Source organism: Paraclostridium bifermentans, assembly GCF_019916025.1.
Classification (GTDB): Bacteria; Bacillota; Clostridia; order Peptostreptococcales; family Peptostreptococcaceae; genus Paraclostridium; species Paraclostridium bifermentans.
Window position 1 is genome coordinate 634384 of the sequence record NZ_CP079737.1, and the last position, 115343, is coordinate 749726.

Consider the following 115343-nt stretch of genomic DNA (forward strand, 5'->3'; position numbering starts at 1 on the left):
TACAACTAGTTTTAAGACTAGCATTTGAAAAATGTATGAGTGTTGCTCAAAATAATCCAAGTGATTTAGTTATTGGAGCTGACACTATTGTTGTTTTAGACAATGAAATTTTAGGGAAACCTAAAAATGAAGAAGAAGCTTTTAATATGTTAAGCAAATTATCAAATAGAGAACATCAAGTAATAACAGGAATGAGCATAGTAAACTTAGAAAATGAAAAAAAGATAGTGGACTATGCTATAAGTAATGTTAAATTTAAAAAATTAACTGACCAAGATATAAAGGATTACATAAGTACTAAAGAGTGTTTAGATAAAGCTGGATCTTATGGGATACAGGGATATGGAGCTCTACTAGTTGAAGAAATAAAGGGAGATTATTTTAATATAGTTGGATTACCAATATCAAAGTTAAGTGATATCCTTAAAATAAATTTCAATATAAATCTTTTTAAATAATTCTAGGGAGGTAATTTTTTATGGGGTCATCAAGTTTATGTATTAGTGTAAAGGAGATGGCATTAGAAGAAAGACCTAGAGAAAAAATGCTTACACAAGGAGAAAAAAGCTTATCTAATGCTGAATTATTAGCAATCATTTTGAGGACAGGAACTAAAAAACAAAGTGTTTTAGAATTAGCAAATTATATAATAAATAAAGATCGACAAGGAATAAGATGGTTAAATGACATAACTATACAAGAGTTATGTGAGATTGATGGCATAGGGCTATCTAAAGCAGCGCAAATAAAAGCATCTTTAGAATTAGGTATAAGAATAGCGAGTGCAAAACCTACAAAATATAAAATCACAAACCCATGGGATATTTATAAATATTACATGGATAGTTTACGGTATTTAAATAAAGAGGTTTTTAAAACAATTCTTTTGAATACAAAAAACGAAATAATATGTGATATTGATGTTTCTATAGGGACTCTTAATATGTCAGTGGTTCATCCAAGAGAAGTGTTTAGAGAAGCTATAAAAAGAAGTAGTAACAAAATTATTCTTATGCATAACCATCCATCAGGAAGTATAGAACCATCTCGTGAAGATAAGAATGTAACGTCTAGATTAGTAAAATGTGGCGAATTAATAGGTATTGAAGTCATAGACCATATAATAATAGGTGATGGACTTTATTACAGTTTTAAGGAAAATATGATAATTTGATGGATATATGTGAAAGGAGCTTGAAATTATGGCAAAGAAAGAAAAGAAAGAGAAAAAAGGATTCAAATCTTTATTTGGATTTAATAAAATGTCTAAGGACATGGGAATAGATTTAGGAACAGCAAATACATTAGTTTATATAAAAGGACAAGGTATCGTAGTTAGAGAGCCATCTGTTGTAGCTATAAGAGATGACAGTAAATCTGTTTTAGCAGTAGGAGAAGAAGCTAAGAAAATGATAGGTAGAACACCTGGAAATATAGTAGCTATAAGACCTATGAAAGACGGAGTTATAGCAGATTTTGATGTTACTCAAGCGATGTTAAGTTACTTTATTAAAAAAGCAGCATCTAACAAAGGTGTAGTTAGCCCAAGAATAGCAATCTGTGTACCTTTCGGTGTAACAGAAGTAGAAAAAAGAGCTATAGAAGAAGCTGCTAGACAAGCAGGAGCAAGAGATGCATATCTTATAGAAGAGCCTATGGCAGCTGCAATAGGAGCTGGACTTAGAGTTGAAGAACCAGAAGGAAATATGGTAGTAGATATAGGTGGAGGTACTACAGAGATAGCTGTAATATCTTTAGGTGGTATAGTTACTGCTAAATCTATAAGAATAGGTGGAGACGAGTTTGACGAGTCTATAGTTAACTACGTTAAGAAAGAATACAACTTAATGATAGGTGAAAGAACTGCAGAAGATGTAAAAATACAAATCGGATCAACATTTAAAGATGACTCAGAAGAAACTATGCAAATAAGAGGTAGAGATTTAATATCTGGACTTCCTAAGACTGAGCACATATCATCATCTCAAGTTAGAGAAGCTTTAAAAGAGCCTATAACATCAATAGTAGATGCAATTAAATCAACTTTAGAAAAAACTCCACCAGAATTATCTTCAGATATAATGGAAAACGGAATAATGCTAACTGGAGGTGGAGCTTTACTTAGAGGGCTTGACAAGTTAGTAAAAGAGCAAACTGGAATGCCTGTCCATATAGCTGAAAATCCTTTAGACTGCGTTGCGTTAGGTACTGGAAAATCTGTAGAAGATCAAGAAATATTTGAAAAAGTATTAATGATGAATAACAGTAGAAGATAATTTAAAGTTGGTGATAGGGTGAAACTAAATAATAATAAGAAAAAAAATAATAGAAAATATAACGTTAAAGTGGTAGCAACTATAGGGGTTGCTATCACTTTAATTGGAATTGTAGGAATATCAATAGGCAGATATTCTAAAGGTGGAATTAAAGGAAGTGGCGTTGTATTAAGTTCGATATCATCAATTGAGAGCAACTTAAACAAAGGCTTTACTTTTATTAAAGACGGTACAAGTAACATATTTAAATTTAAAGAAAACGCAAATAAAGTTGATAAGTTAGAAAAAGAAAATGAAAAATTAAAACAAGAAATAATTAATTTAAAAGAAGAATCATCAAGTACTCAATCTCTACAAAGTTTAAAAAAATCACTAAACTTTATAGATGAAAAATACAAAAAAAATATGATAAGTGCGCAAGTAGTAGGTAAAAATGACGGGAACTGGTATAAGTCATTTGTTATAGGAGCAGGAAAGAATGACGGAGTTAAAAAAGATAGTGTTGTAGTTGGAGGAAATGGATTGGTCGGTGTTGTTTACGAAGTTTCTGATAACTATAGTAAAGCTATTTCTTTATTAGATACAAAATCATCAGTAAGCTTTCAATTACTAAAAGATCCTAAAAGTAAAGGTGTAATAAGTCAGGAAGCAAATGAAAACAAAAATTATAAAGCAGAAGGTTTATTAGAAGGTTATATGTTCTCAACTTCATATGATGTACTTCCAGGAGATGTTGTTGTGACATCTGGACTAGGTTTATATCCACAATCAATACCTATTGGAACAGTGGAAAAAGTTATTGATGACAAGAACAAAGGTTTAAAAAATGTAATAGTAAAACCATATGCTGACTTCAAAAACATTGATGATGTTGTAGTTATCGAACCAAGAAATATAAATTAGAAGGAGAAACTACAAATGAAAAGAATATTACTTTTTCTTATTGGTGTTTTGATAGTTATAGTAGAAGGTAGTATCACTAATTATTTTGATATACTTGGGGTTAGCGCAAACTTTCTTCTAATATATATTACTATAATATCTTTATACTTAGATGATATAGAAGCTGTTACAATAGCTGTTTTATTAGGGTTTGTAAAAGACATAGCTTTAGGAAGTATATTTGGGGTTAATGCTTTGATTTTAGCTGTAATAGCATATGGAATAAGCAACTTAAATGATAAAATATACAAAAATAGCTATATAACTGTTTTTGCATTAGTTTTTATAACAAGTTTAATAGATTCTATTGTGAATATAGTTCTTTTAGGGACGGTATACCAAACTTATGATATTTTACATATCTTCATTAAGGGGATATGTACAGTGCCACTTGTAAATAGTATAGGAAGTTTAATTTTTTATTATATTTTCAAGGGGTCAATCCTTAAATTGAAAAAAGATTAGTGGTGATTAAATGGATGAAAATAAAAGATTTGATAGGCTTGATATAATAAAGTATATAATTATTGTAGTTCTTTGTATTATACTTGCGAAAATTATATACATGACGACATTTAAACATGAGCATTATAATGAGCTAGCTAGTAATAAAACATATAAAGAAATTCCGATAAAAGCTCCGAGAGGAGAAATAAAAGATAGATATGGACGTACATTAGCTTCTAACAGAAACTCTTTCACAATTCATATATCAAATGATGGAGTTAACAAAAAAGATAAAAACGGAAAAACTAAAGCTAATGAAATTTCATTGGAGCTAATCAATTTATTAGAAAAAAATAAAGAGGAATTTATAGATGAATTTCCTATATACGTAGAAAATGGAAAGTACTTCTATACATTTGATAAGAAAATAAGAGATTATAAATTAGAAAATGAAGTTCCATTGGAATTAAATGCTAAAGAGACTTTTTACTATATAGTTGATAAAGCTATAAAGGAAAATAAAATAGAATCATCTGTAAGAAATTTAGAACCAGCTGAAATTCAAAAAAAATTAAACTCTGTAGGAATATATCCTCCAATTTTAGTTAAAGACTGGAAGTTTACGGAACAAAGAAACAAAGAAGACTGGTTAAAGGGATACAAGATAGATAATATAAATATTAATGCAAAAAATGCATTCAAAGAAATTAGAAAATACTATGAAATACCTGGTAGCTTATCTAATACAGATGCTAGGAAAATTATGATTGTTAGAGATGCACTTAAATCTCAAGGGTTTGTTCAATATAAACCTGTAACAATAGCAAAAGATGTAAATGAAAAAACTATATCTGAAATAGAAGAAAGAGCTATAGAATTCCCAGGAGTATCGGTAGCTATAGAACCGGTTAGGGATTATCCTGAAAAGAACTTAGCATCTCATACTCTAGGTACTATGGGTAAAATTTCAGAAGATGAACTTGCTAAAAAGCAAGAAGATGGAGATACAAGATATAGCAAAAGTGATATAGTAGGAAAAACAGGTATTGAAAGATATTATGAAGATAAATTAAAAGGTGAAGATGGATACAAAAAGGTTGAGGTTGACTCTGTTGGTAGAGTTAGTAAAGAGTTAGACGTAAAAGAACCAAAATCTGGAGATACTGTATATCTTAGTATAGATAAAGATTTACAGAAAGTATCTGATGAGTCATTAGAAAAAATAATAAAAGCAGCAAGATCGGGTGGAACGTTTACAAGTGTATTTGGAAACTATAGTACAGCAGGAAAAACAGCTCCATATTTAGATTCTGGGGCTATGCTAGTGATTGATGTTAAAACTGGAGATATATTAGCTTCATCTAGTTATCCTAATTACGATCCAAACTTATTTGCAACAGGAATATCATCTGAGGAATATGAAAAATTACAACCTAAAAATCCTAATGATGTTTTATCAGCAAATCCTTTAAATAACCTGGTTACAAATGGAGCATTCCAACCGGGATCTACATTTAAGATGGTAACGGGTATGGCAGCATTAGAAGGTGGTTTAAGCCCAACTTATGCTATAAATGACCCTGGGGTAATTTATCTTGGAAATAGACCATTTGCCGATTATGTATGGCATCATGGTAGATCAAACCATGGATATACAAATTTATATAAAGCTATACAAGAATCTTGTAATATTTATTTCTATACTGTAGGTACTGGATATAACTGGCAAGAAAAGAAAAGTCTTGGGATAGATACAGGACCTGAGAAAATATTAGAATATGCAAAATTATTTGGATTAAATGATCATACTGGTCTTCAATCTGAAGTAGGCGAAAGTAAAGGGCAAGTTCCAAATAAAGAAGATAAACTTAAAAATACAGAAAACTCTCTAAGAGTAGAATTAGACAAAAAAATGAGAGATGCTTTTACAGATATAACAAAAGCTAAAAATCCAGATGAGTACAATGAAAGAATTAATGAAATTGTAAGCTGGACTAAAGATAATCCTTCAAGAAATGAAATTATGAAGAGACTTGAAAAGCTTCATGTTAAAGAAGATAAAATAACAGAAATTACTGACTTTGCTAAATTTAACTACTTTAATTTTGGAAATTGGTCAGATGCAGATACATTCAACTTAGCTATAGGGCAAGGGGAAAATGCATATACTCCAGCTCAAATAGCTAGATACGTTGCAGCAATAGCTAATGGAGGAAACTTAGTAGAAGCTTCTGTAGTTGATAAAACTGTTTCTAGTGATTTTAAAGATGTTAAGGTAGATACAAATAAAGTTGAAAAAATACCTTTTAAAGATCCTAATAATTTAAAGGATTTAACTCAAGGTATGAAACAAGTTGCTAAAATAGGTGGAGGAAAAAGTGTATTTGCTAATTTCCCTATTGAAACAGCTGTAAAAACAGGTACAGCAGAAAGAAGTGGTAAGATACCTACAGAAAATGAATATGATTACTTAATTAGCCATATGGGATCATATGGGGTATCTAAAGATGAAGCTGTTAAAGAAGCAAACAAACTTTTAAAAGAAGCAAATGAAAAAGCTAAAGTAGAGTTTGAGAAAGAACAAAAAGCTGAAAAACAAAAAGAAGAAAAAGAAAGCAAGTCTTTATTTGGCAAAAAAGAAGAAAAGACAGATACAAAGACAGAAGCTGAATTTGTTCCAGACAATAGTGAAGCTACAAAAGCTAGATACTTAAGAAAAGCAATAAAAGAATTAAATCCTAAATTAACAGATGATCAAATAGATGCATATAAACAAGATTATCCATCATTTGCTTGGTCAGTAGGTTTTGCTCCAGCTAATGACCCTGAGATAGCTGTTGTAACTGTTTTACCTAAAGGTAATTCAAGTAGTCTTGCGCTACCTCCTATGAGAGAAGTTATGGGACAATATTTCGGATTAATAGATGAAAAGAAAAATAAAGAAGAAAAAGCAAATAAAGAAGCGGAAGCTGCAAAAGAACAAGATGGCAATGCAATGAATTTTGCATCTCAGTTAAAAAAATAGAAGGATTTGAAAAAAAATTGGAGAATATATAAAGTGAGATATAGCTTTGGAGGTATAAAATGTCTTTTAAAGCAACAAATGAGGAATTAGTGGAATTTAAAGGAAATAAAAGAGGCATAGTTATCAATGTAAAAAGGAAGGCATCGTTTGAAGAAATTAGACAATGCATAATAGATAAAATAGAAACATCTATAGGTTTTTTCAATGGAGCTAAAATTTATTCTATAAATTATAATCATTTGAGTGATGTGGAATTACTTCGATTAAAGGAAGATATAACTTCAAGATTTGATATTGAGTTTATAGAAGATGAAATTAAAATACCATATGCTTATCATGATACTAAGTATGTAAATAATATGCGCTCTGGAGAAAATGTAGAGTTCGAAGGCGATGTGGTTGTAATGGGTGATATGAAACCAGGTTGTCAAGTTATAGCTACTGGAAGTGCTGTTGTAATGGGCAATATAAGCCCAGGAGCTAAAGTCATTGCATATGGAAATGTAGTTGTAATGGGTAAAGTTGAAGGATTTATACATGCAGGGTCAAAGGGGAATAAAAATGCTTATATAGTAGCTAATAATTTAAATCCTATGGTTTTAAAAATAGCAAACTATATAGCTGAAGCGCCTGAAGAAGAATATTCACCACGTGATGATATAAATCCTGAAATAGCATTTACAAATAATGAAACAATAGTTATAGAAAATTATTTACCCAAAAAAATAAATAGATAGTTAATGTAGGAGGGGGTAGTATTATGAGTGAAGTTATAGTTATAACATCAGGAAAAGGTGGAGTTGGAAAAACTACAACAACTGCAAACTTAGGAACTGCTTTAAGTTTAGAAAATAAAAAGACGGTTGTAGTTGATGCTGATATAGGCCTTAGAAATTTAGATGTTGTAATGGGTCTTGAAAATAGAATAGTGTACGATATCGTTGATGTTGTTGAGGGTACTTGTAGATTAAAGCAAGCTCTTATAAAAGATAAGAGATTTGATAATTTATATTTACTTCCAGCAGCTCAAACTAGAGATAAAAATGCTCTATCTATAGAACAAATGAAAGACTTATGTGATAAGTTAAGAGAGTCATTTGATTTTATAATCATAGATTGTCCAGCAGGAATAGAACAAGGATTTAAAAATGCTATAGCTGGAGCAGATAGAGCCATAGTTGTAACTAACCCTGAAATATCTGCAGTTAGAGATGCAGATAGAATAATAGGACTTTTAGAAGCAAATGAAGTAAAAGACATACGCTTAGTTATAAATAGAATTAGAAATGAAATGGTTAAGCGTGGAGATATGATGGATAAACAAGATATAGTTGAAATTCTTGCTATAGACTTAATTGGATTAGTTCCTGATGATGAAACTATAATAGTTTCTACCAACAAAGGTGAGCCTGCAATATTAGATTCAAGATCTAATGCAGGACAAGCATATAAAAATGTTGCAAAGAGAATCTTGGGAGAAGATATACCTCTTATGCAAGTAGAAGAAGAAACTAATATACTAACTAAAATTAAGAAGATGTTTGGAATGGCTAAGTAGTGAAGGGGGATAAATTCATGTTAGATTTATTTAAGATGTTTTCTAATGAATCTAAAACTAGTAAAAATGTAGCAAAAGAAAGGCTTAAACTAGTTTTAGTGCATGATAGAATAGACTGTTCTCCACAGCTTCTAGACCTTATTAAGTCAGATATACTTAAAGTTATTGCAAATTATGCTGAGATAGAAGAAGACGGATTAGAAATAAAAATGGCTAAATCTAGAAGTGATGAAGAAGATGGTCCTATATCAGCATTAGTTGCTAACATACCATTAAAGAATATAAAAGAAAGAAGTAGATAGAAAAATGGGGGGAGCGTATTAGCAAACCCCTTTTTGCATTAACATAAATGATACTGCGTAGGTATTGTCACAAATAAGAAAGATGGTGATAACATGTTTGATTTTAGATCAATGTTTAAATTAATGAAAGAGCTTGATTGGAAGCTAATTGCGGTAGTTATTTGTATATTTGGTTTTGGGCTTGTTATACTAAGTAGTGCAACTCATGCAACTACTACAGGAAATTACGCTCAGATAACTAAACAAGGACTAGCGTTCTTACTTGGTATGGGGCTTGTATTTGTAATATTGTTATTTGATTATAATCTTTTAGGGAAGTATTATAAAGCGTTATATATATTAAGCGTAATACTATTAGTATTAGTATGGATACCAGGAATAGGTAAGGCTAATGCAGGAGCTAGATCGTGGCTACACTTAGGACCTTTAGACTTTCAAACTTCAGAACTAGTTAAATTAACTTTTATACTAAGTTATGCAAAAATTGTTGAAGAAAAAAAAGGTAAATTAAAGACAATAAAAGATATAGTGCCGCTTGCATTATATGCTGCGCCTATAATACTACTTTTACTTGTACAGCCAGACCTAGGAACGGCTATAGTATTTTGTTGTATAATAGGAGGTATGTTGTTTACTGCCGGACTTAATGATAAAATAATTAAAAGAGGTCTTATAGCAATAGTTATAGTTATGCCTCTTATGTATATGGTAATGGCACCACATCAAAGAATAAGAATAGATGCTTTCTTACACCCAGAGGACGTTACTTTACCTGGTAACTACCAAGTTATGCAGTCAATGATAGCTATAGGTTCAGGTGGAACGACAGGTAAAGGTCTATATGAAGGAACTCAAAATCAAAATGATTTCTTACCAGTTCAAGATAGTGACTTCATATTTGCTGTTATAGGTGAAGAATTAGGGCTTATTGGAATGTTTGTAATAATTTTACTGTACGGATTATTCTTAATAAGGATGATTGTTATTGCAAAAGAAGCCAAGGATTTTTATGGAACCTTAATAGTTATTGGGGTAGCGAGCATGTTTGCTTATCAGGTTATACAGAATATAGGAATGACTGTTGCTGTAATACCAGTTACAGGAGTAACATTACCATTTGTTAGTTATGGAGGAAGTTCTCTTATGACATCTTTAGCTAACTTAGGTCTTGTACTAAATGTAGGTATGAGAAGAAAGAAAATAAATTTCTAATATATTAGGGGTGACGTATGAATATAGCATTAATAGCACATGATGAAATGAAAAACACTATGGTTGGATTTTGTATAGGATATGAAAATATTTTATGCAATTATGGATTATATGCTACAGGAACTACAGGAAAAAGAATAGAAGATGAAACTAAGTTAAAGATAAAAAGGTTAGCGTCAGGACCTCTTGGTGGAGATCAACAAATAGGGTCATTAATAGTTTCTCAAGATATTGATTTAGTAATATTTTTAAGAGATCCAATGACAGCTCAAGCTCATGAACCAGATATACAAGCTTTAATTAGACTTTGTGATGTGTACCATGTACCTATTGCTACTAATCTTGCTTCAGCTGAAATTTTTATCAAAGGGTTAGATAGAGGGGAACTTTCTTGGAGAGAAGTTAGAAAGACAAATACTCAACGTATATAAATATATAAATAAAAAAGCTATCTCATTTGAGATAGCTTTTTTATTTATATATTTATTTAATTGCTTCAGCGAAGTTAACACCGAAATCAAAACATTCTTGTAAAGTTTCATCACTTGGGAAGAATTTCTTCTTAAGTGTTTCAACAGGCATCTTGAATCCCATATTTTTAACAAGTAGTTCAGCCATAGTTATACCTTCACCACTCCATCCATAAGATCCGAATACTCCAGCAAATTTACCTTGGTTAGCCATAGGGTCTATTAATGAGAACGCATCCCACATAGGTTTAACCATAGTTCTGTTTATTGTTGGAGAACCAAATAATATTCCTTTAGACATTACCATAACATCATGAAGTTCTGCTAAATCCATATTTTCTATGTCATATAAAGTAGCGTCTTCACCTGTTGATTTTATACCTTCGTATATTTTTTCAGCCATTACTTTTGTATTAGTATAAGCTGATAAGTATAATACAGCTACTTGGTCTTGGTTAGTTGTATTAACAGTTTCAGTTGACCATTCTACATATCTTTTAACTTGAGCCATAGGGTCTTTACTTAATATAGGACCGTGAGAAGTTAATATAGTATCAAAATCTAATCCTAACTCAACAACCTTGTTTACAGCTTTTAAAACATGCTTAGAGAATGGTTTAACTATGCAATCAAAGTAGTGTTTAGCTGATTTTAAGTAATCTTCACTGTCTATTACATCTGGATCTACGCTTGCAAAGTGGCATCCAAAAGCATCACAAGTAAGTAATGTTTTATCTTCTTCTATATAAGTAAACATTGTGTCTGCCCAGTGTAAGAATGGTGCAGATATGAATTTTAAAGTTCTTTTACCTATGTTTAAAGTTTCCCCATCTTTTATAACATGACACTTAAATGGTCTGTTAACTTGCTCAGCTAAGTACATTTTAGCTGCATTTGTACATATAACTTCTACATCTGGGTTTATATCAAGTATATATTTTAAACTACCAGCATGATCTGGCTCAGTATGATGTATAACAACATAATCTAATTCTTCTATTTTTGTTAAAGATGATAATTTTTCGATAAACTCACCTTTAAAGTTTGGTTTTACAGTATCAAATAATACTTTCTTTTCATCATCTATAAAATAAGCATTATAAGTTGTCCCAAATTCAGTTTCCATTATGATGTCAAAGATTTTTAAGTCTTTATCTATAACACCAGTCCAATAAATATCTTTTTTAATTTCAAAAGCTTCCTTCATAAAAAAATCCTCCTAAACCGTGATTAATAAAATACGTAATTATATTTAAAATATACCCATTAATAAAACTTTAAAACATATTGTATACAAAAAACTTGAAAAATTCTCAAAACTTTTGCACTCAATACTATATTAACAAAAAATAGTAAAGTTTTGTATATAATAAACTACAAATTGCAAATATATAAGTAATTATATTTTGATACATCTTATTATATCGTGTATAATAATATTTATGTTTATATACTGAAATAAACTTACGGAGGATTTTTATGAATAAAAAAGTAGACTTGAAGAGGATTCTTAAAAAGGTTGAAAAACCTGCTAGATATTTAGGAAATGAAGTAAATTCGATACATAAAGATACAACAAATGAAAATCTTATAAGATATGCTCATTGTTTCCCTGATCTTTATGAAGTAGGAATGAGCCATTTAGGTAGTCATATATTATATGACGTTATAAATAGAGATGAAGATGTATTTTGTGAAAGAGTATATGCTCCAAGTGTAGATATGGAAGAAAAAATGCGCGAAAATAATATTCCTTTATTTGCACTAGAGTCAAGAGAAGCTATAACTAATTTTGACTTTTTAGCTTTTACACTTCAATATGAATTATCATATACTAATATTTTAAATATGATGGATTTAGCAAAAGTTGAAATACTTGCTAAAGATAGAAAGTTAGATGATCCATTTATATTAGTTGGAGGACCTTGTGCCTATAATCCAGAACCTATGGCAGATTTTGTTGATATAGTTGTGTTAGGAGAAGGGGAAGAAGTTAACTTAGAAATAGTTAATAGATATAAAGAATGGAAGAAAAATAAGACTACTAGAGATGAGTTCTTATTAGATATAGCTAACATAGAGGGTGTATACATACCGAAATTCTATGATGTATCTTACAATGAAGATAACACTATAAAAGAAGTTAAAGCTAATATAGAGGGAGTACCTCAAAACCCTCATAAAAGAATAATTAAAGATATGGACTTAGTAGAGTATCCAGAAAAACTTATAGTACCATTTATAGATACTGTACATGATAGAATAGTTTTAGAATTATTTAGAGGATGTACAAGAGGATGTAGATTCTGTCAGGCTGGTATGATATATAGACCTATAAGAGAAAAGAGCTTAGATAGATTAAAAGAAATACTAGAAAAGTTAGTTAAAAATACTGGATATGATGAAATATCATTATCTTCATTAAGTACGAGTGATTATAGTAATTTATCAGAGCTTACAGATTACTTAGTAGAAGAATATGCGTCTAAAAATATAGGTATATCTTTACCTTCTCTTAGATTAGATAACTTCTCTATGGAAATAGCTGAGAAAATACAACAAGTAAGAAAATCAGGACTTACTTTTGCTCCAGAAGCTGGAACTCAAAGAATGAGAGACGTTATAAATAAAGGGGTAACAGAAGAAGACCTAGAAAATGCTACAAGAAAAGCATTTGAAATGGGATGGAATAGTGTAAAATTATACTTTATGATAGGACTTCCAACTGAAACATATGATGATTTAGATGGAATAGCAAATCTTGCTTATAAAGTTATAGATATATACAGAGACGTTAATGGTGGTAAATTAAGAAGAGCATTTGGAGTAACTGTTAGTACTTCAACATTTGTTCCTAAGCCTTTTACACCATTCCAATGGCATGGACAAGATACTACAGAGCAAGTTAGAGAAAAGCAAAGACATTTAGTTAAAAAATTAAAGAATGGAAATATAAAATACAACTATCATGATTCAAAAACTAGTTTAATGGAAGCAGTTATTGCTAGAGGAGATAGAAAACTAGGTAAGGTTATATACGATGCGTATAAAGCTGGTGCTAAGTTTGATGGATGGGCTGAACACTTTAAGCTAGAGATATGGGAAGAAGCAATGAAAAATAATAATCTTGAAATAGCTTTCTATGCAAATAGAGAAAGAGATTATGAAGAAGTATTCCCTTGGGATCATTTAGATGTTGGAGTTAATAAAAAGTTCTTAATTAGAGAAAATGAGCAATCAAAGCAAGAAAAAGTAACAGTTGATTGTAGACATAAATGTAATGGATGTGGAATAAACACTCATACTATAGGAAAGGGGATGTGCTAATTATGAGTAAAATAATAAGATGTAAATTTAAAAAAGAAAATGACATGATATATATCTCTCACCTTGATTTACAAAGATTATTACAAAGAGCTTTTAGAAGAGCTGAAATACAATTATCATATTCTCAAGGATTTAACCCACACCCTAAGATGAGTTATGGACATGCACTAGCACTTGGTACAGAAAGTCAAGGGGAGTACTTAGACGTTGAAATAGAAGAAGATTTAAGCGCTACTGAGTTTATGGAAAAAATAAACACTGCTATGCCGGATGGTATAAAATTTATAAATGCAAAGGAAATAACTAAAGAAGTTCCATCATTAGCATCTACTATAGAATATGGTGAATATATGTTTACTATGGAAGTAGATAAGGAACTATCTAAAGAGTTTATAAAAACTAAAGTAGCAGAGTTAATGAATAAAGAAGAAATTATAATAAGCAAGAAAAATAAAAAAGGAAAAACTGTAGAAGTTAACATCCGACCTATGATAAAGAATTTTGATGTTATAGATGTTGAAGATAGAGTTATAACTTTAGAATCAACTATGGCTACAGGATCTAAGGCAAATTTAAATACTAATATATTTATACCTAAAATGTTAGAAGTATTTGAACTAGATATTGATCCATTAGATGTAGATATATTAAGAAGAGAATTATATATAGTTAAAGATGGAGAGTTAGTAACTCCAATGTAGGAAAGAGGTGGACGGATGTCCACCTCTTTTCTAAAATCAAGGGTACCTATGACTTGGGTATAGTATGTATGTTTCCTTCACACGACGTGTTTAGCACGTAAGTGTTACGTCAACATACACACTATACCCAAGTTTTGTACCTAATGATATAAGTAAATAGATAGACATTAAAAAAATAAGAAAGAGGATAGGAAGTGAGCTTTTGAAAAATATTGTTATAGAGTCATTGGTTAATTCTCAAAAGGTAGCTGTTTTAGAAGATGGAAAATTAAGTGAACTTTTTATAGAGAGTAATTCGAGTAAAAATGTTTCTAATATTTATAGAGGTGTTGTAAAAAAGGCGTTAAAAGGTATAGAAGCTTATTTTGTTGATATTGGAAGTGACAAGCTTGCATATTTAAGCATGAAGAAAAATGAAGAGGTCAAATGTGGACAAGATATTTTGGTTCAAGTAAATAAAGAAGCTATAGGAACAAAAGGTGCAAAGCTTAATACTGAAATAAGTTTTGCAGGAAGATACTTAGTTTATATACCGTCAAATGATAGGCTTACTATATCAAATAAAATAAAATTAGAAAAAGAGAGATTTAGATTAAAAAAAATAGTTCAAGGCGTTGATGAAGAGTTCACAGGTATTATAAGAACTGAAGCGGTAGGATGTTCAAAAGAGGAAATTGAACAAGATATATTAGATTTAAAAGAAAAATACAACAGAGTTTTAAAAGAATATAAGTTAGGAATAGGACCTAAACTTTTATACAAGGATCTTGATTTTGCATCTAAGTATGTAAAAGATAATGTAAATGACAGTGTTTTAAAAATTATTGTGAATAATAATGATAAGTACGAAGAACTAAAAAATATACTAGGACATATTGATAAGAATTATAAAGATAAATTATTATTAGAAAATAATAAGGATGTATTTGACCTACATTCAGTCCAATCTCAGATAGATAAATGTTTAAATAGAAAAGTATGGCTAAAAAGTGGTGGATATTTAATAATAGATAAGACTGAAGCTTTGACAGTGATAGATGTTAACACAGGAAAATTTACTGGAAATTCTAATTTAGAAGAAACAATATATCAAACTAACTTAGAAGCAGCTATAGAAATTTCTAAACTTCTAAGGATTAGGGATATAGCAGGAATAATTATTGTAGATTTTATAGATATGCAAAAAAATGAATACAAAAAAAATCTATTAGAAGTTTTAAGCAAAGAAACGGATAAAGATAGAAGGAAAACAAATGTTATGGGGATGACAAAACTTGGATTAGTTGAAATTGCTAGAAGAAGAGAAAAAGATTCCATAGATAATTACTACCTTAGCCAATGTTTTGTATGTAAAACTGGAGAAAGTATAAAGTCGATTAATAGAATTTTAGACGAAATAGAAAAGGAAGTAATGAGAATAAAAGAACATACTTCGTATAGACAAGTTAAAATAGAATTAAATCCTTATGTTTCAGATGAAATAGATAAAAATTATAAAGATAAAATTGATAATATAAGCAAGAAATACAATGTAAAAATAAATATAGATAAAAAAGCTGAAATTCAGCATGAAAATATGAATATTATTTTTAATAGTTAGTTGACAGTTTATATAAATTATAGTATTATTTATAAATGTAGTGCCGCTCAATAAAGGTTTGGAAATCTCTTATGAGTACCTTGTATTGGCGAGTTTGAGACCGAGGAGGTGTATTTATGTACGCTATAGTTAAAACTGGAGGAAAGCAATACAAAGTTGCTGAAGGTGATGTAATCTTCGTAGAGAAGTTAAACGCTAACGAAGGTGATGTAGTTACTTTAAACGAAGTATTAGCTTGTTCTAAAGATGGAAACTTAGTAGTTGGAGCTCCAACTGTTGATGGTGCATCTGTAACTGCTAAAGTTGTAGAGCAAGGTAAAGCTAAGAAAGTTATAGTTTTCAAATATAAAGCTAAAAAAGACTACAGAAGAAAGAACGGACATCGTCAAGCTTACACTAAGTTAGTAGTTGAAAAAATAAACGCTTAATTGTAATTGCCATGATAAAAGTTAAATATTATCAAAACGACGATTTCATGCTTAAAGGTTTTTGTCTTAATGGACATGCTGACTATGCAGAACTTGGTTCTGATATTGTATGTGCTGCGGTTACATCCAATGCATTATCAGTTATAAATTCTTTAAGTAAATTGCAGAAAATTGAATTTGATAAAGTTATAGGCCAAGAAGGTCACATTGAATGCATTGTTAAAGATGAATATCTAGACAAAGCTCAATTGTTACTACAACATTTTCAATTAGCTATTAGTGAAATTAAAAGGGAATACCCAAAAAATATAAAAATTCTAAAAAAGTAGGAGGTGACTCCAGAATGTTAAAAATGAACTTACAATTACTTGCATCTAAAAAAGGGGTAGGATCTTCTAAGAACGGTAGAGATTCTGTTTCTAAAAGATTAGGTGTTAAGAGATTCGATGGACAAGTTGTAACTGCTGGAAGTATAATAGTTAGACAAAGAGGAACTAAGATACATCCAGGAACTAACGTAGGTAAAGGTGGAGATGATACTTTATTCGCATTAGTTGACGGTGCTGTTAAATTCGAAAGAAAAGACAAGAAAAGAAAAAAAGTAAGTGTATACCCAGTTGCTGAGTAATACGCTAAAAAAAGGAGTGTTCATACACTCCTTTTTTAAATATAATGATTAAAATAGCTCGGAGAGAATTTATATTATAGATTGTGGCAAATATAAATAAAAAAGCTTTAAAAAAGAAGGTGAATTAATATGTTTATAGATAAGGCTAGGATACTTGTAAAAGCTGGAAACGGTGGTAACGGATCAGTATCTTTTAGAAAAGAAAAATACGTTCCAGCAGGAGGACCAGACGGAGGAGACGGAGGTCGTGGAGCTAGTATAATATTTAAAGTTGATTCAGGATTAAGAACATTAATGGATTTTAAATATCAAACTAAGTATTCTGCACAAGCTGGTGGAGATGGAACTAAAAAAAGACAAGCTGGTAAAAACGGTGAAGATTTAGTTTTATTAGTTCCTCCAGGAACAATAATAAGAGACGAAGCAACAGGTCTTATAATAGCTGACTTAAAAGAAGAAGGCGATGAAGCAGTAGTTGCAAAAGGTGGAAGAGGTGGAAGAGGAAATCAACACTTCGCCAATGCAATAAGACAAGCTCCTGCATTTGCTAAATCAGGAACTGATGGAGAAGAAAAGTGGATAATATTAGAGTTAAAAATGATAGCTGATGTTGGTTTATTAGGATTCCCAAATGTAGGTAAATCAACATTTTTATCAGTAGTAACTAAAGCTAAACCAAAAATAGCTAACTATCATTTCACAACTTTAACACCAAATTTAGGAGTTGTACAAACTAAGTTTGGCGAAAGTTTTGTACTTGCTGATATACCAGGACTTATAGAAGGTGCTGCAGAAGGTATAGGATTAGGTCATGATTTCTTAAGACACGTTGAAAGAACTAAGGTATTAATCCATATAGTTGATATATCAGGAATAGAAGGCAGAGATGCTTTAGAAGATTTTGATAAAATAAATGATGAGTTAAAGTTATATAATGAAAAGTTATCTACTAGACCTCAAGTTGTTGTTGCTAACAAAATAGACATAATGGAAGATGAAAGTAACTTCGAAAACTTTAAGACTGAATTAGAGTCAAGAGGATATAAAGTATTCAAGATGTCTGCAGCAACAAGACAAGGAATTGATGATGTTATAGCTTACGTTGCTCAATTATTAAATGAAGTTGAAGACGTTGAGTTAGTAACTGAAGAAGAAATGTATAGACCAGAATTAGTTCAAGAAACTGAAGATGGACTAGAAGTTGAAATAGAAGATGGAGTATATGTTGTTACAGGTAAAGCTTTAAGAAGAATAATGTACTCTGTTAACTTTGAAGATATGGAATCTGTTCAGTTCTTCCAAAAATCTATGGAATCTCAAGGTGTATTTGATAAGCTAAGAGAAATGGGCATAGAAGATGGAGATACTGTTAAGATATACGATATAGAATTCGAATTCTATAATTAAAATTAATTAAAGACGTAAAGAGGTGGACACATGTTAAAAGGTAAGCAAAGAGCATACTTAAGATCTGTTGCTAACACTTTAAAACCTATAACTCAAATAGGTAAAGAAGGAGTTACAGAAAGCTTTTTAGATCAATTAGAAGATATGTTAAAAGCTAGAGAAATAGTTAAAGTTTCTATACTAGAAAATGCTGGATTAGATGCTAAAGAAACTGCAAATGCTATATGCGAAGCTATAAGAGCAGAATTTGTTCAAGCTATAGGATTTAAGTTTACTATATATAAAAAAAATGAAGAAGATCCAAAGATAATATTCCCAGGACACGAGCAAGCGAAAGCTAAAAAAGTTGATAATACAGTGTCTAAAAAAGGAAGACCAACTAAAAAATCTAGAAGATAATTTATGAGATACCCAATTTAACTGGGTATCTTTTTTTATAAAATTTTAAAATTCAAAAAAGTAGAAAAAATGATTGAAATGTGTTAATATATCATAAATAATGGGTAACTGCTATATTATAATTTAAAACTAGATATAGAAATTAAGAAATTTATTTAAAATACATTATTTTTTAAGGAGAAAAGAGATGAGAGTTGTAATTATTGGTGGAGTAGCAGCTGGAATGAGTGCTGCTGCAAAATTAAAAAGAATGAAACCTGATTATGAAGTAGTTGTATATGAAAAAACAGATGTTGTATCATTTGGAGCATGTGGACTTCCATATTTTGTTGGCGGTTTTTTCGATGATCCTCAAAATATGATAGCAAGAGCGCCTGAGAAGTTTGTTGAAAGTGGAATAGACTTAAAAATATTCCATGAAGTAACTTCAATTGATACTGATTCAAAAAAATTAAAAGTTCAAGATGTAAAAAATGGAGAAATATTTGAAGATTCATATGATAAATTAATGATAGCAACAGGAGCTAGCAGCATAATACCTCCTATAAAAAATGTTAAACTTGAAAATGTGTCAACATTAAAGAGTTTAGATGATGGTATAAAAGTTAAAGAACTAATGAATAGAGATGAAATAAAAAAAGTTGCTATAATTGGTGCAGGATTTATAGGTCTTGAAGCAGTTGAAGCAGCTAAAAAATTAGGGAAAGAAGTAGTGGTATTCCAACTAGAAGATAGAATTTTACCTCAAGTATTTGACAAAGAACTTACTGATATATTAGAAGAAGAAATTAAAAATCATAATGTTGATTTAAGATTACAGGAAATAGTTAGTGAGTTAGTTGGAGAAGAAAAAGTTAAAAAGGTTATAACAAATAAAGGTGAATATGATGCAGATTTAGTTATAATAGCAACTGGAGTAAGACCGAATACAGCATTTTTAAAAGATAGTAAAGTTAATATGCTACCAAATGGAGCAATTATTGTTGATGAATTTGGAAAAACTTCAGTAGAAGACATATATGCAGCGGGTGACTGTGCAACTATAAAAAATATAGTAACAGGACAAGATTCATATGTTCCACTTGCAACAGGAGCTAATAAATTAGGAAGAATAGTTGGAGAAAATTTAGCTGGAGCTAATAATAGTTTCCAAGGGTCTTTAGGATCTAGTTGTATAAAAATTATGGATATGGAAGCTGCATGTACAGGATTAACAGAAGTACAAGCAGAAAAGTTAGGAATAAAGGTTAAATCTAAGTTTATATCAGACTTTAACCAAACTAATTATTATCCAGGAAGAAATAAAATGTATGTAAAGCTTGTATATGATGCTGATACAAAAGTTATATTAGGAGGACAAGTTGCAGGATATAAAGATGCTGTTCAAAGATGTAATGTAATAGCTGCATCTATATTTGGGAAATTAACAACTAGTCAATTAGGTATGCTAGATTTATGTTATGCACCACCATTTGCAAGAACATGGGATATCCTTAATGTAGCAGGTAATGTATCTAAATAATTAAAATATAAAACTGATAGTGATACTTATTAAAGCATTACTATCAGTTTTTTTACGTTTAAGAAAAATATGTTTAATAGAAAGTTTCAAATAACCATTAAAAATACAAATAATAACCACTTATAATATTTATTTTACTTATGATAAAAGCAATAGTAAAATAATACTTGGAATTGATAAGATAAATTAATTTATATTATAGATGGAGGTTATATATATGGAAAATACAGTAGAAGCTATTGCTACCAATAATTTATTAATAATATTTTCAGCAATAGTTGTAATAGGAGTCATATTAGGAAAATTAAGTGAAAAGCTTAAATTACCAGATGTAATACTATACTTAATAGCAGGAATCATAATAGGACCGGCAGTTTTAAACTTAATAAGTGTAGATTCATTTCCTATAGAAAATAATCTTATATTAACTTTTGGATCGGCATTTATCCTTTATGAAGGTGGCCGAGAAGTTAATTTAAAAGTTTTAAATAAAGTAAAGGTTAGTGTAGGGCTATTAGCAACCTTAGGAGTTGTAATATCAACTATAGTAGTAGGATTTGCTACTAATAAAATTTTTGGACTTCCAATAATGACATCTTTACTTGTAGGAGGAATAATAGCATCAACAGACCCTGCAGCACTTATACCAGTATTTAAGCAAGTTACTATAAAAGATAAAATAAAGCAAACAGTTGTAAGTGAGTCTGCATTTAACGATGCAGTAGGAGCTATAATTGTAAGTACACTTCTTGCGATAGTTACATCAGGAAGCTTTTCAGTCGGAGAAAGTGCAAAAGAGCTCTTAGTAGCAGTTGTTGTAGGAGTTATAGTGGGAATTATTATTGGATATGTATTCTCAGTTCTTATATGTGATAATAAATGGGGAATATTCCATTCATATGCACCTATAATATCTATACTTAAAGTTATATTAGCTTATGAAATAGCAACATACTTACATGGAAGTGGATATATGGCGGTATTTATAGTTGGGCTTATAGCTGGAAATAAAAAATTATTTGGATTATGGGTTCCTGAAGAATCTTTCCAATCTGAACATCACTTTAGAGAAAGTGTAGCATCTTTATGCCGTATGTCAATATTTGTTGTATTAGGTACACATGTTGATTTAGGAGCACTATCTCAATATTGGTTACCTTCTTTAATAGTAGTATTAGTTTTAATGTTTATTGCAAGACCACTAGTAGTATTAATTTGTACAGTATTTGATATTAAAGCTAAATGGAAAATAAACGATAAGTTATTTATGATGTGGGTAAGAGAAACTGGAGTTATCCCCGCTGCCTTATCTGGGATAGTGGTATCGATGAAAGTTCCAGGGTATGAGATAATATCTTCAATAGTATTTATGACAATTCTAATAACTTTAATAGTTCAAGCTAGTACTACTAAGCTAGTAGCTAAAAAGTTAGATGTATTAGAGTTTAATGAAGAGAACGTAGAACAAGAAAAAGCTGCATAAAAAATGAGTTAGGATGTCTTTTTAGGCATCCTATTTTTTACGCTTAAGAAAATTATACTTACTTAAATTTTGTGTATAATTTATGTAATATAGGGATACAAATGCTTTTGTGAAAGTAAAAAATAGGTTAAAATTATTATTGACTCTAACACTATGTAATACCTTAATATATTTTTAAGGAGGTAAATATGTATAAAGTAAATGAAGTTTCGAAACTAAGTGGAGTAAGTATTAGAATGCTTCACCATTATGATAAAATTGGAGTTTTAATTCCTAGTAAAAAAACTGAAAAGAACTATAGGCTATATAGCGATGAAGATATAAAAAGATTATATCAAATCTTAACACTTAAAGAATTGGATTTTCCATTGAATGAAATTAAAAAAATTTTAGATGATAAAAATTTAAACAAGAAAGAAGTTTTATCATTTCAAAAAGAATTGATATTAGAAAAAAGAAACAGATTAAATAATATAATTCAATCTATTGATGAACAAATAAATGACTTAGGAGGAAATAAGACTATGAGTAAAAAAGATTTTAAGGTATTTGATTATGAAAAAATTAAACAGCACGAGGAAAAATATAAAGATGAAACAAAGAGAAAGTATGGGGATAGTGATGCTTATAGTGAATGTAAAGAAAAAACTAGTTCATATGGCGAAAACGATTGGAAGAAAATAAGCGACGAAGCTAATAAAATTTATGAAGAATTGGCACAATTGATGGATAAATCTCCTGCAGATGAAGAAGTGCAAATTGTCATTGAAAAATGGAGAAATCATATAAGTGAAAACTTTTATGATTGTACAATAGAGATCTTTAAAGGCTTAGGAATAATGTATGTAGCAGATGAGAGATTTACAAAAAATATAGATAAGTATAAATCAGGATTAGCTCAATTTTTAAGTGATGGAATTAATGCATATTGTGATAATCATAAATAAAAACATGAGAATTATATAGGAAAATATAAGGAAGATATATAATTTAAGAAAATACTGCTGTATTTGATAATAAGTTATTAATAAATAGCTTCATATAAAGATAGACAATAAATGACAATGAGAATATAATATGTTCAACTTATTAATTACTTATTTATGAAAGGAATCTCGATATGAGCAGCAGTAAAAAAGTTAGTATAGCATCACTGTTAGTAGCTTTAGGAATTGTATATGGAGATATAGGAACATCGCCATTATATGTTATGAAAGCTATATTGGCTACTAACGGTGGATACATCTCTAATGAATTAGTATTAGGTGGTGTATCACTTGTTTTTTGGACTTTAACCCTTCAAACAACTATAAAGTATGTTATATTGACCCTTAAAGCAGATAATAATGGAGAGGGAGGAATATTTTCCTTATATACTTTAGTTAGAAAAAGAGCTAAATGGCTGATTGTTCCAGCTGTTATAGGTGGAGCTGCACTTTTAGCAGATGGTATGATTACTCCCCCTGTTACAGTTACCTCAGCTATTGAAGGGTTGAATTTAATATGGACGTTAAGTACAAAGACTGTAGTTATTACAGTCATATTTATTTTAATATTTTTATTTTCATTCCAAAAATTTGGAACAGCTAAGATTGGTAAATTGTTTGGACCGATGATGTTTGTTTGGTTTAGTATGTTAGCTATACTTGGAGTTAGCCAAATAGTACAAAATCCTTATATAATTAAGGCATTAAATCCTTATTATGCTATAAATCTATTAATTGAAAGTCCTAAAAGCACATATATTTTAGGCGCTGTTTTTCTTTGTACAACAGGAGCAGAAGCACTTTATTCAGACTTAGGTCATTGTGGAAGAAAAAATATATATTATACATGGACTTTTGTAAAAACATGCTTAGTTTTTAATTACTTAGGGCAAGGGGCTTGGTTAATTTCTAGAAATGGAGAACAAATAACTCAAAATCCATTTTTCTTGATAATGCCACAAAGTTTTATTATGCCTGGGGTTATAATTGCTACATTAGCAGCAATTATAGCTAGTCAAGCATTGATTTCAGGATCATTTACTTTAATATCAGAGGCTATAAAGTTAAATTTATTTCCAAGGTTAAGAGTTAGATATCCTAATGAAGAAAAAGGCCAAATATATATACCTGCAATAAATTATATATTAGGGATAGGTTGTATATTACTAGTATTGTATTTCAAGAAATCTGAAAATATGGAAGCTGCATATGGGCTTGCAATTACAGTAACTATGTTAATGACAACAATACTATTATCACAGTACCAAAGATACAATAGAAGAAAACCAAAGTTAAGCATCGTAGTATTAATAGTATTTGGATGTATTGAACTGAGCTTTTTATATGCGAATTTATTTAAGTTCTTTAGAGGTGGATATATAACATTATGTATAGGATTGATAATAATATTCATAATGTATACTTGGATACATGGAACTCATATAAAGCAAAAATATAGTCAGTATAGTAAAATTTCTGATCACTTAGATAAATTTGAAGCTATAGATAAAGATACAGAGTTACCTATTTATGCAACACATACAGTTTATTTGACTCAATCACAAAATAGAAAATATGTGGAAAATAAGATACTACATTCTATATTTAATAAGAGACCAAAGCGTTCTAAGTATTATTGGTTTATCCATGTTAAAGTAACTGATGAGCCATATACAATGAACTATAAAGTATTTACAATAAAGCCAAATAAAATATTCAGTATAGAATTTCAACTTGGGTTTAGAGTTAGCCAAAGAATAAATGTTTTTCTAAGAGAAGTTATACAAAATTTAATATCAACAGGAGAATTAGAATTTACGCCTAAAGAATACATGTTGGACAATAGCCAAGATAAAAATGTAGGAGATTTTAAATTTGTATTAATTGAAGAAGCATTATCTAATGAAAGTAATCTTTCAAAATGGGATAGTCTTATAATGAGTTTTAAAGTGATTATAAAAAGAGTAACAGTTTCACCATCAAAATGGTTTGGGATAGATACAAGTATAGTAGAAGTTGAGAAAGTTCCTATAACTATAGGTCATAGAAATAAAGTTGAATTGAAAAGAGTTCGCTAATAGAAAAAGAAGTTATCTATTTTTAGATAACTTCTTTTTGTTTGTAATGATTTCATAGTAAAATATATGTAAAAGGATAATATAAAGGAGCGTTTTATGGGATATATTTTATTATTAGAGGATGATAGGTCTTTAAATAGGGGGATAAGTTTTAAATTAAAAAGAGAAGGATATAAAGTATTTACAACATTTAGTATAAAAGAAGCTAAAGATATATTTTTAAATGAAAAAATTGATTTGATTATATCTGATATTGGACTTCCTGATGGAGATGGGTTTGCGTTTTGTGAATATATAAGAACTATAAGTGATGTTCATATAATAATGCTAACTGCATTAGACCAAGAAGTTGATATAGTTACAGGGTATGATGTTGGAGCAGATGATTACATTACAAAACCATTTAGTTTAATTATTTTAATATCTAAAGTAAATGCAATTATGAAGAGGATTGGAAACTCTAGTAATGAAACTTGTATAAGTTGTGATGGCATAACTTTTAACTATGTAGATAGCAAGCTTACAAAAGAAGAAAATGAAATAATTCTTAGCAAAAACGAAAGTAAGTTACTTAAATATTTAATGGAAAACTCATGTCAAACTATAACTAAAGAACAATTGATGGAAGCTTTGTGGGATATTGATGGAAATTATGTAGATGAAAATACTGTAGCTGTAAATATAAGAAGACTTAGACAAAAGGTTGAAGATAATCCATCTAATCCTAAATTCATAAAAAATATAAGAGGGATTGGATACACTTTTGAAAAGAGGTGTATGAAAAAATGATAGATCTATTAAGAAGAGAACCAATTGTAAAGCGTATATCTATATATATGGGGATAGGATTAATAACAATTTTATTTATATTTAGCATAAATCAATATAATAATTTTAAAAATATATACTTAGAACAATTAAATATAAATAAAAAAATTGTAGGATCTATAGTAAGTGAACATCCAGAGCTTGAGGCAGATATAGTAAATAGTATATATATTAATGATAAAGATTACAGTGATTTAGGCGAGAAGGTATTGAAAAAATATGGATATGATAAAAATTATAAAATGATAGAAAATATAAATTTTCAACAACATATAAAGTATTTCCTGGTAAATAATTTAATTGTTTTTGTAGGAATCATAATATTAATAATATTAATAATGTGCAATTTGATGAAATATGTATTTAATAAATTAGATAAAGTGAGTAAAAATATAGAATGTATAATTCATGGAAAGTACAATATAAAAGATGATTTTAAAGAAGAAGGTATATTCAATATAATTCATTCGGATTTAAATAAATTATCAAAAAGTATAAATACCAAAATTAAAAATTTAGATAAAGAAAAAGAAAATATAAAAGAGCTAGTAACTGATATATCACATCAACTTAAAACTCCATTAGCGTCTTTAAAATTATATAATTCATTATTATTAGAAGAAGATTTAGAGGAGGAAGATAGGAAAGAGTTTTTGAAAACAAGTGGTATGTATATAAATAAATTACAAAGCCTCATTGAGTCTTTGGTAAATATATCGAGATTAGAAACAAGTATGATAAGTATAAAAAAAGAAAATAAAAATATAAAAGCCACAATTATTAAGGCTATAGAAAGTGTAAAGCCCAAAGCTATTAATAAATTTATATCTATTAATTTAAATGATTTTGATGATAAAATAGTACCTCATGATTCGAAGTGGACGGAAGAATGTATATTTAATATTTTAGATAATGCAGTTAAATATACTAACTTAAAAGGGAAAATAGATATATATGTTCAAGATGCTATAAATTTTATAAGAATTGATATAAAAGATAATGGAATTGGAATTGATAAAAATGAATTTAATAATATTTTTAAAAGATTTTATAGAAGTGAAGAAGTCCAAGACTTAGAAGGCTCAGGGGTTGGACTTTATTTAAGTAGAAAAATACTTGAAAGCCAAGGTGGAAATATAATTGTATCATCTCAAAAAGGTGAAGGTAGTAAATTTTCTTTGTTTCTTACGAAAGTGTAAGACTTTATGAAAGTGTTATGTAAGACTTAAAGCTTATTATTAAGGTATAAAAAGTAAGAAAAAGAGAAGGAGTAAATTATATGACTATATTAAAAACTAGGGGCTTGAAAAAATACTATGGAAATGGAGAAAACTTAGTAAAGGCAATTGACGACAACAACATAGAAATAATTGAAGGGGAATTTGTAGCTATAGTAGGAAAATCAGGTTCAGGAAAAAGTACACTACTACATATGATAGGCGGTCTAGATAGACCAACAGATGGAAAAGTATTTATAGATGGTAAGGATATATTTTCATTAAAGGACGAATCTTTAGCTATTTTTAGAAGAAGAAAAATAGGATTTATATTCCAATATTATAACTTGATATCATCGTTAAATGTTTGGGAAAATATAGTACTTCCTATAGGTCTTGATAATAAAACTGTAGATGAAGAATTTATAAACGATATAATAAATGCTTTAGGATTAAGTGATAAAAAAGAGTCACTTCCAAATACTTTATCAGGAGGGCAACAACAAAGAGTTGCTATTGCTCGTGCATTAGCAACTAGACCGTCTATAATATTAGCTGATGAACCAACTGGAAACTTAGATTCAAAAACATCAGATGAGGTAATGAGTTTGCTAAAATCTATGATAAAAAAATATAATCAGACATTAGTTATGATAACTCACGATGAAACTATAGCACAAATGGCAGATAGGATTATATATATTGAAGATGGAAAGGTCTTAAAAGGTGGTGTTATAAATGATTAACACTACTAAAATAGCAAAAAGCAATTTAAAACAAAATAAGTCAAAATCTACACTAATTATTATTACTATAATTCTAGCAACTACACTTTTAACTGCTGTTGGATTGACTTGTGCAGATTGGAATTTTTTAAGTAAAGAAAATGTTAGGAAGTACTCAGGAACTCAACATGGAGTTTACAGAAAGATAGATGAGCAAAAACTAAAACAAATTAAAGCTCATTCTCAAATTGAAAAAATTGGAATTGTAAATAGCATAGGAAGTAAGGATTATGAAGATGAGACTAAAATAGGTATAGGATATATAGATAATAATGCTATAGAATTTAGTAGTAAAAATTTTATAGATGGAAAACTTCCAATTAAAAAAAATGAAATTGTTTTAGATGATTTAGCTTTAGAGAAAATGGGATATGAAAAAAAATTAGGTCAAAAGATTAATTTAGAATATGAAGATTTTGCAAAAAAGGGGACTACTAAATCAGAGTTCATATTAACTGGAATTACAAAAGTAAATGAAATTTCTAAACTTAAAAAATCTTATGCTGGCATAGTATCGAAAGATTATATGGAATCAACTAGAGATATGGATAAAGAAATTTCAAATGTATTTATAACTATAAAGGGTGAAAATAAATTATCTGGGGAAGAACTTATATCAAAAGTAGAAAAAATAGGTAAAGACTTAGATATACCAAAGGGTAGCATAAATGTAAATGAAGATTATATAAATACCTTAAAGCCAGATCCTCAGGTTATAATGTGGGGAGCTACAATAGCAATAATAGTTATATTATCTAGCATATTAGTAATTTACAATATATTTTATCTATCAATAACAAGTAAAGTTCAGGAGTTTGGAAAACTTAGAGCTATAGGAGCTACTAAAAAACAAATAAAAGAAATTGTTTTAAAAGAAGGGATATTTTTATCTACAATAGCTGTACCACTAGGAATTTCATTAGGATATGTAATAAATAAATTTGTATTAACAAAAGTATTTTTTAATGGAGCAGATGTACAAAAACTTCCAATAATAATAGGTGTTATGACAGTAAGTTTCTTAACAGTGTTTATATCTTTGTTAAAGCCTATGAAGGTTGCATCAAAAGTATCTATTATTGATGCTGTAAGATATAGTGGGGATATAAAAACAAAATCTAAAACTAGAAAAGGATATAAATATATAAATATAAAAAGACTTTCAAATGCAAATTTAAAAAGAAATAAAAAGCGTACTTATGTAACTATAATATCACTTTCATTAAGTGGAATAATATTTGTAGTTATGGCGAGTGTTTTAAATAGTATAAATGCTGAAAAAATGGCAAGAGATCATTTTTCATATGATATAAGTATAAACTTATCAGGATATACTTTTGGAGAAGAAGATAGTCCAAACACTGAATTTAATATTTTACAAACTAAAAATCCATTAGGTAAAGATTTTAGAGGTGAACTCTTAAATATGGATGGTGTTGTGAGTTTAGAAAGCATAAATACCACTAAAGTAGAAGTTAATAATTTAGGAAATGAGTATAAATATGAGCAGTTATCGGGAATAGATGAGAAAGATTTAGAGGATTTAGAATTTTATCTTGAAGATGGAAAAATAGATATTGAAAAGTTGAAAAGTGGAGATGAGATACTTTTCGCATATCCAGAATTAGCAAAAGAGTTTGGCATAAAAGCAGGAGACAAAATAACTTTAACATTATATGATGGAAAAGATAAGTTTAATAAAACATTTAAAATTCAAGCTATAACATCAGCTCCAGGTGTTTTTTTAATTCACAATGATGTATTTAAAAAATTATTTAAAACAGACACAACTAACACTTTAGGTATACATGTTGCTGAAGGAAGTTATGATGAAGTAAAAGAATTTATTAAAAACTTAGATAAGTCAAATGAATATATAGATGCTAGATATATAGACGATGATATAGAATTAAACGAATTATCTATAAAAATGACTAAAGCTGTAGGATATAGTTTGGTTATAATAATAGGGGTTATAGGCTTTATGAATTTAATAAACTCTATGATAACTAGCATAATAACTAGAAAAAAAGAATTAGGAATGTTACAAGCTATAGGTTTAACAGATAAACAACTTATAAAAATGTTAAATATTGAAGCTATGTTTTACACAGGGACTATGCTTTTAAGTTCCTTAACATTAGGAAGCGGGTTAGGATATATTGCTGTTTATGTTTTTAGAAAGACTGGAGCTTCTTATGCATCGTACATATTCCCGCTTGTTCCTATTTTAATTATGGTTTTATGTATAGTAATTGCACAGTTAACATTAACTTATATAATAAGTAAGAATTTTAATAAAGAATCTTTAATTGATAGGGTTAGATACAACGAATAAAACAAAAAATGTTTTATGTTAATTATGTTAAATATGTTAAGTAATAGTTAAATTGCTAGACTTATATAAAAATAAATACTAATATACATACAATATAGTTGCTTGGAACTATAATTATCTAAAGTGAAGGAAGGAATAATTTTTATGAGCACCAGGAAGAAGATAAGTATAGCATCATTGTTAATAGCATTGGGGATTGTATATGGAGATATCGGAACATCTCCGCTATATGTTATGAAAGCTATACTAGGGACTAACGGAGGATATATTTCTGAGGAATTAGTATTAGGTGGAGTATCTTTAGTATTTTGGACATTAACTTTACAAACAACAATAAAGTATGTTGTTTTAACTCTTAAAGCAGATAATAATGGTGAAGGTGGTATATTTTCATTATACACACTAGTTAGAAAAAGGGCTAAGTGGCTAGTTGTTCCTGCTGTTATAGGTGGGGCAGCTCTCTTAGCTGATGGAATGATTACACCAGCTATGACGGTAACTTCAGCTATTGAAGGTTTAAATTTAATATATAAGTTAAATACTGATACTATAGTAATAATAGTTATTTGTATATTGGCATTTTTATTTTCATTCCAAAAGTTTGGAACAAATAAGATTGGAAAGCTGTTTGGACCTGTGATGTTTACTTGGTTTTTAATGCTAGCATTATTAGGTATATCGCAAATTATAAAATATCCACAAGTAGTAAAAGCAATAAATCCATACTATGGGATAAAACTATTGATTAATAGTCCTAGTATAACCTATATATTAGGAGCTGTTTTCTTATGTACAACAGGAGCAGAGGCGCTTTATTCAGATTTAGGTCATTGTGGAAGAAAAAACATCTATTATAGTTGGGTTTTTGCAAAAATATGTTTAGTGTTAAATTATTTAGGCCAAGGAGCATGGCTTATTTTAAATAATGGAAATGTAGTTAAAGAGAACCCATTTTTCTTAATAATGCCAAGTTGGTTTATTATATCAGGAGTAATAATAGCTACACTAGCAGCGATTATAGCTAGTCAAGCTCTTATAACAGGAGCATTTACACTAATATCAGAAGCTATAAAATTGAATTTATTTCCAAGACTTAGTGTTAGATATCCAAATGAAGAAAAGGGTCAAATATATATACCTTCAGTAAATTATTTAATAGGGATAGGATGTATATTACTAGTTTTACATTTTAAAAAGTCAGAACATATGGAAGCTGCATATGGACTTGCGATAACAGTTACTATGTTGATGACAACTATATTACTATCTCAATATGAAAAATATAATAAAAAAAGACGTGTATTAAGTTTATTTGTTTTAGTTGTATTTGGAGGAATAGAAATAAGCTTCTTATTTGCCAACTTATCGAAATTCTTCAAAGGTGGATATATAACATTAATAATAGGGTTAATTATAATACTTATTATGTATGTGTGGATTCATGGGTCAACTATAAAAAGAAAGCACAATAGATTTAGTAAAATACTTGATCATTTAGATAAATTTGATGCAATAAAGAAAGATACAGATATACCTATATATTCAACTCATACAGTATATCTAACTCAGTCTCAAAATAGAAATTATGTAGAGAATAAAATCCTACATTCAATATTTAATAAGAGGCCAAAACGTTCAAGATACTATTGGTTCTTACATGTAAAAGTTACAGATGAGCCGTACACAATGAATTATAGGGTTCATACAATACAACAGAATCAAATATTTAGTATAGAGTTTGAAGTAGGATTTAGAGTTGAGCAGAGAGTAAATGTATTTTTACGTGAAGTAATACAGGATTTAATTGCTTCAGGAGAACTATCATTTGATGTTAAAGATTATATGATAAATAATGATGAAGATAAGAATGTAGGTGATTTCAAATTTATAATTTTAGAAGAAGTAATTTCTAAGGAAAGTCAATTATCAAATTGGGATAATTTAATAATGAGTTTTAAAATATTTATAAAGAAAATCACTGTATCTCCTGAAAAATGGTTCGGTATAGATACAAGTATTGTTGAAGTAGAAAAAGTACCTATAACTATAGGTAGGATTAAAAAGATTAAACTTAAGCGAGTAAATTAGAATATATAAGTATTAAAAAATTATGGAGTCTTCAAAATGTAATTATTTTGAAGACTCCATAATTTATTTAACAATAATCTGACTCATCATAATTAAGAAGTTTATTTAAAACCCTTTTTATAATGTCATAACTAAACCCTTTATAAGCTAAGTGTTGAGAAATTTTTTGATATATTTTATTCCTATCTTCGTTTTTCACACGTTCGTATCTTTTTTTAGCTAAATGCATTGCATTTTCAAACTCTACATCACTATCTATATCAGACATAACAGAATCTATCGTATTTCTATCGATACCTTTATTATATAAGTTTTGTTTTATTCTATTTTTACCACACTTATTAACTTTTAAGTTTGTATTTGTTATTCTCTGAGCAAGATCTTCATCGTTTACGAAATTATATTTTCTTAAAAAGACTAGAACTTTATCTATAATATCCTCATCAAAGTCATTTGATAATTTGGTTATTATATTCTTTTCTGATTGGGGTGCTTTAGAAAGTATAGATAAAGCCTTGTTTTTAGCTTTTATATACATTTCATCATGTAGCAAACCTTTTAATACATTTTCATCGATTTCCATTCCTTTTTTTAAGTTTAACGTAAAAACTAGTTCTTTGTAAATTCCCATAAAAAACTGTTCATTTAAATATATGTTAACTCTATCTTCATTTTTTTTCTGAGCTTCTATTTTTGTTATTATAGACATAACTACCTCCTTAAAAAAACTTAACTTAATGCATTTTAATCATGTACAAAATTATACCGTAAAATATAGAATAATTGTATCAAAGAAGCTAAAATTAATGATACAATAAAAGTATAAAGGACAAAAGGAGATTTTTAATGAGAATTGATGAATTAGTATTAAAGGCGAAAAATTTTAACAACCTAAAGTCAAATTTTCATAAAATGGGAAATGAGAATGTAAATATAGGTATAATGGGAGGAACTTTTGACCCTATACATTATGCACATTTAGCAACAGCAGAATATGTAAGAGAAACTTACAATCTTGATAAAATACTTTTTATACCAACTGGTAACCCACCTCATAAATCAAAACTAAGAACGGATAAAAAAGATAGATATAATATGGTTTTATTGGCTACAATGAATAATGATGATTTTGTTGTTTCGGATATGGAGATAAATAGAAATACTAGAACTTATACAATAGATACTTTAAAAGAATTACATAAAATTTATCCAAATGCTAATATATACTTTATAACTGGAGCTGATACTATTTGCGATATGGAAAGTTGGAAAAATGTTGGGGAAAATTTTGAATTAGCAACTTTTATAGCAGCAAATAGACCCGGAATAAATTCTAATGAAGCTAAAATGAAAATAGAAAGATTAAAATCTAGATATGATGCTAATATAAGGTCAGTAAATGTTCCTTCGCTGGATATATCGTCAACTTATATAAGGAACCATATAAAAAATGGTAAATCTATTAAATATTTAATACCTGAATGTGTGGAATCTTATATTTATGAAAAAAAAATATATACAAATGGAGTTGAATAATTTTGGATTCGCAAAATTTAATAATTAAATTAAATGAAATGCTACCTAAAAATAGAATGTTACATTCTGAAGGTGTTGCTAAGTGCGCAGTAAAGTTAAGTAAGATATATGGATATGATGAAGAAAAAGCATATTTAGCAGGTATACTTCATGACTGTGCAAAGTATTTAAGCCAAGAACAAGTTGAGTATTATGTAAAAAAATATGAAATATACTTAGATGATTATGAAAAAGAAAATTTAGCATTGTCTCATAGTATAATAGGATCAGTTTTAGTTAGACATGAATTTTTTATAGATGACTTAGATATAGTAACTGCTGTTAGGTATCATACTACAGGAAGATCTAATATGGACATGCTAGAAAAAATTATATACATAGCGGATATAATTGAAGAAAATAGAAATTATCCTGGAGTAGAAGAACTAAGAGAGTTAGCTTATAACGGGCAAATGGATAAGGCGTTATTACAATCTTTCGATAATACTATAAAGTTAGTAATAGATAGAAAACAAATAATACACCCTAGAACAATAGAAGCTAGAAATTTTATTTTAGAAAAATAAATAATTTTTATAAAATAAATCACAATAAGTATAAATTAATAATAATATAGAATTAATAAATTGAAGAAGTGTAAATAATAGCGATAACATGTCAACACTAAGAATATAAATTTAGTATTATGAAGTTAGTTTTTTGTGGTATAATATAAAAACGCAAAAAATAAGGAAGGTAGGAATTTAATATGACGACAGTAGAACAAATGGTTAAAGTTATATATGATGCTATTGATGATAAACTAGGTAAAGATATATCTATAATAAAAGTAGGAGAAGTATCAAGTTTATGTGATTACTTCGTAATAGCTACAGCAGGATCTACAAGACAGGTAAAAGCGGTAGCTGATAATGTAGAAGATGAACTTACTAAATTAGGTATAGAATCAAGAGGTAAAGAAGGGTACGAAACACAAGAGTGGATACTATTAGACTTTGGAGATATAATGGTTCACGTATTTAATGAAGAAAATAGAGCATACTATAATCTAGAGAAAATGTGGAAAGATGCTCCATATGTTGATGTTGACACATTAGCTTAATAATTATATAATAATAAGATATAATTAAAAATCAAAATAGACTAGAGTAGTAAAATTAAATTTAGATTTCAGAGAGCTAGTGGACGGTGTGAACTAGTATTAAATTAATTTGAACTTGCTAGATATAATCTATTTAACCGTAGTTGGTATAAAGACTAGTACGAGAGGATTATTTTTTAAAAATAATCAATTAGGGTGGTACCGCGAGTAATATCCTCGTCCCTAAACATTAATTTGTTTAGTGACGGGGATTTTTTTATACGTGAAAATGTATAGCGAAGTTGTTAGATTAATCATTGAGGAAGCATTTAAAGTCCAAAGGACTTCATGCTAAGGAAATGATTGACCTAACAACGAGCGAGCTTTCGCGAAACAAAAAAATAGGAGGTAAAAAAATGAACGTTTATAAACCAAATGAAGTTGAAGCTAAATGGCAAAAAACTTGGGATCAAAATGAACAATACAAAACTGATACTAATGATACAACAAAACCAAAATACTACACATTAGAAATGTTACCATACCCATCAGGTAAAATACACATGGGGCACGTTAGAAACTACTCTATAGGTGATGTTATAGCTAGATTCAAAAAAATGCAAGGTTACAATGTTCTTCATCCAATGGGATGGGATTCATTCGGACTTCCAGCTGAAAATGCGGCTATAAAGCATGGAATACATCCTCATAAGTGGACTATGGAAAACATAGAAGACATGAAGGGTCAATTAAAATTATTAGGACTTAGCTATGATTGGGATAGAGAAATAGCAACATCTACTCCAGAGTACTACAAGTTCACTCAAGAAATATTCTTAAAGTTCTTAGAGCATGGATTAGCATACAAGAAAAAATCTTTTGTTAACTGGTGTCCATCTTGTGAAACAGTTTTAGCTAATGAGCAAGTTGTTCAAGGAGCTTGTGAAAGATGTGATTCAGTAGTAGTTAAAAAAGACTTAGAGCAATGGTATTTTAAAACTACTCACTTTGCAGAAGAGTTACTTCAAGATTTAGATACTTTAGATGGATGGCCAGAAAAAGTTAAAACAATGCAAAGAAACTGGATAGGAAAAAGTACTGGAGCTGAAATAACTTTCGATATAGATGGAAGTGATAAATCAGTAACAGTATTTACAACTAGACCAGATACAGTACACGGAGTTTCTTATATGGTTTTAGCTCCAGAGCATGATTTAGTTAAAGAGTTAGTTGCTGGAACTGAGTATGAAGAAGCTGTAGAAAAGTTTATAACTAAAATGTACACTATGACTGAAATAGAAAGAACTTCAAGCGACTTAGAAAAAGAAGGAATGTTCATAGGTAAACATGTTATAAATCCATTAAACGGACAAAAAGTTGAGTTATGGATAGCGAACTATGTATTAGTTGACTATGGAACAGGTGCAGTTATGGCAGTTCCAGCTCATGATGAAAGAGATGCTGAATTTGCAGCTAAATATAACTTAAACGTAGTTGAGGTTATAAATGAAGATAACATAATGGTAAACTCTGGTGAGTTTGATGGAATGGAAGCTTCAAAGGCATTTGATGCAATAATAGAAAAAATAGAAGAAATGGGAATAGGAAAGAAAACAGTTAACTATAGATTAAGAGACTGGTTACTTTCTAGACAAAGATATTGGGGATGTCCAATACCTGTAGTATACTGTGATGAGTGTGGATTAGTACCTGAGAAGAAAGAAAACTTACCTGTATTATTACCAACAGATATAGAGTTTACAGGTAAAGGTGAATCACCACTTACTACATCAAAAGAGTTTATGAATGCTACTTGCCCATGTTGTGGAAAGCCAGCTAGAAGAGAAGTAGATACAATGGATACTTTTGTTGATTCTTCTTGGTATTTCTTAAGATATATAGATGCTCAAAATACTAATGAGCCATTTAGTAAGGATGCAGTTAACAATTGGATGCCAGTTGATCAATATATAGGTGGAGTAGAGCATGCTATAATGCATTTACTTTACGCAAGATTCTTTGTTAAAGCATTTAATGAAATGGGAATGTTAGACTTCAAAGAACCATTTAAAAACTTATTAACTCAAGGTATGGTTTTAAAAGATGGAACTAAGATGAGTAAGTCTAAAGGAAATGTTGTATCACCACTTGAAATAATAGATGAGTACGGAGCTGACACTGCTAGATTATTCGTATTATTTGCAGCACCACCAGAAAGAGATTTAGAATGGTCAGAACAAGGTGTTGAAGGATGCTTTAGATTCTTAAATAGAGTTTATAGATTAGTTGATGAATTAGCTGATAAAGCTAAATGTGATGCTACTATGGGTGAATTAACTAAAGAAGATAAGGCTATGAGATTTACTATAAATGCTACATTAAAGAAAGTAACTGAAGACTTAAATGAGAAGTTTGGTTTCAATACTGCAATATCTGCATTAATGGAATTAATAAACGAAATGTACAAATATAAAGAGTTAGAAACTAGAAATGATGCAGTTATAAAAGAAGCTATAGAAACTATAGTTACAATAATAGCTCCATTTGCTCCTCATATAGGTGAAGAATTATGGACTATGATAGGTAAAGAAGGAAGTATATTTGATATATCTTGGCCAAAATATGATGAATCTGCTTTAGTTAAAGATGAAGTTGAAGTTGTAGTTCAAATTAATGGTAAAGTAAGAGGGAAATTAAGTGTAGCTGCTAATATATCAAGAGAAGATATGCAAGAAGCTGCAATGAATGATGAAAAGATAAAAGCTTTAGTAGAAGGAAAAACAATAGTAAAAGTAGTAGCTGTTCCTAAAAAGCTTGTTAATATAGTTGTAAAATAATAAATAAGTTATATAGAATAAAAAAAGGTCTTTTTAAAAAAGACCTTTTTTTATTTACATAAGTAAGCAATCTAACTAAAAAAATAAGGTGATTTTAAAATTTAAAATGAAAAAATCATTAAAAATAAAATTAAATTAAAAAAATATAAAAATTTTTTTAGGGGAAAAATAACAGGAAAACAGAGGAATCAACACGTTTGTAAATTTTTTGACAAATTGAAAAATTCCCAAAAAATGTTTTCCTGTTGATTTTTGATGGGAAAGTATATACAATAAAGATGTCAAACAATTATAAATTAAATCTAAACATTATGGGAGTGAGTAAAATGACAAGAGTTACATTACAAGATGTTAAAGATGCTAGAGAAACTATAAAAGACATAGTTAAAACAACTGATTTGTTAGAAAGCGTTAAGCTAAGTGAAAAGACTGGGGCAAACGTATATTATAAATGTGAAAACTTACAAAAGACTGGTTCTTTTAAAGTAAGAGGGGCTTGCAACAAAATAGCAAGTTTAACTGATCAAGAGAAGGCAAACGGTGTTATAGCATCAAGTGCTGGAAACCATGCACAAGGGGTTGCACTTGGAGCTAAACTAAGCGGAATAAAAGCTACAATAGTAATGCCAGCTACTGCACCACTTGCAAAAGTTACTGCAACTAAAGGATATGGAGCAGAAGTAGTTCAAGAAGGTTTAGTATATGATGATGCATATGCAAAAGCTGTTGAAATACAAAAAGAAACTGGAGCAACTTTCTTACATCCATTCAATGACAAATATGTTATGGCTGGACAAGGAACAATAGCTCTTGAAATATTTGAACAATTAAATTCAAATGTTGACACTATATTATGCCCAATCGGTGGAGGGGGAATAATAGCTGGTATAGCAACTGCAGCTAAAGCTTTAAACCCAAATGTTAAAATAATAGGTGTTCAAACTGCTAACATACCATCAATGAAAGAATCTATAGAACAAGGACATGTTACAACTGCATTTAAAGCTACTACAATAGCTGACGGTATAGCAGTTAAAACTCCTGGAGATCATACTTTTGAAATAATAAAAGAGTTAGTTGATGAAGTAATAGTTGTTGAAGAAACTGAAATAGCACAAGCTATGTTATTCTTAGTAGAAAACCAAAAATTAGTATCAGAAGGTTCAGGGGCAGTATCAACAGCTGCATTATTAAGCGGAAAATACAAGCCAGCTAAAGGTGAAAACGTTGTATGTGTAATATCTGGAGGAAACGTAGATGTTAACACATTATACAGAGTTATAGGAACTGCATTAACTTCAGAAGGTAGAAGATATGCATTCAAAACTAAAATACAAGATAAGCCAGGCGGATTAGCTGAGTTAACTCAAATAATAAGTGGATTAAATGCAAACATATTAAATGCAAATATGACAAGACCTCCAAAAGAAACTCTTGGAAGTTTATATCTTGAAATAGAGTTAGAAACATTCGACCAAGCTCATATAGATAAAATAAAATCAGCAGTAGAGTCTGCAGGGTTTGCAATAGAAGATTAATTTATGATATAATGGGTATATAATAAAAAAGTGAAATTATGCTTGCATAATTTCCACTTTTTTACTATATTCTGTATACAATATATACAATTTAGTAGTATAATATTACTGAAAAAAGTATAATATAAAAACAAAACCTATATAAAAGAAGGAGAGATTGATTATGAAACAAGTAATACATACAGAAAAGGCTCCTAAAGCAATAGGACCATACTCTCAAGCTATAAAAAATGGAAACATGGTATTCGTATCAGGACAAGTTCCATTCAACCCAGAAACTATGGAAATAGTTGAAGGTGGAGCAAAAGAGCAAGCTGCTAGATCATTAGAAAGCTTAAAAGAAATATTAGCTGCATCAGGAGCAACTTTTGCAGATGTAGTTAAGACTACAGTATTCATAAGTGATATGAATGATTTTGCTGAAATAAATGAAGTATACGCTTCTTTCTTCGGTGAAAACAAACCAGCTAGATCTTGCGTAGAAGTAGCTAGATTACCAAGAGATGTTAAAGTTGAAATAGAAGCTATAGCTATAGTAAAATAATAATAGACTTTAAAATGGCCATACCTCATTATAGGATGGTCATTTTATGAGTTAAGCGACTATTGGAAATCATTTACAAAACAAAAGAAAAAAGACAATTTGATGAAAAGAGGTATTATTAATGGCTAAAGATTATAGTGTATTTGATGTCGTAGGACCAAATATGATAGGTCCATCAAGCTCGCACACTGCAGGTGCTGCAAGATTAGGGAAAATGGCATTAAAAATAGCAGGTAAACCTGTTAAAGATGTTAAGTTCTATTTACATGGATCATTCGCAGAAACATACAAAGGACATGGAACAGATAAAGCATTAGTTGGTGGTATATTAGGATTCCAACCAGACGACGCTAGAATAAGAAATTCTTTCGATTTAGCTAAAGAATTAGGTGTAAGCTTTGAATTCATTAAAGCTAACTTAGGAGAAAACGAACATCCTAACACAGTTAAAATGGAAATGACTTTAGAAGATGGGTCTAAAGCAGAAGTTAAAGGAGCATCTATAGGTGGTGGAAACATTAAACTTACTGAAATGGACGGATTACCACTTGACTTTAACGGTTCTAGACCAGCAGTTATACTTGAAATAAAAGACATACCAGGAGCTGTATCTTTCGTAACTGGACTTCTTGCTCATAACAACAAGAATATAGCAAATATGTCTACTAATAAGCCAGCTGGAGCTGAGTATACATTCGTTACAATAGAAACAGATGAAGCTTTAGATGTTGATGTATTAGATCAATTAAGAAAATTTGAAGTTATAGCGAAAGCTGTAGTTTTAGACAAATTCTAATGAGTAAGGAAGGGTGACAGAATATGAAATACAACTTTACAAGCGGAGCAGAATTAATAGAAAAATGTAAAGAATTTAACATGACTATAGGTCAATTATGTTTAGAGAGAGAAGCTGAATTAAGCGGACTTTCTAAAGAAGAAGTAAGAGAAAAAATGGCTGTTAGTTTAGATATAATGAAAAAAGCTACTGAAAGAGCTGTAACAGAAGATATAAAATCTGTTGGAGGTTTAATAGGTGGAGAAGCTAAAAAATTAGAAAATCACAGAAATACTCAAAAAACAGTTTGTGGTGGGTTAATGAATAAAGCTTTAGCTGCTGCAATGGGAACAATGGAAGTAAATGCTTCTATGGGTCTTATAGTTGCTGCACCTACAGCTGGTTCTTGTGGTATATTACCAGGAGCTATCGTTACTATAGGTAAAGAATATGGATTCAGTGATGATGAAATGTTAGATGCATTATTTACAGCATCAGCTATAGGAGCTATAATAACTAGAAATGCAACTGTTGCAGGAGCTGAAGGTGGATGCCAAGCTGAAACTGGTGCTGCAGCTGCAATGAGTGCTGCTGGCATAGTTGAGTTAATGGGTGGAAGTGTAGAAGCTGCTGTTGCTGCTGCATCTCACTGTTTACAAAATGTAATGGGATTAGTTTGTGATCCAATAGCAGGTCTTGTTGAAGTTCCTTGTCAAGGAAGAAATGCTATAGGTGTTGCAAATGCTTTAATATCTGCAGAACTTTGTTTAGCTGGAATATTAAATATAATACCATTTGATGAAACTGTTGAAGCTATGTATAAAGTTGGTAGAGGTCTTCCAATGGAGTTAAGAGAAACTGCATTAGGTGGAGTTGCTGCAACTTGTACAGGAAACTGCTTAACTAAAAAAATATTCGGATAATAAAAAAGAGGCTATTAGCCTCTTTTTTTAGTGTCTTCTTCTATGATTTTTTTTATTTGAATACATATTGCTTTTTCTTTTTGAATATATGTTCTTTCTTCTTTTCTTTTTTCTTACCTTTTTCTTAACTAAAACTAATACAATGAAAAGTACAACTATTAAAATTGCACCAATTATAATTGATTGGAAGCTTTTTACTATTGGGTTGTTCAAAATTGATGAAAATACATTTGTAACATCATTTTGAGCTATTAGAGGAATGTTTGCAACAGGATTTTTTCCTTTATCCTTATAAACCTCTAATGTACCTACAGTATCACCTTTTTTTATTGGAAGCTTTATATCATTTAAATTAGCTTTAGCTTCAAATGTAGGAGTAGTTTCACCTTTATTAATAACTGTATAATAACTATACTTAGGTGCGTATTCTAATTTTCTTCCTTTTGCATACCATATAAACTTAGAGTCTACAAAATCATTTTTCTCAATCGCTTTTTGAGATTTGAAATTATCAAATCCGTAATCTAAAAGAGTTCTGCTATCTGTATATAAGTTAGGTTCACCATCTGCTTTAAATACAGCAGCAACTAATCTCATATCATCTTTTTTGGCGCTAGAAAGTAAACACTTACCAGCATCATCTGTATATCCAGTTTTTATACCATCTACTATGTCATACTTAATATCTGTATTTTGTCCTTTATAAGGAATAGTAGTAGTTCCTGTTAAAAATTTATTTGTGTTAATTAATGTTCTTTCTGGTGATAAATTTGTAGCTGGTACTTTTATTGTTTTTTTATTTACGATGTTTCTAAAATCTTCATTATTCATTGCTTCTCTTGCCATTAAAGCCATATCATAAGCTGATGTGTAATGTTCAGGGTCAGGTAATCCATTTGGATTATGGAAATGAGTATTCTTAGCACCTATCTTTTTAGCTTCTTCGTTCATTAAATTTGCAAATTCTGGAATAGATCCGCTAATATGTTGAGCTAAAACAACGGCTGCATCATTTCCAGAAACTAAAAGTAAACCTTCTAATAGTTGCCTAACTGTAACTTGCTCCCCTGGAACTAAATACATACTTGTTCCACCTACATTTCCTATATTACCAACAGTTACAACCTCGTCTAGGTTTTTGGCATATTTTAATGTAAGGTAGGCAGTCCACATTTTAGTTGTAGATGCTGGGTATAAATTTGCATTAGAATTTTTTTCATATAAAACTTTTCCACTTGTATAATCCATTAAAACTGCATATTGAGCAGATATATTAGGAGGTGGTGTTTCTGCGAATGAAATATTACCAAATGCAAATAAATTAACAAAAGTTATTATGAATGATAATAATACTGATACTTTTTTTAACATTTTTTGTCCTCCGATTGTAAACTTATATTTTAGTATAACATATTTATGTCAATAATCAAATTTGAAGGAGTGATAAAATGAAGCAGAAGAAAAATTTTATTATTATAATAGTGATTATTGCCATAAGTTCAGTTTTTTTAATTAAAAATAATAAATTTATAGAAAAAAATGATTCCTATGTTGTAAGTGGTGCAGAAAGTGAAAAATCTAATTTAAAAAATAATGATATTGAAAAAAATGATAATAACCAAGGGGATTTCTCAAAAATAGAAAATATTGAAGATGTAAAAACTGTTGATAAAAATGAAAATATGACTAAAAAAATTAGTATTTATATAAGTGGAGCTGTAAATTCTCCTGGAGTTGTAGAACTAAAAAGTAATGAAAGGTTAATGGAAGGTGTAAAGCTTTGTGATGGACTTACTGATGAAGCTGACACAAATAGAATTAATTTAGCTATGAAAGTTAAAGATGAGGGACATTATATAATACCTAAAGAAGGTGAAGAAATAGCACTCAATGATTCAAATGAAAATGTTGAAAATAATAACAATGATAATAATAGCGGTGAAGGTGAAAGTAAAAAAATAAATATAAATAATGCATCTAAAGAAGAATTAGATTCATTACCTGGAGTTGGAGAGGTTACAGCACAAAAAATACTAGATTACAGAGACGAAAATAAGGAGTTCAAATCAATTGATGAAATAAAAAATGTGAAAGGTATAGGAGAAAATAAATTTAATGATTTGAAGGATTATATCTGTATTCAATAAATGCTAATTATGATATTATTAGTTATGTAATGCTTTAAAGAAAGGAGACATAATTATGGAAATGATGAAAAGACTTACAGATATGACAACTTCAGGAGGGTGAGCCGCTAAAATAGGGCCAGAGGTACTGGCATCGGTATTATCCCAATTACCTAAAAATACATCGGATAAAAAAGAAAATTTATTAGTTGGACTTGAAACTTCAGATGATGCAGCTGTTTATAAATTAAATGATGAAACAGCTTTAATTCAAACTTTAGATTTCTTTACTCCAATGATAGATGATCCGTATGTATTTGGACAAATAGCAGCATCTAACTCATTATCAGATGTTTATGCTATGGGAGGAAAGCCTTTAGTTGCCATGAACATAGTATGTTTCCCAGCATGTCATGATATGAATGTACTAGCAGAAATATTAAAAGGTGGAATGGATAAGGTAAAAGAAAGTGGAGCTTTATTAGTTGGAGGACACACTGTTGATGATAAAGAACCTAAATATGGTTTATCAGTGTCTGGAACAGTACATCCTGATAAAGTTTTATCTAATGCAACTGCAAAAGTAGGGGATAAATTAGTTATAACTAAACCTATAGGAGTGGGAATATTAAATACTGCTATGAAAGAAGGTTTAGTAGATGAAGAAACTTCTAAAATCGTAGTTGAAACTATGGTTCATTTAAATAAATATGCAGCTATGAGCTTTGATAATATAAAGGTAAACTCAGTTACAGATATAACAGGATTTGGACTTTTAGGACATGCATTAGAGATGGCAAAAGCATCAGAAGTTAGTATAGAACTAAATGCTAATGAGATTCCTATATTAAATGGTGCTATTGACATGGCTAAAATGGGAATAATACCAGCTGGTATGTATAGAAATAAACAATATATATCAAGTGATGTTAAATTAGAAAACATAGAAGAAGCTATGGAAGATATATTATATGACCCTCAGACATCAGGAGGATTACTTATATCTGTAGATAGTAATACAGCAGATATATTAGTAGAAGATATGAAAAAGAATGGGTCTATAGAAGCTAAAATAATAGGAACTGTTGTAGATAAAAACGAAAAGTATATAACAGTAAAGTAATGACTTAAGGGGAGAGGAACTTTAATGAATAAAAGAGAATTATTTGCTCAATTACCTTCAGTAGATGAGATGTTAAACCAAGAAATGATAATAAATGCGTTAAATGAATATCCAAGAAATATTTTACTTGAAGGTATAAGAGAATCTATAGAAGAAAAAAGAAGAGAAATAGTAGAACTAAAAGAGGAAAATTTTGATAAGTTTGATATAACTATAGATGAAGTAGTGAGAAATACAATTAATAAATGTAATTTAAAATACTCATTATCATTAAAGAAAGTGATAAATGCTACAGGAACAGTACTTCATACAAATCTAGGAAGATCACTTCTTAGTGAAAGTATAAAAGATGAGCTTTGGGAAGCGGCATCTAGATATTCAAACTTAGAGTATGATATAGACAAAGGTCAAAGGGGTTCAAGATATACCCATTTAACAGATACTATAAAACGATTGACTGGGGCTGAAGATGTATTAGTAGTTAACAATAATGCAGCGGCTGTACTACTGGTATTAAGCACTATGGCAAAAGGTGGGGAAGCTATAGTATCTAGAGGTGAGTTAGTTGAAGTTGGTGGTTCTTTTAGGATACCTAGCATAATGTCGTTAAGTGGAGCTGATCTAGTTGAAGTTGGGTCAACTAATAAAACTCATTTAAAAGATTATGAAGAAGCAATAAATGAAAATACTAAAGTTCTTATGAAAGTTCACACAAGTAATTATAGAATACTTGGATTTACACAAAGTGTGGATGTAGATGAATTATGTGAACTAGGCAAAAAACATGATTTACCTGTAATTGAGGATTTAGGTAGTGGTGTTTTCTTAGATATATCTAAGTATGGATTAAGTTATGAGCCAACAGTATTAGATTCTATTAGAAAAGGTGCAGATGTAGTTACTTTTAGTGGAGATAAGATGCTAGGTGGGCCTCAAGCAGGTATTATAGTTGGTAAAAAAGAATATATTGAAAAAATGAAAAAGAATCAACTTACAAGAGCTTTAAGAGTAGATAAACTAACTATATGTGCGTTAGAAGCTACATTAAGAATGTATTTAGACGAAGAAAAAGCAAGAAAAGAAATTCCAACATTAAAAATGTTAACTTATACAATGAATGAATTAGAAGAAAAAGCTAATAACTTATATGAAAAAATAAAACATTTAGATAAATATGCAAATATAACAATTGAAGATGGGTTATCTCAAGTTGGAGGGGGCTCTATGCCTTTAGAGACTATAGATTCTAAAGTTATATCTATAACTCCTAAAAATATAAATGTTTCAACATTAGAAAAGAAACTTAGATTAAGTGATGCTCATATTATAGCTAGAGTATATGATGATAAGTATGTATTAGATTCAAGAACTATATTTGAAGATGAATTTGAAATTGTAAAAAATGAATTAGAAAAAGCTTTAATAGGAGGTTAAACATGAAAAACGCAATAATAGGAACGGCTGGACATATAGACCACGGTAAAACCACTCTTATAAAAGCACTTACAGGAAGAGAAACAGACACATTAGCTGAAGAAAAGAAAAGAGGTATATCTATAAATTTAGGATTTACCTACTTTGACTTACCAAGTAATAAAAGAGCAGGGATTGTAGATGTTCCAGGACATGAAAAGTTTATAAAAAACATGTTAGCAGGAGCATCTGGACTTGATATGGTTTTATTAGTTGTTGCGGCTGATGAAGGGGTTATGCCTCAAACTGTAGAACATATGGATATTTTAACATTTTTAAATATAAAAAAAGGAATGATAGTATTAACTAAAAGTGATACTGTGGAAGAAGACTTCAGAGAGTTAGTAAAAGAGGATATAAGAGAAAAAGTTAAGGGAACATTTTTAGAAGATGCAGAAATTATAGAAGTAGACTCTATATCTAAAAAAGGGTTAGATAATCTTATCAATAAAATTGATAAAATGACTGATGAAATAGAAGATAAAAACTTAGAAACTCCAGCTAGACTTAATATAGATAGAGTATTTTCTATAAAAGGATTTGGTACAGTTGTAACAGGGACTTTAATAGAAGGTAAAATAAGTATAGACGATGATCTAGTAATATACCCAAAAGAGCTTAAAACAAAGATAAGAAGCATACAAGTTCATGGAGAGGGTGTTGAAACAGCTTATGCTGGGCAAAGAACAGCTATAAACATATCTAATGTTAAGGTTGAAGAGATTAACAGAGGAGATGTGTTAGCATCACCTCATTCACTAGAAGAAGCAATGATGTTAGATGTTAGATTAAGTGTTGTTAAACATACAGATGCAGGACTTAAACACTGGGATAGATTAAGACTTTACCATGGTACTAGAGAAATACTTTGTAGAGCAGTACCTTTAGAGGTAGAAGAAATAATGCCAGGAGAAAGTGGTTTAGTTCAACTTAGACTTGAAGAAAGTATAGTTGCCAAAAAAGGAGATAAGTTTGTCGTTAGAAGATATTCTCCTATGGAAACAATAGGTGGAGGTATAGTTATAGATACTAACCCAAGAAAACATAAGAGATTTGATACTAACATAATAGAAGCTCTTAAAATAAAGGAAAAAGGAGAGCTTTCAGATATATTAGAAGCTTATTTAAAAAATAACTCTAGAAACTATCCTAATATAAAAGAAATTATGAGCTATAGTGGAGAGAGTGAAGATAATATAAAGAAATCATTAGAAAAGCTTATTGGACAAGATAAAGTTATATGTATAAACAATATGTACATGCACATAAACCAATACAACACATTAAAAGAAAAAGCAGAAAGTGAACTTCAAGCATACCATAAGAAATTTAGATTAAGAGAGGGTATGTTAAAAGAAGAAGTTAGATCTAAAGTTGAAAGTAAATTTAAAACAAGAGATTTTGATGTTTTACTAGATTTATTTATAAATGATGATCTTATAAAAGTTAATGGAAATTTTGTTTCGCTAAAGAAATTTAATGTTGTATTTAACGAAAAGCAAATAAAAATAAAAAATGAGATAGAGAAAATATTAAACAATGCAGGCTTAAATAATATTTATGCAATTGAAGATATAACTAATAATAAAAAAGAATATGAAGAAGTATTGGAATCTTTAATAGGAAATACTGTTGTAAAAATTGAGGATAGTTATTTAATGTCTTCAAAAGTATACAATGATGCTAAAGAAAAGCTTATAAAGTATTTAGAAGAAAATAAAGAAATAACTTTAGGTGATTATAGAGATTTAGTTAATTCAAGTAGAAAAAACTGTATGATAATATTAGAAGATTTTGATAGAAATAAGATTACAAAAAGAGTTGAAAATAAAAGAGTATTATTTTAAAAAAAGTAAGTAGTGGTGGCTTACTTGATATGTAGTTGTTTTCTTTGCACAAAGACCTAAAAATCTCGGTCTTTAAGTGCTTCGAAAACAATTACATATCAAGCTTTGCCTGACTACTTACTTTTTTTAATTTTGGATGGTGAAGGTTGAGTCTTTAAGATTAAATGAATCTTTAAGACCTGGAGTTAGGTATATTTTTTTATCTTTTGTTATAAATATTGCTTCTGTGTTTGGTAGAGATTCTATTAATTTAAGTCCTTCTTCAGTTCCAAGTGAAAAAGCTGTAGTAGATAGTGCGTCGCAATTCATTGAATTGTTTGAGACTATAGTTACACTACTAAGTTCATTTTCAACAGGATACCCAGTTTTGGGGCTTAATATATGGTGATAAATTTTCCCGTTTTTTTCTATATATCTTTCATAAATTCCTGATGTAACTACTGAGTTATCTGTTGTTGATATGCTTCCTATCGCATTTCCTCTAGGCTTAGTTGGATCTTGAACTCCTATATTAAACTTATTTTTACCATCCTTAGATCCAATTGTAAAAATGTTTCCCCCTAGATTTACTATAGATCCTTCAATTTTTTGTTTTTTAAGATATTCAACTACTTTATCAGCAGCATAACCTTTAGCAATTCCCCCTAAGTCTAACTTTGTACCTTTGTGTTTTAGCATTACGCTATTATTTTTCTCATCTAAAATTATGTTTTTATAATTTATCGTAGGTAAAACTGAATTTATTTCATCTTGGCTAGGAACTCTAGCTTTTTCATTTCCTATATTCCATAGTTGAACTAATGAACCAACTGAAACATCAAAATGCCCATCTGATAAATCTGAAAAGTGCAGAGCTGTTTTTATAACTTTAAAAGTATCTGGAGATACTTTAGTATAAGACTTACCAGCATTTTCATTAATTTTATAAATATCACTAGATAATGTAGATGGATTCATTTTATTATCTATGTCTTTTATTATATTTTCACAATTATTTAAAATATCATTAGCTTCTTTTTCATTAGATTTAGTGTATAGTGTAACTTCATTAACAGTACCTAGGTAATACATAGTTTTTGAATATGTATTAATTTTTTGCCTAAAGATTAAAAATGAAAATATAGCTAAAATTGATAAAATTGCTATATAAAGTATAAGTTTTTTATTTTTCATGCTGTTTCCCCTTTATATTTATGATATATTTAATTATATTATAAATGCTTGGAGGATAAAAATGAAGAAAAACGATTTTTTTCTTATTTTATCAGTTTTAATCATAATAGGAATTTGGATAAGTTTTAGTTTTTTCAAAAACCAAGATAAAAGTGAAAAAATAGTTATATATTTAGATAATAAAGTATATAAAGAAATTCCTATTGATGCAACTGAAGACATAACTATAAAAACAGATTCTGGATTTAACAAGATTAAAATTCATGATAAAGGTGTTGAAGTCGTAGATGCATCGTGCCCAGACAAAGTATGTGTGAAAACTGGATTTATAGATAAGTCTAATAAAAATATAGTATGTATACCTAATAAGGTAAGTATAAAAATAATCAGTAATGAAAAAAATGATATAGACACAATAGCAAATTAAAAGTAGGTGAAGAAATGGTTAACATAGGAAACGATTGGGATGAAATATTAAAAGGTGAATTTGAAAAACCATATTATTTGAAATTAAGAGAGTTTTTAAAAGAGGAATATAAAAATAATATTATATATCCTGATATGCATGACATATTTAATGCATTGAAATATACATCATACAAAGATACTAAAGTACTAATCTTGGGTCAAGATCCTTATCATGGAGAAAATCAAGCTCATGGGCTTGCATTTTCGGTAAAGCCTGGGGTAAAAACACCTCCGTCTTTATTAAATATGTACAAGGAATTAAATTCAGAATTTGAATGCTTTATACCTAATAATGGATTTTTAGTTCCTTGGACAAAACAAGGTATATTACTATTAAATACAGCTCTTACAGTTAGAGCTCATGAAGCAAACTCTCATAAAGGAAAAGGATGGGAGACTTTTACAGATCATATAATAGAGACATTAAACTTAAGAGAAGATCCTGTAATATTTGTCCTATGGGGAAATAATGCTAGAAGCAAGAAAAAGTTAATAGACGCAAATAAACATTACATAATAGAATCTGCACATCCAAGTCCACTATCAGCTAGTAGAGGATTTTTTGGATCTAAACCATTTTCTCAGGTTAATGATATCTTAATTAAATTAGGAAAAGAGCCTATAGACTGGCAAATTCCAAATATATAAAATATATAATAAAAATAAAATCCTTTTAATATGTGAAAGGATTTTATTTTTTAAGGTTAAAAAAATTAAAATTCACAAAAATTAAAGTTAAATTATATAGAAAATTGTAAAAATATGAAAATGTTTGCTAAAAACAGTTGCATCAAAAAAATATATATGGTAATATAAGTTTGTAAGTGAGAGGACATCCCATATGGGGGTGGATGGGTGCTGGTGTGCCCTCTAGTCTTCAAAACTAGTATGAGGGGTTAAGAGCTTCTTGGGTGGGTTCGATTCCCACGCACTCCCGCCAATTAAATGAAAAGAACTTCTGTATAGAAGTTCTTTTTTTGCTTTTAATAACTTAATTATCTGCAAGGTTTTCTTTTTGACTCATTGTAAATTGTTTAAGGTCATTATCCCATATATATAATTCTTTTGAAACGTCTTTAGAAAAGGAATTATCATTTGATGAGATTGTTGAGACATATAGTATTTGGGGAGGGTAGTCGTCTAGAAAGTCCATACTTCCAGATACTTTGATTTTATCATTGCTTTTTAAATCTATTTTTTCGAAATATAGATCTTTTTTTAGTTTAGATGAATACTTAAGTCCTTCTTGATAAAATATCTCTATAAATTTTTTATCATTTGAGTATGTAGTTTCATCTTCACAATTTTGCTCAACTACTAAAAAATCTTTATAAAAATAAAATTCATTTATATCGTCTAAATTATCTACAATTGAATCAAATGAGTAAGTATTATCTTTATTTTTTACATAAAATGATATAAAAGATTTATTTTGAGGCAATCTTATAGAGAATGCTATATAGTTATTTGGACCATTTTCTAAATTTTTATGAATATCGAGTTGCATATAATCTATATATCTTATAAAATCTTCTTTATTAGTATCTTTTAAAATCTGAACAATCAAATTATAATTATCGTTATTAGATAGGGATTCTATAATATCTGAATGGATATTATTTTTAGAAGAACTTACGTCGAGTATTAAAAGCAGTGAAACTAATACATTTATTATAAGTATATAAAATAGAAAGTTAATTAATTTTTTCAAAGCATCACCCCTATTTGTATAATCGATATTAAATTATATTCTTGCACATGAAAAAAATTACACAAGGAGATATTTAAAGCATGAACAAAAATTTTAAAACTAGAACAGGTCTTATAATCGGAAATGAAGGAATTGAAAAATTACAAAATTCAAATGTAATTGTATTTGGAGTTGGAGGAGTAGGAAGTTTTGCTGCAGAGGCTATAGCTAGAGCCGGTGTAGGCAAGATGACTATTGTAGACTTTGATGATGTAGACATAACTAATATAAATAGACAAATACCAGCACTTCACTCAACTGTAGGAAAATATAAGGTTGATGTTATGAAAGATAGAATTTTAGATATAAACCCAAATATAGATATAAAAGCAATAAGAGCAAAATATACAGCTGAAAATAGTGAAGAAATATTATGCGAAGAATATGATTATGTTATAGATGCTATAGACATGGTTACTTCTAAAATTCATTTGATAGAAACTTGTGTTAAAAAGAATTTTAATATAATAAGTTCTATGGGTATGGGAAATAAGTTAGATCCTACAAAAATAGTAGTTACGGATATATATAAAACTCAAATGTGCCCCCTTGCTAAAGTTATGAGAAAAGAATTAAGAGATAGAAAGATAAAAAAATTAAAGGTTGTTTATTCAACAGAACAACCTGTAGAGTTAAAAGAAAAAATTATGAATGGAAAGAAAATAACTCCAGGAAGTATATCGTTTGTACCTTCAGTAGGGGGACTTACGATAGCGTCTGTAGTAGTAAATGATTTAATAAAGTAAACTAAAAAAGTGATTGTAGCTAAGTGCAAAGTGTCAAAAATTAATTCACCTTCATACAGGCTTTAAAATCTCGCCTGTAAATGGCGGTTGAATTAATCATTGACACTTTGATAAGGCTCAATCACTTTTTGTATTTACTTTACTATTTAGGTGGTGATGAGGTGGTTATGGTATTTCCGTCACTGTAAAAGGATAGGTGGCCTTGTTTATCAGTTCTGTATACTTTTGTGTTTGTTTTTGATAAATTAAGTAAAGTTTCTTTATGTGGATGTCCGTATTCATTATCATACCCACAAGATATAACTGCGACATCAGGAGTTATAGTGTTTATAAAATTTTCACCTGAAGAATTTTTACTACCATGATGAGCAACTTTTAAAAAATTTATATTACTTAAGTTAAAACTATTTAATATTTCTTGTTCATTTTCTAATGTGCAGTCACCTGTAAATAAAAATGATTTTTTACCATAGTCTAATTTGAAGACGATAGAGTTTGAATTATTATCTAAATGGGTATAAGAAGGATTTAAGACGGTTAATTTTATGTTATTGTCTAAACTTATGACATTTCCCTTTTCGAGGAATTGAGGATGAATATTTTTCATACTACAAGATTGAATTAGATTGTAATATGAATCGCTATTTACTTCTTTATTTGGAAGATAAACTTTGGAAATTTCAAATTTATCAATAACAGCATCTAAACTTCCTATATGGTCAGTATCTGGATGAGTAGCTATAACTAAATCTATATTTTTAACTTTTTTAGATTTTAAAAACTTTTTTATAATAAGAGAGCTATCTTCATCTCCTCCATCAACTAATATGTTAGTTTTATTTGGAGTTTGAATTAAGATACTGTCACCTTGACCTACATCTATTATATGTACTGATAGGAGCGTTTTTTTGCCACAACCAACCAAAAGTGTTATTATAATAAATGTTAAACATATGATTTTTTTCATTAAATACTCCAATCATTACCTGTTTATATTGAATAAATAAAGATAATATTAATAAATAAAAACATTATTTATTAGTTTAGACTTTAAACTTAAAATTAATTCAAATAAGCGGTAAAGTTGGGTATATAAATTAATATATAAGCATCAAAAGGAGAGTTATTTATGATTTTTAAAGAAATTGATATAAATGCATATGAGGAATTAAAACCTTTTTTCCATCATGTTGATTACGAAGCATGTGAATATTGTTTTACTACTTTATATATGTGGAGACATGTTTATAAAACTAGTTATTATGTAAATGATGATTTTGCATTAATTGTTGGAGAATATGAAGGAGATAGATTTTCAGTACTTCCATTAGCAAAAAAAGATAAAATACATGAAGCTTTAGAGTTTATGGTTGATTACTTTAAACATGAAGATCATCAAATTTATTTAAGAGCTGTTACAAAAGAAGTTGTTGAATTACTTCAAAAAGATTATCCAGGGAAGTTTAAATATATAGAAGAGAGAGATTACTTTGACTATGTATATGATGCTGAGGCTCTAAGAACATTAAAGGGAAGAAAGAATCAAAAGAAAAGAAATCATCTAAATTATTTCTTAAAAGAATATGAAGGAAGATTTGAATATAAGAAATTAGGAAAAAAAGAGTTTGGGGATTGTATAGAACTTTTAAGAGCTTGGGCTAGTAACAAAGCTGAACAAGGCGATGTAGATGATGGAATAGACGATGAATTTATAGGAATTAAAAAAATATTTGATAATTACGATGTATTAGAAGAAGAAGTTAAAGTAGCTGGAGTATATATAGATAATAAGTTAGAAGCATTTACTATAGGTGAATATATAAATGAGGATATGGCACTTATTCATATTGAAAAAGCTAATCCAGAAATCAGAGGGTTATACCAATATATAAATCAACAATTTTTAGTACATGAATTTGAAAATGTAGAGTTTGTAAATAGAGAAGAAGACCTAGGGATTGAAGGGCTTAGAAAAGCTAAGCTTTCATATCATCCATGCAAATTTGTAGAAAAGTATACGGTTATGGAGGCATAAAATGGATATAAGATATGCTAAGGGTGAAGATTTAGAGGACTTAAAAGATATTTGGAATTATTGCTTTGGAGATGAAGAATCATTTGTTGACTACTATTTTAACAATAAGTATAAGCCGGAAAATACTGTAATTGTTAAAGAAGACAACGAACTTAAATCTTCTCTTCAATTAAATCAATATAAAATAAAGTTAAATGAAAAAGTTTACGATACGTCATATGTAGTAGGCGTTTCTACGTTTCCAAATGCAAGAGGCAAAGGATACATGAAGGATATGATGGACTTTTCATTAAATGAACTTTATAAAAAAGGACAAGTAGTTTCGCTACTTATGCCTATAGACTATAGATTATATAAAAAGTATGGATATGAGCATTGTTATGATCAATTAGAATATAAACTTGACATAGATGGTTTAAAACAATTTAAAATAAATGGAGATTTTGAAAAAATAAATGAAAGTCATATAGATTATATGATTGATATTTATAACGAGTTTGTATCTAAATGTAATGGATATGTTGTTAGAGATAAATTTTATTATGAAAATTTATTTAAAGAAATAAAATGTGAAAATGGTCATATTTACATACATAAAGATAATGACTATGATGGATATATAATATATTTTCTTATGGGAGATACTATGTTTGTAAGAGAGATGTGTTATAAGAATATAAATTCTTTGAAGTCTATGTTAAAGTTTATTTTCAACCACAATACTCAATGCAAAAATATAAAAGTAATGTCTCCTATTACAGATAGTATAAGATTTATATTATCAAACTTAAAGGATAATGAGATAAGTTTAAAACCGTTTATGATGGGAAGAGTTATAAATGTTGAGGACTTTTTAAATGAAATTTATATAGAACATAAGGATTTAGATAGTGTATATATAAAAATTGATGATAATCAAATAAAAGAAAATGATAATGTTTTTGAAGTTAAGATTTTAAATAATAGAATAGTAGCTAAAAAAAGCAATAGTGAAGCTGACTTTAAATTGAGTATAAATAATTTCAGTCAAATGGCTTTTGAGTATACTGATATAAATCAAATTTTATTTGTAGAAAATATTGAGGTAACAGATAAAAATAAAAAAGCAATAGACTTACTAAATTCTATATTTGATAAAAAAGAAAATTATATAAATGAATATGTATAAGGAAAAAGTGTTTACTTTTTCCTTTTTTGATTTAAAAAATCTTATATGTACATAATTTAGAAAAGTATGTCTAGGAGATTTTTTATGAGAAGGCCAATATTTATAACGTTTTGTATAATGATAAGTATAAGCTTTATTGTTACAAGTTTTTATACAAATGAAGATTATAAAAATGATAAAAATTGTACTATAGAAATGGAAGGGCTAGTTAAAAATAAAGTAAATAAAAATAATTATGTCCAATACCAGATTGAAGATTATTTAATAAATGATTATTCTAATAAAATAGATATAAAGCCAGGTCAAATTATAAGCTTTAAAGGGGCGTTAAAAAAACATGAAAACTTTAAGGATGAAAAATTTGATTATAGTAGGTATCTAAAAAGCAAAGGGTATAAAGGGATTGTAGAAATAAATGATTATAAAATTATTGGAGATAATTTTATTTATATCAAATTGTTTAAAATAAAAGATAAAATAAGTAAAACAATAAAGTATTTATATAAAGACAAATCTAAATTTATAAATTCAATAATTTTAGGTGAAAAAGAAGGGATAGATTCAGAAGTAAATGAAATTTTTTCTAAAACTGGAGTAAGTCATATTTTAGCTTTATCAGGACTTCATGTAAGCATACTTATAACTATAATTGGATTTAGCTTTGGGAAAATAAACAATTTGCTTAAATTTGCTTTTTTAGCTTTTATACTGTGGAGCTACAGTATTATGGTTGGACAATCTCCGTCCATAATAAGAGCTATAGTTTGCAGCTTGATATCTTATTTGGCAATTTTTGTAGAAAAAAGGTCAGATAGTATAAATAACCTGTCTATTGTAGGTATTTCCTTAATAATAAATAATCCTTATGTGATTTATAATATAAGTTTCCAATTGTCTTTTCTTGCAACATTGTCTATAATATACTTCTATGGTTATATAAATGGAAAAATAAAAGTTAAGACCGTATCTCTTACTTTAGCGGCTAATATATTAACATCTCCAATAGTATATTTATATTTTAAAAATATATCTATTGTATGTATAGTTAGTAATATAGTAGTTGTACCACTTTTAAGTATAATTATATACATTAGCATTTTAAGTGCTATAGTATTGCCGTTTAGTTTAATTTTAACTAAAATAATGGTTGGGATTAACACAAGTATAATTGATTTTATATATATGACATTAGAATTTTTATATAATATAAATGGAAGCTTTATTGAATTTGAAAATTCTAATGAAATTTTAGTTATTGTATATTACATTTTAGTAGGAATTTTTATGATATATAAAGAAATAAAAACGATAAAGGAGCAAAGAAATGAATTACAAGGATATCATCAAGAGCATGAACAACAACGAATTTAAAAATGTATATCTTTTTTATGGAAGAGAGTTTTATTTAATAGAAAATGTAATCAAAACTTGTAAAAAAAGTTTGAATGAAAGTATGATAGATTTTAACCTAGATATCCTTGATGGAAAAGAACTGACATTAGATCAAATTTTAAGCAATGCAGAAACACTTCCATTTATGGATGAGAGGAAAATTTTAATAATAAAAGATTTTGAATTACTAAAGGGAAAGAAAAAAAACTTTTCAGATAGTGATGAAAGTGAGCTTATAGAATATATTGAAAAAGTACCTAGCACAACGGTTATAGTTTTCTTAGTTTATGGAGATGTAGATAAAAGAAAAAGTTTAGTTAAAAAAATCAACAAAGTTGGAATAGTTAATCATTGCGATAAGTTAAGTGATATGGATTTATTCAAATGGGTAAAGAATAGATTCAAGCAAAATGAAGTATATATAAATGATTCTGAAATCATGTATTTTATAGAGCAAGAAGGATATAGAGATAAAAACAGTGAAAAGACATTATCTGATTTACAAAACGAAATAAATAAAATAGCTTCATTTGTAGGCAAAGGAAATAATGTAACAAAAGCTATTATTGATAAATTATCTCAAAAGAAAGTTGAAAATGATATATTTAAACTAATTGATGAGATTGGAAATAAAAATTCATCACATGCAATGAAAATAGTAACGGATATGATTTTAGAAGGGGAATCTGTTCTTGGTATATTTGCTATGGTTTCAAAGCAATTTAAATTAGTAATGCAGGCAAGGCAATTACAAAACCAAGGGTATTCATCTAAAGTTATAGCTGAAAAACTATCAGCACATCCATTTGTAGTTACTAAGGCTTTAAAACAGGGGAGACTATTTGCTGATGAAGCTGTAGTTGATATGTTAAATTTTATATTAGAAAGTGATTTTAAAATAAAGAATGGACTAATGAAAGATAATTTAGCGGTAGAGATACTTGTAAGCAAGTATTGTCAATAAGGAATTGTTCAAAAGATTTAATATGTAGTTAGTTTTAGTATTGTTTAAAAATTTATCCATATGAAACTTTGAAGATAATTAAAGTATAGGGTAAATTCTTAAATAATACTTAACTAGTTTACTATTAATCTAGAATTTGAATAATTCCTTATTTTTTATGCTTAAGGAAATTATACTTAATTAAATTTTGTTGGTAACTTATGTAACATAGTGATACCAATGTTTTGGTGAAAGTAAAAAATGACATCTTGAGCAACGGACGGAGTCGTTGGCGACATGAGAGAAGCAAATTTTTTATATGTAGTTTTAAATAAACAGAAAAAGACCCTTGATTAAAATCAAGGGTCAATATCTATTTTAAACGGGAATTAAGCGTTCATTCCGTTTAACTTTTGAGCTAACTTAGCTACTTTTCTAGCTGCAGCGTTCTTGTGTATAGTTCCTTTAGAAGCTACTTGAGATATTCTCTTTTGAGCGTATTGGAATCTAGCAGCAGCCTCTTCTCTGTTTCCTGCAGTAACAGCTTCTTCGAACTTTCTTATTGCAGTTTTTATTTGAGATTTTCTAGCTCTGTTTAAAGCAGTTTTCTTCTCGATAACTTTTATTCTTTTCTTTGCTGATTTTATGTTTGCCATCTGGTTCACCCCCTCGTGAGTAGTTTATATTATTCATCGTCAACATATTAGATTTTAACAGAAATAAATCTAAAAATCAAGGATAATTATTATTAACTTTTTTAATATCTTTCCATTTGACTTTTTAGATTATAACCCAAATCAAAATATTTTACAACCTACAAATTAATTATTCTAAAAAAAATTAAATTAAATTTATTTGGTTATAAAATTATAAAATTTGTTAACAATGTTTAGTATGATTAAATTTAAACTTTTAAAATGGAGGAAGTTTTATGATAAGTTTAAGAACTGATTTAGCTCTAGAAGCTAGAGAAATATATGAACAAGGTAATGATGGAAGTAATATACCTGGAGTTAAAATAGATACAAAAGAATTAGATGATTGTATTGTAACTAAAGTTGAAGTATTAGATGAACAAGGCTCTCAAATTATGAACAAGGGGATAGGGATTTACACGACTATAGAAAGTAAGTTAATGAAATATGATGATGATGAATCTAGAGAGCAGGTAACTGAATATTTAAAAGATGAACTAATAGATATACTTGGAACTGATAAAACTAAAAAGACATTAGTTATAGGGCTTGGTAACTGGAATATAACATCAGATGCATTAGGACCGAAAGCTGTTTCTAAAACTCTAGTAACTAGACATATATTTAAAAACTACAACAAAGAATATGATGATGATTTTACAGAAGTTGCAGGTCTTAGTCCTGGGGTAATGGGAATTACAGGTATAGAGACAAGCGAGATTGTAAAATCAATAGTTGATATGATAAAGCCTGATAGAGTTATAGCAATAGATGCCTTAGCTTCAAGAAAAATGGAGAGAGTAAACTCTACGATACAAATTTCAACAGCTGGAATTTCACCTGGAGGAGGGGTTGGTAATAAACGAAAAGCATTAAATAAAGACTATTTAGGGGTAGATGTAATAGCGATAGGAGTTCCAACAGTAGTTGATGCTGCAACATTAACTAGTGATGTACTTGACCTTGCAATTGATAATCTTATGGAACAATCCAAAGAAAGCAAAGATTTTTACAACATGCTAAAACAGTTAAAAGAAGAAGAAAAATATCATTTTATAAGAGAATCATTAGAACCATATGATAAGAATTTAATAGTTACACCAAAAGATATAGATGATACGATTGAAAATCTAGCAGTAATAATAAGCGAAGGCTTAAATAGATCGCTTCATCCTGGGAGAATTGTAAATTAAGGAGGATATAATATGAGAAGAAAAGTTGCTAGTTTGAGCATTTTAACCTGTGTTATATGTGGGTTATGTTTTAAAACATCGTATGCACTAAATGAAGATGAGTTTTTAAAATTTCTTATAAATACAAGTTATCCAGAGACTAAGGTAGATACACCTAAATCTGAAAATGAAAAGGAAGCAAGTAAAGCGGAAAATAAATCAGAAAAAAAATCTACAAATAAAGAAGATGAATTTGTAAAGATGTATGTAGGAGAAGAAAATGTTCCTAAAGTTGAGGATTCATCCAAAAAAGAAAAAACTACAGAGACGGCATCTACAAGTAGCAAATATGTAGATAATGTATTAGCGACAAAAGATCAACCTCAAATTCTTATATATCATACTCATGGAGGAGAAACTTATGTAAATTCTCCAACTGGAAATTATCACTCTTATGATAAAGAAAATGCTACCCTTGAAATTGGAGCACTTTTAACTCAAGAATTAGATAAAAGAGGAAGATCTGTAGTTCACAATACTACTTACCATGATATGCCGGAGTTTACAGGTGCATATAGTAGAAGTTTAAAAACTATAGAAACAATGAAGGCAAAATATAAAAGCATTGATGTAATAATAGATTTACATAGAGATGGTAGAGATATAGCAAGTGAAAAAGCTAAGAAAGATTTCCATGATGCATGTACAACTAAAATAAATGGAGAAAATGTTGCTAAATTTTTATTTGTTGTAGGTGAAAAGAGTGAGAACTATTCTAACAATTTACAATTAGCAAAAGAAATTACAGCATTTGCTGAAAGTAAATACCCAGGAATAACAAGACCAGTAGTTAAAAAGCCAAAAGCAAAATTCAATCAATATAAGTCAGATAAGCCATTGTTACTAGAAGTAGGAGGAAATGCAAACACTATAGAAGAAGCACAAGCATCAGTTAAATATATTGCAGAAGTAATAGATGAATTTTTAAAAGAAAAAGGTATGTAGGATAAAACTATGAGCCGAATAGAACGTAAAAAAGAGGAAAAGATTAAAAAGCTATCTAGAAGGCCTATATATAGAGGAATGTTTATATTAACTATGGTTTGTGTAATAAGTGTATGCATATTTTTAGTGGATAAAGAGGCTACACTTATGATAGGAAAGATAGATAAGTACAACATAGAAGTTTTTATAGAAAACTTAAATGGTTCATTTATGAAAACTGTAAAAGATGTAGAAGAAAAAATAAGCAAACTTAATAATTTAAGATAAATTAGGGTTATCGATACGATAGCCCTAATATTATTTTAAGAACCTTTGTTTAAATTGTTGTATCAATATTTACATAATTGCGGATATATTATAAAATAAAAGTTATGATAATAATAAAAAGGAGGAATAAAAGGTGGACAGCAAACAAAGTAGAACGAGAAATTTTAGTATAATAGCGCATATAGACCATGGAAAGTCTACCTTAGCAGATAGATTAATTCAACATACAGGACTTGTTAGTGAAAGAGAGATGAAAGATCAGTTATTAGATAACATGGATCTTGAAAGAGAAAGAGGAATCACTATAAAGCTTCAAAATATTAGATTAGTTTATAAGGCTAAGGACGGACAAGAGTATTACTTAAACTTAATAGATACTCCAGGACATGTAGACTTCAACTATGAGGTTTCAAGAAGTTTAGCAGCTTGTGAAGGGGCATTACTTGTAGTAGATGCAGCTCAAGGTGTTGAAGCTCAGACATTAGCAAATGTTTATCTAGCAATAGATCAAGATTTAGAAATATTACCAGTTATAAATAAAATAGATTTACCAAGTGCAAGACCAGATGAAATAAAAACAGAAATAGAAGATATAATAGGGCTTGATGCAAGTGAAGCTCCACTTATATCAGCTAAAAGTGGATTAAACATAGAAGATGTACTAGAAGCTATAGTTAAAAATGTTCCAGCACCACAAGGTGATAAAGAAGCTCCTTTAAAAGCATTAATATTTGACTCATATTATGATGCATATAAAGGGGTTGTAGCATACGTTAGAGTATATGAGGGAACAGTTAAAAAAGGTATGACTATAAAAATGATGAACACTAATAAAAAGTTTGAAGTAACTGAAGTTGGTGTTATGGCTCCAGGACAAAGAGAGTTAGATGAGTTAAGTGCTGGAGATGTTGGATACATTGCAGCTAGTATAAAAGATATAAGAAGTTGTTGTGTCGGAGATACAATAACTGATGCTAACAACCCAACTGAAAATTCAATGCCAGGATATAAAAAGGCTACTCCAATGGTTTATTGTGGTATATACCCAGGTGAAGGAGAAAAGTACGAAAACGTAAGAGATGCTTTAGAGAAGCTACAAGTTAATGATGCAGCTCTTGAATTTGAAGCTGAAAGTTCAGCAGCATTAGGATTTGGATTTAGATGTGGATTCTTAGGACTATTACATATGGAGATAATCCAGGAGAGATTAGAAAGAGAATTCGATTTAGACATAATAACTACAGCACCATCTGTTATATATAAAGTAACAAAAACTGATGGGGAATTAGTTATGGTACAAAATCCAGCTAACTTACCAGAACGTGATGAGATACAAATGATAGAAGAGCCGATGGTAAAAGGTGACATAATAGTTCCTAAAGACTATGTAGGTACAGTTATGGAACTTTGCCAAGAGAGACGTGGAGATATGATAAATATGGAATACATAGATGAAAAAAGAGTAATGCTTCACTATGATCTTCCACTTAATGAAGTTGTTTATGATTTCTTCGATGCTCTAAAGTCTAGAACAAGAGGATATGGATCATTAGATTACGAGTTAAAGGATTATGTTCCTTCTAAGCTTGTAAAATTAGATATATTAATAAACAAAGAACAAGTTGACGCACTTAGCTTTATAGTTCATGAAAGTAAAGCTTACTCAAGAGGGAAGTCAATGTGTGAAAAATTAAAAGGTGAAATACCTAGACATCAATTCCCAGTACCTATACAAGCTGCAGTTGGTAATAAGGTAATGGCTAGAGAAACTATAAGTGCACTTAGAAAAGACGTTCTTGCTAAGTGTTACGGTGGAGATATATCACGTAAAAAGAAACTTCTTGAAAAACAAAAAGAAGGTAAGAAACGTATGAGACAAATTGGATCTGTAGAAGTTCCACAAAAAGCGTTCATGTCTGTATTAAAATTAGATAGCTAATTATTATAAAATGAAGGGAATTTTCCCTTCATTTTTTTTGTAGAAATAATCAAAAAATGTAGAAAATTTAGTATAAAAACTAACCAAAATTTAATAAAATAATGAGGTAATGGTTATCCTAAATTATAAAATAAATAAATTTATTTAAACTACCGTAAAAAAAAAAATAAAAGTGTCGAAATGTATTGTTATTTATAAAAAAATGTAGTAATATTCATATTGGACATTTTAATAAAGCAAAAATATAAGGAGGAAAACGATGAGCAACAAGGGACTTCAAAAAACTTTAGGTTTTTCGGCAGCGCTTTCTACAGTTGTTGGTATGGTTATAGGTGGAGGGGTATTCTTTAAACCTCAAGCTATATATTCAGCAACAGGTGGAGCACCAGGATTAGGTATGTTAGCATGGGTTATAGCTGGTGTTATAACAATAGCAGCTGGACTTACAGCAGCAGAGGTATCTGCAGCAATACCAAAAACTGGTGGTATGATGATATATATCAAAGAGATATATGGAGACAGATTAGGATTTTTAACAGGGTGGATGCAAGCGGTATTATTCTTCCCGGCGACAGCGGCAGCATTAGGTGTAATATTTGCTCAACAAGCAGCTACTTTAATAGGTCAAAGTGAGACTAATATGGCAGTTGTATTACCAATAGCATTAGGAATTATATTATTTTTAGCAGTTTTAAACACAGTAGGATCTAAATTAGGTGGAACAATACAAACTGTAGCAACTATATGTAAATTAATACCATTAGCTGTTATAATAGTATTCGGATTTATAAATGGATCAGGAGATAACTCAATAACAACTCCATTCATAGGTGAAAACTTATCTATGGGAGCTGTTTTAGGTCAAGTTTTAATAGCAGCATTATTCGCATATGATGGATGGATAAATGTTGGATCTATAGCAGGAGAAATGAAAAACCCAGGTAAAGACTTACCAAAAGCTATAGTTGGTGGTTTATCAATAGTTATGGCTGTTTATGTAGTTATAAACTTAGCTTACTTATGGGTTGTACCAGCTAGTGAAATGGCAACAGTAAGTGCTCCAGCATCATTAGTTGCAGAAAGAATATTTGGACCAATGGGTGGTAAAATAGTAACAGTTGGTATATTAATATCTGTATTCGGTGGATTAAATGGATACTTATTAACTGGACCTAGAGTATCTTACGCATTAGCTTGTGAAGGTACATTACCAGGAAGTAAAGCATTATGTAAGTTAAATAAAGGTGGAGTTCCAGCAAATGCAATATTCTTAATGGCAATACTTGCTTGTTTATATGCATTATCAGGACAATTCAACTTATTAACAGATTTAACAATATTCATAATATGGGTATTCTATGTATTAACTTTCATAGGAGTAATGAAGTTAAGAAAAGATCAACCAAACTTAGAAAGACCATACAGAGTGCCTTTATACCCAATAATACCATTAATAGCAATAGCTGGTGGATTATTCGTTATAGTTAACCAATTAATGAATAATACTTTAGTAGCTGCTGGTGGATTAATAGTTACGGCTATAGGGTTACCAGTTTACTCAGTAATGTCAAAAAAACAAAAAAATAATTAATTAATTATTTAAAAATAGATAAAAAAGAGATAGTAATTTTACTATCTCTTTTTTGTATTTAAGAAAATTATTACTTGGTTTATATAGAAATTCAATAAAGGAATGTTTTATGTGAATTTTAGATGAATAAGATTAGAATAGTTATGTTTTGAGGTATAATATATATAATTATATTTAAATATTAAGGAGTAATTATGTTAGGACTATATATACATGTGCCGTTTTGCGCGCAAAAATGTTATTACTGTGATTTTAACTCGTATAAAATTAATAGTAATCAAAAGAAAGAATATCTAATAAATATAGAAAGAGAAATGAAATTTTATAAAGGTGAATTTAAGGACAAGTGTTTTGATACAGTATTCTTTGGAGGAGGAACTCCAAGCATTTTAACTGTAGATGAACTGAAAGAACTTGTTAATAATATAAATGAGAATTTTAATATAAAAAAAGACGCAGAAATAACTATTGAATGTAATCCAGGAACAATAAATAGAGAAAAGCTTGAAGCTATGAAAAAAATGGGTATAAATAGATTGAGTATAGGGCTTCAAACTACTCAAAATTATCATTTAAAATCTATAGGAAGAATACATACATATGAAGAATTTGAGAAAAACTATTACGATGCATTAGATATAGGATTTAAAAATATAAATATAGATTTAATGTATGCGCTTCCAAACCAAAAAACTCAAGAATGGAAAGATACATTGGATAAAATTATAAAGTTAAATCCGTCACACATATCTGCGTATTCACTTATATTAGAAGAGGGAACGAAGTTATATGATATGTATCAAAATAAAGAATTTGAATTACTAGATGAAGATACAGATATAAATATGTATAACTATACAATCGATACTTTAAAAAGACATGGATATAACCAGTATGAAATATCTAATTATTCAAAAGAAGATTTAGAGTGTAAACATAATATTATATATTGGAAGTGTGACAACTATTTAGGGTTAGGTCCAGGAGCGTCAGGATTTATAGGGGATAGTAGATATTCAAATATAGAAGACATATGTGAATACAATAAGTGTATTATGCAAAATATAAGGCCTGTTAGTGAAGAAATAGAATTAACGAAAAAAGATAAGATAGAGGAATTTATATTTATGGGACTTAGAATGAATGAAGGCATAAATATAGATGTATTTAAAGAAAGATTTGATACAGATTTTTATGATATATATCAAGAAGTCATGGATAAGCTTATAAAAAGAGAGCTTGTTAGATTTGACGGAAAAAACATTTCTCTTACTCAAAAAGGAAGAGAAATTTCTAATAGTGTGTTCATAGAATTTTTAAATTAATCAAAAAGTGTTGACAAAGCAAATTTAAAGTGATATAAAATATATATAATCTTTTAGCACTCCAACTAAATGAGTGCTAACAAAAGAGGAGGCTTTGGATTATATGGAATTAAATGAAAGAAAACTAAATATCCTTAAAGCTATTGTTAAAGATTATATAGAAACTGCAGAAGCTGTAGGGTCTAGAACTCTTTCTAAAAAGTATGAGCTAGGAGTTAGTGCAGCTACTATAAGAAATGAAATGGCTGACCTAGAAGAATTAGGATATTTGATTCAACCTCATACCTCCTCAGGGAGAATTCCTTCAGAAAAAGGATATAAGTTATATGTTGATTCTTTAATGAGTACATGTGAATTAAATGATATTGAAAAGCATTTAATAGAAGAGTCAATAAACCAAAACATGAATTATATGAAAGATTTGATACATGAAACATCTAAGTTGATATCTAGGCTAACTAATTACACAACTATAGCTGTTACTAAAAATACATCAAATATTCAAGTTATAAAACATGTTCAATTGGTTGGATTAGATGAAAAAAGTATGGTTTTAATAATAGTTACAGAAAAAGGTGAAATAAAAAATACTATTATATCAACCAATATACAGATTGATCAATCTAAACTTAATTTAATTTCTGATAATCTTACTAAGAAGCTTTCAGGAAAAAATATAACTGAAATTGATGAAGATTTTCTAAACTATATAAAATATGAAATAACAGAAAACTCTTTATTTATTGATAAGCTTATTGATGCACTAAACTTCGATTTTGAAGAAAGCAACACAGCGATATCTTTAAGCGGGGCAACTAATATATTCAATTTTCCAGAATTTAGTGATGTTGTTAGAGCTAAAACATTTCTAAATATGCTGGAAGAGAAAGAAAATATATCGAGTATGCTTAAATCTAAAGGAATACAAAAAGAAAACCTAAATATAATTATCGGAAGCGATAATGAATGTGAGGTAGCTCAAGATTGTAGTATTATAACTGCAACTTACAATATAGATAAAAATGTAGTAGGTAAAATAAGCTTGATAGGTCCAACAAGAATGGATTATTCAAAAGTATACTCTATATTAAATTACATGGGACTACTACTAAACAAAAAATAGTTAGGGGTGTAAGTTTTGGAAAACAATATACAAGAAGAATTACAAGAAGATATAAAAGATAATGCATCAGAGGAAGTAGAAGAAGTTATCGAAGAAGCTATAGAAGAGGCTACTGAAGCTAAAGAAGTAGATGAAGCTGATGAGAAGGATAGCAAGATAGAAGAACTTACAGATACTCTTCAAAGACTTCAAGCAGAGTACGCAAACTATAGAAGAAGAACTCAACAAGAGAAAGAAACTATGGGTGTATTTGCTAATGAAAAAATATTAAATGAATTAATACCTGTTATGGATAACATGGAAAGAGCTATGGATGCTTGTACAGATAAAGAAGATAACATGTATAAAGGCATAGATATGGTGCAAAAACAATTAAAAGCTACATTTGAAAAATTCGGACTAGAAGAAATAGAAGCTGAAGGTCAAGAATTTGATCCAAACCTACACTTAGCAGTTATGCAAGAATCAGTAGATGGAACACCAGCAAACCAAGTGGTTATGGTTTTACAAAAAGGGTATAAATTAAGTACAAAGGTGCTAAGACCATCAATGGTTAAAGTATCTTGCTAACATAGAATAAAAAAATAAAATTGAATTAATATCAATTAACATATAAATTTTTAAGGAGGATATTAAAATGGGAAAAATAATAGGAATTGACTTAGGAACAACAAACTCTTGTGTTGCAGTATTAGAAGGTGGAGAACCTCAAATAATAGCAAATAGCGAAGGAATGAGAACTACACCATCAGTAGTTGCATTTACAAAAGATGGAGAAAGAATAGTAGGAGAGCCTGCTAAAAGACAAGCAGTTACTAATGCAGATAGAACAATAATATCTATAAAAACTCACATGGGAACTGATTACAAAGTTAATATAGATGGAAAAGATTATAGTCCACAAGAAATATCAGCTATAACATTACAAAAATTAAAATCAGATGCTGAAAGCTACTTAGGGCAACCTGTAACTGAAGCTGTTATAACAGTTCCAGCATACTTTACAGATGCTCAAAGACAAGCAACTAAAGATGCAGGTAGAATAGCAGGACTTGATGTTAAGAGAATAATAAATGAGCCAACTGCAGCTGCACTTGCTTACGGTATGGATAAATTAGATCAAGAAAAGAAAATATTAGTATTTGACTTAGGTGGAGGAACATTTGACGTATCTGTACTAGAAATAGGAGATGGAACTTTTGAAGTTTTAGCTACTGCTGGTAACAACAGATTAGGTGGAGATGACTTTGACCAAGTTATAATAGATTACTTAGCTGAAGAATTCAAAAAATCTGAAGGTGTAGATTTAAGAAATGATAAAATGGCGCTTCAAAGATTAAAAGAAGCTGCTGAAAAAGCTAAAAAAGAATTATCTTCAACAATGAGTACAAATATAAACTTACCTTTCATAACAGCTACAGCTGAAGGACCAAAACATCTTAACATAGATTTATCAAGAGCTAAGTTTGATGAGTTAACAGCAAGCTTAGTAGAAAAAACTATGGAACCAACTAGAAGAGCATTACAAGATGCTGGACTTTCAACTTCTGATATAGATGATGTATTATTAGTAGGAGGATCTACAAGAATACCAGCTGTTCAAGAAGCTGTTAAGAAATTCATAGGAAAAGAACCTCACAAAGGTATAAACCCAGATGAATGTGTTGCTGCAGGTGCTGCTATACAAGGTGGAGTTTTAGCTGGAGATGTTAAAGACTTATTACTTCTAGACGTTACTCCATTATCTTTAGGAATAGAAACTATGGGTAATGTAATGACTAAGATAATAGAAAGAAATACAACAATACCAACTAAAAAATCTCAAGTATTCTCAACTGCTGCAGATAACCAAACTGCTGTTGATATACATGTTTTACAAGGTGAAAGAAGTATGTCTTTTGACAACACTACTTTAGGTAGATTCCAATTAACTGATATACCACCAGCTCCAAGAGGAATACCTCAAATAGAAGTTACTTTTGATATAGATGCTAACGGTATAGTACACGTTACAGCTAAAGATTTAGGAACAGGAAAAGAGCAAAAGGTAACTATAACTTCAGGAACTAACTTAAGTGAAGAAGAAATACAAGCAAAAGTTAAAGAAGCTGAGATGAATGCTGAAGTAGATAAACAAAAGAAAGAAAAAATAGAAGCATTAAATCAAACTGAAGCTACTATATACCAAATGGAAAAAACTTTAGCTGATGCTGGAGATAAAGTTGATGCTAATGCTAAATCTGAAGTTGAAGAAGAAATAGCTAAATTAAAAGAATTAAAAGCTAAAGAAGACGTTACAGCTGAAGAATTAAATAAAGCTTTAGAAGAATTAAACAAAAAGTTCCACAAAATAGCTGAGCAAATGTACCAACAAACTGCTCAAGATCAACAAGCACAAGGTGGAGCTGAAGAAGAAGCTAAACAAGATGACAATGTAGTAGATGCTGATTTCAGAGAAGTAGATGATCAAAAATAGTATTTGAAAATCAACGTTACTTGTATATAATAAATATATAAAATTAATAATAGCTTGTAGACGTCTACAAGCTATTGTTATGTAATACGAAGGTGGTGGCAAGCGTGGCTAAAAGAGACTATTATGAAGTATTAGGTGTCGACAAAGGTGCTGATGCACAAACGTTAAAAAAAGCATACAGAAAACTTGCAATGAAATATCATCCAGATAGAAACCCAGATGATAAAGAAGCAGAAGCAAAGTTTAAAGAAGTAAACGAAGCATATGAAGTATTATCAGATGATACAAAGAGATCTAATTATGATCAATTTGGTCATGATGGTGTAAACGGAGGCTTCGGAGGACAAGGCGGATTTGGAGGCTTTAACGGTGGAGCTGGAGGCTTTGAAGATATATTCGGAGATATATTTGGTGATATGTTCGGAGGCGGTTTTGGCGGAGGAAGACCTAGAAGAAGAGGTCCTGAACGTGGAGCTGACATAAAACAAACTGTAACTATCACATTTGAAGAAGCTGCATTTGGAGTTAAAAAATCTATAAAGATAAATAGAACTGAAGAGTGTAGTGAATGTCACGGAAGCGGCGCAAAAGATGGAACATCTAAAAAAACTTGTCCAACATGTAACGGTTCTGGAGAGGTTAGAACAGCTCAAAGAACACCATTTGGAAATATAATGAGTACTAGAACTTGTTCTACATGTAACGGAGAAGGAGAAGTTTTAGAATCACCATGTCCTAAATGTAGTGGAAATGGAAAGATTAGAAAAACTAAAACTATAGAAGTTGATATACCAGCAGGTATAGATAATGATCAAATAATTAAGTTAAGTGGTCAAGGTGACTTAGGATCAAAAGGTGGACCTAGGGGAGACTTATATATAATAGTAAATGTTAAGCCTCATACATTATTTACAAGAGATGGATATGATGTATACTTTGAATTACCTATAACATTTGTTCAAGCTGCACTTGGAGACGAAATAGAAGTTCCTACTTTAGATGGTAAAGTAATGTATAATGTTCCAGCAGGAACTCAAACAGGAACAGTATTTAGATTAAGAGAAAAAGGTATATCAAAAATGAGAGGGAATGCAAGAGGTGATCAATATGTTAAGGTTACAGTTGAAATTCCTAAAAAATTAAATGATAATCAAAAAGAACTTCTAAAAGCATTTGCGGAGTCTTGTGGAGATGAAGTTCATGAAAAAAAGAAGACTTTCGGACAAAAGATAGAAGACTTTTTTAAAGGAAAATAAAAGTATAAGATAAAATGAACTCTAATTAGAGTTCATTTTTTGATGTATAAAAAAACTCTATACAGATAAACAGATTTTATTGAAAATATCTATAAAGTGAAGAGTTAGTTGACTATACTATTTTGTTTATATAACATTTAAAGAGGGGGGATTTTTATGAAAAAATTATTTGATAGCTTAATATTCAAACTCATATTAGCTGTCTTTTTAGGTCTGTTAATTGGACTTTATTCACCAAAATCTTTTATGAATGTTATAGTAACATTAAAGTATATTTTAGGTCAGATAATTTTCTTTGCAGTTCCTTTAATAATAATAGGATTTATAGCTCCATCTGTTGCAAAACTTAAAAGCAATGCTTCTAAACTCTTAGGGTATGCTATAACTTTTGCTTACATATCTTCTATCGGAGCAGCTACATTTTCTGCTATTTTCGGATATATGTTAATTCCAAAATTATCAATACAATCAACTACAGACACTTTAAGAGAATTACCAGCTCTTATATTTCAGTTAGACATTCCTCAAATTATGACGGTTATGAGTGCTTTATTTTTATCAATAATCTTAGGGCTTGCAACTGCTTGGACAAAGGCAGATTTATTTGAAAAACTACTAGATCAATTTCAAGATATAGTTCTTAGTTTGGTAAAAAAAATAGTAATTCCATTGCTTCCAATTTTTATTGCAACTACATTTGCAACATTAGCTTATGAAGGATCTATAACAAATCAATTACCAGTATTTATAAAAGTAATCATTATAGTTCTTATAGGGCATTTTATATGGCTTGCATTTTTATATGCTTTAAGTGGGTTTATGTCGGGGAAAAATCCTATGGAAGTATTAAAACACTATGGACCTGCATACTTAACAGCTGTAGGAAGTATGTCTTCAGCGGCAACTTTGCCTGTTTCAATTGAATGTGCGAAAAAATCCAAAGTTTTAAGAAAAGATATTTCAAACTTCTCAATACCATTATTTTCAAATATACATTTATGTGGATCAGTTTTAACAGAAGTATTTTTCGTTATGGTAGTTTCACAAATTCTTTATGGTAAGTTGCCAGATGTATCATCTATGATATTATTCATAGTTTTACTAGGTATATTTGCTATAGGTGCTCCAGGAGTTCCAGGCGGAACAGTTATGGCATCACTTGGATTAATAACTAGTGTATTAGGATTTAATGAGACAGGAACGGCTCTTATTTTAACCATATTTGCGCTTCAAGATAGTTTTGGAACAGCGTGTAATGTAACTGCTGATGGAGCGTTAACGCTTATGCTTACAGGCGTAGCAAATAAGAAAAATATAAAAGAAGAAAGTGAAGAAAAATCAATATAAGATTAATATATAAGGCTATGGATATTAAGTTCATAGCCTTATTTTTATATTGTTTTTCGATATATAGTTAAAAACTATAAAATATATGTAAAATATTGTAAAAAACTATACTCGTTGACTTTAAAAATTATTTTGAATACAATGTTCTTCGGGAGCGACAAATATACTCATATCAGGAAAGGGGTTTACACATGAAAGACTTTTTAAAAACGTATAAGTCTTCATTTGTGTTACTAGGTTGTACAATAATTGGAGCCATAGTAGGACTTATACTAGGGCCAAAAGCTACAGTTCTTAAACCATTTGGAGATTTATTCATCAATTTAATCATGATGATAGTAGTCCCACTTGTGTTCTTCAGCGTTGCATCGGGGGTTGCAAACGTCAATAGCATGCAAAGATTCGGGAAAATAATGAAAAATGTAATTATTGTTTTCACATTAACTACATTAGTAATGGCAGTCGTAGGTATTATAGGTACTATAATTTTCAATCCATCAAAAGGAATCGATATTCACTCAGTAAAAGAAATGATGGTTGCACCAGACCAAGAAAAATTAGCATCAAAAGGAAATTTACTAACTCAAATAGTAAATTCAGTTACAGTTTCTGATTTTAGTGAATTGTTCTCAAGCGGTAACTTATTACAATTAGTAGTATTTGCAGTACTAATAGGAAGTTCAATTGCCGTTTTAGGAGAAAAAGCAAAAACTATAAAGAACATACTTAATGAAGGAACAAATGTAATATTAAATGTAGTAGGAATTATAATGAAGTTGGGGCCTATAGGTTTAGGATGTTATACAGCATCGATTATAGGTGAACTAGGTCAGGAAATAATAGCAGGTTACATAAGAGTATTTTTAACTTATTGTGTATTAGCTGCAATATATTTTGCAGTATGTTATACATTATATGCATACTTATCAGGTGGTAAAAAAGGAGTTAAGAAATTCTATGAAAACTCTATAAGTCCAATAGCTACAGCTCTTGCGACATCATCAAGCTCTGCTTGTATACCATCTAACTTAGAAGCAAGTAAAAAAATAGGGGTACCAGATGATATAGCTGAAACAGTTATACCTTTAGGGATTAATATACATAAAGATGGTTCGGTATTATCCGTTATAGTAAAAGTTGCATTTTTAACTGGAATACTAGGTGGAAATATGGCAGACCCATCGAACATACTAAACTTATTAGTTACAGTACTTGTTGTTGGAGTATTTATGGCTCCTGTAGCAGGTGGCTGACTTATAGGTGAGATGCTCGTGGTAAGCATCTTCGGATTCCCTGTTGAAGCAATTCCTTTATTAACAGTAATAACTACAATAACAGATATACCTAACACTGTACTTAACACAACTGGAAATACAGTAAGTTCTATGCTAGTTGCAAGACTAGTTGAAGGTAAGAATTGGTTAAAAGAAGAAGTTGAAACTTTTAAAAAGGCAAGCTAACAGGAAAAAGTAGTAATCTTAGGTTAAGATTACTACTTTTTTTACGATTAAGACTCTATTTTAGTATGAACAACTTTCAAGCCTTAAACATAATATATAGTATTCTTTAAAATTATTATGAGGTGGGAGGGTTTATGAGTAAATTTAATTTTATGATAGATGGAAAACATATAACGAATGAAGAAGAACTTCATCAGTTTATACTAGATAAAATAAATTTTGATAAGGAAGAACTTGTATTAGATGATAGCTATAGGGGTAGAAAGAAAAAGAAACCAGAATGCAAGCCTCATGGACCAAGACCTGTTTGTCTTAAGTTAATGTTCCCGTATAAGGTTGAGGTTATGTGCGGTTGTAAGCAAATGATATTTGGAATATTAGTAGATGAGCACGGCCACCCTATAAAGAATCCTCTTATTGAATTTGAACTATCTGATTACAGCATAGGAAATCTTAGCTTTAGTCCAGCTCTTAGTTTTGGAGATGGGTGTTTTTGCACAACATTTGTAGGGGAAAGGGTAGGTTGCGGATTTTTAAAAATGTGTTGTAAGGGAACTGATTTAGATAGAGTTATACCTGTAGAAGTTACCCCTAATTGTGGATGTTAGAGAAGAGTACTTTTAAGCTCTTCTCTATTTTTACTTTAAATAGGACAAGCTAAGTTAGATTCAAAATTTAACTAAATCCATATTATTTTTAATTAAAATAGAGTATTATATAAAAAGAGGTGAAGACATGAAACAATATAAACATTTAATATTTGACTTAGATGATACTTTGTTAGACTTTCAAGATAACGAAAGAAACTCTTTAAAGGTTATTTTTAAAAAGTATAATATTCCTTTTGATGAAAAATCATTTAATCAGTATAAGTCTATAAATAGAGGATTTTGGAGTCAGATAGAACAAGGAACTATAGAAAAAGAAGAGGCACTAACTAAAAGATTCGAAGAATTTTTTGCTTTGTATGGATATGATGTTAAAGGTGAAATAGTAGAAAAAGAATATCAAAATTGCTTAACTAAAGGACATAAAACAATTCCTAAAGCTATGGAAACTTTAATGGAATTAAAAAATAGAGGATACAAGATATTTGCAGGAACAAATGGTATAGGAAAGACTCAAAAACAAAGACTTAAAGATTCTAAAATGGTGTATTTATTTGATGATATATTTATTTCAGAAGAAATGGGAGTTGAAAAGCCAAACTCTAAGTTTTTCGAAATAATTTTTGATAAGTACGATTTTATGAAAAAAGAAAATACTCTTATGATAGGGGATAGTTTAGCTTCTGATATAAAGGGTTCTAATAATTTTGGTATTGACTGTGTATGGTTTAATCCTTTAGATAAAAAATCTAACGATATAAAGCCTACATACGAAATTTCTGATATATCTGAACTATTATCAATGTTAAATAAAGAAGCTAGTTTAGCTGTTTAATAGTATAAGTAAAAATTTTAATTTTAAAATTTCAAATGCAATAAAAAACGGTATAGGAGAAATCCTATGCCTTTTTTTATTCACTAAGCAAAGTTTTTATGCATAGTATACAGCAAAATGTTTTTTAGGAGGAGTATATGATAAACGATCAAAAGTATGTTATTTTATCGCTTGAGGTACATTTGTTTTTTGCAAGAATAATGAAAGAACATTCACTTTTTTTAGAGGCTGGATTTACACCCAAAAACTCCGATTTAGCAAATAGTGCAGAACATTATAAAAAAGAGTTTGAAAAATTATTATCATATGCAATAAGCGCTAGTAATGGAGTAATCAGACCTGAGGTTTTAAAATCTGGGGAATTAATTACTGATTACACACTGGGAACAGAACAAAAAACACAAAATTTCACAGGAATAGAAATAAATCAAAACATAACTAAGTTAGAGGCTAAATTGCGTAGTGGAAATAATCCACAGGTTAGTAGTAAATTAATAAATTATGTAAGTGAGCTTAATAGTAATGCAAAAAAAATTATTAAAGGTCTTATTAATTTTAAACAAACAGTATTAGAGGGAGTATTATCTTGTAATTTATTTACAGCTAATTATCCATTACTTATTGAACATATAATTCGTGAAGCAAAATTATATCTGTCGTTAGTAGAAGATCTTGATAATAAGGTTGATATTGACTCTAAAGGTGCTAAAGAAACTGAGTTATTTTGGGATCAAATTATGATGGAACATGCACTATTTATTAGAGGATTACTTGATCCTTCTGAAAATAAATTGATTGAAACAGCAGATGAATTTGCAGATGATTTTAATGAACTTATAAAAGAGGCAAAAGCAATGACCGATGTTACAATAAAAAATACTATAGATGAAACTTTAAGTCAAACTATTGAACTTAAGGATTTTAAACAAGCAGGAACAGAAGAAATTGCTAGTTGTAAAATAAAATCTATAATACTACCACTTCTTGGAGACCATGTATTAAGAGAAGCTAATCATTATATAAGGTTATTAGAAAGTTATAAGTCAATGTAATTACAGATAATACATTTTTATTTTTTATACAATATAAATTTTAATCTAAAAATGGACTCTATTTATTAGAGTTCATTTTTTAAGTTAATAAAAAATTTTATTTTTATTAAGATTATAATTTATAGTATAATTAAGAATTAGATATAATTTTTAGGGAGAATATAAGTGGATAAAGAAAAGTGTTGCTGCAATTCACATGAAAATAAAGAGGTATTTATTGGAGAATACGTATGTTATTGTAATCATGTAACGGAAAATGATATAAAAAATAGTATCAAAGAAGGTGCTCAAAGTGTAGAAGAGGTTATAAAAAATACAGGAGCAATGAAAAATAGTAATTGCACTGTAAATAATCCTAAAGGAACTTGTTGTTATTTAGATATTGTTCATGTATTCAATAAATATAATAATAAGTACTGATTAATAATTTTATTAAATTTAAAATAAATAGTTAGTGATTATATTTAAGGTAAGTATTACTTATGTTAAGTAAAAATAATATAATTGCAGGGCTAATATAAAAATGTTGTACAATATATTAGATAGATAAAATAAAAATGGGTATAAAATACATATTAAAATGATTTAGAAATGAGGTGATATTATGACTTATGAAATACAAGAGAAAAGACCATACAGACATTTTAAAGGGAACTTATATTATGTACATAGTATAGTGAAACATTCAGAAACGGGAGAGAAATTAGTATCATATCAAATGCTTTATCCTCCTTATGATATGTATGTTAGACCACTTAAAATGTTTCAAGAGAAGGTAGAAGAAGGAAGAGAAGATAATATAACTAATCAAGTTTATAGATTTGAACTATATACAGGAAAATAATTAAGAGGTGATGATATGGCAGGTATAAAATTTGATATACAAGAAAACTTTGGTGTTATTTCGGAAACTTCAAATGGATGGAGAAAAGAATTAAATTTAGTAAGTTGGAATGATAGAGCACCTAAATTTGATATAAGAGATTGGGATTCGAATCATGATAAAATGGGAAAAGGGTTAACTTTAAGTACAGATGAATTAAGAGAACTTAAAAGAATTCTTAATGAAATAGATTTATAAAATTTAATAATTATATTTTTATGTATCCTATATATAAAACATTGATAAAAATGTTTTATATATAGGATATTTTTATGCAAAAAAACTATGAAATTTTCAAATTAAAAAATAGCTAAAGATAAGTTAAATTAATGGATGCATAGATAACCATTAAAAAAATAAATGATAAGTATGAAGAACTTGAATTAGTAAAATTGCTTAAAACTGTGTAAAATCAATACTTGTGAGGTATATATATATATGTAATTAAAAATTAAATTAGACTTAAAAAAATAATTTATAAATACAAAATATCATAATAGAGGGTGGTTAAATGAATAAATATATAAATAAACTTGAGAACATGCACATAGGTATAAGTGGAACATGCTTAGCGTTTATAACACTTAGTAACAGTTGGCAAATTAAAGATATCGGATATCTAAAACCAATTGCTATAGCTATAGCATTAGGCATGCTTACTCTAATGATTATAAGAGCAGTTAAATTCCCAAAAGTAATGTATAAAGAATTAAAAGATCCAGTTGTAGGAACATTTTATCCAACGCTTGGGATGGTAACGTGGTTAGTTTGTGGATACTTCTATCCTAAGTTTCCAACTATATGTAGTACATTATGGATAGGGGCAGCTATTTATCATTATGCAATAATTATTTTTTATACAGTAATAAGAATTAAAGAAAAGAAATTTAGTAATATAATGCCTACTTGTTTTATAGTATATACAGGTATGATAACAGGTAGTGTTGCTAGTAAAGGTATGGGAGGTATAATACCAGAAATAGCTCAGTTCATGCTAATGTTTGGATTTGTATTCTACACAATACTTTTACCAGTAGTTCTTTATATAGTATTTAAAAGTGAGATACTAGATGATAAAAAATTACCTACTGTTGGTATAGTTTGTTCACCTGCACCACTTGGAGTAGTAGGTATATTAACAATAGATCCAAATCCTAATATATATATGTTAACTTGGTTAATAGTAACAGGATTAGTTCTTTTAGTAGTTGTATATGGATATATATTAAAATTATTTAAAGAAGGGTTTAAACCAACATATGCATCATTTACATTCCCATTAGCAATAGCTACTTTAGCAGCGTATAAGTTAGCTGTATACTTTACATCTATAGGATATGCAAAATTAGGATCAATATTTAATTTACTAGGTAATATAGAAATATTCATAGCAACATATGTAGTATTCTTTATATTATTAAACTTCTTAAATATGTTCTTTAAAGCAATAAACCCAAGAGTTGGAGAATACCTAGAGAAAGAAGAAGAGTTAATAGGTGGTACTCTTTACTCTCATGAAAAATAAAATTAAATAAATTTTTACTACAAGAAAAGAAACTATATTAAATAATATAGTTTTTTTTATGTTTTTTATACTGAAAAAAATACCGCTTATATAACTTAAAACACCTTTTAGATATAACTTATGGAATTTGAAAATTGATAATGTATAATTAAATTCAGATAGGGGGTCAAGGATGTGAAAATAGATATAGATATAGACAAAAGGTATGAAGAAATTCAAGTTATATTAATGTCAAATGAAATGAATGATGAGACTATGGAGATTTTAGAAAAACTAAAAACTACAAAAAATAAATATATTTTAGGTAAATCAGATAAAAAAGTATATATATTGGATGTAAAAGATATATATTTTTTCTACAGTGAAAATCAAAAAGTATTTGTTGAGACTGAAGATTTTAGATACGAAGTAGACGAAAGGCTATATGAAATAGAAGAGAATTTTAAAAATACATCATTTATTAGAGTTTCGAAATTTTCTATTGTAAATTTAAAAAAAGTTAAAAACATAGATATGAGTTTTAGTGGAAATTTAACTATTAACTTTATAAATGGTAAAAAGGAAAGTATATCTAGAAGATACATATCAAAAATAAAAGATTATTTAAAAAATGGAGGTTTTTAAAATGAGTAAATATATAAAAACATTTATACATAGAGGTGTGTGTTATGGAATACCAGGAGGGGTATTTATAGGCCAATTAGTGTTTTTTATAATTTTATTAACTAACGATATAAGCAGTTTTGAAACAACAAGAGAACAGTTTTTTATTCAATTTTTAGCTTCAGCGTTTACGGGTTTTTATTGTACAGGACTAAGTGCTTTATACTCTATAGAAGAATGGAGTTTATTAAAACAGACTTCTATAAATTTAATACTTATTACAATTGTATATTTTCCAATTTCATATTTAACAGGATGGATGCCTAAGGACTTTTTTGGAATAGCTTCATTTATTTTGACATTTATAGTTTTTTATATTGTAGTATGGAATATATTCAGTCATAGAGTAAGAAGTATTAACGAAAAACTAGGAAAATTTAATAAGTAGATATTCAACTTATATCTTGATAAATTTAATTTATATAGGGTATATATCTTACTAAAAAAGATTTATAAGTAGGAGTAATCTTATGAAAATACAAGATATAGTTATAAGAATTTTACTATCTATTTTTATAGGTGGTATAATTGGTTTTAATAGAGAACGAGAAAATGTATCGGCAGGATTTAGAACTCATGCATTAGTTTGTTTAGGCGCAACAATAGCTGCATTAATACAAGTACAGTTAGCAAGTTTGGCACTAAGCCAAATAACAAGTGAGCCAGCCCTTTCAGGAATAGTAAAGGTGAATGATGGAAGATTTATTGGTCAAGTAGTTTCTGGAATAGGGTTTTTAGGAGCTGGAACTATAATAAAAACTAAAGGTTCTGTTAAAGGACTAACTACAGCAGCTTCTATTTGGACAGTTGCATGTATTGGAATCGCTACAGGAATGGGATTTTATGAAGTAAGTATTTTAGGTGGTATTAGTACAATAATAGTACTTGTAGTTTTAAAGAAAATAGAAGGTAAGTATATAAATAAATCTACAAAGATAAAACTTATTATAAAATACAAATCTAAAACCGAAGCTATAAAAGAATTAAAAAATTCAATTGAAGATTTACAATTACAAATTGAATCTATAGAGTTTGTAGATGAATTTAATGTTATATATACATTAAAAGACTTAAAGCTTATATGTATAAATGATTTGATTAGCTTACTATCAGAAAATGAAAGTATATTAAAGGTAAGTAAAATTGATAATTTTTAAATTAGGAGTGTACCAAAAGGTACCTCCTATATTTAGCTGAACTTATATCCATATAAAAAAATATTTAAACTAGATGGAATTGTATCAAAATAAATTTCTTTTTCATTTAGACGATCAAAGTTTTGGCTATCATAAAATCCATAGTTACATCTAGTATCTGTATATAAATAGATACTGTTAACTTTCATATCAATCATATAGTTAGATAGATATTTAATTAATGTTTTTCCAACTCCAAGCCCTCTAGACTCTTCAGACACAATAAACAATTGAATAGAACCTTGGAAGTTATCTTCTTTACCTTGGATAATCTCTTTATAAGTTTGTGATACTTTGGAAAATTCCTTTATAGCGTTTTTATTTTCTTTACTAGAAAAAGCTAATTTTGCACCACTAGAAACCCAACTTAAAATATTAGAAAATTTTCTTAAATGTTTTTTATCATTTTTTGCATTTCCTAATATTATGCCAATAACAACATTATCTTTTACAGCAACCTTGCTAAATGAACTATCTAAAAGACATCCTTGCAAGTAAATATTTAATATACATTCTAATAAATCACTATCTTTTATAAATTCACTAAACCCAAATGCATTATTAATCAATTCTTTAATACGATTATAATCTTTTTTCTCTAAATTTCTATAAACTACATTTTTCATATAGACACACTATCCTTTCTAACTAATAAATTAAAAGTAAAATTTCTGTTGAAAATACCTTATAATGATAGTAATGTATACCCTAAAGGGAGAGTCAATGTGAAAAATTTAAAATTAGGGGATGAAAATTTATGAAAAATTTATACTCTATAGGAGAGGTTTCAAAAATAAAAAAAATAACTGTGAAATCATTAAGGTATTATCATAAAGTTGGAATTTTAATTCCTAAATATATAGATGATAATACTGGATATAGGTACTATTCAATAGATCAATTTATATATATTGATATAATAAAAGGATGTAGGGCATTAGGAACTAGCATAGCTGAGCTTCAAGAAATTTTTAAGGATTGTGAAACAGAAAAACTTTTAAAATATCTACATGTAAAAAGAGCACAAGCTGAAGAAAATATAATAAAAATGAAAGAAATAATAACTAATATTGACAATCTAAATAGTAGTGTTGAATCTTCAAAAGAATTAATAAAAGATGGTGAAATTAGGATTAAACATTTTAATAAACGATATATAGTAGTAGAACCGTGTAAAGAAGTAGGAAGTTTAAAAGAGCTCATTCCTTACTCAGAATTAGAAAAGACTATTAAAAACAAAAATTTAAATGTATCGATAGAAAGAGGCATTGGATATGATTTTGATTCTAATGGAAAAGTAGAGCCATTTTATGTATTCAGTGAAATAATAAACGAGGAAAATATTAAAATAGATAAACATATAGATTTACTACCTGAAGGTGATTATTTAACATTAGCATACACAAAAGAAAATGAGGAAGACTGTATAAATAAAATTGTAAAATACATAAAAGAAAACAAATTAGAAGTAAAAAAATTTATTGAAATTGAGTTATTTAATGATTTTTTTAATACTAAAACATATAGTTGCCAAATTCAGATACTTATATAAAAAGGTTGTAAAAATTTACAACCTTTTTGTTTTATAAAGATACAAGAGCTACTGACTGAATTTGAGCAAGGACTAATTGAGATAAAGCATCTATTAAGTTTTTGTTTATAGACATATCTTTTAAAGCTAAAAAGTTCATAAAGCTATTTATTGATATTTTTTCATATATGTATAAATAAGTATGCTTATCTTTTAAGAAATCTTTATTCTTTATAGAGTTATTAATTAAAGAAAGCTCATCCACAGTTGATCCTATTACTGCATGAACACATGTATGTTCTCTATCTAAATCGTAATTTTTTATATAATCACATTTAGAGCTAACTAAGTTATTCAAACTAATTATAGTAGTATAAACATTTTTAGAAGAGTAATAATTAGATTGATCTTTAACTTGCTTTGATATAAAATCGTATCTATTTTTTATTTGAGGTAGTTGTGATTTATAACTAAGCAAAAGATTTTGCAACTGAGTGTTATATTCAATTTCTGTATCTTTGTTTTTAAACTCTAAATCTCTATATTTTAAAGAAGCTTCTTCTAAATCTCTAAATAGCTTAATATCTTCAAGTTTTTTCATGTTAAACCTCCATAATGAATAATTAATTTAAGTTAATTATATTATATAAAATAGAATAATTTAAGAAAATGTTTTCAGAGAACGGCTATATATCAATTTTATATAAGAATATTGAATATAAACTTAAGTTTGTATACTTATTACAAATTATAGAAATAAACAGGCGATTAACAAACAACAAGCTAAAACTACACTTATATTATAAAAGCTATACTAAGTAAATATAGATGTTTATATCAAATTGACAGTGAAAACGTTTCTAAATATAATGAGACTATATTAGCGAAGGGGGAGAAAAAAACATGAAAGATATGTTTTATACAATAGATAAACTTAGAAATAGAATACATGAACTAGATGATTATAGATATAGAGATAAAGTAGAACTTGAATATTTTAACACGAAGTTAAATGGGGATAGAGATATAGCACCTAATATTCCAACTGAGTATGATGGAGTTATAAAAACTGGGGAGACATGGAAAGGAAGAGATTTATACCTTTGGATGCAAAAGGTAGTTGATATACCATCAAACTGGGAGAATAAAACTGTTGTTGGTATATTTGATTTTGGAGAAACTGGAGCTGGAAATAACTCTGGATTTGAATCGTTATTTTACCTTAATAATAAGCCTTACCAAGGCGTTGATAGTAATCACAAAGAAGTGTTTTTACCGAAAGATATTAATGGAACTAGTGTTGAATTAATATTTAGACTATGGACTGGACTTGAAGGTGGCGGAATTCCAAGAGAACAAGAACATCGTATAAACAGAGCACAATTAGCATGGTTAGATGAGAAAGCAGATGACTTATTCTACAATGCAAGTGTAATTTTAGAAACTATAGGAGAACTAGATGAATATTCTCCAGATAAAGTTCATTTAACAAAGATACTAAACAATGCATTTAAATTAATTGATTGGTCATATCCAGGAAATGAAGATTTTTATAAGTCGTTGCATGAAGCATCAGATTATTTAAATGAAGAAATAGATAAAATTGATAAACATTCAGTAGTTAATGTAACTTGTATTGGACACACTCATATAGATGTTGCTTGGCTTTGGAGGTTAAAACACACTAGGGAGAAATGTGCAAGATCATTTTCAACAGTATTAAGATTAATGGAAAGATATCCTGAGTACATATTTTTACAAACACAGCCGCAATTATATGAATATGTAAAAAATGATTACCCAGAATTATATGAAGCTATAAAACAAAAGGTTAAGGATGGTAAGTGGGAAGTTGACGGTGGAATGTGGTTAGAAGCAGACTGCAATATACCATCAGGAGAATCTTTAGTGAGACAAATTTTAGTAGGTTCAAGATTTATAAAAGAAGAATTTAATAAAGATGTTGAATATTTATGGTTACCAGACGTATTTGGATATTCATGGGCACTACCTCAAATATTAAAAAAATCTGGAATAGATATGTTTATGACAACTAAGATAAGTTGGAATCAATATAATAGAATGCCACATGATACGTTTAAGTGGAGAGGAATAGATGGTTCAGAAATACTAACTCACTTTATAACAACTCCAGAGCCATGGAGTCAACCTGGATCTTGGTTCTACACATATAATGGAAGACTTACACCTAAAACAGTAAAAGGTGTATGGGATGCATATACAGATAAAGGAATAACTAATGATTTATTAGTATCTTATGGTTTCGGAGATGGTGGCGGTGGAGTAAACCGTGAAATGTTAGAATATAGAAAAAGATTAGATAAAATGCCAGGATTACCTAATGTAAAGACTGGAAAAGCTAGTGAATACTTTAGATGTTTAAAAGAAAAGGTAGAAAAAACTGATGAATATGTGCATACATGGGATGGAGAGTTATACTTAGAATATCATAGAGGCACATATACAAGTCAGGCATACACTAAAATGATGAATAGAAAACTAGAACTTTTATATAGAGAAACAGAGTGGTTATCAAGTGTAGCATGTTTAACTAATAATGACTGGTCATTATATGATAACAATGAAATAACTAAAGGATGGAAGACTATACTTAGAAACCAATTCCATGATATAATCCCTGGTTCATCTATAACGGAAGTTTATGAAGATGCAAAACAAGAGTATAAAGAAGCAGAAGATATAGCTTTAGGTATACAAAATAAACTTGAAGATATATCTATAAATAAAGATGAACACACTTGGACAATAGTAAATAACTCTAACTGGAATAGAACTGAATCTATAGATATAAAATGTGATGAAGATGGAAGTTTTTATGATGAAGATGGAAATAAACTAGAGTACCAAAGAAATAAAGATGAATATACAATAGAAATTAAAGATATTCCAGCACTTGGATATAAAAGAATAATATTAAAAGTAAATGATATTAAAGATGACAACAATTCGGCATTTGAGTACTGTGATGGGAAAGTTTTAACTCCTAAATACGAGATAAAATGGAATGAATATGGACAACTAATATCTATATATGATAAAGAAAATAGAAGAGAAGTATTAGCTAAGGGTGAGAGAGGAAATGTTCTTCAGATGTTTGAAGACAAACCTATGGCACATGAAGCGTGGGATATTGATATATTCTATCAAGAGAAGATGAGAGAAGTAAAGGATTTAAAAAGTGTTGAATTAATAGAAATTGGAAATCTAAAAGCTGTTATAAGATTTAAATATAAATATATGAACACAACAATAAATCAAGACATGATAGTATACGCTAATAGCAATAGAATCGATTTTAAAACAAATGTTGATTGGAGAGAAAAAAAGCAATTGCTTAAAGTAGCATTTGTAGTAGATATAAGAAGCACTATGGCTACATACGATGTTCAGTTTGGAAATGTAAAAAGACCAACTCACTGGAATACTAGTTGGGACAGAGCTAGATTTGAAAGTGTTGCACAACAATGGGTTGATTTATCTGAAAGAAATTATGGTGTAAGTTTATTAAATAATTGTAAATATGGGCATGACATAAAAGACAATGTAATGAGATTAACATTGTTAAAATCAGCGACGCACCCTGATCCAGTACAAGATCAAGGAGAACAAAACTTTACTTATTCACTATTACCTCATAGTGGAGACTTTATAGATGGAAACACAGTAAAGCATGCATATGAACTTAATCAACCGTTAAGAGCTATAAAAGGAATGTTAAAGAGTGAAGTTAAAAAGCAATTATTTAAATTTAATGATGCAAATATATTAGTTGATGCTATAAAGAAAGCTGAAGATGAAGATATGATAATAATCCGTTTCCATGATTATTCAGGAAGCAGACAAAATGTAAGTATAGATAGTGATTATGAAATTACTGGATGGATGGAGACAAACTTAATGGAAAAACCAATAGAGAATTTAAGAAATGAAAACTCTATAAATGTTGTTGTAAATCCATATGAAATGAAAACACTTATGATAAAAATGAAGTAATATAAGTCCCTTAGGGGCAGGCTTGTGGTATAAACAGTTGGTTTCTTCACACAAAGCACTAAGAGCATGTGCTTTAAGTGTTTCGAAAACAACTATTTATACCACTTTGCCTTATAATAATAGGACTTCAACACTTTGGTGGTGGAGAGAATTAGTATTGGGGGATTTTTTTATGAAAAAGACTGCACATATAATATCTCATACTCATTGGGATAGAGAGTGGTATTTACCATATGAAACACATCATATGATGCTTATAAAAACTATGGATACTTTACTTGATGCATTTGAGAAGGATCCAGAATTTAAATATTATCACTTAGATGGACAAACAGTTTTATTAGAAGATTATTTAGAAGTTAGACCTGATAGAAAAGAGCTTTTAGAAAAAGTTATTAAAGAAGGAAGACTTAAAATAGGACCGTGGTATGTTCTTCAAGATGAGTTTTTGACAAGTAGTGAATCAAATGTTAGAAATTTACAATATGGACATAAAGATGCAAATAATTATGGTGTTAAAGCGTGCAAAATAGGTTACTTTCCAGATTCTTTCGGGAATATGGGGCAAGCGCCTCAAATATTAAAGCAAGCAGGAATAGATGCTGCAGCTTTTGGAAGAGGAGTTAAACCAACTGGTTTTAACAATGAAGTAAGTGCTGATGATAAATTTGAATCTCCATACTCTGAAATGTATTGGGAAAGCCCAGATGGATCAAAGGTATTGGGGATATTATTTGCTAACTGGTATTGCAATGGTATGGAAATACCAACTGATGAAAATGAAGCTAAAAATTATTGGAGTAAGAGAATAGATGATGCTGGAAAATTTGCATCAACAAACCACTTATTATTTTTAAATGGATGTGATCATCAACCTATTCAGACTGATTTATCAGAAGCTATAAAAACAGCTAAAAGCATATATAGTGATATAGATTTTATACATTCTAACTTTGAAGATTATGTAAATGATTTAAAAAGTAATATAGATAAAGATTTACAAATTATAAAGGGAGAATTAAGAAGTCAGCAAACTGATGGATGGTACACACTTGCTAATACAGCTTCATCTAGAGTTTACTTAAAGCAGTGGAACCAACTTTGTCAGACTTTATTTGAAAAAGTAGCTGAACCGATAGCAACTATGGCAAGCCAATATGGATTTGAATATCCTCATCATTTATTTGAGTATGGATGGAAATCTTTAATGAAAAATCATCCTCATGATAGTATTTGTGGATGTAGTGTAGATGAAGTCCACAGAGAAATGGTAGCTAGATTTGATAAAGCTAAGGATGTTGCTAAGTATATTGTAAATGAAAGTTTAACTTATATATCTAGTAAAATAAATACTCTGAAATTTAAAGATTTAGGAGAAAATGTATATCCATTTTTAGTTTTAAATACATCTGGGTATGATAGAAAAGGCTTAGTTAAAGTTGAGGTTGATATAGTAAGAAAGTATTTTAAAGAAGGACATCCAAATGAAATAGCAAAAGAAATGAAAAATATAAAGCTTCCTAAGTTTAAAGTAGTTGATATAAATGGGAATAAAATAAATTCAAATATAATTGATTTAGGAATAAAATTTGGATATGATTTACCAGATGATAAATTTAGACAACCATATTACTCAAGGTTAGTAAGTGTTGAGATTGAAACAAATAATATTAAGTCTTTTGGATGGGATACATATGCTTTAGTAGAGGATGACTCAAATAGCATTGAAAATAGTATTAATAGCTTAATAAATGAAAATATATTAGAAAATGAAAATATAAGAGTTGAAATAAATGAAAATGGAAGCATTGATTTATTAGATAAGAATACTAATAAAAATTTCAAAGATTTATGTATATATGAAAATACAGGTGATATAGGTAATGAATATATTTATAAAATGCCAGAGGGAGAGACACCATTAACTACTAAGGGCATAAAAGCTAATATAAATATAAAAGAAGATTTACCATATAAAGCTGTTGTAGAAGTTATTCACAAGTGGGATATTCCAAAAAGTGCAGATTACTTATTAGATAAAGAAATTGAAGAAGTATTAGAATTTAAGCATAGAAAGGCACAAAGAGTTAATGAAACGTTACAGATGGAAATAAAAACTACATTAACTTTAGAAAAAAGTGCTAAGGGGATAAAGATTGAATCTGAATTTAATAATATATGTAAAGATCATAGAATGAGGATGTTATTTAATACAGATATAGAAAGTAATGTTCATTATGCAGAATCAATATTTGAGGTAGCAAAGAGAAATAATATTCCACATGCATCTTGGGAAAATCCATGCAATTGCCAACATCAGCATACATTTGTAAATATACATGACAATAACTATGGACTTACAATTGCAAATAAAGGGTTAAATGAATATGAAATTTTGAATAATGGTAGAAATACAATTGCAGTTACATTATTAAGAAGTGTTAGGGAATTAGGTGATTGGGGAGTTTTTGAAACTCCAGAAGCTCAGTGTTTAGGAAATCATAAAGTAGAGCTTGAAATAATACCTCATGGTAAAGAAGTATTTGATTCTTATAAGGAAGCTCATTTATTCCAAATACCTATAATTTCTAAACAAATGTCTATACAAAGTGGAGAAATACCTTGTGCAAACGGTTTACTAAATGTAGAGGGGTATGGTATAATGTGGTCAATATTAAAAAGGGAATGTAAAAATGGAAATAATATATTAAGGGTATACAATTTAAACGAAGAAGAAACTATATTGAATTTAAGTAGTTGTAGTTTATTAGGGGATAAGTATAGATCGAATATATTAGAAGATAAAGTCCAAAAAATTACAGAAAATAAAATCCACTTAAGACAATCAGAAATAGTAACTGTAAGCATAGGGAAGTAAATTAACGTAAAAAGGTTATCTGATTGGATGACCTTTTTATTTTTTTAAATATTAATTTTGAGGTGATATATTATGAAAATGGAATCTGTTATATTTAATTTTTGTAGTTGGATATGGAAGTTTGCAGTACTAAATCTTTTTTGGTCTGTAGGAACTTTGCTTGGAGGAGTAGTATTAGGAATAATGCCATCAACCGTTGCAACTTTTTATGTTTTAAGAAAATGGGTTCAAGGTGATTTAGAAATTAATATTTTTGAATCATTTAAAGTAACTTATAAAAAAGAGTTTTTAAATTCTAATAAGTGTGGAGCTATATTTTTAGGTATATTTTTGTTTTTAGCATTTGATTTATGGATTTTATATCAAATCGATGCTATATATGCAACGGTAGTTTATATACTAGTAAATGCAACTTTATTTTTTTCAGTTATTGCATTTATATACTTTTTCCCAACTTATGTGCACTTTGAATTATCGACTAAGGATTATATAAAAAATTCATTTATATTATCAATGGGAAGTCCAAAAGAGACTATTTTAATAATCGTTGGAATAGCATTACTTGCATACTTTGTAAAAAGTAGTCCAGGGTTATTAATATATTTTGCTGTAGTTGTCCCAGGATATTGGGTGATGAATGTTTTATATAAAAAGTTTTTAAAACTTCAAAGGGCATAAAATTTACATGGGGAGAGGGGTAACTTGAAAAAACTATATAATTTATACACATCTAAAAACCTATTTAGCAAGATGCTACTTATATATTCAGCAATAACCATTGTATCGATTTGTTTACTATCTAATATATTTTTAAAATATTACTTAGAGAGTGAACTACAAAATGAGTTAAATATACATTCGGAAATGATATTTAATATAGAAAAAAGATTCGAAGAACAAGATATAGTAAGTACCTCTCTTATAAATGGAATAAACACACAAAAAAAGATTACTGATGAAATTCAGATGCTAATAAATTCAACATATGAAGATTATATAAGCTATAAATTAGATAAATTTTCAAGAACAAATGTAAAAGAAGCAGACTTAGATTATGTAGTAAAAACTATATTATCTGGGAGAAGTGATGCGTTAGCTATTATAATAAATGATAAGAATAAAGAATATGTAAGTGAGCTTGTTTTTAAACATAGTGATTGGTATAAGTTGAAAAATAAGTTGAAAAGTAAATATATTAGGAAAATAACTAAGCCTATAAAAAATATAGATTCTACTTATATAATAGGCTATGTTGATATATATTTTGATTTGACAAATATAAATAACTTAATTGATGGATCTAATTTAAAAGGTAGACTTTTAATAGCGGATAATTCTAATGATATAATACTAGATTCCTATAGAGAAAAAAGTATATGGAAATTAGAGAAGGTTGAAGAAGAATATTTGGACAAGAACAACAAGGTAGCGAGTATAAAACAAGATGTACAGACTAAGTATAAATATATTAGCGTAATAAAAAATGAAGACCTGGGAATTGGCAGCATGATCTTTAAAATATCTTTAATTTCATTGTTATGCATTGCATTAATACTTATTATTACTTATTTTGTAATAAAAAACTTCTCTGACAAATTAAGCAATATGATGCAAGGAATAGAAAACATAAAAAGAGGAGATTTAAGTGTACGATTTAACGTTGAAAAAGAAGAAGATGAACTAGATATGATTGCAATTGAAATTGATAGAATGTGTGAGAGTTTACAAGAAAATATAGAGAAAACATATAAGTCTGAAGTAAAGCAAAAAGAAGCTGAATTAAATGCACTTCAAGCTCAAATAAAACCACACTTTTTATACAATACATTAGAGGTTATTAGAATGTGTGCTTTAGCAAGTAAAAATAAAGAAGTTGCGAACATGATATATAATTTAGCTAGCATGTTCAAATACTCTACATACAATAATGCTTCAGATGTTAAGTTGTCAGAAATGATTAATTACTGCCAAATGTACTTGAATTTATGTTGTACAAGATATAAAGGGATAATTGATTATAAAGTAGATATTGATGAAGAATTATTAGATTTTAAAGTTCCAAAATTTATATTACAACCAGTAATAGAAAATAGCATAAATCATGGTATGGCAAAAGATAGAAATGATAACTTCATATTTATAAAGGCAAATATAGTTGAAGAAGATATAGAGCTTATAGTTGAAGATAACGGAATTGGAATAAGTAGTGAAAAAATGAGTGTAATTGAAGAGAATTTAAATCAAAATTTACAGAAGAAAAGTTCAATAGGATTAATGAATATAAACAGCAGGCTTAAAATTAGGTTTGGAGATAAATATGGAATATATATAAACAGCGAAGAAAACAGAGGTACTATAGTTAAAATTAAAATACCTATTTTAAAGGATGGAGTTAAAAATGTATAAGTTATATTTATTAGACGATGAACCATTTATTTTAGAAGGTCTTAAATATATTATAGATTGGGAAGAGTATGGATTTGATGTAGTAGGAACTTCAAGTAACGGAGAAGATGGATTTAATTTTATAAAAAATGAGGATGTAGATTTAATAATAACTGATATAATGATGCCCAAAATGACTGGGTTAGAACTAATTAACAATTTAAAAAAGATTAAACATAATGCTAAGTTTATAGTACTGAGTGCATTTCAAGAATTTCAATATGCTAAAGAAGCTATTAGTATGGGAGCTGAAAATTACTTAACTAAACCTATAGATGAAGATGAATTGATACAAACGATAGAAGAAGTTAAGAAAAAAATTGAAAAAATTAAGTTAGAAAAAGTAGATACAAAAATATTTAAAAATGATCTCATATTAAAATTAATATGTAATAAAAATAACGATGGGGTATTGGATAGGTTAAAATTAGAAGGTGTAAATTTAAATTACAAAAGTCTATGTGTAGTAATTGTAGAGTTTGCAGAAGGTGTAAATATAAACAATCTTATATTAAATCATATTGATAATTTAGATTATGAATACTGTGTAAACCTTCAAAATCAAATTTTAATTATAATGGATAAAGAATCTTTAAGTAAGGATATTTTAAGAAATTTAAAAGATGATCTTAGTAGAATAGCAAATGAACATGTGTATATAAGCAGAGGAAAATTCGTTGACTCAATATATACTTTAAATTGCAGTTATCAAAGTGCAAAAGATATTCATGAATATAAGTTAGTTTATCCAAATATATCATGGATTAGAGAGTATAAAGAAAAATCATATAATCTTGAAAATATAGATTATATAGATTTTGATCATCTAAAAAAGCTTCTTTTAAATAAAGATAATAAAGAAGCTTTGACTTATATTGAATCTATATTTAGTAAATTAAAAAATGATGAGAATCTTACAGTAAAGCAAATTAAAACAAAGTCTATTGAAGTATTTTTAAATGTATATAATTATTTTAATGACTCTAAGATTATAAAAGGTTTAGATTTATATCTTGAAAAAGTTATAAACTCGGTTAACTTAGATCAAATACAGATTGAGTTAAATAATATGATTAAGCATAGACAGTCAAAATTAGAAGAAACTGATGATAGTATAAGTCCTATAATATTAAAACTCTTAAGAAACATAGAAAAAAATTACAGCAAAGATTTAAACTTAAAGGAAATAAGTGAAACTTATAATATAAATTCTATATATTTAGGGCAATTATTTCAAAAAGAAACAGGTATATTGTTTTCAGATTATCTGAATAATTTTAGGGTTAACAAAGCAAAAAATTTACTAGTAGAAACAAGTTTAAAAGCTGCAGAAATTGGAGAACTAGTAGGTTATGCAAATAAGAATTATTTTTATAGAAAGTTTAAAGATATAGTTGGAATTACACCTAGTGAATGGAGAAAAATAAACCTATAAAGATATGCCTCTAATTAAGAGGCATTTTTTTTACGCAACAGAAAGTGTATTTTGATAAAAATAGGAAAACGTATCCATAAACTAAGGAAAGTGTAGCGAATCTAAAGATAGTAAACTTTAGAAAGGCTTTTCCTAATGATAAAATATAATTAGGAAAAGGGGTGACGCTGATGAAGAAATTCATGAAAGATTTATGGAAAAATAGAGCTTGGTTGTTGATGGTATTACCAGGAACTATATGGTTACTAGTATTCTCATACTTGCCTATGTTTGGGACAGTATTAGCGTTTAAAAATTATAAAATGCACCCAGGCGGATTTGTACAAAGTTTAATAAATAGTGAATGGGTTGGATTTGATAACTTTAAATTTTTATTTACAAGTGGAGATGCATTTCGTATAACACGAAATACTATTTTGTATAACTTGGTGTTTATAGTGTTAGGACTTATATTTGCTGTATTTGTTGCTATAACATTAAGTGAAATAGCTAATAAAAAATTAGCTAAAGTATATCAAACAGGGATGCTATTCCCACATTTCTTATCTTGGGTAATTGTAAGTTACTTTGTATTTAGTTTCTTAAGTACAGATAAAGGTATGGTTAACTCTATTCTATCTACATTTGGGGCAGAACCAGTAGCTTGGTATAGTGAACCGAAACATTGGCCTTTCATACTAATATTTATGAATATATGGAAGGGTGTAGGATATGGAAGTATAGTTTACTTAGCTGCAATAGTAGGAATAGATAGAACATACTATGAAGCTGCTACTATAGATGGAGCTAGTAAATGGCAACAAATAAAGAATATAACAATACCTCTAATAGTACCACTTATGATTATACTAACGATAATGGCTATAGGTAGAATATTTAACTCAGATTTCGGATTATTCTACAATATACCGAGAAACTCAGCTGTATTATATCCAGTAACAGACGTTATAGATACATATATATATAAAGGTCTTATGAATATGGGGAACATTGGTATGAGTACAGCAGCTGGTTTATATCAAGCAGCAGTTGGATTTATATTAATAATGACAACTAATAAGCTAGTTAAGAAGGTAGATCCAGAATATGGTTTATTCTAAAAAAGAAAGGAGATAGGCAATCGTGGAAAGTGTAGTATCTAAAGAACAAGAAAAAAAGCCTAATCTTTTAGGGAAGAAAAAGAAGAAAGCATATAATGAAGGGTTTACAGGAATTACTAATATAATTTCAAATATTATACTAGCTATAATGGCTATAGCATGTGTATTCCCATTTGTATTTGTAATAATAATATCTTTAACATCAGAACAATCATTATTACAAAATGGATATTCAATATTCCCAGAAGAGTGGAGCTTAGATGCTTATAAATATTTACTTACATCAGGTAAACAGTTAATGCATTCTTACTTAGTTACTATAGTAGTAACTGTTGTAGGAACAATAATAAATGTAAGTATGGTATCAACTTATGCTTATGCAATATCTAGACAAAACTTTAAATATAGAAAACAATTCACATTTTTAGTGTTCTTCACAATGTTATTTGGTGGAGGGATGGTTCCTTCATACATAGTAATGACTCAGGTATTAGGTCTTAAAAATACTATATGGGCATTAATATTACCATTAGCATTTAATGCATTTAACATAATAGTTATGAAGACATTTTTCCAAAGGTCTGTTCCAGAATCTATAATAGAATCTGCAAGAATAGATGGAGCAAGTGAATTTAAAATATTTATAAAAATGGTTATACCTTTGGCATTACCAGGTATCGCAACGATTGCGTTATTTAGTACATTAGCATATTGGAATGATTGGTTTAATGCGATGTTATATATCGACCATCAAAATTTAATACCACTTCAACATATGCTTATGAAAATAGAGAAAAATCTAGAGTTTATAAGACAAAATGCAATGTTAAGTGGAGAAGTAATGCAAAATTTACCACAAGAATCAGTTAGAATGGCTATGGTAGTTATATCTACATTGCCAATAGCATGTAGCTATCCGTTCTTCCAAAAATACTTTATAAGTGGATTAACAGTTGGAGGAGTAAAAGAATAATAACTTACTAATAAAATTGGGGAGGAAGTAATATGAAATTTAAAAAGGTATCGAGCTTATTTTTAGCGGCGACTTTAGGGGCAACAATTCTTACGGGATGTAGTAGTTCAAATGATGACAAGGGTGCAGCAAAAGACTCAAATGGAAACACAGAATTAGTATGGTATATGATAGGAACTCCACAACCAGATCAAGCTAAGGTTATGGAAGAGGTTAATAAATATACAAAGGAAAAGATAGGTGCAACTATAGATTTAAGAATGGTAGATTGGGGAGATTATGGTCAAAAAATGCAAGTTATAACTTCATCAGGGGAGCCATATGATTTAGCATTTGCAAGTGATTATTCAATAAATGCACAAAAGGGAGCGTACTTAGAAATAACAGATGAAATGTTAGATAAAAATGCTAAAGAATTAAAAGAAGCTATAAACCCATTATTCTTAGAAGGGGCATCTATAAACGGAAAATTATATGGAATACCTGCAAATAAAGAAGTTGGACAACAAATGGGATGGGCATATAATGTTGAAATGGCTAAGAAAGCTGGAGTAGATATGTCAAATGTTAAAACTCTAGAAGATTTAGGTCCAGTATTAGAAAAGGTTAAGGCTAAAAACCCAGACTTAAAAATGCCAATGGCGGCAGGAGCAAACTTCATGCCATACATGCCATATGATTTATTATTAGGTGATAACTTACCATTTGCAATATCTTTAGAAGGAGATACTAAAAAAATTGTAAATCTATATGAACAAGAAGATGTAAAGAAAACTTTAAATACACTAAGAGATTTCTATAAAAAAGGATACATACATTCTCAAGCGGCAACAGATACTGATCCACATGAGATGAGTGTTCAAAACTGGTTCGTAAGAAAAGAACAATATGCACCAGGAGCTAAGGAAATGTGGTCATCTAATGCAGGGTACGAAATTGGATATACACCAATGCATGATCCTTTAACAATAAATAATTCAGTTACAGGATCTGTAATGTCAATATCTGCAACATCTCAACATCCAGATGAGGCTCTTAAGTTCTTAAACTTATTAAATACAGATGAGTATTTAAGAAACTTAATAGATAGAGGTATAGAGGGTGTACACTATAAAACAAATGAAGATAAGACTATAACTAAAACTGAAGAAGCTAAGGGATACAATATGCCATCTTGGGCTTTAGGAAATGTACTTATAACTAAATCATTTGATACTGATCCAAAAGATAGAATCGAACAATATGAAGAGTTTAATAAGTCAGCAGTTGCTTCTCCAACATTAGGATTCTATGTAGATACTACAGAGATAAGCAATGAAGTAGCTAACATATCAAACATAGTTCAAGAATTTAAATCGCCATTATTTACAGGATCTGTAGATACAGATAAGTATTTAAATGAGTTAAATAAAAAGTTAGATGCAGCGGGAATAGATAAAGTTATGGAAAACATACAAGCTCAATATGATAAATGGATGGCAGATAAAAAATAATAAAATTATATTTAAATTATATTAAGAGGCTATCAATATGGTAGCCTCTTATGTAAATTATGGGAGGAAATTATGTACAGTTCAATAGATAATCTAATAATAACAGTGAAGGAAAAATTCAAAGATGATAAAAAAATAGCAGAGATGTTTGAAAAGTGTATCTTAAATACTATAAATACTACTGTTAAGAGAATGGAAGATGATACTACATATGTATTAACTGGGGATATACCAGCTATGTGGCTTAGAGACTCTGTTTGTCAAATTAGACCATATTTAGTTTTAGCTAATGAAGATAAAGAAATAGCAGACATGATAGAGGGGTTAGTAGAAAGACAATTTAGATATATATTAATAGATCCATATGCAAATGCATTTAATGAAAGTGCAAATAAGGCTGGGCACCAAACTGATTTAACAGATATGAAACCAGAAGTTTGGGAAAGAAAGTATGAAATAGATTCTTTATGTTTTCCTATACAGTTGAGTTACTTATTATATAAAAATACAGGTAGAACTTCTCAGTTTAATGAAACATTTATAAAGGCTGCAAACTCAATAATAGAATTATGGAAAGTTGAGCAAAACCACGAAGAAAAATCACCGTATTTATTTGAGAGATTAGACTGTAGACAACTAGATACGTTAGCAAGAAGTGGAAAAGGACCAGTTCACAAACAAACTGGAATGACTTGGTGCGGATTTAGACCAAGTGATGATGCTTGTACATATAGTTATTTAGTTCCATCTAATATGTTTGCAGTAGTGGTATTAGGTTATATAAACGAAATAGCGACGAATTTAATAAATGATGATATATTAGCTAAAAAAGCTGAGATGTTAAGAAATGAAATAAATGAAGGAATAGAAAAATATGCAGTTTATAATCACCCAAGATGTGGAGAAATATACGCTTATGAAGTTGATGGGTTAGGGAATTACAATTTAATGGATGATGCAAACTTACCAAGTTTATTAGCAATACCTTATTTAGGATATGCTGATTTAGATGATGAAAGGTACGTAAATACAAGAAAATTTATACTTAGTATTGAAAATTCAGAGTTTCATATAGGCAAATATGCTAGTGGGGTTGGTAGTCCCCATACTCCAGAAGGATATATATGGCATATATCGCTTGCAATGCAAGGACTAACGACAGATGATGAAAGTAAAAAGAGAGAGCTAATAGAAATAATGAAAAACACTGATGCAGGTACTTACTTAATGCACGAAGGGTTCAATCCAAATGATCCAAATATGTTTACTAGAGATTGGTTCTCTTGGGCAAATATGATGTTTTGTGAGTTAGTATTAGACTACTGTGGGATAAAAGTAAAAAAATAATTTATATGGAGGGCTACTATGGATTATATATTTTCAAAGGATTTTTGGTGGGGAAGTGCTTCTTCTGCAACTCAGATGGAAGGTGCATTTGATATTGAAGGAAAAGAAAAAAATATATGGGATTACTGGTTTGAGATAGCACCAGAGAAATTTCACAATGAAATAGGTCCAAGTGATACTAGCCAATTTTATTATAAATATAAAGAAGATATAAAATTAATGAAAGAGTTAGGACATAATTCATTTAGATTTTCAATAAGCTGGTCTAGACTTATAAAATCAGATGGGAGTACAAATGAAATAGCTGTAGCTTTTTACAATGATGTAATCAATACTCTTTTAGAAAATGATATAGAACCTTTTATAAATTTATTCCATTTCGATATGCCTATGTATTTGCAAGAACTAGGAGGATGGGAAAACCGTGATGTTGTAAATAGATATCAAAACTTTGCAAAGCTATGTTTTGAATTATTTGGAGATAGGGTTAAAAATTGGTTTACTCATAATGAGCCGATAGTACCTGTAGAATGCGGATATCTAGGTGAATATCATTATCCAGCTGTAGTGGATTTTAAGAGAGCTGTACAAGTTGGATACCACATAATGCTATCAAGTGCTTTAGCTATTATGGAGTATAAAAAATTAAACCTAGAAGGGCAAATAGGGATAATAATAAACTTAACGCCTTCATACCCTAGAAGCAATTCACAAGAAGATTTAAATGCATCTAATATTGCAGATTTAATATTAAATAGATCGTTTTTAGATCCATCCGTACATGGAGAGTTTCCTAATGAGTTAGTAGAATTTTTTAAAAATCACAATTTAATTCCTGTTTGTAAAAATGAGGATTTAGAAATTATAAAAAATAACACTGTAGATTTATTAGGTGTTAATTATTATCAGCCTAGAAGAATAAAGTCAAAGGAAAGTACAAAAGGAGATATACTAACACCAGAGAGCTTTTTCGATTTCTATGATATGCCAGGTAAAAAAATTAATCCTCATAGAGGATGGGAAATCTATGAAAAAGGTATTTATGATTTAGCTATTAACATAAGAGACAATTACAATAATATACCTTTTTATATATCGGAAAATGGTATGGGCGTAGAAGGTGAAGAAAAGTTTAAAATAGATGGACAAATAAATGATGATTATCGCATCGAGTTTATAAAAGATCACTTAAAATATGTTCATAAGGCTATTGAAGAAGGATGTAATGTTAGAGGATATCATTTATGGACATTTATGGATAACTGGTCTTGGTTAAACTCATATAAAAATAGATATGGATTTGTGGAAGTTAATATAAATGATGAATATAAAAGAACTCCTAAGAAGAGTGCTTATTGGTTTAAAAAATTAATTGAGAATAATGGATTTTAAATTATATCCATAATAGTTTGAAATGAGTCTAATTATCTATTTCCTTCACACAAAGTGCAAAAGACACACTTTAAGTGTTTCGTCGATAGCTAAAAAGACTCATTTCAAGGACCCAAATGGAACAGTTTAAAAGTACATTATTTCTTTTATAGGGGGATTTGAGGATGAGGTATGTTGTTTTTGATATAGGTGGAACTAATATTAAATATAGTTTGATGAATAAAGATGGTGAAATGTTGGATTCTAATTTAGTTCCTACACCTCAGCAGGGGGAAGGAAAAACTTTAGAACTTTTAGTTGGTATTATAAAAAAATATCAATTAGAAAATGAAATTGACGGAGTTGCTATGAGTGTACCTGGTGGAATAGATGATGATGGATATATACATTTCATGGGATCTGTATTTGATTTACAAGGTATGTATTTAAATAAGTATATAAAGAAGCACACAGGGCTTGACTGTGTATATGACAATGATGTTAATTGTGTTGCTATGGCTGAAAAGTATAAAGGTAATGCCATGGATAACAAAAACTTTGTATGCATAACGATAGGAACTGGAATAGGTGGAGGTGTATTTATAAACAACCAACTATATAGAGGTCATAGAGGTATGGCTGGAGAGTTTGGGATAAATATATTAGAACACAGAAAGTCGGAACTTCAAAGTTTAAACTATAAAACATTTAGTAGAGTTGGATCTACCTATAATTTGATTGATAGAGTTAATAAACTAAAAAAATTAAATTTAGATGGGAAAAAAGTATTTGAGCTAGCTGAAAGTGGAGATTTAGAAATTCAAAAGGAAATAGAAGAATTTTACTTTAGTTTAGCTGTAGGAATTTACAACATTGCTTACAGTTTTGCTCCAGAGAAGATTTTAATTGGAGGAGGAGTAAGTGTGAGGTCGGATTTAATAGAAAATGTTAAAAGAAACTTAGAATTATTAAATCCAGAAGTGCTTGATATGGTAGATATTGATGTTTGTAAATTTCAAAATGACTCAGGTAAAATAGGAGCACTTTATAAATATTTAAATAGATAGTAAATATTTTATAAATGGAAGGGGATCTACATGAAATATAAAAAGACTATTACATCAACTATTGTAGTGTTAAGTTTATTTGGGTCAACGCCTATAATAGGACATGCGCTTCTTGAATCGGACCAAAAAATTCAAGAAGAGACAGGGCAGCCGTTTTCATCATATTGGTATCCAAAAGAACTTTTAGCATGGAGTCCAAATAATGATAAAGATGCTAAGTTTAATATTGGAACAGTTCCACTACAAGCAAGGACAAAAGGAGATATTGTTAAAAATTCACAAGATGATGAAGCCAAGGTTATATCATTAGCTATAGCAAATAAAACAACCAGCTCTACTCCGTCTCAAGGTAAAGCTGACTTTGAAGGATACAATTTTAGCTATTGGCAATACATTGATACATTAGTTGCTTGGGGAGGGTCAGCAGGTGAAGGACTGATAGTTCCACCAAGTGCAGATATAATAGATTCAGCACATACAAACGGAGTTCCGGTTTTAGGTACTGTATTTTTTCCTCCAGAAGATTATGGAGGTAAATTCGAATGGATGCATGAATTTTTAGTTAAAGATAAAGATGGAAATTTTCCAATGGCACATAAATTAGTAGAGGTCGCACAATATTACAATTTTGATGGATGGTTTATAAATCAAGAAACTGGAAATAGAGGATCAGATTATATAAATCCAGAACTTGCAGATTTAATGAAAGAGTTCTTAGAATACTTACAAAAGATAAAGCCAAAAAATATGGAAATCGTGTGGTATGACTCTATGATTGATGATGGTAGAGTATTTTGGCAAAATAGATTAAATCAATATAATAAAAATTTTTTAGGTGAAAAGGGAAAAGAGCTATCTGATAGTATGTTTTTAAATTTTTGGTGGACTGAGGATAGATATTCAGTAGTAGATCCAAATAATGATGATAATAGACTTATATATAATGTAACAGGGAATGAGCTTAAAGAGTCTGGTGACTTAGCAAAAAGAATGGGAAGAGATAAATACGATTTATATGCAGGGGTTGATGTTCAAGCTAACGGATATAATACTCCTATAAAATGGGATTACTTATTCCCTAAAAATCAAGAAGCCAACACATCTTTAGGATTATACTGTCCATCTTGGACCTATGACTCATCAAAAACAGTAGATGAATTTTTACAAAAAGAAAGTAGATTTTGGGTTAATGAAAAAGGAGATCCAAGAAGTCAAAGTAGTGAAGAATGGAAAGGTATTTCTAATAATATAGTTGAAAAAAGTCCAATAACACAGTTGCCATTTGTAACTAACTTCTCTATGGGTAATGGTGAATTTTTTAATGTTGATGGAGTACAAGTATCAGAAAAGGATTGGAATCATAGAGGAATGATGGATATACTTCCTACATATAGGTGGATAATTGATAATAACAAAAATAATCTAACTGCTAATATTGATTATAAAAATGCTTACTATGGAGGTAATTCGATAGGTATAAATGGAAGTTTAGCAAATGGAGGAACAACTAAGGTAAAATTATTTGCAACTGATCTAGAGCTAACTAATAACAGTGAGGTTAGTATAAAGTACAAAGAAAGTGGAGGGAACTCTAATATTAAGTTAGAATTTGAACTAGATAATGGTGAGAATAAAATAATTAACTTAGAATCTAAAAAAAGTGGGGAATGGATAGATGCAAAAGCATCTCTAAGCCAATTTAAAAAGTCAAAGATAAAGGAAATTTCTTTAATTATAGAAGGAAAAGAATCATCTAGTTCATACAATTTAAATTTAGGGCAGATATCTGTAAATAACAAAAATACTAAAGACAAAGTATCCAAGATAAAAAATTTAAAAGTTGAAGATTTTAAAGTAATAGATAATTATTATGGTAATGCAAGGCTAACTTGGGATAAATCAGAAAAGAATATTAGCCATTATGAAATATATTTAGAGCATAGTGATGGGCATAGAGAACTAGTAGGGTCTACACCAACCAATGCTTTTTATGTAAAAGATATTGAGAGAGAACTTCAATTAGACTCTAAAACTAATTTTATAGTTAAACCTATAAGCAATTTGTTTAAAAGTGAAGAAAAAAATGAAGCGAAAATTACTGTTAAATGGCCAGGTCTAGAAGCTCCAAAAGCTGATTTTGAAGTTAGTTCACCGATAGTTTCTCCTGGGCAGTCTGTGAATTTTAAAGATAAATCTTTAGCAGGAGAAACTGTTAAATGGAAAATAGAAGGACTAAATAAAAATGAAGAATTAACAGGAAATGAAGTTAGTATAAAGTTTGATAAACCAGGAGTGTACTCTGTAACACAGATAGTATCAAATCCAGCGGGAGATACTGTAAATAAAAAAGATGATTATATAGTTGTGAGCAGCCAAGCTAAAGATGGATTAAAGAATTTAGCTTTAAACAAAGAAGCAATTGCAAATGCAAAGACTAATGAAAATGAAGATGCTAAGTTTGCTTTTGATGGTAAATTAAACAGTAAATGGTGTGCACTTGGAGAAAGTGGAAACTATATACAAGTAGATCTAGGTCAAGAAAATATTATAAAACAATTAAAAATTAGTCATGCTGAAGCAGGTGGAGAGGCTAAAAGTATGAATACATCTCAGTATAATATAGAAGTTAGTAATGATGGTCAAAGTTGGAGAAAAATAAAAGATGTTTCAAATAACTCAAGTTCAATATCTAATGATGACTTAAATTACGAACTAGCTAGGTACATAAAAGTTAATATAAATAAATCAGAACAAGGCTCTGGTGGAGCAACTAGGATTTATGAAATAGAAGCTTTGGGGTTAGATACTAATAAAATAACTGTTATAGATAATAAAGAGACTTTAATTAACTTTATCAACAAAGTCAATGAATTAGAATCTTTATATAAAGGTTTAGGAACAACTGATGAAAACTTTGAAAAAATACTACATAGAGCAAAACAAATTATAGAAATAGTTGAAGTTGATAAAGAAGAAATATTAAATGTACAAAATGATTTAGAAGGTGCTTTTAATGAAATAAAAAATACATAAAATGAAATTACAAGCTGATGTAAAATACATCAGCTTGTAGAATATAAAGGAGAAAAAATGTTTGGGAAAATATTAGATTACAATGTAAAAAACAATATTATAAATATACAATATGAAAAAATAGAAACCAAAGTAAGTATAGTAAACTCTAATATAATAAATTTTTTCGTACCGATATTTAGAAGAAAGCAAAATTCATATGCTATAGAAAATTTAAAATTTGAAGATTGTGACTTTGAAGTGATTGAGGTAAATGACTACATACAAATCAAGACAAGTGAACTGACTGTAAACATATATGATGAATTTAAGATAGATATATATATATAATAACCTTGGAGAGTTACTATGTGAGGATTATAGATGTAAAAGAGAGCCATTTATAAAAAACTGTGCAGGAAGATTAGACATAGCAATTCAAGAAGGACATAAACCTAATGAGCATATGGACTTTAAAGTGTTTATACCAAAGAAGCTAGAAAACGATATGTATTTTTATGGATTTGGAGAAAAAACAGGGCATTTAAATAAAAGGAATTGCCATTATTTAAATTGGAATACAGATGATCCAAGCCCACATGGAGAAACTTACGAGAAACTATATAAATCTATACCATTTTTTATAAATCTTAAAAAAGAAAATGCTTTTGGTATTTTCTTTGATAATACATTTGAAACTCATTTTGATCTAGGTAAGGAAAATTCAAAATATTACTATTTCGCAGCTATAGATGGAAATATAGATTACTACTTTATATATGGACCATCAGTAAAAAATGTATTAAAAGGATATACTCACTTAACTGGAACTACACCGCTTCCTCAAATGTGGACGTTAGGATATCAGCAATGTAGATGGGCTTATTGTCCTGAAGAAAATGTTATGGAAATTTCAAAAAAATTTAGAGAAAAAGAAATTCCATGTGATTGCATATATTTAGATATAGAGTATATGAATGGATTTAGGGTATTTACATGGGATGATAAAAAATTCCCAGATCCTAAGAGAATGATAAAAAAACTGAATGAAGATGGATTTAAGCTAGTTACAATTATAGATCCAGGAGTAAAAGTTGATAAAGATTATAACATTTTTAATGAAGGACTTAAAAAAGGATATTTTGCAACAAATAAAGATGGAATTGTACATACGGGATGGGTTTGGCCAGGACACTCTGTTTTCCCAGATTTTATAAATAAAGAAGTTAGAAATTGGTGGGCAGAAAATCAAAAGATTCTAACTGATATAGGAGTTTCAGGAATTTGGAATGATATGAATGAGCCTGCAAACTTAGGGGTTGAATTACCTTTAGATTTAAAGTTTAACAATGATGGAGAAATTGTAGAACACAAAGAAGTTCATAATGTGTATGGGCATATGATGGATAAGGCTACTTATGAAGGTATTAAAAAAAGTACAAATAAAAGACCATTCGTAGTTACTAGAGCATGTTATGCAGGTACACAAAAGTATTCAACTGCATGGACTGGAGATAATCAAAGTACATGGGAACATTTAAGGATGAGCGTACCTATGCTTATGAATTTAGGGATTAGTGGTATGGCTTTTTGTGGAACAGATGTAGGTGGATTTGGATATGACACTACTCCAGAACTTTTAAGTAGATGGGTACAAGTTGGAACATTTACACCATTATTTAGAAATCACACAACTATATACTCTAGAGATCAAGAGCCTTGGGCGTTTGATAAGACTACAGAAGAGATAAATAAAAAATATATCAAATTAAGATATAAATTAATTCCATATATCTATGATTTATTTAAAGAGTGTGAAGACAGTGGGCTTCCTATTATAAGACCGTTGCTACTTCATTATCAAAATGATATTGATACATATGAAATAAACGACCAATTCATGTTTGGTGAAAAAATTATGGTAGCTCCAATTCTAGAACAAGGTAAAAAAGCTAGAATGGTATACTTACCTAAAGGAAGCAATTGGGTTGACTATTGGAATAAAAAGAAATTTAAAGGAGGGCAATATATAATAAAAGAGACTCCTTTAGATGTGTGTCCTATATATGTCAAGGAAGGCTCTATAATACCGAATTATCCAAGTATAAACTATATAGGAGAAAAGGAAATTAATGAACTCACTTTAGATATATATCCATACGAAAGTAACTTCAAGTATACTCACTATCAAGATAATGGGGAAGATTTCAAATACAAAGATGGAGAATATAACTTATATGAGTTTTGTATAAATTCAGGTGAGAATATAGAATTTAAAAGTTCGGTTTTAAATAATGGTTACGAAAATTCTTATAAAAGTTTAAACCTTATATTTAATGGAGTAAAAGCTGAAAATGTATATCAAGGAGATAAAAGTATAGACTTTAAAATTTTAAATGAAAATACTATTATAAAGGTTAAAAGTTTAGACTTTAGCATAAAAATAATATAACAAATAAAGAGGTAATGAAAAATTACCTCTTTATTTATTACATGATTAAATAAAGTATATTACAATTAATATTATAATAGTAAGGAGGTGAAAAAGATTGGAATTAACGATAAGACCAGTTGAAGTTGAAGATTCAAAATATATAAATGAAATAAGACGAATGAAGGGCGTTATGGAAAATATGCTAGCAATAAGTAGTGAAAGGTTAGATAGAACAAAGAGGCATACTGAGAGCTTAGATTTAAATACACATATTCTCGTAGCTGAATTAAGAGAAAATGAGTGTAAAAAAGTAGTTGGAATTGTATCTTTAAATGTTAACTCATCACCGAGGTTAAGGCATAGTGGTGGATTAGGAATAAGTGTACACGCAGATTATCAAAGTATGGGAATAGGAAGAAAATTAATGGAAGAGATACTAGATTTAGCAGATAATTGGCTTATGTTAACAAGAATTGAATTAGGTGTATACCCAGATAATAATAAAGCTATAAAGTTGTATGAAAATTTTGGTTTTAAAAAAGAAGGTATAAAAAAATACGCAGCTATAAAAAATGGAATTTATGTAGATGAAATTATAATGGGTAGATATAATGAGAAAATAATTAAAAATTAAATTAAAAAGTGTAGAGGTGATTTATGGAAAAAAGGTTAGACCTTTTGATAGACAACTATGAGTCATTGAAAAAAGTGAATGCATCATCTTGGATGGGATTAATAATACATGGATGTGCACTTGAGTATACACTAAAAGATAAAAAAATAAATACAAATCTAGTAAACGAGAGTATGGAAATTATAAGAGAAAACACCTCTATATTCTCTGACTTTAGAGGTAAAAGTTCAATAAACACAGCAATAATACTATCATTTCAAGCAAATCCCAAGTCTAGCTTCGATGAAATTTTAAATATCCATAAAAAGTTGAAATTAAATAAATTTTGCTCAGGAGATTGTTTAGCATTAGTATCAAATGTAATATTTGAAAATAAGGAAAAGATAAATATAGATGAGTGTATAGAAAAAATGAGATATGTATACAGATCTATGATACAAAATCATCCATTTTCAATAAGTGTAGAAGAATACATGATAACATGTATAATTGCAATAAGTGCAAGGGACATTGAAGAGGAACTAAACAATATGGAAATAGCATATGAGTATTTAATGAAAAATGGGTTTCATAATAGTAGAACTCTTCAAAGTTTATCGCATGTTCTTTCTTTTAACAAAAACAAGGAAACACTTAATAAATGTATAGAGATAAAAAAGGAATTAGAAAAAAATAAATGCAAAATTCATGAGTTTGGATATCCGCTAATAGGCGTTATGGCACTTATAGATATAAAAGATATAAATCATCTAATAGAAGAAATTAAACATATATCATATACTTTAAAGGAGCATCAAGGGTATGGAAACTTTATCCTAGGAGAAAGATACAGAAACATGATTAGTACAGTTATTGTATTATCAAAATATATTGATGATATAGAGATTAATAGTATAATAATGGATAAAATTATATCAAATATTAATCAAGCCATGAATATAGCTACAAATGCAGCCACAACAAGTTCAATAGTTACATATAATTCATCTACATAGCCATAAAAATAAGAAAATAAACTTAAGAGCTATAATACTTAGGTTTATTTTCTTATTTTTATGAATTTATTTTAAAACTCATAAAAGTATAAATGTGTTTTAAAGTATAAAAGATTATTTTAAAAGACAATAATAAATATGATATAATAAAGGTTACGAAAAACAGGAATTTTAAAAGGAGCGTGTACATAAATGAAATGGGCAGAAATAACTATTAAAACAACAACGGAAGCAGTTGAAGCTATAACTAATATATTATATGAACAAAATGTAGGTGGAGTATCAATAGAAGATCCTAAGGATTTTAAATTCCAAAAGAAACATGAATATGATTGGGATTTTGTTGAAGAAGAAATATTTAACAGCGGATATGATGGAGTTATAATAAAGACTTATATAACAGAAGAAAGAGATGTATCTGATGATATAAAATTAATAAAAGAAAAAATAGAGGGACTTAAAGAATTCGGAATAGATGTAGGAGAAGCTATAGTTGAACTTTCTCAAGTAGATGAAGAAGATTGGGCAAATGAATGGAAAAACTACTACAAACCAACTAAAATAGGTGAGAAAATAGTAGTAAAGCCAACTTGGGAAGATTATGAAGCTAACGATACTGATTTAATAATAGAGTTAGATCCAGGAATGGCATTTGGGACGGGTACACATGAAACTACAAGTATGTGTATAAGAGAATTAGAAAAGTATGTTAAACCAGAATCTAAAGTTTTTGATATAGGTTGTGGAAGTGGGATACTTGCAATAGCAGCAGCGAAATTAGGAGCTAAAGATGTATTAGCTGTTGATTTAGATGAGGTTGCTGTAAAAGTTTCAAAAGAAAATATAGAGTTAAACAAAGTAGAAGGTAGTGTTAATGCACTTCACGGAAACTTAATGGAAGTTGTAAAGGATAAAGCAGATATAGTTGTAGCAAATATAATAGCGGATATAATAAAAATACTAGCAAAAGATATAAAACAATTTATGAAAGATGATGCTGTATTTATATCTTCAGGAATAATACATGCTAAAGTAGATGAAGTTAAAGAAGCTTTAACTCAAAACGGACTTGAAATAGTACATGTAGAGTCTTTAGGCGAGTGGAACGCTATAGTATCTAAAATAGCAAAGTAGGTGAAGTGCATGGATAGATTTTTTGTAGGAAAGAAAAATATAAACCTTGAAAATAAGACATGTATTATAGAAGGTGAAGATGTAAAACATATTTCTAAAGTTTTAAGATGTAGAATTGGAGAAGAACTAGAAATATGTGATAATGACAATAATGAATACATATGTGAAATAACTAATATAGATAAGTCTCAAGTTGAACTTAATATAGTAGAAGTTGTAAACATAAAAAGAGAGTCTGATTTAAAAATAAAAGTATATCAAGGTCTTCCAAAAGGACCTAAGATGGAAATGATACTTCAAAAGTTAACTGAAGTTGGAGTAGACGAGATAATTCTAGTTCAGACAAAGAGAACTGTTGTTAAAGTTGATGATAAAAAAGAAGACAAGAAAATCGAAAGATGGGAAAGAATAATATATGAAGCTGCAAAGCAAAGTAAGCGTGGAAAAATTCCAAAATTAAGAGGAGTTTTAAGCTTTAAGGAAGCACTAGCTGATATGAAAGAAAATGACTTTAATATAGCTCCATATGAAAATGAAAGAACAAAATCGATTAAACAAGCTATAAAAGGTGTAGATATAAAAAATATAGGTATTTTCGTAGGACCAGAAGGCGGATTTGAAGATACTGAAATTAAAGCTATAGAAGAAATAGGTGGACAATCAGTGTCTCTTGGGCCTAGAATTCTAAGAACTGAAACAGCATCGCTTGTTGCATCATCTATAGTATTATACGAATTAAGTGACTTAGGAGGAAATGATTAGAGTGAAAAAAGTAGCTTTTTATACTTTAGGATGTAAAGTAAATCAATATGAAACAGAAGCTATGCTTGAGATGTTTAAAAAAGATGGATATACTCAAGTTGATAGCGAAGAATTTGCTGATGTTTATGTTATAAATACATGCACAGTAACACACATGAGTGATAGAAAATCACGTCAATATATAAGAAGAATGAAAAAGAAAAATCCAGATGCTATAATAGCTGTTGTTGGATGCTACTCTCAAGTTTCTCCGGAAGAAATTTTAGAGATAGAAGAAGTAAATTTAGTTATGGGAACTAATGAAAGAAGACAAATAGTTGAAGAGATAAAAAAACTAGATGCATCTAAAAAAGCTAGTACAGTTGATGATATAATGAAAGTAAGAGCTTTTGAAGAAATTGAAATAAATCAAGCTAATGGAAGAACTAGAGCATTTATGAAAATTCAAGATGGATGTGATAGATTCTGTTCTTACTGTATAATACCTTACGCAAGAGGTGGAAAGGTAAGAAGTAGAGATTTAGAGAGTGTAGTAAATGAAGCTAAGAAGTTAGCACATAATGGATACACAGAAATAGTTTTAACTGGTATACATGTTGCATCTTATGGAAAAGATGTTAGCGAAGCTGAAGTTAATTTATTAAGTGTTATAAAGGCTATAAATGAAATTGATGGAGTTAAGAGAATAAGATTAAGTTCAGTAGAGCCTATATTAATGACTGATGAATTTATAGACACAGTTTCTAAAATGCCAAAAGTATGTCCTCATTTCCATTTATCATTACAAAGTGGATGTGATGAAACGTTAAAAAGAATGAACAGAAGATACACTACAGAAGAATATAAGGAAATAGTTGATAAATTAAGAGATAAAATGCCTGAAGTGGCAATAACTACAGATGTAATAGTTGGATTCCCAGGAGAAACTAATGATGAATTTAATCAGACATATAAGTTTTTAAGTGATATAAAACTTTCACAAATGCATGTGTTTAAGTACTCTCCAAGAAAAGGAACACCAGCAGCAACTATGGAAAATCAAATAGATCCTCAAATTAAGCAACTAAGAAGTGATAAATTAATATCATTAAATAAAAAGAATTTTAATGAGTTTGCAGAAAACTTTATAGGAGAAGAGTTTGAAGTACTATTTGAACAAAATATAGAAGGCAAAAAATATGAAGGTTTAACACCTAACTATATAAGAGTAGTAGTTGAAAGTGATGAAGATATACATGGTAAGATATTAAATACTAAAATATTACATGTAAAAGATGAATATGTAGAAGGAATTTTAGTATAATATGTAGAAATAATAACCCTTAACAGATAGGAGGTGTAAATATGAGCTGTATATTTTGTAAAATTATAAATGGAGAAATACCATCAAATAAAGTTTATGAAGATGATAAAGTCTTAGCTTTTAATGATATAAATCCTGTTGCACCATTACATGTTTTAGTTATACCTAAAGAGCATTATGAATCAATAATAGACATAGGCGAAGAAAATATGGAAATAATTGCACACATTCATAAGGTTATTAATAAAATAGTTAAAGAAAAAGGATATGACAAAACGGGATTTAGAATAATAAATAACTGTGGAGATGATGGATGCCAAGAGGTTAAGCATATCCATTATCATGTATTAGCAGGAAAGAAATTAGATTGGTATGATGCTGAGAAGTAATATATAAATTAAACTTTTAGACGTATTATTCATAAAAATACTTGAAAAAAAAATAAGATTAGTTTATAATAAACAAAGTGTGAGGTTGTAATGCATATTATGCAGATATAATCGAGTTACAGTCCCAGCATAATTTGCGCTATCGGAGGGAGGGAAAAAGAATGTCAGAAGTAAGAGTAAGAGAAAATGAAACATTAGACAGCGCCTTAAGAAGATTTAAGCGTTCATGTGCTATGTCTGGCATAATGTCTGAAGTAAGAAAAAGAGAACACTATGATAAGCCAAGCGTAAGACGTAAGAAAAAAGCTGAAGCTGCAAGAAGAAAAAACGCTAAGAAATAATTTTTGTAGATAAGAGGTGAAGGGATATGTCCCTTAAAGCAAAGTTACAAGAAGACTTAAAACTTGCTATGAAAAACAAAGATACAGTAAAAAAATCTGTTGTTACATTAATAAGAGCTGAAATCAAGCAGCGTGAAGTTGACACTAGAACAGAACTTGGTGATGACGAAATTATAGACGTAATAACAAAACAGTTAAAGCAACGTAGAGATGCAAAAACTGAATTTGCAAAAGCATCAAGAGACGATTTAGTTCAAGAGGCCGAAGCTGAGATTGAAGTATTAATGGAATACCTACCTCGACAGCTGAGCAAAGAAGAATTAAATGAGATAGTCAAAGATACTATATCTGAAGTAGGAGCTACTTCTATGAAAGATATGGGCAAAATCATGGCAGCTATAAAGCCGAAAACAAAAGGTGTAGCTGACGGAAAAATGATAAATGAGTTAGTTAAATCTAACTTACAATAGATAGAAAAACCTAGAGCGAATGCTCTAGGTTTTTTGCTTTTTATTTATTTAACAATCTTTGTCCAAATAATTGTAATAATATTGATTACTCTTTCATATTTATAAATTAAATAGAGGATAAAGAGAGGGTGAATTCATTGATCATATCTACAAAAGAAATAAAGAAGTTTATAATAAGTGTTTTTATACCTATTATAGTTGGGTTTTCGAGTAGCTTTATATCTGAATTCTTAAGTCAAACAAATACAAGTACATATTATTCAAATTTAATAAAACCAGGTTTTTTCCCTCCTGGGTATATATTTCCTATAGTATGGACTATTTTGTACGTACTTATGGGGATATCAGCTTATTTAATTTCTAAAAAAGGATTGAATACTCTTAAAGTAAGAGATGCTATGTTTTATTATTACTTACAATTAGGATTGAACTTTATATGGCCTATTTTATTCTTTGGATTAGGACTTAGATTCACAGCTTTGATAGTTATAGGACTTATGATAATAATTGTATTAATTATGATAATTAAATTTGCTAAAATTGACAAAAGAGCAGCTTATATAAATTTACCATATTTAGCTTGGTTATTTTATGCATTCTTTTTAAATTACGTTATATGGTCAATAAATAGATAAAAATAAAAGCCGGCTTGGCTTTAATTTTTTTGAAATAAAAGTCTCAAAATGTATTAAAGGAACATACTATTATATTAAGGCTTTGAAACCAATACAAGTAATTAAAATAAAAAAAGGACATAGAATATATTAAGGGGGTTATGAGTATGATAGAAGTTCCTACTGATTTACAGGTAAATCAACCTACAGTCACTGTTTTGGGGAATACATTTGTAAGTATAGAAAATTACAAATCCATATTAGAATACGATGTAAATTTAATTAAAATAAAAACAAAGTTAAATACTATAAAAATATGTGGTGAAAAGTTATATTTAAAGCATATTACTGATACGGAGATAGGAATAAAAGGAATTATATATAGTGTAGAATACACTACATAGGGGGGAGTTACGTTTGATAAGTTATATTAGAGGTTACTATGTAGTAACTATAGAGGGGATAAATACAGAAAAATTTTTAAACACATTAATAAGAAATAAAGTCAATGTTTATGATGTAAAACGAATTTCAAATACTAAAATTGAGCTTAAGGTTGATAGAAAAAGTATTAGAGCGTTCAAAAGTATTTATAGAGGAAGTAAGTTTGAGGTTAAAATAAAACAAAAAACAGGATTGCCTTTTTTGGCTAGGCGTATATATAGATACAAAGGAATGTGGATATGTGCTATGCTTTCCTTGGTTTTATTAATGAGCACATCGTTATTTGTAACAGATGTATATATAAAAGCTCCAGAGGGAATTGATAAAGTGCTTGTAAGGAAGGAGCTTGAAAAAGCGGGTGTAAGGCCTGGTGTGTATAAAAAGGGCATAGATAGAAAAGAAGTAAGAGACCAAATTATGGGAGAGTTTGGTGATATTGCTTATGTATCTATAAATGTAAAAGGAACTAATATATTTGTTACAATAACAAAGAAAGATGAATCATTACAAGAGAAAAAAGAAACTAATTATTGTAATATAATTGCTAAGAAAAATGGTATAATAGAAAAGGTAATACCAAGAAGTGGTAAACAAGTAGCTAATGTAGGTGATATAGTAAGAAAAGGGGACGTCTTAGTATCGGGATCGAATACTAAATCTCTACCAGAAGTATGGGCAACTACATTTTACGAGTCAAAACAAAGTACAAATTACATAGACAAGGTTAAAACTAGAACTGGTAATAAAAAAACAGTATATACATTTAGCTTCTATGATAAAAAATATACATTAAGAAGAAATATAGATTTTAAAAATTACGAAATCGAAAATAAAGAACATGTTTTAACTATTGGGGACTATACTTTTCCTTTAAAAATAAAGTCTAGTATTTTCCATGAAGTAAATGTAAAAGAAGTTGAGAAAAATAAAGAAGAAGTAAAAGAAGATTTAAAACAAAAGGCTCTTAAAGAACTTGAATACACTATTCCTGTTGATTCAAGATATAAAGATGTTAAGCATCAATATAAAGTTAAAAAAGACAAATTAGAGTACATAGTAACTGTTACAACTTTAGAAAATATAGTTAAGGTACACTCTTTAAGCAAATCGGAAGCTGAAGAATTAATTAGACAAGAAAGTAAGCCTAAAGAAGGTGAAGAAGAAGTACCTTCAAATCCAGATAAAAGACCTATTAATGATATAAGAAATGAATTTAAGGATATAAATAAAGATAAAGATGCAAAAGATAAAGATGAAGTTCAAACAAGGGATAACTAAGGAGGATAAACGTTGATAGTACAAAAGAGTTTTGAAATAACAGATGATAAATTTGAAAGAGAACTATTTGGAAACTTTGACGAAAATATAAAAATAATAGAGAAGAGTTTAAATGTAGATGTACTGTTAAGAGAAGGTAATATAGTTTTAATAGGTCAAAATAAAAATGTAGAAAAAGCTATAGAATTTATAAATGAATTATATAAAAATTTTAAAATAGGTAAAACTTTAGATAAACAGAGTATTACTTATGCTATAGAATTATTAAATGAAGGAAATAAAGAGCAAATAGAAGAATTAGAAGATACTATAGCTGTAACAAAAAAAGGTAGAGAAGTTAAACCAAAAACAATAGGACAAAAACATTATATAAATCTTATTAGAAACAATGATATAACACTTGGAGTTGGGCCAGCAGGGACAGGTAAAACATATCTTGCAGTAGCTATGGCAGTTAGAGCTTTTAAAAAAGAGGAAATAAGCAGAATTATATTAACTAGACCAGCTGTTGAGGCAGGCGAGAGCTTAGGATTTTTACCAGGAGATATGAAAGATAAAGTAGACCCTTATTTACGACCTCTTTATGATGCGTTATTTGATATGTTAGGCGATGAAAAATGTGCTAAATATATTGAAAGAGGTATAATAGAAGTGGCTCCGTTAGCTTTTATGAGAGGGAGAACTCTAGATAATGCATTTATAATTTTAGATGAAGCTCAAAATACAACTCCAGAGCAAATGAAGATGTTTTTAACTAGATTAGGTTTTGGATCAAAAGCTGTAGTTACGGGAGACTTAACACAAATAGATTTACCAAATAAATATAAAAGTGGATTAATTCAAGCTATGGATGTTTTAAAAGATGTAGGTGGAGTTGGTATAAATAAATTTACAGAAAAAGATGTCGTTAGACATGAATTAGTACAAAGAATAATTAAAGCTTATGAAAAATTTGATGAAGAACAAGAGTTAAGTAAATTTAATGATGATAGAAACAAAAGAAATAGGAGATAAATTATGGAAATTATATTAGACAATAGACAAGATAAAATAAAAGTAAGTGAAGACCTTTTAGGAAAAATCAATGATATAATCGTTGAGACATTATATTATGAAGGTTATGAGGACAATTATGAAGTAAGTTTATCTTTTGTTGACAATGAAGAAATACATGAATTAAATAGAGAATATAGAGGGGTAGATAGAGCTACAGATGTTTTATCTTTTCCACTTTTAACTGATGAGTTTGATGTTGAAATAGAAGAAGAATCTTTAGGAGATATTGTTATATCTCTAGAAAGAGCTTTAGAGCAAAGTGAAGAATATGATCATAGTTTTGAAAGAGAAGTATGTTTTTTAGTATGTCATAGTATGTTCCACTTATTAGGTTATGATCATGATACTGAAGAGAATACAAAGGATATGAGAAAACGAGAAGAGGATGTACTAAACAAGCTTAATATAACAAGGGAGTAAACTTATGGGTAAAAAGAAAGGTAAACAAGGGATAATAAGTGCCTTTAATGCAGCTATTGCTGGGATTTTATATACTTTCAAGCATGAAAGAAATATGAAAATACACTACTTTGTTGCAGCATTAGTTCTTACAATTAGTTTGTTTTGTGAATTTAATAAATTCGAAATGATGCTATTATTATTTACAATAAGCTTAGTTGTAATATCAGAAATGTTTAATACAGCTATAGAAAAAACTGTAGACATGATAACGGATACATATCACCCATTAGCTAAAATAGCAAAAGATGTTGCTGCTGGAGGAGTACTAATAGCAAGTTTAAATGCTTGTATAATTGGTTATTTACTATTTTATGATAAACTAGAAACTGTAGGAGCATCTGTATTTTTTACAATAAGAAAATCACCAATTCATGTTACTCTTATATGTATAGTTTTA

106 protein-coding genes, 1 tRNA gene, 1 pseudogene and 1 other annotated feature (2 of these 109 only partly in view) are annotated in these 115343 nt (G+C 28.9%); of the genes and pseudogenes, 99 read left to right on the plus strand and 9 right to left on the minus strand.

The window, feature by feature from the left end; all coding sequences use genetic code 11:
• From KXZ80_RS03115 to mgsA, 11 genes are all read left to right on the plus strand, one after another.
• On the plus strand, positions 1-458 hold the 3' portion of the coding sequence (locus tag KXZ80_RS03115) for a Maf family protein (protein ID WP_021432040.1). 121 nt of this gene lie to the left of the window's left edge; only the last 458 of its 579 coding nucleotides appear in the window; its start codon lies beyond the left edge, outside the window; it ends in the stop codon at positions 456-458.
• A 56-nt stretch (positions 459-514) separates the two neighbouring features.
• On the plus strand, positions 515-1174 hold the full coding sequence (gene radC / locus KXZ80_RS03120) for a RadC family protein (protein WP_038285396.1): 660 nt from the start codon (positions 515-517) through the stop codon (positions 1172-1174).
• A gap of 28 nt (positions 1175-1202) precedes the next feature.
• Positions 1203-2276 carry a rod shape-determining protein gene (locus KXZ80_RS03125; protein WP_025161249.1) on the plus strand — a complete coding sequence of 358 codons (1074 nt, stop codon included), beginning with the start codon at positions 1203-1205 and terminating at the stop codon, positions 2274-2276.
• 18 nt (positions 2277-2294) lie between these two features.
• Positions 2295-3179 carry a rod shape-determining protein MreC gene (gene mreC, locus KXZ80_RS03130; protein ID WP_021432042.1) on the plus strand — a complete coding sequence of 295 codons (885 nt, stop codon included), beginning with the start codon at positions 2295-2297 and terminating at the stop codon, positions 3177-3179.
• Between the two features lie 15 nt (positions 3180-3194).
• Positions 3195-3683 (plus strand): rod shape-determining protein MreD, encoded by a 489-nt coding sequence (gene mreD / locus KXZ80_RS03135; protein ID WP_021432043.1) that lies wholly within the window; start codon positions 3195-3197, stop codon positions 3681-3683.
• Positions 3684-3693: 10 nt separating this feature from the next.
• A complete protein-coding gene (locus KXZ80_RS03140) occupies positions 3694-6690 on the plus strand; it encodes a penicillin-binding transpeptidase domain-containing protein (RefSeq protein WP_021432044.1) in 2997 nt (998 codons plus the stop codon).
• Between the two features lie 59 nt (positions 6691-6749).
• On the plus strand, positions 6750-7427 hold the full coding sequence (locus KXZ80_RS03145; RefSeq protein ID WP_021432045.1) for a septum site-determining protein MinC: 678 nt from the start codon (positions 6750-6752) through the stop codon (positions 7425-7427).
• Positions 7428-7450: 23 nt separating this feature from the next.
• Positions 7451-8248: a septum site-determining protein MinD gene (gene minD, locus KXZ80_RS03150; protein ID WP_021432046.1), complete on the plus strand. Its 798-nt coding sequence runs from the start codon at positions 7451-7453 to the stop codon at positions 8246-8248.
• A 17-nt stretch (positions 8249-8265) separates the two neighbouring features.
• Positions 8266-8550 (plus strand): cell division topological specificity factor MinE, encoded by a 285-nt coding sequence (gene minE, locus KXZ80_RS03155; RefSeq protein WP_021428631.1) that lies wholly within the window; start codon positions 8266-8268, stop codon positions 8548-8550.
• 93 nt (positions 8551-8643) lie between these two features.
• Positions 8644-9762 carry a rod shape-determining protein RodA gene (gene rodA, locus KXZ80_RS03160; protein WP_021432047.1) on the plus strand — a complete coding sequence of 373 codons (1119 nt, stop codon included), beginning with the start codon at positions 8644-8646 and terminating at the stop codon, positions 9760-9762.
• A gap of 17 nt (positions 9763-9779) precedes the next feature.
• Positions 9780-10193, plus strand: a complete 414-nt coding sequence (mgsA, locus tag KXZ80_RS03165; protein ID WP_021432048.1) for a methylglyoxal synthase — start codon at positions 9780-9782, stop codon at positions 10191-10193.
• A 52-nt stretch (positions 10194-10245) separates the two neighbouring features.
• Here mgsA and KXZ80_RS03170 read toward each other — a convergent pair whose 3' ends face one another.
• Positions 10246-11439 carry an FprA family A-type flavoprotein gene (locus tag KXZ80_RS03170; protein ID WP_021432049.1) on the minus strand — a complete coding sequence of 398 codons (1194 nt, stop codon included), beginning with the start codon at positions 11437-11439 and terminating at the stop codon, positions 10246-10248.
• A gap of 272 nt (positions 11440-11711) precedes the next feature.
• Between KXZ80_RS03170 and KXZ80_RS03175 the strand changes: the two genes are divergently transcribed.
• The 17 genes from KXZ80_RS03175 (at position 11712) to KXZ80_RS03255 (ending at position 32047) form a co-directional block, all read left to right on the plus strand.
• Positions 11712-13559 carry a TIGR03960 family B12-binding radical SAM protein gene (locus KXZ80_RS03175; RefSeq protein ID WP_021432050.1) on the plus strand — a complete coding sequence of 616 codons (1848 nt, stop codon included), beginning with the start codon at positions 11712-11714 and terminating at the stop codon, positions 13557-13559.
• A gap of 2 nt (positions 13560-13561) precedes the next feature.
• Positions 13562-14260, plus strand: coding sequence for a TIGR03936 family radical SAM-associated protein (locus KXZ80_RS03180; RefSeq protein WP_021432051.1), 699 nt, complete (start codon positions 13562-13564; stop codon positions 14258-14260).
• 202 nt (positions 14261-14462) lie between these two features.
• Positions 14463-15860, plus strand: a complete 1398-nt coding sequence (locus KXZ80_RS03185; RefSeq protein WP_021432052.1) for an Rne/Rng family ribonuclease — start codon at positions 14463-14465, stop codon at positions 15858-15860.
• Between the two features lie 116 nt (positions 15861-15976).
• Positions 15977-16288: a 50S ribosomal protein L21 gene (gene rplU / locus KXZ80_RS03190; RefSeq protein ID WP_021428602.1), complete on the plus strand. Its 312-nt coding sequence runs from the start codon at positions 15977-15979 to the stop codon at positions 16286-16288.
• A gap of 11 nt (positions 16289-16299) precedes the next feature.
• Entirely contained in the window at positions 16300-16617 is a 318-nt protein-coding gene (locus KXZ80_RS03195; protein ID WP_025162085.1) for a ribosomal-processing cysteine protease Prp, read from the plus strand.
• A gap of 14 nt (positions 16618-16631) precedes the next feature.
• The gene (gene rpmA, locus KXZ80_RS03200) at positions 16632-16916 is read left to right on the plus strand and encodes a 50S ribosomal protein L27 (RefSeq protein WP_021428632.1); all 285 of its coding nucleotides are present in this window, start codon (positions 16632-16634) and stop codon (positions 16914-16916) included.
• A gap of 129 nt (positions 16917-17045) precedes the next feature.
• A complete protein-coding gene (obgE, locus tag KXZ80_RS03205) occupies positions 17046-18323 on the plus strand; it encodes a GTPase ObgE (protein ID WP_021432053.1) in 1278 nt (425 codons plus the stop codon).
• 30 nt (positions 18324-18353) lie between these two features.
• The gene (locus KXZ80_RS03210; protein WP_021432054.1) at positions 18354-18722 is read left to right on the plus strand and encodes a YhbY family RNA-binding protein; all 369 of its coding nucleotides are present in this window, start codon (positions 18354-18356) and stop codon (positions 18720-18722) included.
• A 187-nt stretch (positions 18723-18909) separates the two neighbouring features.
• Complete coding sequence (locus KXZ80_RS03215) at positions 18910-20244, plus strand: CoA-disulfide reductase (protein WP_021432055.1); 1335 nt, start codon at positions 18910-18912, stop codon at positions 20242-20244.
• A 217-nt stretch (positions 20245-20461) separates the two neighbouring features.
• The gene (locus tag KXZ80_RS03220; protein ID WP_021432056.1) at positions 20462-21727 is read left to right on the plus strand and encodes a cation:proton antiporter; all 1266 of its coding nucleotides are present in this window, start codon (positions 20462-20464) and stop codon (positions 21725-21727) included.
• A 188-nt stretch (positions 21728-21915) separates the two neighbouring features.
• Positions 21916-22674, plus strand: a complete 759-nt coding sequence (locus KXZ80_RS03225; protein ID WP_021432057.1) for a MerR family transcriptional regulator — start codon at positions 21916-21918, stop codon at positions 22672-22674.
• Between the two features lie 173 nt (positions 22675-22847).
• Positions 22848-24791, plus strand: a complete 1944-nt coding sequence (locus tag KXZ80_RS03230; RefSeq protein ID WP_021432058.1) for a KUP/HAK/KT family potassium transporter — start codon at positions 22848-22850, stop codon at positions 24789-24791.
• A gap of 96 nt (positions 24792-24887) precedes the next feature.
• Positions 24888-25580 carry a response regulator transcription factor gene (locus KXZ80_RS03235; protein WP_021432059.1) on the plus strand — a complete coding sequence of 231 codons (693 nt, stop codon included), beginning with the start codon at positions 24888-24890 and terminating at the stop codon, positions 25578-25580.
• Positions 25577-26818 (plus strand): sensor histidine kinase, encoded by a 1242-nt coding sequence (locus tag KXZ80_RS03240; RefSeq protein WP_021432060.1) that lies wholly within the window; start codon positions 25577-25579, stop codon positions 26816-26818. Before KXZ80_RS03235 ends, KXZ80_RS03240 begins: the two co-directional genes overlap by 4 nt.
• A gap of 80 nt (positions 26819-26898) precedes the next feature.
• The gene (locus tag KXZ80_RS03245) at positions 26899-27582 is read left to right on the plus strand and encodes an ABC transporter ATP-binding protein (RefSeq protein ID WP_021432061.1); all 684 of its coding nucleotides are present in this window, start codon (positions 26899-26901) and stop codon (positions 27580-27582) included.
• Positions 27575-29959, plus strand: a complete 2385-nt coding sequence (locus KXZ80_RS03250; protein ID WP_021432062.1) for an ABC transporter permease — start codon at positions 27575-27577, stop codon at positions 29957-29959. The genes KXZ80_RS03245 and KXZ80_RS03250 overlap by 8 nt, the downstream gene beginning before the upstream one ends.
• Positions 29960-30103: 144 nt before the next feature.
• Positions 30104-32047, plus strand: coding sequence for a KUP/HAK/KT family potassium transporter (locus tag KXZ80_RS03255; protein ID WP_021432063.1), 1944 nt, complete (start codon positions 30104-30106; stop codon positions 32045-32047).
• A gap of 67 nt (positions 32048-32114) precedes the next feature.
• On the opposite strand, the gene recX is transcribed toward KXZ80_RS03255, so the two are convergent.
• Positions 32115-32756: a recombination regulator RecX gene (recX, locus tag KXZ80_RS03260; protein WP_021432064.1), complete on the minus strand. Its 642-nt coding sequence runs from the start codon at positions 32754-32756 to the stop codon at positions 32115-32117.
• 137 nt (positions 32757-32893) lie between these two features.
• On the opposite strand from recX, the gene nadD reads away from it, so the two are divergent.
• The 8 genes from nadD to sdaAA all read left to right on the plus strand — a co-directional run bounded on the left by nadD (position 32894) and on the right by sdaAA (position 41281).
• Positions 32894-33583 carry a nicotinate-nucleotide adenylyltransferase gene (gene nadD / locus KXZ80_RS03265; protein ID WP_021429846.1) on the plus strand — a complete coding sequence of 230 codons (690 nt, stop codon included), beginning with the start codon at positions 32894-32896 and terminating at the stop codon, positions 33581-33583.
• A gap of 2 nt (positions 33584-33585) precedes the next feature.
• Positions 33586-34149 (plus strand): bis(5'-nucleosyl)-tetraphosphatase (symmetrical) YqeK, encoded by a 564-nt coding sequence (yqeK, locus tag KXZ80_RS03270; RefSeq protein WP_021429946.1) that lies wholly within the window; start codon positions 33586-33588, stop codon positions 34147-34149.
• A gap of 182 nt (positions 34150-34331) precedes the next feature.
• Positions 34332-34685, plus strand: a complete 354-nt coding sequence (gene rsfS / locus KXZ80_RS03275; protein WP_021432065.1) for a ribosome silencing factor — start codon at positions 34332-34334, stop codon at positions 34683-34685.
• 31 nt (positions 34686-34716) lie between these two features.
• Positions 34717-34912: a binding site (T-box leader), on the plus strand.
• 168 nt (positions 34913-35080) lie between these two features.
• Positions 35081-37501 (plus strand): leucine--tRNA ligase, encoded by a 2421-nt coding sequence (leuS, locus tag KXZ80_RS03280; protein WP_021432066.1) that lies wholly within the window; start codon positions 35081-35083, stop codon positions 37499-37501.
• Between the two features lie 326 nt (positions 37502-37827).
• A complete protein-coding gene (ilvA, locus tag KXZ80_RS03285) occupies positions 37828-39039 on the plus strand; it encodes a threonine ammonia-lyase (protein ID WP_021432067.1) in 1212 nt (403 codons plus the stop codon).
• Between the two features lie 160 nt (positions 39040-39199).
• Entirely contained in the window at positions 39200-39583 is a 384-nt protein-coding gene (locus tag KXZ80_RS03290) for a RidA family protein (RefSeq protein ID WP_025162072.1), read from the plus strand.
• A gap of 121 nt (positions 39584-39704) precedes the next feature.
• Positions 39705-40379 carry an L-serine ammonia-lyase, iron-sulfur-dependent subunit beta gene (gene sdaAB, locus KXZ80_RS03295; protein ID WP_021429814.1) on the plus strand — a complete coding sequence of 225 codons (675 nt, stop codon included), beginning with the start codon at positions 39705-39707 and terminating at the stop codon, positions 40377-40379.
• Between the two features lie 23 nt (positions 40380-40402).
• A complete protein-coding gene (gene sdaAA / locus KXZ80_RS03300) occupies positions 40403-41281 on the plus strand; it encodes an L-serine ammonia-lyase, iron-sulfur-dependent, subunit alpha (protein ID WP_021432068.1) in 879 nt (292 codons plus the stop codon).
• Positions 41282-41308: 27 nt separating this feature from the next.
• Here the strand turns inward: sdaAA and KXZ80_RS03305 are convergent, their stop codons facing one another.
• Positions 41309-42652, minus strand: coding sequence for a D-alanyl-D-alanine carboxypeptidase family protein (locus KXZ80_RS03305; RefSeq protein ID WP_021432069.1), 1344 nt, complete (start codon positions 42650-42652; stop codon positions 41309-41311).
• A gap of 77 nt (positions 42653-42729) precedes the next feature.
• Between KXZ80_RS03305 and KXZ80_RS03310 the strand changes: the two genes are divergently transcribed.
• The 4 genes from KXZ80_RS03310 to selB are packed head-to-tail and all read left to right on the plus strand — an operon-like array spanning position 42730 to position 47850.
• Positions 42730-43428, plus strand: a complete 699-nt coding sequence (locus tag KXZ80_RS03310; protein ID WP_021432070.1) for a helix-hairpin-helix domain-containing protein — start codon at positions 42730-42732, stop codon at positions 43426-43428.
• Between the two features lie 55 nt (positions 43429-43483).
• A complete protein-coding gene (selD, locus tag KXZ80_RS03315; protein ID WP_082435274.1) occupies positions 43484-44530 on the plus strand; it encodes a selenide, water dikinase SelD in 1047 nt (348 codons plus the stop codon).
• 24 nt (positions 44531-44554) lie between these two features.
• Complete coding sequence (gene selA / locus KXZ80_RS03320; protein ID WP_021432072.1) at positions 44555-45964, plus strand: L-seryl-tRNA(Sec) selenium transferase; 1410 nt, start codon at positions 44555-44557, stop codon at positions 45962-45964.
• A 2-nt stretch (positions 45965-45966) separates the two neighbouring features.
• A complete protein-coding gene (gene selB, locus KXZ80_RS03325; protein WP_021432073.1) occupies positions 45967-47850 on the plus strand; it encodes a selenocysteine-specific translation elongation factor in 1884 nt (627 codons plus the stop codon).
• A 126-nt stretch (positions 47851-47976) separates the two neighbouring features.
• Here the strand turns inward: selB and KXZ80_RS03330 are convergent, their stop codons facing one another.
• Positions 47977-49023 (minus strand): FAD:protein FMN transferase, encoded by a 1047-nt coding sequence (locus tag KXZ80_RS03330; protein ID WP_021432074.1) that lies wholly within the window; start codon positions 49021-49023, stop codon positions 47977-47979.
• Positions 49024-49084: 61 nt separating this feature from the next.
• Here KXZ80_RS03330 and KXZ80_RS03335 point away from each other — a divergent pair, with 61 nt between their 5' ends.
• From KXZ80_RS03335 to KXZ80_RS03345, 3 genes are all read left to right on the plus strand, one after another.
• Positions 49085-49450 carry a NusG domain II-containing protein gene (locus KXZ80_RS03335; protein WP_021432075.1) on the plus strand — a complete coding sequence of 122 codons (366 nt, stop codon included), beginning with the start codon at positions 49085-49087 and terminating at the stop codon, positions 49448-49450.
• A gap of 14 nt (positions 49451-49464) precedes the next feature.
• Positions 49465-50139, plus strand: coding sequence for a uracil-DNA glycosylase (locus tag KXZ80_RS03340; RefSeq protein WP_021432076.1), 675 nt, complete (start codon positions 49465-49467; stop codon positions 50137-50139).
• Between the two features lie 195 nt (positions 50140-50334).
• Positions 50335-50431 (plus strand) — tRNA-Sec (locus KXZ80_RS03345).
• A 51-nt stretch (positions 50432-50482) separates the two neighbouring features.
• Here the strand turns inward: KXZ80_RS03345 and KXZ80_RS03350 are convergent.
• Entirely contained in the window at positions 50483-51202 is a 720-nt protein-coding gene (locus KXZ80_RS03350) for a hypothetical protein (RefSeq protein WP_038285024.1), read from the minus strand.
• Positions 51203-51282: 80 nt separating this feature from the next.
• Between KXZ80_RS03350 and KXZ80_RS03355 the strand changes: the two genes are divergently transcribed.
• Positions 51283-51987, plus strand: coding sequence for a tRNA threonylcarbamoyladenosine dehydratase (locus KXZ80_RS03355; protein WP_021432078.1), 705 nt, complete (start codon positions 51283-51285; stop codon positions 51985-51987).
• A gap of 142 nt (positions 51988-52129) precedes the next feature.
• Here KXZ80_RS03355 and KXZ80_RS03360 read toward each other — a convergent pair whose 3' ends face one another.
• Entirely contained in the window at positions 52130-52954 is an 825-nt protein-coding gene (locus tag KXZ80_RS03360; protein ID WP_021432079.1) for a ComEC/Rec2 family competence protein, read from the minus strand.
• 162 nt (positions 52955-53116) lie between these two features.
• Between KXZ80_RS03360 and KXZ80_RS03365 the strand changes: the two genes are divergently transcribed.
• From KXZ80_RS03365 to holA, 4 genes are all read left to right on the plus strand, one after another.
• Positions 53117-54022, plus strand: a complete 906-nt coding sequence (locus tag KXZ80_RS03365; protein ID WP_021432080.1) for a DUF2156 domain-containing protein — start codon at positions 53117-53119, stop codon at positions 54020-54022.
• A 1-nt stretch (position 54023) separates the two neighbouring features.
• A complete protein-coding gene (locus KXZ80_RS03370) occupies positions 54024-55190 on the plus strand; it encodes a GNAT family N-acetyltransferase (RefSeq protein WP_021432081.1) in 1167 nt (388 codons plus the stop codon).
• A gap of 84 nt (positions 55191-55274) precedes the next feature.
• On the plus strand, positions 55275-56561 hold the full coding sequence (locus KXZ80_RS03375; protein ID WP_021432082.1) for a ComEC/Rec2 family competence protein: 1287 nt from the start codon (positions 55275-55277) through the stop codon (positions 56559-56561).
• Positions 56515-57546 (plus strand): DNA polymerase III subunit delta, encoded by a 1032-nt coding sequence (holA, locus tag KXZ80_RS03380; protein ID WP_038285025.1) that lies wholly within the window; start codon positions 56515-56517, stop codon positions 57544-57546. The genes KXZ80_RS03375 and holA overlap by 47 nt, the downstream gene beginning before the upstream one ends.
• Before the next feature lie 368 nt (positions 57547-57914).
• Here the strand turns inward: holA and rpsT are convergent, their stop codons facing one another.
• Positions 57915-58181, minus strand: coding sequence for a 30S ribosomal protein S20 (rpsT, locus tag KXZ80_RS03385; RefSeq protein WP_021432084.1), 267 nt, complete (start codon positions 58179-58181; stop codon positions 57915-57917).
• 275 nt (positions 58182-58456) lie between these two features.
• On the opposite strand from rpsT, the gene gpr reads away from it, so the two are divergent.
• From gpr to KXZ80_RS03500, 22 genes and pseudogenes are all read left to right on the plus strand, one after another.
• Positions 58457-59413, plus strand: coding sequence for a GPR endopeptidase (gene gpr / locus KXZ80_RS03390; RefSeq protein ID WP_021429798.1), 957 nt, complete (start codon positions 58457-58459; stop codon positions 59411-59413).
• Positions 59414-59425: 12 nt separating this feature from the next.
• Entirely contained in the window at positions 59426-60397 is a 972-nt protein-coding gene (gene spoIIP / locus KXZ80_RS03395) for a stage II sporulation protein P (RefSeq protein ID WP_021432085.1), read from the plus strand.
• A 9-nt stretch (positions 60398-60406) separates the two neighbouring features.
• Positions 60407-60664: a hypothetical protein gene (locus tag KXZ80_RS03400; protein ID WP_021429890.1), complete on the plus strand. Its 258-nt coding sequence runs from the start codon at positions 60407-60409 to the stop codon at positions 60662-60664.
• Between the two features lie 133 nt (positions 60665-60797).
• Complete coding sequence (gene lepA / locus KXZ80_RS03405; RefSeq protein WP_021432086.1) at positions 60798-62603, plus strand: translation elongation factor 4; 1806 nt, start codon at positions 60798-60800, stop codon at positions 62601-62603.
• 259 nt (positions 62604-62862) lie between these two features.
• On the plus strand, positions 62863-64194 hold the full coding sequence (locus KXZ80_RS03410; RefSeq protein WP_021432087.1) for an APC family permease: 1332 nt from the start codon (positions 62863-62865) through the stop codon (positions 64192-64194).
• Between the two features lie 194 nt (positions 64195-64388).
• Entirely contained in the window at positions 64389-65519 is a 1131-nt protein-coding gene (gene hemW / locus KXZ80_RS03415; protein WP_021432088.1) for a radical SAM family heme chaperone HemW, read from the plus strand.
• A gap of 103 nt (positions 65520-65622) precedes the next feature.
• Positions 65623-66642, plus strand: coding sequence for a heat-inducible transcriptional repressor HrcA (gene hrcA / locus KXZ80_RS03420; protein WP_021429927.1), 1020 nt, complete (start codon positions 65623-65625; stop codon positions 66640-66642).
• Between the two features lie 15 nt (positions 66643-66657).
• The gene (gene grpE, locus KXZ80_RS03425; RefSeq protein ID WP_021432089.1) at positions 66658-67212 is read left to right on the plus strand and encodes a nucleotide exchange factor GrpE; all 555 of its coding nucleotides are present in this window, start codon (positions 66658-66660) and stop codon (positions 67210-67212) included.
• Positions 67213-67279: 67 nt separating this feature from the next.
• Entirely contained in the window at positions 67280-69118 is a 1839-nt protein-coding gene (gene dnaK / locus KXZ80_RS03430; protein WP_021432090.1) for a molecular chaperone DnaK, read from the plus strand.
• Between the two features lie 104 nt (positions 69119-69222).
• Positions 69223-70374 (plus strand): molecular chaperone DnaJ, encoded by a 1152-nt coding sequence (gene dnaJ, locus KXZ80_RS03435; RefSeq protein WP_021432091.1) that lies wholly within the window; start codon positions 69223-69225, stop codon positions 70372-70374.
• Positions 70375-70530: 156 nt separating this feature from the next.
• A complete protein-coding gene (locus KXZ80_RS03440; RefSeq protein ID WP_021432092.1) occupies positions 70531-71721 on the plus strand; it encodes a dicarboxylate/amino acid:cation symporter in 1191 nt (396 codons plus the stop codon).
• Between the two features lie 191 nt (positions 71722-71912).
• Positions 71913-73181, plus strand: a pseudogene (locus tag KXZ80_RS03445) (dicarboxylate/amino acid:cation symporter).
• A gap of 134 nt (positions 73182-73315) precedes the next feature.
• Positions 73316-73789, plus strand: a complete 474-nt coding sequence (locus KXZ80_RS03455; RefSeq protein ID WP_021432093.1) for a hypothetical protein — start codon at positions 73316-73318, stop codon at positions 73787-73789.
• 127 nt (positions 73790-73916) lie between these two features.
• Complete coding sequence (locus tag KXZ80_RS03460; RefSeq protein WP_021432094.1) at positions 73917-74624, plus strand: YjjG family noncanonical pyrimidine nucleotidase; 708 nt, start codon at positions 73917-73919, stop codon at positions 74622-74624.
• A 137-nt stretch (positions 74625-74761) separates the two neighbouring features.
• Entirely contained in the window at positions 74762-75676 is a 915-nt protein-coding gene (locus KXZ80_RS03465; RefSeq protein ID WP_021432095.1) for a DUF2935 domain-containing protein, read from the plus strand.
• Positions 75677-75841: 165 nt separating this feature from the next.
• Entirely contained in the window at positions 75842-76096 is a 255-nt protein-coding gene (locus tag KXZ80_RS03470; RefSeq protein ID WP_021432096.1) for a (2Fe-2S)-binding protein, read from the plus strand.
• Between the two features lie 184 nt (positions 76097-76280).
• On the plus strand, positions 76281-76520 hold the full coding sequence (locus KXZ80_RS03475; protein ID WP_021432097.1) for a DUF1653 domain-containing protein: 240 nt from the start codon (positions 76281-76283) through the stop codon (positions 76518-76520).
• Between the two features lie 15 nt (positions 76521-76535).
• On the plus strand, positions 76536-76757 hold the full coding sequence (locus KXZ80_RS03480) for a YdbC family protein (protein ID WP_021429829.1): 222 nt from the start codon (positions 76536-76538) through the stop codon (positions 76755-76757).
• A gap of 313 nt (positions 76758-77070) precedes the next feature.
• Positions 77071-78084, plus strand: a complete 1014-nt coding sequence (locus KXZ80_RS03485; protein ID WP_021432098.1) for a TDT family transporter — start codon at positions 77071-77073, stop codon at positions 78082-78084.
• A 174-nt stretch (positions 78085-78258) separates the two neighbouring features.
• Positions 78259-78708, plus strand: a complete 450-nt coding sequence (locus tag KXZ80_RS03490; protein ID WP_021432099.1) for a LytTR family DNA-binding domain-containing protein — start codon at positions 78259-78261, stop codon at positions 78706-78708.
• A 1-nt stretch (position 78709) separates the two neighbouring features.
• Positions 78710-79135: a DUF3021 domain-containing protein gene (locus tag KXZ80_RS03495; protein WP_021432100.1), complete on the plus strand. Its 426-nt coding sequence runs from the start codon at positions 78710-78712 to the stop codon at positions 79133-79135.
• Positions 79136-79217: 82 nt separating this feature from the next.
• Complete coding sequence (locus tag KXZ80_RS03500; protein WP_021429871.1) at positions 79218-79904, plus strand: MgtC/SapB family protein; 687 nt, start codon at positions 79218-79220, stop codon at positions 79902-79904.
• A gap of 32 nt (positions 79905-79936) precedes the next feature.
• On the opposite strand, the gene KXZ80_RS03505 is transcribed toward KXZ80_RS03500, so the two are convergent.
• Complete coding sequence (locus tag KXZ80_RS03505) at positions 79937-80569, minus strand: GNAT family N-acetyltransferase (RefSeq protein ID WP_021432101.1); 633 nt, start codon at positions 80567-80569, stop codon at positions 79937-79939.
• 131 nt (positions 80570-80700) lie between these two features.
• Here KXZ80_RS03505 and KXZ80_RS03510 point away from each other — a divergent pair, with 131 nt between their 5' ends.
• The gene (locus KXZ80_RS03510) at positions 80701-81495 is read left to right on the plus strand and encodes a MerR family DNA-binding transcriptional regulator (RefSeq protein ID WP_021432102.1); all 795 of its coding nucleotides are present in this window, start codon (positions 80701-80703) and stop codon (positions 81493-81495) included.
• Between the two features lie 31 nt (positions 81496-81526).
• Here KXZ80_RS03510 and KXZ80_RS03515 read toward each other — a convergent pair whose 3' ends face one another.
• Positions 81527-82075 carry a hypothetical protein gene (locus tag KXZ80_RS03515; RefSeq protein ID WP_021432103.1) on the minus strand — a complete coding sequence of 183 codons (549 nt, stop codon included), beginning with the start codon at positions 82073-82075 and terminating at the stop codon, positions 81527-81529.
• Positions 82076-82377: 302 nt separating this feature from the next.
• Between KXZ80_RS03515 and KXZ80_RS03520 the strand changes: the two genes are divergently transcribed.
• From KXZ80_RS03520 to KXZ80_RS03650, 28 genes are all read left to right on the plus strand, one after another.
• On the plus strand, positions 82378-85509 hold the full coding sequence (locus KXZ80_RS03520; protein WP_021432104.1) for an alpha-mannosidase: 3132 nt from the start codon (positions 82378-82380) through the stop codon (positions 85507-85509).
• Positions 85510-85681: 172 nt separating this feature from the next.
• Positions 85682-88387, plus strand: a complete 2706-nt coding sequence (locus KXZ80_RS03525) for an alpha-mannosidase (protein ID WP_021432105.1) — start codon at positions 85682-85684, stop codon at positions 88385-88387.
• Positions 88388-88459: 72 nt separating this feature from the next.
• Positions 88460-89065: a YesL family protein gene (locus KXZ80_RS03530; RefSeq protein ID WP_021432106.1), complete on the plus strand. Its 606-nt coding sequence runs from the start codon at positions 88460-88462 to the stop codon at positions 89063-89065.
• A 24-nt stretch (positions 89066-89089) separates the two neighbouring features.
• On the plus strand, positions 89090-90793 hold the full coding sequence (locus tag KXZ80_RS03535; RefSeq protein WP_021432107.1) for a sensor histidine kinase: 1704 nt from the start codon (positions 89090-89092) through the stop codon (positions 90791-90793).
• Positions 90786-92267, plus strand: coding sequence for a response regulator transcription factor (locus KXZ80_RS03540; protein ID WP_021432108.1), 1482 nt, complete (start codon positions 90786-90788; stop codon positions 92265-92267). Before KXZ80_RS03535 ends, KXZ80_RS03540 begins: the two co-directional genes overlap by 8 nt.
• Positions 92268-92437: 170 nt before the next feature.
• The gene (locus KXZ80_RS03545; protein WP_021432109.1) at positions 92438-93367 is read left to right on the plus strand and encodes an ABC transporter permease; all 930 of its coding nucleotides are present in this window, start codon (positions 92438-92440) and stop codon (positions 93365-93367) included.
• A 22-nt stretch (positions 93368-93389) separates the two neighbouring features.
• Positions 93390-94340: a carbohydrate ABC transporter permease gene (locus KXZ80_RS03550; protein WP_021429863.1), complete on the plus strand. Its 951-nt coding sequence runs from the start codon at positions 93390-93392 to the stop codon at positions 94338-94340.
• A 32-nt stretch (positions 94341-94372) separates the two neighbouring features.
• The gene (locus KXZ80_RS03555; protein ID WP_021432110.1) at positions 94373-95833 is read left to right on the plus strand and encodes an ABC transporter substrate-binding protein; all 1461 of its coding nucleotides are present in this window, start codon (positions 94373-94375) and stop codon (positions 95831-95833) included.
• 72 nt (positions 95834-95905) lie between these two features.
• On the plus strand, positions 95906-97180 hold the full coding sequence (locus tag KXZ80_RS03560) for a glycoside hydrolase family 125 protein (protein WP_021432111.1): 1275 nt from the start codon (positions 95906-95908) through the stop codon (positions 97178-97180).
• Positions 97181-97198: 18 nt separating this feature from the next.
• Positions 97199-98572 carry a glycoside hydrolase family 1 protein gene (locus KXZ80_RS03565; RefSeq protein ID WP_021432112.1) on the plus strand — a complete coding sequence of 458 codons (1374 nt, stop codon included), beginning with the start codon at positions 97199-97201 and terminating at the stop codon, positions 98570-98572.
• A 164-nt stretch (positions 98573-98736) separates the two neighbouring features.
• Complete coding sequence (locus KXZ80_RS03570; RefSeq protein WP_021432113.1) at positions 98737-99618, plus strand: ROK family protein; 882 nt, start codon at positions 98737-98739, stop codon at positions 99616-99618.
• A gap of 30 nt (positions 99619-99648) precedes the next feature.
• Positions 99649-102651 carry an endo-beta-N-acetylglucosaminidase gene (locus KXZ80_RS03575; protein WP_021432114.1) on the plus strand — a complete coding sequence of 1001 codons (3003 nt, stop codon included), beginning with the start codon at positions 99649-99651 and terminating at the stop codon, positions 102649-102651.
• A 57-nt stretch (positions 102652-102708) separates the two neighbouring features.
• Positions 102709-102981 carry an alpha-glucosidase domain-containing protein gene (locus KXZ80_RS17845; protein ID WP_021432115.1) on the plus strand — a complete coding sequence of 91 codons (273 nt, stop codon included), beginning with the start codon at positions 102709-102711 and terminating at the stop codon, positions 102979-102981.
• The gene (locus KXZ80_RS03580) at positions 102974-105082 is read left to right on the plus strand and encodes a glycoside hydrolase family 31 protein (RefSeq protein ID WP_332840960.1); all 2109 of its coding nucleotides are present in this window, start codon (positions 102974-102976) and stop codon (positions 105080-105082) included. Before KXZ80_RS17845 ends, KXZ80_RS03580 begins: the two co-directional genes overlap by 8 nt.
• Positions 105083-105179: 97 nt before the next feature.
• Positions 105180-105698 (plus strand): GNAT family N-acetyltransferase, encoded by a 519-nt coding sequence (locus KXZ80_RS03585; protein ID WP_021432117.1) that lies wholly within the window; start codon positions 105180-105182, stop codon positions 105696-105698.
• Positions 105699-105721: 23 nt separating this feature from the next.
• Positions 105722-106693 (plus strand): DUF4003 family protein, encoded by a 972-nt coding sequence (locus tag KXZ80_RS03590; protein WP_021432118.1) that lies wholly within the window; start codon positions 105722-105724, stop codon positions 106691-106693.
• 192 nt (positions 106694-106885) lie between these two features.
• A complete protein-coding gene (gene prmA, locus KXZ80_RS03595) occupies positions 106886-107827 on the plus strand; it encodes a 50S ribosomal protein L11 methyltransferase (RefSeq protein ID WP_021432119.1) in 942 nt (313 codons plus the stop codon).
• A 9-nt stretch (positions 107828-107836) separates the two neighbouring features.
• Positions 107837-108589: a 16S rRNA (uracil(1498)-N(3))-methyltransferase gene (locus KXZ80_RS03600; RefSeq protein WP_021432120.1), complete on the plus strand. Its 753-nt coding sequence runs from the start codon at positions 107837-107839 to the stop codon at positions 108587-108589.
• Position 108590: 1 nt separating this feature from the next.
• On the plus strand, positions 108591-109892 hold the full coding sequence (gene mtaB / locus KXZ80_RS03605) for a tRNA (N(6)-L-threonylcarbamoyladenosine(37)-C(2))-methylthiotransferase MtaB (protein ID WP_021432121.1): 1302 nt from the start codon (positions 108591-108593) through the stop codon (positions 109890-109892).
• Between the two features lie 41 nt (positions 109893-109933).
• On the plus strand, positions 109934-110281 hold the full coding sequence (locus KXZ80_RS03610) for a histidine triad nucleotide-binding protein (RefSeq protein ID WP_021429942.1): 348 nt from the start codon (positions 109934-109936) through the stop codon (positions 110279-110281).
• A 161-nt stretch (positions 110282-110442) separates the two neighbouring features.
• Positions 110443-110622, plus strand: coding sequence for a 30S ribosomal protein S21 (gene rpsU, locus KXZ80_RS03615; RefSeq protein WP_021125460.1), 180 nt, complete (start codon positions 110443-110445; stop codon positions 110620-110622).
• A 26-nt stretch (positions 110623-110648) separates the two neighbouring features.
• Positions 110649-111092 (plus strand): GatB/YqeY domain-containing protein, encoded by a 444-nt coding sequence (locus tag KXZ80_RS03620; RefSeq protein WP_021429856.1) that lies wholly within the window; start codon positions 110649-110651, stop codon positions 111090-111092.
• A 128-nt stretch (positions 111093-111220) separates the two neighbouring features.
• Positions 111221-111727 (plus strand): TspO/MBR family protein, encoded by a 507-nt coding sequence (locus tag KXZ80_RS03625; protein ID WP_224170471.1) that lies wholly within the window; start codon positions 111221-111223, stop codon positions 111725-111727.
• A 146-nt stretch (positions 111728-111873) separates the two neighbouring features.
• Entirely contained in the window at positions 111874-112110 is a 237-nt protein-coding gene (locus KXZ80_RS03630; RefSeq protein ID WP_021429932.1) for a YabP/YqfC family sporulation protein, read from the plus strand.
• 13 nt (positions 112111-112123) lie between these two features.
• Positions 112124-113428 carry a sporulation protein YqfD gene (locus tag KXZ80_RS03635; RefSeq protein WP_021432122.1) on the plus strand — a complete coding sequence of 435 codons (1305 nt, stop codon included), beginning with the start codon at positions 112124-112126 and terminating at the stop codon, positions 113426-113428.
• Between the two features lie 12 nt (positions 113429-113440).
• Positions 113441-114442 carry a PhoH family protein gene (locus tag KXZ80_RS03640; RefSeq protein ID WP_021432123.1) on the plus strand — a complete coding sequence of 334 codons (1002 nt, stop codon included), beginning with the start codon at positions 113441-113443 and terminating at the stop codon, positions 114440-114442.
• A gap of 3 nt (positions 114443-114445) precedes the next feature.
• A complete protein-coding gene (gene ybeY / locus KXZ80_RS03645) occupies positions 114446-114904 on the plus strand; it encodes an rRNA maturation RNase YbeY (RefSeq protein ID WP_021432124.1) in 459 nt (152 codons plus the stop codon).
• 4 nt (positions 114905-114908) lie between these two features.
• A protein-coding gene (locus tag KXZ80_RS03650; protein ID WP_021432125.1) for a diacylglycerol kinase crosses the window boundary here: on the plus strand, positions 114909-115343 show its 5' portion. It continues 279 nt past the right edge of the window; only the first 435 of its 714 coding nucleotides appear in the window; its start codon is at positions 114909-114911; its stop codon lies beyond the right edge, outside the window.

Coding starts and splice junctions, on each gene's coding strand:
- radC (WP_038285396.1), top strand. CDS start 515: ATGGCATTAGAAGAAAGACCTAGAGAAAAAATGCTTACACAAGGAGAA.
- KXZ80_RS03125 (WP_025161249.1), top strand. CDS start 1,203: ATGGCAAAGAAAGAAAAGAAAGAGAAAAAAGGATTCAAATCTTTATTT.
- mreD (WP_021432043.1), top strand. CDS start 3,195: ATGAAAAGAATATTACTTTTTCTTATTGGTGTTTTGATAGTTATAGTA.
- KXZ80_RS03140 (WP_021432044.1), top strand. CDS start 3,694: ATGGATGAAAATAAAAGATTTGATAGGCTTGATATAATAAAGTATATA.
- KXZ80_RS03145 (WP_021432045.1), top strand. CDS start 6,750: ATGTCTTTTAAAGCAACAAATGAGGAATTAGTGGAATTTAAAGGAAAT.
- minD (WP_021432046.1), top strand. CDS start 7,451: ATGAGTGAAGTTATAGTTATAACATCAGGAAAAGGTGGAGTTGGAAAA.
- minE (WP_021428631.1), top strand. CDS start 8,266: ATGTTAGATTTATTTAAGATGTTTTCTAATGAATCTAAAACTAGTAAA.
- rodA (WP_021432047.1), top strand. CDS start 8,644: ATGTTTGATTTTAGATCAATGTTTAAATTAATGAAAGAGCTTGATTGG.
- mgsA (WP_021432048.1), top strand. CDS start 9,780: ATGAATATAGCATTAATAGCACATGATGAAATGAAAAACACTATGGTT.
- KXZ80_RS03170 (WP_021432049.1), bottom strand. CDS start 11,439: ATGAAGGAAGCTTTTGAAATTAAAAAAGATATTTATTGGACTGGTGTT.
- KXZ80_RS03175 (WP_021432050.1), top strand. CDS start 11,712: ATGAATAAAAAAGTAGACTTGAAGAGGATTCTTAAAAAGGTTGAAAAA.
- KXZ80_RS03180 (WP_021432051.1), top strand. CDS start 13,562: ATGAGTAAAATAATAAGATGTAAATTTAAAAAAGAAAATGACATGATA.
- rplU (WP_021428602.1), top strand. CDS start 15,977: ATGTACGCTATAGTTAAAACTGGAGGAAAGCAATACAAAGTTGCTGAA.
- KXZ80_RS03195 (WP_025162085.1), top strand. CDS start 16,300: ATGATAAAAGTTAAATATTATCAAAACGACGATTTCATGCTTAAAGGT.
- rpmA (WP_021428632.1), top strand. CDS start 16,632: ATGTTAAAAATGAACTTACAATTACTTGCATCTAAAAAAGGGGTAGGA.
- obgE (WP_021432053.1), top strand. CDS start 17,046: ATGTTTATAGATAAGGCTAGGATACTTGTAAAAGCTGGAAACGGTGGT.
- KXZ80_RS03210 (WP_021432054.1), top strand. CDS start 18,354: ATGTTAAAAGGTAAGCAAAGAGCATACTTAAGATCTGTTGCTAACACT.
- KXZ80_RS03215 (WP_021432055.1), top strand. CDS start 18,910: ATGAGAGTTGTAATTATTGGTGGAGTAGCAGCTGGAATGAGTGCTGCT.
- KXZ80_RS03220 (WP_021432056.1), top strand. CDS start 20,462: ATGGAAAATACAGTAGAAGCTATTGCTACCAATAATTTATTAATAATA.
- KXZ80_RS03225 (WP_021432057.1), top strand. CDS start 21,916: ATGTATAAAGTAAATGAAGTTTCGAAACTAAGTGGAGTAAGTATTAGA.
- KXZ80_RS03230 (WP_021432058.1), top strand. CDS start 22,848: ATGAGCAGCAGTAAAAAAGTTAGTATAGCATCACTGTTAGTAGCTTTA.
- KXZ80_RS03235 (WP_021432059.1), top strand. CDS start 24,888: ATGGGATATATTTTATTATTAGAGGATGATAGGTCTTTAAATAGGGGG.
- KXZ80_RS03240 (WP_021432060.1), top strand. CDS start 25,577: ATGATAGATCTATTAAGAAGAGAACCAATTGTAAAGCGTATATCTATA.
- KXZ80_RS03245 (WP_021432061.1), top strand. CDS start 26,899: ATGACTATATTAAAAACTAGGGGCTTGAAAAAATACTATGGAAATGGA.
- KXZ80_RS03250 (WP_021432062.1), top strand. CDS start 27,575: ATGATTAACACTACTAAAATAGCAAAAAGCAATTTAAAACAAAATAAG.
- KXZ80_RS03255 (WP_021432063.1), top strand. CDS start 30,104: ATGAGCACCAGGAAGAAGATAAGTATAGCATCATTGTTAATAGCATTG.
- recX (WP_021432064.1), bottom strand. CDS start 32,756: ATGTCTATAATAACAAAAATAGAAGCTCAGAAAAAAAATGAAGATAGA.
- nadD (WP_021429846.1), top strand. CDS start 32,894: ATGAGAATTGATGAATTAGTATTAAAGGCGAAAAATTTTAACAACCTA.
- rsfS (WP_021432065.1), top strand. CDS start 34,332: ATGACGACAGTAGAACAAATGGTTAAAGTTATATATGATGCTATTGAT.
- leuS (WP_021432066.1), top strand. CDS start 35,081: ATGAACGTTTATAAACCAAATGAAGTTGAAGCTAAATGGCAAAAAACT.
- ilvA (WP_021432067.1), top strand. CDS start 37,828: ATGACAAGAGTTACATTACAAGATGTTAAAGATGCTAGAGAAACTATA.
- sdaAB (WP_021429814.1), top strand. CDS start 39,705: ATGGCTAAAGATTATAGTGTATTTGATGTCGTAGGACCAAATATGATA.
- sdaAA (WP_021432068.1), top strand. CDS start 40,403: ATGAAATACAACTTTACAAGCGGAGCAGAATTAATAGAAAAATGTAAA.
- KXZ80_RS03305 (WP_021432069.1), bottom strand. CDS start 42,652: ATGTTAAAAAAAGTATCAGTATTATTATCATTCATAATAACTTTTGTT.
- KXZ80_RS03310 (WP_021432070.1), top strand. CDS start 42,730: ATGAAGCAGAAGAAAAATTTTATTATTATAATAGTGATTATTGCCATA.
- selA (WP_021432072.1), top strand. CDS start 44,555: ATGAATAAAAGAGAATTATTTGCTCAATTACCTTCAGTAGATGAGATG.
- selB (WP_021432073.1), top strand. CDS start 45,967: ATGAAAAACGCAATAATAGGAACGGCTGGACATATAGACCACGGTAAA.
- KXZ80_RS03330 (WP_021432074.1), bottom strand. CDS start 49,023: ATGAAAAATAAAAAACTTATACTTTATATAGCAATTTTATCAATTTTA.
- KXZ80_RS03335 (WP_021432075.1), top strand. CDS start 49,085: ATGAAGAAAAACGATTTTTTTCTTATTTTATCAGTTTTAATCATAATA.
- KXZ80_RS03340 (WP_021432076.1), top strand. CDS start 49,465: ATGGTTAACATAGGAAACGATTGGGATGAAATATTAAAAGGTGAATTT.
- KXZ80_RS03355 (WP_021432078.1), top strand. CDS start 51,283: ATGAACAAAAATTTTAAAACTAGAACAGGTCTTATAATCGGAAATGAA.
- KXZ80_RS03360 (WP_021432079.1), bottom strand. CDS start 52,954: ATGAAAAAAATCATATGTTTAACATTTATTATAATAACACTTTTGGTT.
- KXZ80_RS03365 (WP_021432080.1), top strand. CDS start 53,117: ATGATTTTTAAAGAAATTGATATAAATGCATATGAGGAATTAAAACCT.
- KXZ80_RS03370 (WP_021432081.1), top strand. CDS start 54,024: ATGGATATAAGATATGCTAAGGGTGAAGATTTAGAGGACTTAAAAGAT.
- KXZ80_RS03375 (WP_021432082.1), top strand. CDS start 55,275: ATGAGAAGGCCAATATTTATAACGTTTTGTATAATGATAAGTATAAGC.
- holA (WP_038285025.1), top strand. CDS start 56,515: ATGAATTACAAGGATATCATCAAGAGCATGAACAACAACGAATTTAAA.
- rpsT (WP_021432084.1), bottom strand. CDS start 58,181: ATGGCAAACATAAAATCAGCAAAGAAAAGAATAAAAGTTATCGAGAAG.
- gpr (WP_021429798.1), top strand. CDS start 58,457: ATGATAAGTTTAAGAACTGATTTAGCTCTAGAAGCTAGAGAAATATAT.
- spoIIP (WP_021432085.1), top strand. CDS start 59,426: ATGAGAAGAAAAGTTGCTAGTTTGAGCATTTTAACCTGTGTTATATGT.
- KXZ80_RS03400 (WP_021429890.1), top strand. CDS start 60,407: ATGAGCCGAATAGAACGTAAAAAAGAGGAAAAGATTAAAAAGCTATCT.
- KXZ80_RS03410 (WP_021432087.1), top strand. CDS start 62,863: ATGAGCAACAAGGGACTTCAAAAAACTTTAGGTTTTTCGGCAGCGCTT.
- hemW (WP_021432088.1), top strand. CDS start 64,389: ATGTTAGGACTATATATACATGTGCCGTTTTGCGCGCAAAAATGTTAT.
- hrcA (WP_021429927.1), top strand. CDS start 65,623: ATGGAATTAAATGAAAGAAAACTAAATATCCTTAAAGCTATTGTTAAA.
- dnaK (WP_021432090.1), top strand. CDS start 67,280: ATGGGAAAAATAATAGGAATTGACTTAGGAACAACAAACTCTTGTGTT.
- KXZ80_RS03440 (WP_021432092.1), top strand. CDS start 70,531: ATGAAAAAATTATTTGATAGCTTAATATTCAAACTCATATTAGCTGTC.
- KXZ80_RS03455 (WP_021432093.1), top strand. CDS start 73,316: ATGAGTAAATTTAATTTTATGATAGATGGAAAACATATAACGAATGAA.
- KXZ80_RS03460 (WP_021432094.1), top strand. CDS start 73,917: ATGAAACAATATAAACATTTAATATTTGACTTAGATGATACTTTGTTA.
- KXZ80_RS03465 (WP_021432095.1), top strand. CDS start 74,762: ATGATAAACGATCAAAAGTATGTTATTTTATCGCTTGAGGTACATTTG.
- KXZ80_RS03475 (WP_021432097.1), top strand. CDS start 76,281: ATGACTTATGAAATACAAGAGAAAAGACCATACAGACATTTTAAAGGG.
- KXZ80_RS03480 (WP_021429829.1), top strand. CDS start 76,536: ATGGCAGGTATAAAATTTGATATACAAGAAAACTTTGGTGTTATTTCG.
- KXZ80_RS03485 (WP_021432098.1), top strand. CDS start 77,071: ATGAATAAATATATAAATAAACTTGAGAACATGCACATAGGTATAAGT.
- KXZ80_RS03495 (WP_021432100.1), top strand. CDS start 78,710: ATGAGTAAATATATAAAAACATTTATACATAGAGGTGTGTGTTATGGA.
- KXZ80_RS03500 (WP_021429871.1), top strand. CDS start 79,218: ATGAAAATACAAGATATAGTTATAAGAATTTTACTATCTATTTTTATA.
- KXZ80_RS03505 (WP_021432101.1), bottom strand. CDS start 80,569: ATGAAAAATGTAGTTTATAGAAATTTAGAGAAAAAAGATTATAATCGT.
- KXZ80_RS03510 (WP_021432102.1), top strand. CDS start 80,701: ATGAAAAATTTATACTCTATAGGAGAGGTTTCAAAAATAAAAAAAATA.
- KXZ80_RS03515 (WP_021432103.1), bottom strand. CDS start 82,075: ATGAAAAAACTTGAAGATATTAAGCTATTTAGAGATTTAGAAGAAGCT.
- KXZ80_RS03520 (WP_021432104.1), top strand. CDS start 82,378: ATGAAAGATATGTTTTATACAATAGATAAACTTAGAAATAGAATACAT.
- KXZ80_RS03525 (WP_021432105.1), top strand. CDS start 85,682: ATGAAAAAGACTGCACATATAATATCTCATACTCATTGGGATAGAGAG.
- KXZ80_RS03530 (WP_021432106.1), top strand. CDS start 88,460: ATGAAAATGGAATCTGTTATATTTAATTTTTGTAGTTGGATATGGAAG.
- KXZ80_RS03540 (WP_021432108.1), top strand. CDS start 90,786: ATGTATAAGTTATATTTATTAGACGATGAACCATTTATTTTAGAAGGT.
- KXZ80_RS03545 (WP_021432109.1), top strand. CDS start 92,438: ATGAAGAAATTCATGAAAGATTTATGGAAAAATAGAGCTTGGTTGTTG.
- KXZ80_RS03555 (WP_021432110.1), top strand. CDS start 94,373: ATGAAATTTAAAAAGGTATCGAGCTTATTTTTAGCGGCGACTTTAGGG.
- KXZ80_RS03560 (WP_021432111.1), top strand. CDS start 95,906: ATGTACAGTTCAATAGATAATCTAATAATAACAGTGAAGGAAAAATTC.
- KXZ80_RS03565 (WP_021432112.1), top strand. CDS start 97,199: ATGGATTATATATTTTCAAAGGATTTTTGGTGGGGAAGTGCTTCTTCT.
- KXZ80_RS03570 (WP_021432113.1), top strand. CDS start 98,737: ATGAGGTATGTTGTTTTTGATATAGGTGGAACTAATATTAAATATAGT.
- KXZ80_RS03575 (WP_021432114.1), top strand. CDS start 99,649: ATGAAATATAAAAAGACTATTACATCAACTATTGTAGTGTTAAGTTTA.
- KXZ80_RS17845 (WP_021432115.1), top strand. CDS start 102,709: ATGTTTGGGAAAATATTAGATTACAATGTAAAAAACAATATTATAAAT.
- KXZ80_RS03590 (WP_021432118.1), top strand. CDS start 105,722: ATGGAAAAAAGGTTAGACCTTTTGATAGACAACTATGAGTCATTGAAA.
- prmA (WP_021432119.1), top strand. CDS start 106,886: ATGAAATGGGCAGAAATAACTATTAAAACAACAACGGAAGCAGTTGAA.
- KXZ80_RS03600 (WP_021432120.1), top strand. CDS start 107,837: ATGGATAGATTTTTTGTAGGAAAGAAAAATATAAACCTTGAAAATAAG.
- KXZ80_RS03610 (WP_021429942.1), top strand. CDS start 109,934: ATGAGCTGTATATTTTGTAAAATTATAAATGGAGAAATACCATCAAAT.
- rpsU (WP_021125460.1), top strand. CDS start 110,443: ATGTCAGAAGTAAGAGTAAGAGAAAATGAAACATTAGACAGCGCCTTA.
- KXZ80_RS03620 (WP_021429856.1), top strand. CDS start 110,649: ATGTCCCTTAAAGCAAAGTTACAAGAAGACTTAAAACTTGCTATGAAA.
- KXZ80_RS03630 (WP_021429932.1), top strand. CDS start 111,874: ATGATAGAAGTTCCTACTGATTTACAGGTAAATCAACCTACAGTCACT.
- ybeY (WP_021432124.1), top strand. CDS start 114,446: ATGGAAATTATATTAGACAATAGACAAGATAAAATAAAAGTAAGTGAA.